At 63.1% G+C, this 112,231-nt stretch carries 111 protein-coding genes and 1 tRNA gene (2 of these 112 cut by a window edge); 39 read left to right on the forward strand and 73 right to left on the reverse strand.

Translation table 11 applies throughout. The features are described 5' to 3' along the window. Together PY254_RS17345 and PY254_RS17350 are read left to right on the forward strand one after the other, a co-directional pair. Positions 1 to 692, forward strand: partial view of a phosphoglycerate kinase gene (locus PY254_RS17345; protein WP_281013305.1) — the 3' portion only. The gene continues 493 nt to the left of window position 1, outside the view; 692 of the gene's 1,185 nt are visible here — the last part of the coding sequence; its start codon lies beyond the left edge, outside the window; the stop codon is at positions 690 to 692. Beyond that, entirely contained in the window at positions 692 to 1,333 is a 642-nt protein-coding gene (locus tag PY254_RS17350) for an HAD hydrolase-like protein (protein ID WP_281013306.1), read from the forward strand. The genes PY254_RS17345 and PY254_RS17350 overlap by 1 nt, the downstream gene beginning before the upstream one ends. Before the next feature lie 177 nt (positions 1,334 to 1,510). On the opposite strand, the gene tkt is transcribed toward PY254_RS17350, so the two are convergent. Then, positions 1,511 to 3,520, reverse strand: coding sequence for a transketolase (gene tkt / locus PY254_RS17355; protein WP_281013307.1), 2,010 nt, complete (start codon positions 3,518 to 3,520; stop codon positions 1,511 to 1,513). A gap of 222 nt (positions 3,521 to 3,742) precedes the next feature. Here tkt and PY254_RS17360 point away from each other — a divergent pair, with 222 nt between their 5' ends. Continuing rightward, positions 3,743 to 4,375, forward strand: coding sequence for an outer membrane beta-barrel protein (locus PY254_RS17360; protein ID WP_281013308.1), 633 nt, complete (start codon positions 3,743 to 3,745; stop codon positions 4,373 to 4,375). Between the two features lie 188 nt (positions 4,376 to 4,563). After that, a complete protein-coding gene (locus tag PY254_RS17365; RefSeq protein WP_281013309.1) occupies positions 4,564 to 5,163 on the forward strand; it encodes a porin family protein in 600 nt (199 codons plus the stop codon). A gap of 82 nt (positions 5,164 to 5,245) precedes the next feature. Here PY254_RS17365 and PY254_RS17370 read toward each other — a convergent pair whose 3' ends face one another. From PY254_RS17370 to PY254_RS17390, 5 genes are all read right to left on the reverse strand, one after another. Further along, on the reverse strand, positions 5,246 to 6,250 hold the full coding sequence (locus PY254_RS17370; protein WP_281013310.1) for a class I fructose-bisphosphate aldolase: 1,005 nt from the start codon (positions 6,248 to 6,250) through the stop codon (positions 5,246 to 5,248). 143 nt (positions 6,251 to 6,393) lie between these two features. After that, the gene (locus PY254_RS17375; protein ID WP_281013311.1) at positions 6,394 to 6,840 is read right to left on the reverse strand and encodes an energy transducer TonB; all 447 of its coding nucleotides are present in this window, start codon (positions 6,838 to 6,840) and stop codon (positions 6,394 to 6,396) included. A gap of 42 nt (positions 6,841 to 6,882) precedes the next feature. Next, a complete protein-coding gene (locus PY254_RS17380) occupies positions 6,883 to 7,446 on the reverse strand; it encodes a hypothetical protein (protein WP_281013312.1) in 564 nt (187 codons plus the stop codon). A gap of 53 nt (positions 7,447 to 7,499) precedes the next feature. After that, a complete protein-coding gene (pyk, locus tag PY254_RS17385; RefSeq protein ID WP_281013313.1) occupies positions 7,500 to 8,969 on the reverse strand; it encodes a pyruvate kinase in 1,470 nt (489 codons plus the stop codon). Between the two features lie 81 nt (positions 8,970 to 9,050). Further along, positions 9,051 to 9,863 (reverse strand): S1/P1 nuclease, encoded by an 813-nt coding sequence (locus tag PY254_RS17390; protein WP_281013314.1) that lies wholly within the window; start codon positions 9,861 to 9,863, stop codon positions 9,051 to 9,053. Between the two features lie 212 nt (positions 9,864 to 10,075). Here PY254_RS17390 and gap point away from each other — a divergent pair, with 212 nt between their 5' ends. Next, entirely contained in the window at positions 10,076 to 11,077 is a 1,002-nt protein-coding gene (gene gap, locus PY254_RS17395) for a type I glyceraldehyde-3-phosphate dehydrogenase (protein ID WP_281013315.1), read from the forward strand. Between the two features lie 105 nt (positions 11,078 to 11,182). Here gap and PY254_RS17400 read toward each other — a convergent pair whose 3' ends face one another. Next, positions 11,183 to 13,486, reverse strand: coding sequence for a nitric-oxide reductase large subunit (locus PY254_RS17400; RefSeq protein ID WP_281013316.1), 2,304 nt, complete (start codon positions 13,484 to 13,486; stop codon positions 11,183 to 11,185). Between the two features lie 171 nt (positions 13,487 to 13,657). Next, positions 13,658 to 13,984, reverse strand: a complete 327-nt coding sequence (fdxA, locus tag PY254_RS17405) for a ferredoxin FdxA (RefSeq protein WP_281013317.1) — start codon at positions 13,982 to 13,984, stop codon at positions 13,658 to 13,660. Positions 13,985 to 14,128: 144 nt separating this feature from the next. Between fdxA and azu the strand changes: the two genes are divergently transcribed. Together azu and PY254_RS17415 are read left to right on the forward strand one after the other, a co-directional pair. Next, the gene (gene azu / locus PY254_RS17410; protein WP_281013318.1) at positions 14,129 to 14,575 is read left to right on the forward strand and encodes an azurin; all 447 of its coding nucleotides are present in this window, start codon (positions 14,129 to 14,131) and stop codon (positions 14,573 to 14,575) included. A gap of 101 nt (positions 14,576 to 14,676) precedes the next feature. Further along, positions 14,677 to 15,084 (forward strand): group III truncated hemoglobin, encoded by a 408-nt coding sequence (locus tag PY254_RS17415; protein WP_281015265.1) that lies wholly within the window; start codon positions 14,677 to 14,679, stop codon positions 15,082 to 15,084. A 140-nt stretch (positions 15,085 to 15,224) separates the two neighbouring features. On the opposite strand, the gene tpx is transcribed toward PY254_RS17415, so the two are convergent. From tpx to hppD, 11 genes are all read right to left on the reverse strand, one after another. Beyond that, complete coding sequence (tpx, locus tag PY254_RS17420; protein WP_281013319.1) at positions 15,225 to 15,725, reverse strand: thiol peroxidase; 501 nt, start codon at positions 15,723 to 15,725, stop codon at positions 15,225 to 15,227. A gap of 26 nt (positions 15,726 to 15,751) precedes the next feature. Continuing rightward, positions 15,752 to 16,189 (reverse strand): CopD family copper resistance protein, encoded by a 438-nt coding sequence (locus PY254_RS17425; RefSeq protein WP_281013320.1) that lies wholly within the window; start codon positions 16,187 to 16,189, stop codon positions 15,752 to 15,754. Positions 16,190 to 16,292: 103 nt separating this feature from the next. Beyond that, positions 16,293 to 16,868 (reverse strand): SCO family protein, encoded by a 576-nt coding sequence (locus PY254_RS17430; RefSeq protein WP_281013321.1) that lies wholly within the window; start codon positions 16,866 to 16,868, stop codon positions 16,293 to 16,295. A 10-nt stretch (positions 16,869 to 16,878) separates the two neighbouring features. Further along, positions 16,879 to 17,640: a formylglycine-generating enzyme family protein gene (locus tag PY254_RS17435; RefSeq protein ID WP_281013322.1), complete on the reverse strand. Its 762-nt coding sequence runs from the start codon at positions 17,638 to 17,640 to the stop codon at positions 16,879 to 16,881. Between the two features lies 1 nt (position 17,641). After that, entirely contained in the window at positions 17,642 to 19,159 is a 1,518-nt protein-coding gene (gene nirK / locus PY254_RS17440) for a copper-containing nitrite reductase (RefSeq protein ID WP_281013323.1), read from the reverse strand. A gap of 123 nt (positions 19,160 to 19,282) precedes the next feature. Beyond that, positions 19,283 to 20,533 carry an NnrS family protein gene (locus tag PY254_RS17445; RefSeq protein WP_345781841.1) on the reverse strand — a complete coding sequence of 417 codons (1,251 nt, stop codon included), beginning with the start codon at positions 20,531 to 20,533 and terminating at the stop codon, positions 19,283 to 19,285. A 181-nt stretch (positions 20,534 to 20,714) separates the two neighbouring features. Next, entirely contained in the window at positions 20,715 to 21,485 is a 771-nt protein-coding gene (locus tag PY254_RS17450) for a helix-turn-helix domain-containing protein (protein ID WP_281013325.1), read from the reverse strand. A gap of 200 nt (positions 21,486 to 21,685) precedes the next feature. Beyond that, complete coding sequence (gene hemN, locus PY254_RS17455) at positions 21,686 to 23,086, reverse strand: oxygen-independent coproporphyrinogen III oxidase (RefSeq protein ID WP_281013326.1); 1,401 nt, start codon at positions 23,084 to 23,086, stop codon at positions 21,686 to 21,688. A 98-nt stretch (positions 23,087 to 23,184) separates the two neighbouring features. Then, entirely contained in the window at positions 23,185 to 24,171 is a 987-nt protein-coding gene (locus tag PY254_RS17460; RefSeq protein WP_281013327.1) for a fumarylacetoacetate hydrolase family protein, read from the reverse strand. A gap of 37 nt (positions 24,172 to 24,208) precedes the next feature. After that, on the reverse strand, positions 24,209 to 25,549 hold the full coding sequence (gene hmgA, locus PY254_RS17465) for a homogentisate 1,2-dioxygenase (protein WP_281013328.1): 1,341 nt from the start codon (positions 25,547 to 25,549) through the stop codon (positions 24,209 to 24,211). An 11-nt stretch (positions 25,550 to 25,560) separates the two neighbouring features. Next, a complete protein-coding gene (hppD, locus tag PY254_RS17470) occupies positions 25,561 to 26,655 on the reverse strand; it encodes a 4-hydroxyphenylpyruvate dioxygenase (protein ID WP_281013329.1) in 1,095 nt (364 codons plus the stop codon). Positions 26,656 to 26,765: 110 nt separating this feature from the next. Here hppD and PY254_RS17475 point away from each other — a divergent pair, with 110 nt between their 5' ends. Continuing rightward, on the forward strand, positions 26,766 to 27,227 hold the full coding sequence (locus PY254_RS17475) for a MarR family winged helix-turn-helix transcriptional regulator (RefSeq protein ID WP_281013330.1): 462 nt from the start codon (positions 26,766 to 26,768) through the stop codon (positions 27,225 to 27,227). A 76-nt stretch (positions 27,228 to 27,303) separates the two neighbouring features. Here the strand turns inward: PY254_RS17475 and PY254_RS17480 are convergent, their stop codons facing one another. Together PY254_RS17480 and PY254_RS17485 are read right to left on the reverse strand one after the other, a co-directional pair. Then, positions 27,304 to 28,794, reverse strand: coding sequence for a peptide MFS transporter (locus tag PY254_RS17480; protein WP_281013331.1), 1,491 nt, complete (start codon positions 28,792 to 28,794; stop codon positions 27,304 to 27,306). A gap of 121 nt (positions 28,795 to 28,915) precedes the next feature. Beyond that, positions 28,916 to 29,764, reverse strand: a complete 849-nt coding sequence (locus PY254_RS17485; RefSeq protein ID WP_281013332.1) for a tryptophan 2,3-dioxygenase — start codon at positions 29,762 to 29,764, stop codon at positions 28,916 to 28,918. A 315-nt stretch (positions 29,765 to 30,079) separates the two neighbouring features. On the opposite strand from PY254_RS17485, the gene pdhA reads away from it, so the two are divergent. From pdhA to PY254_RS17500, 3 genes are all read left to right on the forward strand, one after another. Beyond that, positions 30,080 to 31,165 carry a pyruvate dehydrogenase (acetyl-transferring) E1 component subunit alpha gene (pdhA, locus tag PY254_RS17490; protein ID WP_281013333.1) on the forward strand — a complete coding sequence of 362 codons (1,086 nt, stop codon included), beginning with the start codon at positions 30,080 to 30,082 and terminating at the stop codon, positions 31,163 to 31,165. Positions 31,166 to 31,168: 3 nt separating this feature from the next. Then, positions 31,169 to 32,149 (forward strand): alpha-ketoacid dehydrogenase subunit beta, encoded by a 981-nt coding sequence (locus tag PY254_RS17495; RefSeq protein ID WP_281013334.1) that lies wholly within the window; start codon positions 31,169 to 31,171, stop codon positions 32,147 to 32,149. 98 nt (positions 32,150 to 32,247) lie between these two features. Continuing rightward, on the forward strand, positions 32,248 to 33,606 hold the full coding sequence (locus PY254_RS17500; RefSeq protein ID WP_281013335.1) for a dihydrolipoamide acetyltransferase family protein: 1,359 nt from the start codon (positions 32,248 to 32,250) through the stop codon (positions 33,604 to 33,606). Between the two features lie 163 nt (positions 33,607 to 33,769). On the opposite strand, the gene PY254_RS17505 is transcribed toward PY254_RS17500, so the two are convergent. From PY254_RS17505 to PY254_RS17560, 12 genes are all read right to left on the reverse strand, one after another. After that, entirely contained in the window at positions 33,770 to 34,414 is a 645-nt protein-coding gene (locus PY254_RS17505; protein WP_281013336.1) for a DUF6348 family protein, read from the reverse strand. Then, a complete protein-coding gene (locus PY254_RS17510; protein ID WP_281013337.1) occupies positions 34,414 to 34,935 on the reverse strand; it encodes a M48 metallopeptidase family protein in 522 nt (173 codons plus the stop codon). Before PY254_RS17510 ends, PY254_RS17505 begins: the two co-directional genes overlap by 1 nt. Before the next feature lie 55 nt (positions 34,936 to 34,990). Further along, positions 34,991 to 37,273 (reverse strand): DUF5916 domain-containing protein, encoded by a 2,283-nt coding sequence (locus PY254_RS17515; protein WP_281013338.1) that lies wholly within the window; start codon positions 37,271 to 37,273, stop codon positions 34,991 to 34,993. Positions 37,274 to 37,369: 96 nt separating this feature from the next. Continuing rightward, positions 37,370 to 37,693 carry a hypothetical protein gene (locus tag PY254_RS17520; RefSeq protein ID WP_281015266.1) on the reverse strand — a complete coding sequence of 108 codons (324 nt, stop codon included), beginning with the start codon at positions 37,691 to 37,693 and terminating at the stop codon, positions 37,370 to 37,372. Between the two features lie 35 nt (positions 37,694 to 37,728). After that, positions 37,729 to 39,093, reverse strand: a complete 1,365-nt coding sequence (locus PY254_RS17525; protein ID WP_281013339.1) for a tryptophan--tRNA ligase — start codon at positions 39,091 to 39,093, stop codon at positions 37,729 to 37,731. 92 nt (positions 39,094 to 39,185) lie between these two features. Beyond that, a complete protein-coding gene (gene rocF / locus PY254_RS17530; RefSeq protein WP_281013340.1) occupies positions 39,186 to 40,100 on the reverse strand; it encodes an arginase in 915 nt (304 codons plus the stop codon). A gap of 300 nt (positions 40,101 to 40,400) precedes the next feature. Then, on the reverse strand, positions 40,401 to 40,859 hold the full coding sequence (locus tag PY254_RS17535; RefSeq protein ID WP_281013341.1) for a DUF3617 domain-containing protein: 459 nt from the start codon (positions 40,857 to 40,859) through the stop codon (positions 40,401 to 40,403). Between the two features lie 580 nt (positions 40,860 to 41,439). After that, on the reverse strand, positions 41,440 to 41,679 hold the full coding sequence (locus tag PY254_RS17540) for a hypothetical protein (protein ID WP_281013342.1): 240 nt from the start codon (positions 41,677 to 41,679) through the stop codon (positions 41,440 to 41,442). Between the two features lie 266 nt (positions 41,680 to 41,945). Then, positions 41,946 to 42,021: transfer RNA gene (locus tag PY254_RS17545), tRNA-Thr, on the reverse strand. Between the two features lie 40 nt (positions 42,022 to 42,061). After that, complete coding sequence (locus PY254_RS17550; protein ID WP_281013343.1) at positions 42,062 to 42,718, reverse strand: SPOR domain-containing protein; 657 nt, start codon at positions 42,716 to 42,718, stop codon at positions 42,062 to 42,064. Between the two features lie 46 nt (positions 42,719 to 42,764). After that, a complete protein-coding gene (locus PY254_RS17555; protein ID WP_281013344.1) occupies positions 42,765 to 43,505 on the reverse strand; it encodes a type III pantothenate kinase in 741 nt (246 codons plus the stop codon). Continuing rightward, the gene (locus PY254_RS17560) at positions 43,502 to 44,491 is read right to left on the reverse strand and encodes a biotin--[acetyl-CoA-carboxylase] ligase (protein WP_281013345.1); all 990 of its coding nucleotides are present in this window, start codon (positions 44,489 to 44,491) and stop codon (positions 43,502 to 43,504) included. The genes PY254_RS17555 and PY254_RS17560 overlap by 4 nt, the downstream gene beginning before the upstream one ends. A gap of 216 nt (positions 44,492 to 44,707) precedes the next feature. On the opposite strand from PY254_RS17560, the gene PY254_RS17565 reads away from it, so the two are divergent. Together PY254_RS17565 and PY254_RS17570 are read left to right on the forward strand one after the other, a co-directional pair. Then, entirely contained in the window at positions 44,708 to 45,025 is a 318-nt protein-coding gene (locus tag PY254_RS17565; protein WP_281013346.1) for a hypothetical protein, read from the forward strand. Positions 45,026 to 45,036: 11 nt separating this feature from the next. Next, entirely contained in the window at positions 45,037 to 45,804 is a 768-nt protein-coding gene (locus PY254_RS17570) for a M90 family metallopeptidase (protein ID WP_281013347.1), read from the forward strand. Between the two features lie 31 nt (positions 45,805 to 45,835). Here the strand turns inward: PY254_RS17570 and PY254_RS17575 are convergent, their stop codons facing one another. The 4 genes from PY254_RS17575 to dusA form a co-directional block, all read right to left on the reverse strand. Beyond that, a complete protein-coding gene (locus tag PY254_RS17575) occupies positions 45,836 to 47,257 on the reverse strand; it encodes an ATP-binding protein (RefSeq protein WP_281015268.1) in 1,422 nt (473 codons plus the stop codon). Next, positions 47,223 to 47,915 (reverse strand): response regulator transcription factor, encoded by a 693-nt coding sequence (locus PY254_RS17580; RefSeq protein ID WP_099654730.1) that lies wholly within the window; start codon positions 47,913 to 47,915, stop codon positions 47,223 to 47,225. Before PY254_RS17580 ends, PY254_RS17575 begins: the two co-directional genes overlap by 35 nt. 1 nt (position 47,916) lies before the next feature. Further along, the gene (locus PY254_RS17585; protein ID WP_281013348.1) at positions 47,917 to 48,240 is read right to left on the reverse strand and encodes a PepSY domain-containing protein; all 324 of its coding nucleotides are present in this window, start codon (positions 48,238 to 48,240) and stop codon (positions 47,917 to 47,919) included. An 82-nt stretch (positions 48,241 to 48,322) separates the two neighbouring features. Next, positions 48,323 to 49,318 (reverse strand): tRNA dihydrouridine(20/20a) synthase DusA, encoded by a 996-nt coding sequence (dusA, locus tag PY254_RS17590; protein ID WP_281013349.1) that lies wholly within the window; start codon positions 49,316 to 49,318, stop codon positions 48,323 to 48,325. 204 nt (positions 49,319 to 49,522) lie between these two features. Between dusA and PY254_RS17595 the strand changes: the two genes are divergently transcribed. Together PY254_RS17595 and PY254_RS17600 are read left to right on the forward strand one after the other, a co-directional pair. Then, positions 49,523 to 50,299 carry a ferredoxin--NADP reductase gene (locus tag PY254_RS17595; RefSeq protein WP_281013350.1) on the forward strand — a complete coding sequence of 259 codons (777 nt, stop codon included), beginning with the start codon at positions 49,523 to 49,525 and terminating at the stop codon, positions 50,297 to 50,299. Positions 50,300 to 50,391: 92 nt separating this feature from the next. Beyond that, positions 50,392 to 50,874, forward strand: a complete 483-nt coding sequence (locus PY254_RS17600; protein WP_281013351.1) for a DUF456 domain-containing protein — start codon at positions 50,392 to 50,394, stop codon at positions 50,872 to 50,874. A gap of 21 nt (positions 50,875 to 50,895) precedes the next feature. Here PY254_RS17600 and PY254_RS17605 read toward each other — a convergent pair whose 3' ends face one another. Continuing rightward, positions 50,896 to 51,564 carry a PAQR family membrane homeostasis protein TrhA gene (locus tag PY254_RS17605; RefSeq protein WP_281013352.1) on the reverse strand — a complete coding sequence of 223 codons (669 nt, stop codon included), beginning with the start codon at positions 51,562 to 51,564 and terminating at the stop codon, positions 50,896 to 50,898. Positions 51,565 to 52,193: 629 nt separating this feature from the next. On the opposite strand from PY254_RS17605, the gene PY254_RS17610 reads away from it, so the two are divergent. The 4 genes from PY254_RS17610 (at position 52,194) to cls (ending at position 56,383) form a co-directional block, all read left to right on the forward strand. After that, complete coding sequence (locus PY254_RS17610) at positions 52,194 to 52,865, forward strand: energy transducer TonB (RefSeq protein ID WP_281013353.1); 672 nt, start codon at positions 52,194 to 52,196, stop codon at positions 52,863 to 52,865. A gap of 133 nt (positions 52,866 to 52,998) precedes the next feature. Continuing rightward, positions 52,999 to 53,577: a cupin domain-containing protein gene (locus tag PY254_RS17615; RefSeq protein ID WP_281013354.1), complete on the forward strand. Its 579-nt coding sequence runs from the start codon at positions 52,999 to 53,001 to the stop codon at positions 53,575 to 53,577. A gap of 24 nt (positions 53,578 to 53,601) precedes the next feature. Next, a complete protein-coding gene (locus tag PY254_RS17620) occupies positions 53,602 to 54,969 on the forward strand; it encodes an FAD/NAD(P)-binding protein (RefSeq protein ID WP_281013355.1) in 1,368 nt (455 codons plus the stop codon). A 19-nt stretch (positions 54,970 to 54,988) separates the two neighbouring features. Continuing rightward, positions 54,989 to 56,383, forward strand: coding sequence for a cardiolipin synthase (gene cls, locus PY254_RS17625; protein ID WP_281013356.1), 1,395 nt, complete (start codon positions 54,989 to 54,991; stop codon positions 56,381 to 56,383). 125 nt (positions 56,384 to 56,508) lie between these two features. Here cls and PY254_RS17630 read toward each other — a convergent pair whose 3' ends face one another. Together PY254_RS17630 and PY254_RS17635 are read right to left on the reverse strand one after the other, a co-directional pair. Further along, positions 56,509 to 59,565: a TonB-dependent receptor gene (locus tag PY254_RS17630; protein ID WP_281013357.1), complete on the reverse strand. Its 3,057-nt coding sequence runs from the start codon at positions 59,563 to 59,565 to the stop codon at positions 56,509 to 56,511. Positions 59,566 to 59,910: 345 nt separating this feature from the next. Then, on the reverse strand, positions 59,911 to 60,624 hold the full coding sequence (locus tag PY254_RS17635; RefSeq protein ID WP_281013358.1) for an AraC family transcriptional regulator: 714 nt from the start codon (positions 60,622 to 60,624) through the stop codon (positions 59,911 to 59,913). 151 nt (positions 60,625 to 60,775) lie between these two features. On the opposite strand from PY254_RS17635, the gene PY254_RS17640 reads away from it, so the two are divergent. The 8 genes from PY254_RS17640 to PY254_RS17675 are packed head-to-tail and all read left to right on the forward strand — an operon-like array spanning position 60,776 to position 69,867. Continuing rightward, positions 60,776 to 61,717 carry a proline racemase family protein gene (locus PY254_RS17640; RefSeq protein WP_281013359.1) on the forward strand — a complete coding sequence of 314 codons (942 nt, stop codon included), beginning with the start codon at positions 60,776 to 60,778 and terminating at the stop codon, positions 61,715 to 61,717. Continuing rightward, positions 61,714 to 62,814 carry an NAD(P)/FAD-dependent oxidoreductase gene (locus PY254_RS17645; protein WP_281013360.1) on the forward strand — a complete coding sequence of 367 codons (1,101 nt, stop codon included), beginning with the start codon at positions 61,714 to 61,716 and terminating at the stop codon, positions 62,812 to 62,814. Before PY254_RS17640 ends, PY254_RS17645 begins: the two co-directional genes overlap by 4 nt. After that, positions 62,811 to 63,056, forward strand: coding sequence for a 2Fe-2S iron-sulfur cluster-binding protein (locus PY254_RS17650; protein ID WP_281013361.1), 246 nt, complete (start codon positions 62,811 to 62,813; stop codon positions 63,054 to 63,056). The genes PY254_RS17645 and PY254_RS17650 overlap by 4 nt, the downstream gene beginning before the upstream one ends. Next, positions 63,049 to 64,356, forward strand: a complete 1,308-nt coding sequence (locus PY254_RS17655) for an NAD(P)/FAD-dependent oxidoreductase (protein WP_281013362.1) — start codon at positions 63,049 to 63,051, stop codon at positions 64,354 to 64,356. Before PY254_RS17650 ends, PY254_RS17655 begins: the two co-directional genes overlap by 8 nt. Next, the gene (locus PY254_RS17660) at positions 64,353 to 65,258 is read left to right on the forward strand and encodes a dihydrodipicolinate synthase family protein (protein ID WP_281013363.1); all 906 of its coding nucleotides are present in this window, start codon (positions 64,353 to 64,355) and stop codon (positions 65,256 to 65,258) included. The genes PY254_RS17655 and PY254_RS17660 overlap by 4 nt, the downstream gene beginning before the upstream one ends. A 1-nt stretch (position 65,259) precedes the next feature. Next, positions 65,260 to 66,861 carry an aldehyde dehydrogenase family protein gene (locus PY254_RS17665; RefSeq protein WP_281013364.1) on the forward strand — a complete coding sequence of 534 codons (1,602 nt, stop codon included), beginning with the start codon at positions 65,260 to 65,262 and terminating at the stop codon, positions 66,859 to 66,861. Further along, complete coding sequence (locus PY254_RS17670) at positions 66,858 to 68,075, forward strand: M24 family metallopeptidase (protein WP_281013365.1); 1,218 nt, start codon at positions 66,858 to 66,860, stop codon at positions 68,073 to 68,075. Before PY254_RS17665 ends, PY254_RS17670 begins: the two co-directional genes overlap by 4 nt. A gap of 46 nt (positions 68,076 to 68,121) precedes the next feature. Continuing rightward, positions 68,122 to 69,867, forward strand: coding sequence for a DUF885 domain-containing protein (locus PY254_RS17675; RefSeq protein ID WP_281013366.1), 1,746 nt, complete (start codon positions 68,122 to 68,124; stop codon positions 69,865 to 69,867). 149 nt (positions 69,868 to 70,016) lie between these two features. Here the strand turns inward: PY254_RS17675 and PY254_RS17680 are convergent, their stop codons facing one another. Both PY254_RS17680 and PY254_RS17685 read right to left on the reverse strand, forming a co-directional pair. Then, the gene (locus PY254_RS17680; RefSeq protein WP_281013367.1) at positions 70,017 to 72,740 is read right to left on the reverse strand and encodes a M9 family metallopeptidase; all 2,724 of its coding nucleotides are present in this window, start codon (positions 72,738 to 72,740) and stop codon (positions 70,017 to 70,019) included. A gap of 289 nt (positions 72,741 to 73,029) precedes the next feature. After that, on the reverse strand, positions 73,030 to 73,395 hold the full coding sequence (locus PY254_RS17685; RefSeq protein ID WP_281013368.1) for a hypothetical protein: 366 nt from the start codon (positions 73,393 to 73,395) through the stop codon (positions 73,030 to 73,032). 126 nt (positions 73,396 to 73,521) lie between these two features. Between PY254_RS17685 and pncA the strand changes: the two genes are divergently transcribed. Then, positions 73,522 to 74,175: a bifunctional nicotinamidase/pyrazinamidase gene (pncA, locus tag PY254_RS17690; RefSeq protein WP_281013369.1), complete on the forward strand. Its 654-nt coding sequence runs from the start codon at positions 73,522 to 73,524 to the stop codon at positions 74,173 to 74,175. 25 nt (positions 74,176 to 74,200) lie between these two features. On the opposite strand, the gene PY254_RS17695 is transcribed toward pncA, so the two are convergent. The 5 genes from PY254_RS17695 to PY254_RS17715 form a co-directional block, all read right to left on the reverse strand. Then, positions 74,201 to 74,389, reverse strand: a complete 189-nt coding sequence (locus PY254_RS17695) for a CPXCG motif-containing cysteine-rich protein (RefSeq protein ID WP_281013370.1) — start codon at positions 74,387 to 74,389, stop codon at positions 74,201 to 74,203. A 63-nt stretch (positions 74,390 to 74,452) separates the two neighbouring features. After that, a complete protein-coding gene (locus PY254_RS17700) occupies positions 74,453 to 74,911 on the reverse strand; it encodes a putative toxin-antitoxin system toxin component, PIN family (RefSeq protein ID WP_281013371.1) in 459 nt (152 codons plus the stop codon). 222 nt (positions 74,912 to 75,133) lie between these two features. Then, a complete protein-coding gene (locus tag PY254_RS17705; protein ID WP_281013372.1) occupies positions 75,134 to 76,138 on the reverse strand; it encodes a hypothetical protein in 1,005 nt (334 codons plus the stop codon). 213 nt (positions 76,139 to 76,351) lie between these two features. After that, on the reverse strand, positions 76,352 to 77,803 hold the full coding sequence (locus tag PY254_RS17710) for a hypothetical protein (protein ID WP_281013373.1): 1,452 nt from the start codon (positions 77,801 to 77,803) through the stop codon (positions 76,352 to 76,354). A gap of 48 nt (positions 77,804 to 77,851) precedes the next feature. Continuing rightward, the gene (locus PY254_RS17715; protein WP_281013374.1) at positions 77,852 to 78,178 is read right to left on the reverse strand and encodes a hypothetical protein; all 327 of its coding nucleotides are present in this window, start codon (positions 78,176 to 78,178) and stop codon (positions 77,852 to 77,854) included. On the opposite strand from PY254_RS17715, the gene PY254_RS17720 reads away from it, so the two are divergent. Together PY254_RS17720 and PY254_RS17725 are read left to right on the forward strand one after the other, a co-directional pair. Next, positions 78,136 to 80,316 (forward strand): winged helix-turn-helix domain-containing tetratricopeptide repeat protein, encoded by a 2,181-nt coding sequence (locus tag PY254_RS17720; RefSeq protein WP_281013376.1) that lies wholly within the window; start codon positions 78,136 to 78,138, stop codon positions 80,314 to 80,316. The genes PY254_RS17715 and PY254_RS17720 overlap by 43 nt on opposite strands. A gap of 276 nt (positions 80,317 to 80,592) precedes the next feature. Further along, positions 80,593 to 80,871, forward strand: coding sequence for a hypothetical protein (locus PY254_RS17725; RefSeq protein WP_281013377.1), 279 nt, complete (start codon positions 80,593 to 80,595; stop codon positions 80,869 to 80,871). A gap of 2 nt (positions 80,872 to 80,873) precedes the next feature. On the opposite strand, the gene PY254_RS17730 is transcribed toward PY254_RS17725, so the two are convergent. Next, a complete protein-coding gene (locus PY254_RS17730) occupies positions 80,874 to 81,587 on the reverse strand; it encodes an HAD family hydrolase (protein WP_281013378.1) in 714 nt (237 codons plus the stop codon). Positions 81,588 to 81,603: 16 nt separating this feature from the next. Beyond that, positions 81,604 to 82,122 carry a DUF6630 family protein gene (locus PY254_RS17735; RefSeq protein WP_281013379.1) on the reverse strand — a complete coding sequence of 173 codons (519 nt, stop codon included), beginning with the start codon at positions 82,120 to 82,122 and terminating at the stop codon, positions 81,604 to 81,606. 172 nt (positions 82,123 to 82,294) lie between these two features. On the opposite strand from PY254_RS17735, the gene tsaA reads away from it, so the two are divergent. Beyond that, a complete protein-coding gene (gene tsaA / locus PY254_RS17740) occupies positions 82,295 to 82,867 on the forward strand; it encodes a tRNA (N6-threonylcarbamoyladenosine(37)-N6)-methyltransferase TrmO (RefSeq protein ID WP_281013380.1) in 573 nt (190 codons plus the stop codon). Here tsaA and PY254_RS17745 read toward each other — a convergent pair. Beyond that, complete coding sequence (locus PY254_RS17745) at positions 82,862 to 83,137, reverse strand: hypothetical protein (protein ID WP_281013381.1); 276 nt, start codon at positions 83,135 to 83,137, stop codon at positions 82,862 to 82,864. The two genes, tsaA and PY254_RS17745, sit on opposite strands and share 6 nt — an antisense overlap. 327 nt (positions 83,138 to 83,464) lie before the next feature. Here PY254_RS17745 and PY254_RS17750 point away from each other — a divergent pair, with 327 nt between their 5' ends. Continuing rightward, a complete protein-coding gene (locus PY254_RS17750; RefSeq protein ID WP_281013382.1) occupies positions 83,465 to 84,301 on the forward strand; it encodes an META domain-containing protein in 837 nt (278 codons plus the stop codon). Between the two features lie 26 nt (positions 84,302 to 84,327). Here the strand turns inward: PY254_RS17750 and PY254_RS17755 are convergent, their stop codons facing one another. From PY254_RS17755 to PY254_RS17765, 3 genes are all read right to left on the reverse strand, one after another. Continuing rightward, a complete protein-coding gene (locus tag PY254_RS17755; protein ID WP_281013383.1) occupies positions 84,328 to 84,741 on the reverse strand; it encodes a YbaN family protein in 414 nt (137 codons plus the stop codon). 114 nt (positions 84,742 to 84,855) lie between these two features. Further along, entirely contained in the window at positions 84,856 to 87,048 is a 2,193-nt protein-coding gene (locus PY254_RS17760; RefSeq protein ID WP_281013384.1) for a M3 family metallopeptidase, read from the reverse strand. A 139-nt stretch (positions 87,049 to 87,187) separates the two neighbouring features. Continuing rightward, positions 87,188 to 87,382, reverse strand: a complete 195-nt coding sequence (locus tag PY254_RS17765) for a hypothetical protein (protein WP_281013385.1) — start codon at positions 87,380 to 87,382, stop codon at positions 87,188 to 87,190. A 356-nt stretch (positions 87,383 to 87,738) separates the two neighbouring features. Between PY254_RS17765 and PY254_RS17770 the strand changes: the two genes are divergently transcribed. Further along, a complete protein-coding gene (locus PY254_RS17770; RefSeq protein ID WP_281015269.1) occupies positions 87,739 to 88,050 on the forward strand; it encodes a DUF4087 domain-containing protein in 312 nt (103 codons plus the stop codon). Positions 88,051 to 88,099: 49 nt separating this feature from the next. Here the strand turns inward: PY254_RS17770 and PY254_RS17775 are convergent, their stop codons facing one another. The 4 genes from PY254_RS17775 to PY254_RS17790 all read right to left on the reverse strand — a co-directional run bounded on the left by PY254_RS17775 (position 88,100) and on the right by PY254_RS17790 (position 91,962). Then, positions 88,100 to 89,023, reverse strand: a complete 924-nt coding sequence (locus PY254_RS17775; RefSeq protein ID WP_281013386.1) for a M14 family metallopeptidase — start codon at positions 89,021 to 89,023, stop codon at positions 88,100 to 88,102. A gap of 68 nt (positions 89,024 to 89,091) precedes the next feature. Next, positions 89,092 to 89,475 carry an ASCH domain-containing protein gene (locus PY254_RS17780; RefSeq protein ID WP_281013388.1) on the reverse strand — a complete coding sequence of 128 codons (384 nt, stop codon included), beginning with the start codon at positions 89,473 to 89,475 and terminating at the stop codon, positions 89,092 to 89,094. Between the two features lie 11 nt (positions 89,476 to 89,486). Further along, the gene (locus tag PY254_RS17785; protein WP_281013389.1) at positions 89,487 to 90,002 is read right to left on the reverse strand and encodes a DUF3016 domain-containing protein; all 516 of its coding nucleotides are present in this window, start codon (positions 90,000 to 90,002) and stop codon (positions 89,487 to 89,489) included. A gap of 187 nt (positions 90,003 to 90,189) precedes the next feature. Further along, positions 90,190 to 91,962, reverse strand: a complete 1,773-nt coding sequence (locus tag PY254_RS17790; RefSeq protein WP_281013390.1) for a sensor domain-containing diguanylate cyclase — start codon at positions 91,960 to 91,962, stop codon at positions 90,190 to 90,192. A 402-nt stretch (positions 91,963 to 92,364) separates the two neighbouring features. Here PY254_RS17790 and PY254_RS17795 point away from each other — a divergent pair, with 402 nt between their 5' ends. Beyond that, positions 92,365 to 92,805: a CHRD domain-containing protein gene (locus tag PY254_RS17795; RefSeq protein ID WP_281013391.1), complete on the forward strand. Its 441-nt coding sequence runs from the start codon at positions 92,365 to 92,367 to the stop codon at positions 92,803 to 92,805. 66 nt (positions 92,806 to 92,871) lie between these two features. Here PY254_RS17795 and PY254_RS17800 read toward each other — a convergent pair whose 3' ends face one another. Both PY254_RS17800 and PY254_RS17805 read right to left on the reverse strand, forming a co-directional pair. Next, the gene (locus tag PY254_RS17800; RefSeq protein ID WP_281013392.1) at positions 92,872 to 93,891 is read right to left on the reverse strand and encodes a hypothetical protein; all 1,020 of its coding nucleotides are present in this window, start codon (positions 93,889 to 93,891) and stop codon (positions 92,872 to 92,874) included. 121 nt (positions 93,892 to 94,012) lie between these two features. After that, complete coding sequence (locus tag PY254_RS17805) at positions 94,013 to 94,681, reverse strand: thiopurine S-methyltransferase (protein WP_281013393.1); 669 nt, start codon at positions 94,679 to 94,681, stop codon at positions 94,013 to 94,015. Positions 94,682 to 94,813: 132 nt separating this feature from the next. Here PY254_RS17805 and PY254_RS17810 point away from each other — a divergent pair, with 132 nt between their 5' ends. After that, complete coding sequence (locus tag PY254_RS17810) at positions 94,814 to 96,208, forward strand: Hsp70 family protein (protein WP_281013394.1); 1,395 nt, start codon at positions 94,814 to 94,816, stop codon at positions 96,206 to 96,208. A 4-nt stretch (positions 96,209 to 96,212) separates the two neighbouring features. On the opposite strand, the gene PY254_RS17815 is transcribed toward PY254_RS17810, so the two are convergent. The 3 genes from PY254_RS17815 to PY254_RS17825 are packed head-to-tail and all read right to left on the reverse strand — an operon-like array spanning position 96,213 to position 98,137. Next, a complete protein-coding gene (locus PY254_RS17815; RefSeq protein WP_281013395.1) occupies positions 96,213 to 96,593 on the reverse strand; it encodes a J domain-containing protein in 381 nt (126 codons plus the stop codon). Then, positions 96,590 to 97,303, reverse strand: coding sequence for a hypothetical protein (locus tag PY254_RS17820; protein WP_281013396.1), 714 nt, complete (start codon positions 97,301 to 97,303; stop codon positions 96,590 to 96,592). The genes PY254_RS17815 and PY254_RS17820 overlap by 4 nt, the downstream gene beginning before the upstream one ends. Before the next feature lie 6 nt (positions 97,304 to 97,309). Beyond that, positions 97,310 to 98,137 carry a DUF2167 domain-containing protein gene (locus PY254_RS17825; RefSeq protein WP_281013397.1) on the reverse strand — a complete coding sequence of 276 codons (828 nt, stop codon included), beginning with the start codon at positions 98,135 to 98,137 and terminating at the stop codon, positions 97,310 to 97,312. A 192-nt stretch (positions 98,138 to 98,329) separates the two neighbouring features. On the opposite strand from PY254_RS17825, the gene PY254_RS17830 reads away from it, so the two are divergent. Next, positions 98,330 to 98,842, forward strand: a complete 513-nt coding sequence (locus tag PY254_RS17830; RefSeq protein WP_281013398.1) for a DUF1697 domain-containing protein — start codon at positions 98,330 to 98,332, stop codon at positions 98,840 to 98,842. Positions 98,843 to 98,896: 54 nt separating this feature from the next. On the opposite strand, the gene PY254_RS17835 is transcribed toward PY254_RS17830, so the two are convergent. Beyond that, a complete protein-coding gene (locus PY254_RS17835) occupies positions 98,897 to 99,118 on the reverse strand; it encodes a TonB-dependent receptor (RefSeq protein WP_281013399.1) in 222 nt (73 codons plus the stop codon). 110 nt (positions 99,119 to 99,228) lie between these two features. Next, entirely contained in the window at positions 99,229 to 99,543 is a 315-nt protein-coding gene (locus tag PY254_RS17840) for a hypothetical protein (protein WP_281013400.1), read from the reverse strand. A gap of 281 nt (positions 99,544 to 99,824) precedes the next feature. On the opposite strand from PY254_RS17840, the gene PY254_RS17845 reads away from it, so the two are divergent. Both PY254_RS17845 and PY254_RS17850 read left to right on the forward strand, forming a co-directional pair. After that, the gene (locus tag PY254_RS17845) at positions 99,825 to 101,126 is read left to right on the forward strand and encodes a GGDEF domain-containing protein (protein WP_281013401.1); all 1,302 of its coding nucleotides are present in this window, start codon (positions 99,825 to 99,827) and stop codon (positions 101,124 to 101,126) included. Between the two features lie 511 nt (positions 101,127 to 101,637). Beyond that, complete coding sequence (locus PY254_RS17850) at positions 101,638 to 102,843, forward strand: cyclic di-GMP phosphodiesterase (RefSeq protein ID WP_281013402.1); 1,206 nt, start codon at positions 101,638 to 101,640, stop codon at positions 102,841 to 102,843. Between the two features lie 42 nt (positions 102,844 to 102,885). Here PY254_RS17850 and PY254_RS17855 read toward each other — a convergent pair whose 3' ends face one another. Further along, positions 102,886 to 103,986, reverse strand: coding sequence for an alpha/beta hydrolase (locus tag PY254_RS17855; protein WP_281013403.1), 1,101 nt, complete (start codon positions 103,984 to 103,986; stop codon positions 102,886 to 102,888). Positions 103,987 to 104,199: 213 nt separating this feature from the next. On the opposite strand from PY254_RS17855, the gene PY254_RS17860 reads away from it, so the two are divergent. After that, entirely contained in the window at positions 104,200 to 104,574 is a 375-nt protein-coding gene (locus PY254_RS17860) for a hypothetical protein (protein WP_281013404.1), read from the forward strand. A 148-nt stretch (positions 104,575 to 104,722) separates the two neighbouring features. Here the strand turns inward: PY254_RS17860 and PY254_RS17865 are convergent, their stop codons facing one another. The 8 genes from PY254_RS17865 to PY254_RS17900 form a co-directional block, all read right to left on the reverse strand. Continuing rightward, positions 104,723 to 105,238, reverse strand: a complete 516-nt coding sequence (locus PY254_RS17865; protein ID WP_281013405.1) for a GNAT family N-acetyltransferase — start codon at positions 105,236 to 105,238, stop codon at positions 104,723 to 104,725. A gap of 167 nt (positions 105,239 to 105,405) precedes the next feature. Beyond that, complete coding sequence (locus PY254_RS17870) at positions 105,406 to 105,696, reverse strand: DUF1161 domain-containing protein (RefSeq protein WP_281013406.1); 291 nt, start codon at positions 105,694 to 105,696, stop codon at positions 105,406 to 105,408. 184 nt (positions 105,697 to 105,880) lie between these two features. Further along, entirely contained in the window at positions 105,881 to 106,498 is a 618-nt protein-coding gene (plsY, locus tag PY254_RS17875) for a glycerol-3-phosphate 1-O-acyltransferase PlsY (protein WP_281013407.1), read from the reverse strand. Between the two features lie 44 nt (positions 106,499 to 106,542). Next, positions 106,543 to 108,330 carry a DegV family protein gene (locus PY254_RS17880; protein ID WP_281013408.1) on the reverse strand — a complete coding sequence of 596 codons (1,788 nt, stop codon included), beginning with the start codon at positions 108,328 to 108,330 and terminating at the stop codon, positions 106,543 to 106,545. A 140-nt stretch (positions 108,331 to 108,470) separates the two neighbouring features. After that, positions 108,471 to 108,851: a hypothetical protein gene (locus PY254_RS17885; RefSeq protein WP_281013409.1), complete on the reverse strand. Its 381-nt coding sequence runs from the start codon at positions 108,849 to 108,851 to the stop codon at positions 108,471 to 108,473. Positions 108,852 to 109,016: 165 nt separating this feature from the next. Continuing rightward, positions 109,017 to 110,567 (reverse strand): M28 family peptidase, encoded by a 1,551-nt coding sequence (locus PY254_RS17890; RefSeq protein ID WP_281013410.1) that lies wholly within the window; start codon positions 110,565 to 110,567, stop codon positions 109,017 to 109,019. A 157-nt stretch (positions 110,568 to 110,724) separates the two neighbouring features. After that, a complete protein-coding gene (locus PY254_RS17895; RefSeq protein WP_281013411.1) occupies positions 110,725 to 111,243 on the reverse strand; it encodes a PH domain-containing protein in 519 nt (172 codons plus the stop codon). A gap of 54 nt (positions 111,244 to 111,297) precedes the next feature. After that, positions 111,298 to 112,231: the 3' portion of an MFS transporter gene (locus tag PY254_RS17900; RefSeq protein WP_281013412.1), read on the reverse strand. Its footprint extends 290 nt past the window's final position; 934 of the gene's 1,224 nt are visible here — the last part of the coding sequence; its start codon lies off the right edge, out of view — the gene reads right to left on this strand; the stop codon is at positions 111,298 to 111,300.

The following is a 112,231-nucleotide window of genomic DNA, read 5'->3' on the forward strand; positions in this document are numbered from 1 at the left end:
CCGGCCCGCTGCTGTGCGCCGAACTGGATGCGTTGGGCAAGGCGCTGGAACATCCGGCGCACCCGTTGCTGGCGATCGTGGCTGGCTCCAAGGTATCGACCAAGCTCACCTTGCTGGACAACCTGATCGGCAAGGTCGATCAGTTGATCGTCGGCGGTGGCATCGCCAATACCTTCATCGCGGCGATGGGTTATTCGGTCGGCAACTCGCTGGTCGAGATGGATCTGCTCGACGCGGCGAAGAAAGTGCTGGCCGATGCGAAACGACGCGGCGCCCAAGTGCCCATGCCGGTTGACGTCGTGGTGGCGCCGACCTTCTCCGCCCAGGCACCGGCCACGGTGAAACCGGTGGACCAGGTCGGGCCCGACGAGATGATTCTCGACATCGGTCCGCAGACCGCGGAAATGTACGCCGCGCTGATCGCCAAGGCTGGCACCGTGGTGTGGAACGGCCCGGTCGGCGTGTTCGAGTTCGACGCATTCGGCAAGGGCACCGAAACGCTGGCCCGCGCGATTGCCGCGTCGCCGGCGTTCTCGATTGCCGGCGGCGGCGACACGCTGGCGGCAGTCGACAAGTACGGCATCGCCGACCAGGTGTCCTACATCTCTACTGGCGGTGGTGCGTTCCTCGAATTTCTTGAAGGCAAGGAACTGCCGGCGGTCACCGCGCTGAAGGCCCGAGCCGCAAAGTAATGCTATGCCTGTTCGACCTCGACGGCACGCTGATTGATTCCGAGCTTGGCATCACGGCGTGCGTGAAGCATGCGCTGGCACGGCTTGACGTGCCCGAGCCGGCGCACGATGCACTGCGCCGCTGGATCGGGCCGCCGCTGCGACACAGTTTCGCGCCGCTGCTGGGGCACGACCCGGCAAGGATCGAGGACGCTGTCGCGTACTACCACGAGCGCTTCAACACGCTGGGCTGGCGCGAACACGAAATCTATCCGGGCATCGAACTGCTGATCGAGCGTCTGCTCGGTGCAGGTCACCGACTCGCCGTGGTAACCAGCAAGCCGCACCGTCATGCCGCTCCGATCATCGCCCACTTGCCATTCGGCAACGCGTTTGAGCGCCTGTACGGCCCGCATCCCGACAGCTCACACAGCGAGAAAGCCTCGATGATCGCCGAGGCGCTGGCGGACTTCGATTGCTCGCCCGCTGACGCCGTCATGATTGGCGATCGCCACTTCGACATCGACGGCGCCGTGGCCAACCGGGTGCGTGGCTTCGGCGTGTTGTGGGGCTTCGGTGGACGCGACGAACTGGAACAGGCCGGCGCCCATGCCATCGCAGCAACGCCGGACGAACTGACCACCTTGCTGCTCGGCGACTGAGCTGATCAGCCCCGTAGGGCGGGCACTGCCCGCCACTTTCCGTTTCACCAAGCAAGAGCCGGCGGGTAATGGCCGCCCTACCCCGCCGGGTAGAAACGCACCCTGTGCGCGAGAACGCTTCGTCACGTGAGCGAAGGGTATCGCGCGCAGGGTGCGCTTCTGCAGATGGCGTCCGCTTTACTTGATGACGCGCTTCACCGCATCGATGACATGTGCCACGGTGATCCCGAAGTGCTCGAACAACTGCGGCGCCGGTGCCGAGGCACCGAACGTGGTCATGCCGATCACTTCGCCATCCAGCCCGACGTATTTGCACCAGAAGTCGGCCGTGCCCGCTTCCACCGCCACCCGCGCACGGCACCAGCCGGGTAGTACGCCTTCGCGGTATTCCACGGGCTGCGCGTCAAACACTTCAGTGCTTGGCATCGACACCACGCGCACCGCCACGCCCTGCTGGGCCAGCGCACGCGAAGCTTCCATCGCCAATTCCACTTCCGAACCGGTGGCGATCAGGATCGCCTTGAACTTGGTGTCCAGCGGGTCAGACAGTACGTAACCGCCGCGCATGATGTCGGCGACCTGCTGCTCGGTGCGCTGCTGATGCTTGAGGTTCTGGCGCGAGAAAATCAGGCAGGACGGCGCGCCCTTGCGTTCGATCGCCGCCTTCCACGACGCGGCCGATTCCACCGCATCGCAGGGACGCCACAGCTGGTTGTTCGGGATATAACGCAAGCTGGCCATGTGCTCGACCGGCTGATGGGTCGGGCCATCCTCGCCCAGACCGATCGAGTCGTGCGTGTAGACGTGGATCGCGTGTGCCGGGATCAGCGCGCTCATGCGTACCGCGTTGCGCGCGTAGTCGGAGAACACCAGGAAGGTGGCGTCATACGGAATGAAACCGCCGTGCAGCGCCACGCCGTTGGCGATCGCGGTCATGCCGAATTCGCGCACACCGTAATAGACGTAGTTGCCGTTGCCGTCAGCGCTGTTGCCATTGGCGGCGTCGAGGCTGCCGCTCCACTTGGTAAGGTTGGAACCGGCCAGATCGGCCGAGCCGCCGAGCAGCTCCGGCAGCAATGGACCAAACGCATTCAGCGTCATCTGCGAGGCTTTGCGCGAAGCTACCTCGGGCCCTTCTGCCTGCAGCTTGGCGATATACGCCTGCGACTTCGCCGACCAATCTGCCGGCAGTTCGCCAGCGATGCGGCGCTTGAATTCGGCAGCCAGTTCCGGATGCGCCGCGGCGTACTTCGCGAACGCCTCGTTCCACGCCTGCTCGGCGGAGTTGCCGGTCTGCTTGTGGTCCCAGCCGGCGTAGATGTCGGCAGGGATTTCGAACGGGGCGTAGTTCCAGCCCAGCTGTTCGCGGGCCGCCGCGATCTCGTCCTTGCCCAGCGGGGCGCCGTGACTTTCTTCCTTGCCTTGCTTGTGTGGCGCGCCAAAACCGATGATCGTCTTGGCGCAGATCAGGGTCGGCTTGTCGCTCTGCGCGGTGGCACTGGCGATAGCTTTCTTGATCGCCTCGGCGTCATGGCCGTCCACGCCACGAACCACATTCCAGCCGTAGGCTTCGAAGCGCGCCGGCGTGTTGTCAGTGAACCAGCCGTGCACTTCGCCGTCGATCGAGATGCCGTTGTCGTCATAGATCGCCACCAGCTTGCCCAGCTGCCAGGTGCCGGCCAGCGAGGCCACTTCGTGCGAAATGCCTTCCATCAGGCAGCCGTCGCCCAGGAATACATAGGTGTGATGGTCGACCACGTCGTGGCCGGGACGATTGAAGTGCGCCGCGAGAATCTTTTCCGCCAACGCAAAACCGACCGCATTGGCCAGGCCCTGGCCGAGTGGACCGGTGGTGGTTTCCACTCCCGGCGTTTCGCTGGCTTCGGGGTGACCGGCCGTTTTCGAATGCAGCTGGCGGAAGCGCTTCAGCTGCTCCATCGGCAGATCGAAGCCGGTCAGGTGCAGCAGCGCGTACTGCAGCATCGAGCCGTGGCCGTTGGACAGCACGAAGCGGTCGCGATTGAACCACTTCGGGTTGCCCGGGTTGAACTGCAGGAAGTCATTCCACAGCACCTCGGCAAGATCGGCCATGCCCATCGGCATGCCCGGATGACCAGACTTGGCTGCCTCGACGGCGTCCATGGCAAGGGCTCGCACGGCATTGGCGAGTTCGCGGCGGGTGGTCATCGGGCAGTCTCCGGAGGGGGCAAAACGCCTATTGTCGCCGATCACCCGCGTGCTGTCGCCCGCAAAGCAGGGATTAATCAGCGCTTAATCGGCTGGGCGTCCGGTTCGGCGAGCTTCAGCCTCGCCCGGTTATCACTGTGCCCCGCAGAGCCATCCCCAGGCGCTGCCCGGTCGTGCCCATCCCCACGGTGCGACACGGCTCCACAAAACGAGGATTTCCCCATGAAACAGACGTTGCTTGCTCTCGCCATCGCATCCGCCGCCGTGGTCACCCTGCCTGCAGTTGCGCAGGAAACCCAGACTGCGCCAACAACGGTTGGCAACTTTCAACCAGGCCAAGCCATCGGTAGTGGCAACTGGTTCGTTGATGGCCGCGTGGGCCAGGCTCACGTGAGCCAGGGTCCGTACAACGATCACCCGACCACCTACGCGATCAACGGCGGCTACCGCTGGAAGGTCGGCCCGGATCTCGGGCTCGGTGTGGACATCGGCTACAACGATTTGGGCAACTTCAAAGCGAAGAATGCCTTCAACAGCGACCCGGTCAACCTGAAAGATCAGCGCAACGCATTACGCGGATGGACGGCCGGCGTGAACGGCAAAATCAATGTGTGGCAGGGTCTGTACGTCAGCGGACGCGCCGGTGTTTACGGCTGGAAGGGGCACGGTTATTCCAATCAGGACATCAACCGCCACGATCTGGACAAAGTCGATTACTACGCCGGCGCGGGCGTCGGCTACGACTTCAACAATCACTTCGGCCTGGGCTTGGCGTACGACTACTACCACGCCAAGAAGAACGGCATCGGGCTTTCCACCGATACCGCATCAGTGACGGCCGAATATCGCTTCTGAGCAGCGGGAAGGATGCTGCGACGTCCTTCCGATTAACGTCAGCTTAATACTGAACTGCTGAGTATTGAATCTTCAAGCTCCCGCACCATCTATGTGTTCGAGTGTTGCCACCCGGCTTGGGTGGCACACCTGCAGCAGCGACCGCTCCCCCATGGGTCGACTGCCATGACAACAACTGGAGAAGCTCCATGAAAATCAAGAAGACCGTGTTTGCCCTCGCCCTCGCCACCGCCGGTATGTTCGCGGTTCCCGCCGTGTTCGCGCAGAGCGCGCCCACGCACAACGACGGCTGGTTCATCAACGGCAATGTCGGCCGTACCTCGATCGACCACGGTGCGTACAACGACAGCGACACCGGTTACGGCATCAACGGTGGTTATCGCTGGGCGATCAATCCGTCCGTCGCGCTCGGTGTCGAGGCCGGTTATAACGACCTGGGCAACATCCACGCCAAGAATATTTTCAACAGCCAGCCAGTCGTCGAAGATGGCAAGTCACAGCTGCACGGCTGGACTACCGGCGTGAATGGCCACTTCAACGTCAGCCCGAACTGGTACGTCAGCGCACGCACTGGCATTTATGGCTGGCAGGGCCATGGCCTCAGCAACGACGCCAACCCGGTACGCAAGGGCCTGAATGACACCAGCTGGTACGCCGGTGCCGGCGTGGGCTACGACTTCAGCAACAATGCCAGTGTCGGCATCAACTACGACTACTACGATGCCAAGAAGAGCGGCGTCGACCTGAGCACCGACATGGTCTCGGTCAGCGCGGAATATCGCTTCTAAGAAGTCATCGCAACATGCATCAATGAAAAGGGCGCCGTGAGGCGCCCTTTTCATTTCGCGTGATCGCCGCGTTACCGGCCGATCAGCCCTTCCACTGCCCCAGTGCCGCGAGGCCGTTGTCGCGGGCACGCGCATGCACGGTCTTCTGGGCCTCGGCGTAGTTCGCCTTCATGTCCTTGGACCACAGCTTCAACGCAGCCTGCTGCATGGCGCGACCGTAGGAGAACGACAGCGGCCACGGGTGCGGGCCGATCTGGTTCATCGCGTTCAAGTGAGCGGTGGACTGCTCGTCGGTCTGACCGCCGGAAAGGAACACGATGCCCGGCAGCGACGCTGGTACGGTGGACTTCAGCACGCGCACCGTGGCCTCGGCCACTTCCTCGGCATCCACCTGCTCATCGGAATCCTTGCCCGGGATGACCATGCTGATCTTCAGGATGGTGCCTTCCAGCATCACGTTCTGCTCGTACAGCGCGTTGAACAAGCTGCGCAGCACGGCTTCGTGCACTTCGTAGCTGACTTCGATGCTGTGGTCGCCGTCCATGATCACTTCGGGCTCGACCATCGGCACCAGACCCGCTTCCTGGCACAGCGCCGCGTAACGCGCCAGCACGTGGCAATTCGCCTCGATCGCGCTGGAGCTGGGGTTCTCTTCGGTAATGTTGATCACCGCGCGCCACTTGGCAAACTGCGCGCCGAGTTTGGCGTATTCCTGCAGACGCTCACGCAAGCCGTCCAGGCCTTCGGTGACCACATCACCGGGGAAACCGGCCAGCGGCTGCGGGCCCTTGTCGACCTTGATGCCGGGAATGATGCCGAGCTTCTTCATCAACTGGGTGAACGGCACGCCTTCCTTGGTCGACTGGCGGATCGTCTCGTCGTACAGGATCGCGCCAGAGATATGCTCATTCAGGCCCGGCGTGGTCAGCAGCAACTCACGGTAGGCGCGACGGTTTTCCTCAGTGCTCTCGATACCGACCGCGGCAAAACGCTTGCCGATGGTGTTGGTCGACTCGTCGATGGCAATGATGCCCTTGCCCGGTGCGACCATCGCCAGGGCGATGCTTTCGAGATCTTCAATACTCATGACGACTCCGTGGTGCGGCCGAATTCACGCCCGCGCAAAGGTTGAAGCCGCCTCGAAACCGAAGCGGCATGGTTCAAAACGACGATTATAGGCCAGATTGACCGACCGGCGGGCCGGACCGCCGCGAGGCGGCCGGCGCTGGCTCAGGGCGCGTAGCCGGGGAGCTTGCAGGCATCGATCAGCTGCTGCCGCTGGGCCGGGTCCTTGGGCGCGTTGAACGGTACGATGTAATACGTGGCCATCGGCTCACCGATGCGATTGGTCAGCGACGGACCATAGCGAAAATTGGCGACGGCACTGCGCGCCGCCGGGCCCAGGTCACTCTTCGGCACCACCTTGGCCACCTGCACGTTCATCGGCACGCCATCAGAACCGACCGTATACGTCACCGCCGCACAGGTGGGCTTGTCGAGATTCAGGCCGGTATTGGGCAAATCCATCTGCACCTTGGTGCTGATCAGTATCCAGTAGCGATAAAGATCCTGCGGATCGATCTTGTGGACCTGCGCCTGCGCCAAAGCCGGGGCGACCAAACCCAAGATCATCGGCAGCAGCAGCGCACGACGAAGAAGACGAAGGGTAGTTTTCATGGCGAACTCCTGGGGAGGGGGTGAAGTCCTTGCACAGGTAGTTTAGCCATCCTGCGCGAAATCGTTGTTATTGGCGGCCACCGCCGTTTTGGCGTGCGGATAACCCCGCATGCTTTGCAGCAACCCCGCCAGTCCGCGCGCACCGAAAGCCAGCGCCGCACCAGCCAGCAGCATCGTTCCGTAGTACACCATCGCACGCCATTCAGCGGCAGGCACAAAAGCGGAGCTGTCGCCCACGCTTGCCTGATGTTTGATGAGCACAATCACCGCACCGTGCCCCACCACGCCGCTAAGGCCACCGATAAATGCCCATACCCCGGCAACCGATAGGGCTACGTACTGCAACTGAGCCGGACTGATAGCCAGCTCCAGTACTTCACCCTGACTGCGGCTGACTGCCCACCAAGCCAGCAGGTTTGGCCAGAACCACAGTGCGAATGCCAGCAGCAAGCCTGCGCCATGCAACGACAACGCGGCCCAAACCAGGTGGCCTTCTTCGCTGGAATAGAAAACGAGGCCTGGTATCTGCTCAAGATTACCCACGACCATAAGTACGGCGCCAAGCCGAATGGCCACGCAAAGCACGCTGTGCAACGTCGTTTTCATCACTCGATCCTTGGGGAAACCGGTTGCGGGAACGCGTTGCGCCATCCAGTCGGCTAGAGGTCGCGCAGCGACTCCACCATGCCGTCGACGCCGACCGCCAGCAGCTTCAAGGTGTTGGTGCCGCCTCCCTGGCCGACATGATCGCCCTGGGTCAGCACCACGCGATCACCGTCCTGCAGGAAGCCCTGGGCAAACAGTTGCTGTACGGCGGAACGCGCCGTGGCTACCGAGGTGAGGCCTTCGTGCGAGAACGCCACCGGCTGCACGTCGCGCAATAGCAGCATGCGCCGGCGCGCCGAGGCCATCGGCGACAAGGCGAAGATCGGCACCGCGCTGCCATAGCGCGATAGCCACTGTGCGGTGGCGCCGGATTCGGTCAAGGCCACGATGGCACGCACCTCGAGTCGACCCGCCAGCATCATGGCCGCCAGCGCAATCGCCTGGTCGGTACGGTCGAGCATGTGGCCACCGGCGGTCAGGTCTTCTTTCGGCTCGAACTGGCGCTCCGCACCCAGACAGATCCGGCACATCGCTGCCACGGCCTTGTCCGGATGCGCACCGGCGGCCGTTTCTTCCGACAGCATCACCGCATCGGTGCCATCGATCACCGCGTTGGCCACGTCGAGCACTTCGGCGCGGGTCGGGATCGGCGAGCGCACCATCGACTGCAGCATCTGCGTGGCGGTGATCACCGCGCGATTGCGCTGCACCGATTCGCGAATGATCTTCTTCTGCAAGCCCGGCAACTCGGCATCGCCGATCTCCACGCCGAGGTCACCGCGCGCCACCATCACCACGTCGGAGGCGTCGATGATTTCGCCCAGCACGGGAATCGCGTCAGCGCGCTCGATTTTTGCCACCAGCGCGGCATGACCACCGGCCTCCTGCAACAACCGTCGCGCCTGGTGCATGTCGTCGGCCGAGCGCACGAACGAGATCGCCAGAAAATCCGCACCAATCTCCGCGGCCAGCTTGATGTCCGCCTTGTCCTTGTCCGACAGTGCCGTCACTGACAGTCCGCCACCTTGACGATTGAGTCCCTTGCGGTTGGACAACTTGCCGCCGATCAACACCTGGCAGCGCACCTCGGCGCCCACGACTTCCTGCACCGTCAGCGCGACCAACCCGTCGTCCAGCAACAGCACGTCGCCGGCGTGCACATCGCCAGGCAGTCCGTAATAGCTCACTCCGACCCGAGTGACGTCGCCAGGCGGAACATCGGGTTGGCAATCCAGCACGAATGACGCACCGTCGACCAGTTCGACCGGTCCGTTGGCGAAGGTCTCGATGCGGATCTTCGGGCCTTGCAGATCAGCCAGAATGCCGACCTCGCAGCCAGCATCGATCGCCGCCGCGCGCACGGCATTGGCGCGTGCACGATGGTCGTCCGGCTCGCCGTGCGAAAGATTCAGACGAACCACGTTGACGCCTTCGGCGATGATCCGGGCCAGCATGCCCGGTGCATCGGTGGCGGGGCCCAGGGTGGCAACGATCTTGGTGCGACGCAGAGGAGTTTCGTTCATGGTTTGAGGCTAACAGATGAATGACGACGCGCCATCACCCTGCATTCGTATGCATAGGGGTGATGACACGAATGAGGGGAGTCACTGCCCGAGCGTGAGGTTCAGCACCGCCGCCAGTCGTCGACCTGCCTGACGCAGACGCAATTCGGCTTCGGGCAACTCCGCTTTGACGTAGGCCTTGTCGATCTGGTGCGTGGCCGGATAGAAACCCGACTCGGCGGTGATCCGGCAGGACTCTTCGGCCCATTGTGCGTAGGGGTTGTCCAGCGGTGCGATCGGCGCCGGCAACGCCACCGGCACGGCGGAGTCCAGCATCTGCGCATAGCTCTGCGCATCCATCCCGCGGCTGTAGAGCATGCCGGAGTCCCACACTTTGTGCAGATTGCTGCCCTTGCCGTCGAACTGCACCTGGAAGGTGTTGCCGCCCTTGTCGTCGCGATAGCCGGCGTGCAGCGGCTGATGGATGTCGCCGACAAAATGCACCACGAACTTCAGCGCATTGCGCCGAACCGCATCGCTCTGACTGCGATCGCCTAGCACGCCGACGTAGTACTGCAGTGCCGACACCACGCAGCGCCCGTCACGGCAGTCGCGCGGCGGCACGTAATCACAAGCACTGCCGCCAAGGAAATTGATGTAGTGCTGGCCGCGGGTCTGCTTCCACAGTGCGGTCATCGCCGGGTCGTCCTGCATCTGGTCCGCCCAGCTGGCGATATCGGCCAGCGAGGTGGTGTGCTCGGGCGCCAGCAGGCGTTCCACCTCGGCCTCGGCTGTCGGGCTCAGGTGGCGCTGTGCCAGTTCGGCCACCACGCTGTGACCGAGCGGCCCCCACGCCTGTGCGGGGACAATCACCAGGCAGGCAAGCAACACGACGGCGCGACGGGCAAAACGCATGGCAGGTGATTCCATTGAACGGCTGTCCGCAGTCTGCCACAGACCGCCGCGGCTTTTTGCCGCGGCGGCGGTCCCTCGCGGTCGTGCCGGGACGTGCCCCCCTTCCGTACAGCGGCAGCGGCCAGGCAACCCGAGCGGAATGGCTGTAAAATGGCCGCTTTCCGGTCGCCTCAGCGGCCTTGCCTGCCACCCCCTAAGGAGGACGTTCACTCATGACCATCAAGGTCGGCATCAACGGCTTCGGCCGCATCGGTCGCAACGTGCTGCGCTCTGCCGTGCAGAACTTCGGCAACGATATCGAGATCGTGGCGATCAACGACCTGCTGGAGCCGGACTACCTCGCGTACATGCTGAGCTATGACTCGGTGCATGGCCGCTTCGAGGGTGACGTGAAAGTGGTGGACGGCCATCTGGTGATCAACGGCAAGACCATCCGGCTGACCCAGGAACGCGACCCGGCGAACCTGAAGTGGAATGAAGTGAACGCCGACGTGGTGATCGAATCCACCGGCCTGTTCCTGACCAAGGAAACCGCGCAGAAGCACATCGATGCCGGCGCCAAGAAAGTGATCCTGTCGGCACCGTCGAAAGACGACACGCCGATGTTCGTCTACGGCGTCAACGAGAAGACCTACAAGGGCGAGGCGATCATCTCCAACGCCAGCTGCACCACCAACTGCCTGGCACCGATCGCCAAGGTGCTCAACGACAAGTGGGGCATCAAGCGCGGCCTGATGACCACTGTGCATGCCGCCACCGCCACGCAGAAGACCGTCGACGGCCCGAGCAACAAGGACTGGCGCGGCGGCCGCGCCATTCTGGAAAACATCATTCCGTCGTCCACTGGCGCGGCCAAAGCGGTTGGCGTGGTGATCCCCGAGCTCAACAAGAAGCTCACCGGCATGAGCTTCCGCGTGCCGACCTCGGACGTGTCCGTGGTCGACCTCACCGTCGAGCTCGAAAAGCCGGCTACCTACGCGGAAATTTGTGCCGAGATGAAGGCACAGAGCGAAGGCCCGCTGAAGGGCATTCTCGGCTACACCACCGACAAGGTCGTCGCCACCGACTTCCGCGGTGATGCGCGTACCTCGATCTTCGACGCCGACGCCGGCATTGCGCTGGACGACACCTTCGTCAAGTTGGTCAGCTGGTACGACAACGAGTGGGGCTACTCGAACAAGTGCCTGGAAATGGTGCGCGTCATCGCCAAATAGGCGCGTGGGAGCCCGCTGGAGGGCGATGCCCATGCTCTGGATGCACACAAAATGAAGCCCGCGTCGACCTCCGTCGACGCGGGCTTTTTCATGGGCAATCGCTACTCAGCGACGTTCGGCCGCCGCGTCCGCACGCACGCCAAGCCAGCTCTTGAAGGTAGCGATCACCAGCGGAGCGGCACCGAAGATGATGAACACCAGGTCGCCCGGCAGGCGCAGCCACTCGATGACATGCGAGCGCGGCAGGCCCATGTAGTCGATGCTGCGCGCGTGCCAGTAACCGTTCTGCAGCACGTCCCATAGTTGCAGCAGGCCACTCGGGAACAGGCTCATCACCAGCATCATCGCCAGGCCCGCATTGGTACCCCAGAACGCGACCTTGACGTATTTCTCGATGCCGGGCCAACGCTCCTCGCTGCTGGTCTGACGCAGCGTGAATACCATCAGCGCGAGCGCCAGCATGCCAAACACACCCATCAACGCAGCATGGCCGTGGGTCGGCGTGATCTGGGTACCTACCTCGTAATAGCTGACGATCGGCAGGTTGAGGAAGAAGCCCAGCATGCCGGCGCCGACGAAGTTCCAGAAGCCCACAGCCATCAGAAAATAGAACGTCCACTTGTGCGGCACGCGGATCGACTTGCCGTCGACGTCGACCTTGCCCTTGGTCGCCCTGACGAAGTCCCAGGCGTCGAGCGTCAGCAGCGTCAGCGGCACCACTTCGAGCACCGAGAAGATCGCCGACAACGCCATGTTCAAGTTGCTTTGACCGGAGAAGTACCAGTGATGGCCGGTACCGATCAGGCCGCCAAGGAAGTACAGGATCGCGTCCAGGTAGATCACCCGCAGCGCCACGTTGCGGTGCGCCAGGCCCAGTTGATAAAAGGTCAGCGCGACCACCGTGGTAGCGAAGAATTCAAAGAAGCCTTCGACCCACAGATGGATGATCCAGAAGCGCCAGGTGTCGACCACGGTGAAGTTGGTTTCGGCGCCAAAGAACAACGCGGGCACGTAGAACACCGGGATCGCCACCGCGGCGAACAGGAACATTTTCGCCAGCGGACGCGCCTTCTCGTTGGCTACGGCGCTCGGTCGCGCCAGCACCCACAGGATCGCAAACCAGACCAGCAGGCCGACCACCAGCAGGTACTGCCAGACCCGGCCCAGTTCCAGATACTCCCAACCCTGATCGCCAAACCAGAACCACCAGGTGCCAAGCTTCTGCGCAATGCCGGCCCACACGCCAAGCAGGCTGCCGCCGATCACCACCACGAAGGCGGCAAACAACAGATGAATCCAGCCAGCCAGCCAGCGCGGCTCTTCGGTGCGCAACGAACGACCAAGGAAAAGTGCGGCGGCGACGTAGGAGGTGGCGATCCAGAAAATCGCCGTCTGCAGATGCCAGGTACGCAGCAAGTTGCTGGGGAAAATGTTTTCCAGCTGGAAGCCATAAAAGCTGCCCGGATCGGCGCGGAAGTGGGCGACGCCACCACCGACCAGCGCCTGCATCAGAAACAGCAAGGCCACCACCACGAAGAACTTCACCAGCGCGCGCTGGCCCGGGCTTGATTTGCCGGGCACCAGTTGCGGCTGCACGTTGTGGCCGCGGCTGATCCAGCCCAGGTAGTCGAACTTGCCGAACGCCAGCAGCACGGTGGCGATGCCCGCCAGCAGCACCAGCAGACTCAGCGCACTCCACAGCAGCGCATCCGATGTGGCGAGGTTGCCCACCGTGGGGTCATACGGGAAGTTGTTGGTGTATGAGGCGTTGGTACCAGGCCGGTTGGCCACCGAGGCCCATGCGGCCCAGGTGACGAAGGCGGTGAACTGATGCAATTCGGTCGGGTCGGTGATCAGGTCGGGTTTGAGTCCGCCATTCCTGGTCGGATCCTGGAAGTACTTGGTCCAGTAACCCACCTGTTGTCGGTAGGCGCTCGCTTCGGGCGCAGTCAGCCGCAGCACGTCGGCCTGAGCGTCATAGCGATTGGTCTTCAGCGCCACCGCCGTTTCGGCGTGCACGGCCGCCTGTTTCGATGCGTCCAGTTCGGCCATCGGCTTGCCGAACTGCTCGCTGGCAATCGCCGCGGCGGTGTCCTGGCCGATGGAATGCAACGCCGCTGCCGCGTAGTCCGGCCCAAGGTAGGCGCCGTGACCCCAGATGCTCCCGTTGTCCATCAAACCGTAGCGGAGAAATATCGCCTGCCCCTTGCTGACGTCGTCGCCGCTGAATACGGTATTGCCCTGCGCATCCACCACCTGACCTGGAATCGGTGGAGCGTTGCGATAAGCCAGCATGGTGATGCCGAGCAATCCGACGAAGCCGACCACCAGAACGATCATCACGGTGCGCAACCACCATGGTGAAAGTTCGGTGTCGTCGTCGGACAAGGGTTGTGCGGCGTCGTTCATCAGTCGATCTCCCCAGGGTGACAAAAACATGTGGCCCAGCAACAGGTCTGGACACGAAATGGATCGGAGCTTGGTGCAGGTTACGCCGTTACCCCGGTGGCAGGGAACGCAGGAGTAGCGCCAGGCAGGAGTGCCCGGTGGGAAGAAAGAGCATCGCCCGCGAGCGACCTCCTACGAGCGTTTCAATAACGGCAGCTTGTCCGGCACCCCATCCCACTTGGCGGCGTCTTCCATCGCCGGGATTTTGCTCGTCATTACTGGCCATTGGCTGGCCAGCTCGGCATTGATCGCCATGAAAATCTCCTGCCCCGCCGGAACATCCAGCTCGGGGAAGATGGCACCGACCGGACATTCCTCCACGCACAGCGTGCAGTCGATGCACTCGTCCGGATCGATCACCAGAAAATTGGGGCCGGCATGAAAGCAATCCACCGGGCAGACCTCGACGCAATCGGTATGTTTGCAGTTGATGCAGTTTTCAGTGACGACGTGCGTCATCTTGCCTCCTTCCGACGCCTGCCGGTGTGTGGTTACAGTGTCGATGACGGATGGCGTGGACAGCCATGACCCAGATCAGTGCCAATCACGCACCGCCACCGCAGAATTCTTCCGTGCCCCACCTTCCCCAAGGAGCAACATCTGATGCGTAAACTTATTGCCATTGCCCTGCTTGGTCTGCTCTCCACACCGCTGATGGCGGCGGAATGCTCGACCACGGTCGAAGCGAGCGACGCCATGCAGTTCAACACCAAGACAATTACCGTACCGAAGACCTGCAAGGCGTTCAAGGTGGTCCTGAAGCACACCGGTAAACTGCCGGTCACTGCAATGGGCCACAACTGGGTGCTGTCGCACAGCAGCGACGAAGCCGGCGTGATTTCCGACGGCATGAAGGCCGGTGCAACCAACAGCTACGAGAAGCCGGGTGACACGCGCATCATTGCGCACACCAAGCTGATCGGTGGCGGCGAGACCGATACCGCCACCATCAACGTGACCAAGCTGAAAGCGGGCGAACAGTATGCGTTCTTCTGCACGTTCCCCGGACACGCGGCGCTGATGAAGGGCAGCTTGAGTCTGGGCCAGTAAACTTCACGAACCAGCGACGCATCCGGCTGTCATGGCCGGATGCGTTTTTTGTTGGCTCCCGCATCACACGTCGTTCCACGTACGGATCCACCATGTCCCGCATCAACACGCAGTCGCCGCTCGATGAATCCGACCTCGCCACACTGGTCGATCATTTCTACGAGAAAGTGCGGCGTGACGCGCAGATTGGTCCGATCTTCAACGACGCCGTACACGACTGGGATGAACACAAACGCCTGCTCACCTCGTTCTGGGCCTCAGTGGCCCTGGGCGCTGGCAGCTATCGGGGCAACCCGATGGGCGCGCATCGACCACACCCGATTCGCGCCGAACATTTCGACCACTGGCTGGAGTTGTGGGGCGAAACCTGTGTCGAGGAACTGGACGAAGCCAGCGCGGAAAGAATGCTGGAATATGCGCAACGCATCGGTCGCAGCTTGAAGTACGGACTTGGCCTGAATCCACAGGCGCAACCGTTTGGCGTACCCATCGTCGGCATTGAACGCTAGGTCGAATCGACCCTCGCTGTAGGGCGGGCACGCCCCACCCTACAGCTGCCATACCCGCAGGAGCGCACCCTGAGCGCGATGCTCTCCGTTGTGTGACGAAGAGCTATCGCGCACAGGGTGCGCTCCTACGATGATCGCCTTCAGGCCAGCACTTTCAACGCGGCATCGTAATTCGGCTCGTGCCCGATCTCGTTGATCAGCTCGGCGTGAATGACCTTGTCGCGCTCATCCAGCACCACCACCGCGCGTGCAGCGAGACCGGCCAACGGGCCGCTGGCGATCGCCACGCCGTAGTCGTTGAGGAACTGACGGCCACGCATCATCGACAGGTTGGTCACCTTGTCCAGCCCTTCGGCGCCGCAGAAGCGCGCCTGCGCGAACGGCAGGTCAGCCGAGATGCACAGCACCACGGTGTTGTCGAGTTTGCCAGCCAGTTCATTGAAGCGACGTACCGAGGCGGCGCAGACGCCGGTGTCGACACTGGGGAAAATATTCAGCACCTTGCGCTTGCCTGCATAGCTCGACAACGCAACGTCGGACAGATCACCGGCAACCAACGTGAAAGCCGGCGCGGTCGAACCTGCTGCGGGAAACTGGCCATTGACGCTGATCGGCTGGCCGTGGAACGTGACATCAGACATGGAACACCTCGTTGCGGAATGAATGACTACAAGTAGAACATGGTCTTGGCCAGGAAGACGATTCCGACCATCAGCGCCAGCACAATGCGATGAGTGTGCTTGAAACGACAGACGTCCATCTTGCCACTGCGCATGGCCCACATGGCGTTGACGAACACGCCAAGCACGCCAAAGGCCAGCAGCACCTTCAGCAGCAGCCAGTTGCCAAAACGACTGCCGACGCAGTCCAGTCCATCGCAGCGGATGTCGAACAACATACCGCCACTGACAAACAACAGCACCACCACGACCGGCATGAACTGACGCACGCGCGCCATCACGGCCTTCTCGATGCTCTGCATGGTGATGATATCGAAGCGCTTGTGAAGAGCTTCAAGCACGACAACCTCGAACGTCACCGCGCCAACGAAGATGATCGCGCAGGACAGGTGCAGCAGCACAATCCACGGATACCAGGCGCTCATGCAAATTCTCCGGAAGAACTCTTCCAAGTGTGCACGTGAGCGCCAGCTGTCGCGCTGACATGGATCAACCGCCGCCCGAGCCCGGCCGATGGCACGGGCCGCTTCAGTGGTTTGGCTGCTCTGCCACGAGCTTGCGAATCGCCTCGACAAACGCGGGGTCAAGCTTGCCGATTCGCGTGGTGCGCGCGGCGATGCGACCCTCGGCATCCAGCAGGATCAACTCGCTGCTGTGGTTGAACTCCTTGTCCGGCAGCTGCCGGTATTGCAGGCCCAGTACGCCGGACAGCTGGCGCACCTGCGCCGGCTCGGCCCGCGCCAGGGTCCAGAGGCTGGAACCCAGCTTGCGCTTCTCGGCATACGTGTGCAGCGTGGCCACATCGTCACGTGCCGGGTCGAAGCTCACCGCCAGCAGGTCAATCTGCGCGCGAGTGGCCGGGTCCAGCGCATTGCGGGTCAGCCGCATGCTGTCGATGATCATCGGGCAGACCATCTGACAAGAGGTATAGAACATGGTCATCAACTGCGGGCGGCCGCGTCGTTCTGCCAGCTTCTGCTGATGGCCATTCTGGTCGGTCAGCTGCACTGGCAGGTTGTAGACCGAATCACCGGGCAGCGGCGTGGCCGCCTTCGCGCTGCCGAACAACAGCAGGATCGCAAGCAGGGGCAATAGACGTTTCATGGCGCAAGCCTCATTCGGGCTTCGCACAGCGGAAGCCCATATTGTTGGTGGTGTTGGCGGCCTTCAGCGCGGACAGCATCGCAATGCGCATCAGCACCGCATAGTTTTCTTTTTCCTGCAGGCTGATGGCGCCGGCGCCGCAGAATTTCAGCAGATCCGGATCGCCCTGCTCGCGGCTGTCGCTGGCCACCATCAAGGCGTTGAAATCATCCACCCATTCCCACACCAGTCCATTGATGTCGCGCACGCCGTAGGCGTTGGCGATCCCGCCGACAAGGGGCAGGGCCGAACTGGAAGGGCGCGAATACCAGCCCAGGATGCTTTCGCGCCAGGCTGGATCAGAGCGCGCATCACGACGGGTGGCATCAGCCGCCGCCGCGTATTCCCACTCGTACCAGCTGGGTAGGCGCGCGTGTTCGCTTTCGCAAAACGCCTGTGCAGCAAACCAGCTGACCCGCGTTACCGGCTGGCGCGGCAAAGCCGTGTCACCCAGCGCATCCGGACTGCCCCACTGAGTGAGGTAGCGTGCATCAGCCAGAATGCTGGCCACCTTGTCGCGTTGCCATTCCGGATGCTTCTTCACGAAGGCCAGGAATTCACCGTTGGTGACCAGTTCGCTGCGCAGGCGAAACGGCGCGACTTGCGCCGGTGCCGTCTTGCCATCGGCCGGCAACACACTGGTGAAGGTACCGCCCGGCAGGGCGACGTAATCCGCCGCCACTGCCGGTAGTGCCAGCATCAGGCCAAGGGCCAGTGCTAGTAGTGCTCGCATATCAATGCTCCGCTGCGGCCGGCGCCGGCGCTTCGGCACGAGCCTTGGCCACTTCTTCCTTGGTGATCTGGCCACCCGGGTTGTCCCAGCTGTTCAGCACGTAGGTGAGAATGTTCGCTACTTCGTCATCGTTGAGCTGACTCATCGGCGGCATCACCGAATCGTACTCATTGCCATTGACCTTGATCTTGCCGGTCAGGCCATGCGTCACGATGGTCATGGCGCGCTTCGGGTCCGCCGCGAGGAAGTCCGACTTCGCCAGTGGCGGGAACACGTTGGCCAGACCTTCACCATTCGCCTGATGGCAGACCGAGCAGGTGCCGGTGAACAACTGCTTGCCAGCGGCGATCTGTTCGCCCTTGGTCAGCGTGCCAGCGGCATGTGCGTTCGCCGCCGTGGTTACCGCTTTCAGGTTCGGCTCTGAACGATCACCGAGGTAAACCGAGTCCACTTCCTTGCCGGAGTAAATTGCCTTGTCTTCCGGACCGTCCACCTTGAGGATACCCAGCGCACCCTTGTTGAACGCGCGGAAGATCGAGTGGTCAACCAGCACGTAGCTGCCCGGCACGTCGGTGTGGAACTCCACCGTGGCCGCGCCGCCGGACGGAATCAGCGTGGTCTGCACGTTGTGCTGCGCCACCGTGCCACCTTCCGGCTGTACCTTGTCGAAGATCTCGCCGATCACGTGAAAACTGGAGACCAGGTTCGGGCCACCGTTGCCGACGAACAGGCGCACCGTCTCGTTGGTCTTGGCGGTCAGCGCGTTGTCACCGGTCAGCGAGCCTTCTTTGCCGTTGAACAGCACATAGGTGGGGTTCTCGTCGATCGCCTTTTCCATGTCGAACGGCTGCAGGCCCTTCTGGCGATATTTTCCGGTGGTGTAGAAGTCGCCCTGCATCACGTAGTACTCGTGATCGACTGGGCTCAAACCCTCCGGTGGTTCGACCAGGATCAGGCCGTACATGCCATTGGCGATATGCATGCCCACCGGCGCGGTAGCGCAGTGGTAGACGAACACGCCCTGATTCAACGCCTTGAAGGTGAACTGCGATTCGTGTCCCGGCGCGGTGAAGCTGGACGCGGCACCGCCGCCCGGCCCGGTCACACCGTGCAGGTCAATGTTGTGCGGCATCTTGCTGTCCGGCGCGTTCTTCAGGTGGAACTCCACCGTGTCGCCCTGGCGCACGCGGATGAAACTGCCCGGTACCGTGCCGCCGAAGGTCCAGAACGTATAGCTGACGCCTTCGGAGATCGGCATTTCCTTCTCGATCACTTCCAGCTCGACGATCACCTTCGCCGGGTAGCTGCGATGGATCGGTGGCGGTACATGCGGCGGGCTGGTCAGCACCGCATGGATCGGCTCGCCGATCGGCGGACCGAAGTCACCGTGGGTAGCCGCGATGGCGGCGGGATTGGCATCAACCTGGCCCACCGGCGACACCGAGGACGACTTGCCCGAGCAGCCGGCGAGCGTAAGTAACGCGGCTGCGGCGACTACGAGTGACTTGGAACATGACATGGACGCTCTCCGTGAGTTCTTGCGATTGCAAGACTAGGCTATCTCACCAGTGCCCATATGACATGAATCAATTTGGGGGCTTTTGCAGCCCCGGTGCGTCACCCTGCCACGCCTGCCCGAGGTTCAGCCAGGTTTGCCATCTGCGCGTGGCGTGAGGTAAATCCAGGCCGATCGCAACACCCACGGCAGGAAAACCAGCAGCCAGCCATAGGCCGCAATCACCAGCCACAAATAGGTATCGCCGCCAAGTTCGGCGCGGATGCGCAGCAACGCAACAACTTGCAGCAGGCCAAAGCACAGCCACGCCACCTTGCCCATCTGCATCGGTCGACCGGAATGGCCTTGCGTCACCCGGGTGACCATCGCCACCAGCATCGAACCGAAGAAACCAATCCCCAGTGCATGCATCGGTGCGCGCCCCAGGATGAAATGCCCACTGGTGACGTAAACCACGTCCTGGATCGCAAACAACACGAAGGCCACGGGTAGCCAGGCAAACGCCAGGTGCAGCACGGCGAGAATGCCCGGATGCATGGCCTTCCACGGCCGCCAGGTCAGCGAATGCCACGCGAACACCAGCGCCAAGGGCACATCAACCAGCCATAGCCAGCCGAGCAGGCCACGCCAGTCCAGCAGCAAATGCGCCACCAGCAGAACCCACACCACCGGCATGCTCCAGTCCGGCCGAATCACCTCGTAACCTTTCACCAGATTGCCGGTGAAGAACGGCAGCATGCGGTGCATCACCGAGAAGTAGATCGGCAGCAGCAGACCGAACGTGCCCAGCTTGATCGCCAGCAAGGCGCACTCGGCCGGCGCACCGAACAGATAGGCAAGAAAGATGGCCAGCCCCAGCGCACCCACACTCAGCGCTGCCAGGCAGGACCGTGCATGTCCCTTGCGCTCGGCGACGGACGCGCGCAATACGCCGGCCAGCGTTGCAACGCCGATCACATAGCCGACCAGCATCACCGCGACACCCAGCTTGAGCAGCAACGGCAGGTTGAGCAGGCCGACGTTCGCCAGCACATAGCCGCCGAACACGCAGCCAGCTACCGGCAGAAACCGTGTGCGCGGAAGGTCGGGCCGCCCCAGCCACTTGGGAAACGTGGTCATCAGGAAGCCGAACATGAACAGCGGGAACAGACCGTACTGAATCAGCATGGCGTGCGCCCACCCCGGCGGAATCGTGGGCTGCGGCCAACCAGCCAGCCCGAAGCGCATCCAGGTCAGCTCAACAGCCCACCACGCCATGCTGAGCAGCACCGCAATCGTGCCCGCGAGGAACAACGGTCGATGCGGCGCGGACGCCAGCAAGCGAGTGACTTCGGCGAGGCCCGCAGGTGTACTCGTGGCAGATGACGATTCGGACATGGCGTAGGTGGATGAATGAGAATGATTTGCCATGCTGCCACAGCGCCACCGTGATCGCCCATGACCTGCATCAACGACGCCAAGAGAACAACATCAGCGCCGCAATGAAGCCAACGGCCGGCATCACAAAAAACGACCCGGAATGCGGGTCGCCGTTGTGCCGCTCAGGTCGGGTCACCGATCAATCGGGCAACAAGGCCTGACCGATTTGCCGAAGCGCGGCAGGGTTGAGCAATTCCAGCCCCCGCCCTTCAATCGCAATCAGCTTTTGCGCGCGAAAACGGCTGAGTACGCGGCTGACGGTCTCCGCGGCCAGGCGCAGATAGTTCGCGATATCGCCGCGCGACATGCTCAGATGGAACTGCGTACCGGAGAAGCCGCGCACCGCGTAGCGATGGCCCAGATCCAGCAGGAAAGCTGCCACACGTTCGTCGGCACTGTGGTCACCGGCCAGCAGGCTGGCGGTACCCAGTTCCTTGCTGAGCATGCGGAACAGGTGCTGCTGCACCGCCGGCACGCGCGAAGCCAGCGCGCTCATGGCCGGAAACGAGAAACGGCAGAAATAGGCGGTATCCAGCGCCACGGCATCGCAAGGGAAGTGCTCGGGGTAGATCGCATTCAGTCCGATCACCTCGCCCGGCAGGTAGAACCCCAGCACTTGCTCGCGGCCTTCCTTGTCGACCATGCGGGTTTTCACCGTGCCCGAGCGCACGGCAAAAATCGCGCGGAACGCGTCACCGGTGCGGAAGATATGTTCGCCGGCGCGGAACGGGCCAACGTGCTCGACCAGACACTGCAGTTCGGCCAGCTCCGGCTTGTCGTAGCCGGCGGCAATGCACGCGCTGGAAAACGCGCAGGTGCCGCAGAAGCGTGTTTCGTCACCGTCGTCGGCAATCGGACTATGCGGCTCGGGCAGGCGACCTGCGCGACCTGTCGTGGGCTTGAATTGCATGATGGTGAAGAGGCCGGTTTGGGGTCGGAGCGTGGGCGGTAGAAACCAAGCGAGCGAGGCAAAGTGGCTTTTGTGTCAGGTTTTTCGATCATTTGAGGCGAATAGCCGTAGCTATTCAACGAAAAGGAGCGGAAAAACTGGCCAAAACCACGCCGCCGCAGCCGCTTGTATTTCTACCGCCCACGCTCCCAAGTCGCTGATCAGATCACTCGCGAAAACCGCGGTGCCTGCGCCGCTTCGTCCAGATAGGCATCGAAGCACATGGCAATAATACGCAACAGCAACCTTCCCCGCGAGGTCACCCGGATTTCGCGGTCAGTTTCCTGCACCAGGCCATCGGCAATCAGCGGCTGCAGGCGCTCGCGCTCACGCGCAAAATATTCATCGAACAGCAACCGGTGACGCGTCCCGAAGGCCTTCTTTTCCAGTACACCGTGGCACATCAGTTCGTTGATCAGCTCCCGCCGGATCACATCATCCTCATCCAGTTGCATGCCACGCATCAGCGGCAGGCGCCCGGCATCCAGTGCGCCGTAATAGCCGATCAGGTCGCGCGAGTTCTGCGTGTAGCTGTCACCAATGCGGCCGATCGCACTAACACCGAGACCCACGATGTCGCAGTCGCCGTGGGTCGAATAGCCCTGAAAATTGCGCTGCAGTGTACCGGCGCGCTGCGCCAGCACCAGCTCATCGGTGGTCTTGGCGAAGTGATCCATGCCGATATAGACGTAACCTGCTGCCGACAGATGCTCCAGCGCGCGACCGAACAAGGCCAGTCGCGTGGCGGGATCGGGCATGTCCGCGGTATTGATCTGCCGCTGCGCCTTGAACATCTCGGGCAGGTGCGCGTAACCGTAGACCGCCACACGGTCCGGATTCAGCTCCACGATCTGGTCCAGTGTGCGACTGAATCCGTCCACACTCTGGAACGGCAGGCCATAGATCAGATCGACACTGGCCGAACTGAAAGATGACTCACGAGCGGCCTCGAGCACTTCGCGGGTCTGCTCGAAACTCTGGATGCGATTGACTGCTCGCTGCACCAGCGGATCGAAGTCCTGAATGCCGACGGAGATCCGGTTGAAGCCCAGCTTGCCCATGCTGCGGATATACGCAGCATCGGCAAAACGCGGGTCGATCTCGATGCCGTATTCGCGATCCGACTCCTGACTGAAGCTGAAGTGTCGCGCCAGCGACTCCAGCAGTTCGCTCATGTGCGCGACGTCGAGAAAGTTTGGCGTACCACCGCCAAAGTGCAACTGACGCACGGGGCGGTCGCGATCGAACAGCGGCGCGATCAGCTCGATTTCGCGATACAGCCGTTCCAGGTAGCGGTCGGCCTGGGTTACGTCGCGGGTGATGACCCGGTTGCAGCCGCAGTAGAAACACGGGCTCATGCAGAACGGCACGTGCACGTAAACCGATAACGGGCGTGGAATCGGCTCTTCGTTGGAGGCGCGAATCACCCCGCGCAAGACCGTTTCGTCGAAGTCCGCCTTGAACTGCGGCGCCGTCGGGTAACTGGTGTAGCGCGGACCGGCCACGTCGTAGCGGGCGATCAGTGCCGGGTCGAATTCGGGAGTGCTGATAGGGATGGCCATGAAGCGAGTCTGTCCTCGCCGTGTGCCCCGCGCCTTGATCCGGGTCAACTACCCGGTGGGCCGCGACGCGACGCCGCAGGCCCGCCACGCTGGCGCAATCAGGACTTGTATGGCTCGATTTGCTGTTCAATCGAGCCAAAGATCGACACACCTGTCTTGTCGGTGATGTCTATTTTCAAGCGGTCGCCAAACTTCAGGAACGGCGTGCTCGGCTTGCCGTCACGCAGGGTTTCCACCGTGCGCTGTTCGGCCAGGCAGGAAGCGCCCTTGCCGGTGTCCTCGTTGGCAATGGTGCCGGAGCCAACGATGGTGCCGGCGGTCAGCGGCCGCGTCTTCGCCACGTGGGCGACCAGTTCGGCAAAACTGAACTGCATGTCGACGCCGCACTCCGCTTCGCCGAACCACGCCTCGTTCAACCAGGTGCGCATCGGCAGATGCAGCTTGTCGCCCTGCCACGCATCACCCACTTCGTCCGGCGTCACCAGCACGGGCGACAGTGCCGAGCGCGGTTTGGATTGCAGGAAACCAAAACCCTTGGCCAGCTCACCCGGGATCAATCCGCGCAGGCTCACATCATTGATCAGGCCAATCAACTGGATGTGGTCCGACGCTTGCGCCGGCGTCACTGCCATCGGCACGTCGTCGGTGACCACCACCACTTCGGCTTCCAGATCGATGCCGAAGTCCTCGCTCGGCACCACCACCGGATCGCGCGGGCCGAGGAAGCCGGCACTGGTCGCCTGATACATCAGCGGATCGGTGTAGAACGACTGCGGCACCTCGGCGCCACGTGCACGGCGTACCCGTTCGACGTGTGGCAGGTAGGCGGAACCATCGACGAATTCATAGGCACGCGGCAGCGGAGAAGCCAGTGCCGTCACCTCCAGCGCAAACGCGCCCGGTGCGCTGCCGTCGTTGAGCTCCTCGGACAACGCATTCAGGCGCGGCGCGATGTTCGACCAGTCGTCCAGCGCCGCCTGTAGCGTGCCAGCGATGCCGGTGGCCTTCACCGCGCGGGTGAGGTCGCGACTGACCACGATCAGCGTGCCGTCGCGGCCACCTTCCTTGAGAGATCCGAGTTTCATTCTGCTGCCTTGTTTCGGGTGCGTGGAACGATCGCGCTTACGGCGCGAAGTGCTTGGCGATGCCCTGCCAGCAACGATAATAGTCGTGCTGCAATTGCGGTGCGTCCAGCGCTTGCCGGGTGGGGCGGATGACCTTGCGCGTCTCGAACATGAAGGCCATGGTGCCGTCGACCACATCCGGCCTGGACGGATCGGCGGCGGAGGCCTTGTCGAACGTCGCCGCATCCGGGCCATGCCCGGTCATGCAGTTGTGCAGCGAGGCGCCGCCGGGCAGGAAACCTTCGGCCTTGGCATCGTACACACCGGTGATCAGGCCCATGAACTCGCTGGCCACGTTGCGATGGAACCACGGTGGACGGAAGGTGTGCTGCGCGACCAGCCAGCGCGGCGGGAAGATCGCGAAATCCATGTTCGCCGTACCGGGCGTGTCACTGGCCGATGTCAGCACGGTGAAGATCGACGGATCAGGATGGTCATAACTGATCGAACCGATCGTGTTGAAGCGACGCAGATCGTATTTGTATGGCACGCAGGTGCCGTGCCAGCCGACAACGTCCAGCGGCGAATGACCGATCTTGGCGCTCCACAACGCACCCTGGAATTTCGATACCAGTTCGAAATCGCCCTCGACATCTTCGTATGCCGCCACCGGCGTGAGAAAGTCGCGCGCATTGGCCAGGCAGTTGGAACCGATCGGACCGAGTTCCGGCAGGCGCAGCAACGCGCCGAAGTTTTCGCAGACGTAACCGCGGGCCACTCCTGCGCTTCCTGCGCCCGTGGCATTCGCACCTCCATGTGCATCAGCCTCGCCATCAGGCAGGTCGACCCGGAAACGGATGCCGCGCGGAATCACCGCGATCTCCTGCGGCTCCAGTTCGATCACGCCCAGCTCGGTCGCCAGGCGCAGGCGACCTTGCTGCGGCACGATCAGCAACTCGGCATCGGCGTCGTTGAAGAAGCGCCCCTGCATCGAGCGGTTCGCCGTGTACAAATGGATGCCGATACCGCCCTGCTCAGCCGGACCGCCATTGCCGGCAATCGTCACCAGACCGTCGAGGAAGTCAGTCGGCTTCGTCGGCATCGGCAGCGGATCCCAACGCAGCGGATTCGGCGTCGCCACCGCCTCATCGAAACGGTTATGGAAGGTGGCATGCGCCAGCGGCTGGAACGGCTCATGCACCGCCGCCGGACGAATCCGGTACAGCCAACTACGCCGATTCAGATGACGCGGCGCGGTGAATGCGGTGCCGGACAACTGCTCCGCGTACAAGCCATGCGCCACCCGCTGCGGCGAGTTCTGCCCCACGGGCAGGGTGCCGGCAATGGCTTCACTGGCGAACTCGTTGCCGAAACCCGACTGATAACCCTTGCTGACCATGAACCCGCTCCTTAGAGGAAACCGCGCTTCATCTGGTCGCGCTCGATCGACTCGAACAGCGCCTGGAAATTGCCTTCACCGAAACCTTCGTTGCCCTTGCGCTGGATGATCTCGAAGAAGATCGGACCGATGGCGTTCTGGGTGAAGATCTGCAGCAGCAGCCGCTTCTTCGTTTCCAGGTCGGCGTCGATCAGGATCTTGTTTTTCGCCAGCCGCGCTACATCCTCGCCGTGGTTCGGAATGCGCAGATCGATCACGTCGAAGTAGGAGTCCGGCGTGTCGAGGAATTCCACGCCGGCTGCGCGCATCTTTTCCACCGTGGCGTAGATGTCGTCGGTGAAGCAGGCGATGTGCTGAATGCCCTCGCCCTGGTAGGCATCGAGGTATTCGTTGATCTGGCTCTTCGGGTCGTTCGACTCGTTCAGCGGAATGCGCACGACGCCATCCGGCGCGGTCATCGCCTTGGACACCAGACCGGTCTTGGCGCCCTTGATGTCGAAGTAACGGATTTCGCGGAAGTTGAACAGCTTCTCGTAGTAATCCGACCACTTCGCCATATTGCCGAAGTACAGGTTATGGGTCAGGTGATCGATGAAGGTGAGGCCGAAACCGGTCGGATTCTGCTCGGCGCCTTCGATCGGCGCGTAGTCGGCGTCATACACAGTGCCGGCACTACCGTAGCGGTCGACCAGATACAGCATGCAATCGCCGATGCCCTTGATCACCGGAATGGCAACCGCCTTGCTGGCTTCCTTGTGATCGATCGCCTCGCCACCGTTGCCAAGCACGGTAGCCAGCACATCGCTGGACGGCTTCCTGAAACGGATCGCGAAACCGCAGGCGCTGGGGCCGTGCTTGGCAGCGAAATCGGCAGCGAACGAATCGGGATCTTCGTTGACCAGCAAGTTCACGCCGTTCTGGCGATACACCGTGATCGCGCGCGTCTTGTGCTTCAGCACGGCGCTGAAACCCATCCGCTTGAACAGTTCATGCAGCTCGCTGGCGCGCCCTGCGGGAGCGGCGAATTCGACGAACTCGAAACCATCAATACCCATCGGGTTTTCGAAGGTGGTGACCTGCATGCCAAGATTGGGCTGGGCGTTCATGGCGCTCTCCTGTGTGTCGGTGCACGACGACGACACGCAAGCGTGCCACCATCACTGGTAACCCCACGTTATAGTTTCATATGTAACCTTTTGCAAGGACCACCGCTGGAATGTCCGCCAACCGCAAGTCTGCCCCCACCTCGGCCGAACACGCGCCGCTGCAACTGGAACACTTCCTGCCTTATCGGCTGTCGATCCTGTCCAACACGATCAGCCAGACGATTGCCGATGACTACCAGCGCCGCTACGACCTGTCCGTGACCGAGTGGCGAGTGATGGCCGTGCTGGCCCGCTTCGAAGGGCTCTCGGCACGCGAAGTGGCCGAACGCACCGCGATGGATAAAGTGGCGGTAAGCCGGGCGCTGGCCCGGCTGGTCGAGGCTGGTCGCGTTGATCGGGCTACCCACGACAACGACAAGCGCCGCTCGGTACTCAGCCTGAGCAATGCTGGCTGGGCGATCCACGATGAAGTTGCGCCGATGGCGCGTTCACGCGAGCGCGAGGTGTTGGCGAAGCTCGATGCCGATGAACAGGTCTGGCTTAACCGAATTCTGGACAAACTGCAGAAATGAGTGGTGAAGCGAGGAGTGAGAAACGAGAGGAGGCCGCTCTCACTCGTTTCTCACTCCTCCACACTCATTTGTCGCTTCACTTCACCCCGTGCATCAGCTTGGCAATCAACGGAGCGATCAGGAACAACAGCACGCCACCGCCGGCCAGAATCCAGAAGCCGATGGTGTAACCGTGCAGCGCCGAGCCGGTAGTCATGCCGCCGGTGCCGCTGATCAAGCCCGCGAAAATGCCCGAAATATTGTTGCCGATGCCGGTGGACAGGAACCAGCCACCCATGCCAAAGCCGACCAGTCGCGCCGGCGCCAGCTTGGTCACCATCGACAGGCCAATCGGCGACAGACACAACTCGCCCACCGACTGCAGCACATAGACCATCACCAGGGTCCAGAACGGAATCTTGCCCGCATCGCTGACCAACTGTGACAGCGCAAACCACAACAGCATGAAGGCCAGGCCGTTGAAGATCAGGCCCAGACCGAACTTGCGCGGGATCGACGGATTCGCCCGTCCCAGCCGCACCCAGACCCAGGCCAGGATCGGCGCGAACACGATGATCGCCACCGAGTTGACCGACTGGAACCACGCCGTGGGGAATTCCCAGCCACCCAGGTTGCGATCGACGATCTTGTCCGCGAGGAAGGTGAACGAGCTGCCGGCCTGTTCGAAGAAGCACCAGAACAGCACGTTGAACACGAAGATGATCAACATGGCGATCACCCGGTCACGCGCCACCGCGCCATCACGAATGCCCTCGACCAGCAGCAGCACCGAAAGCGCCACAAACAGCAACCCCAGTGGCCATGCCAATGCCTCGGCACCCAGCGACAGCAGGAAGTAAAAGCCGGGGATCGCCGCCAGGGCGCCGACCACCACCATCGCCATGCGCGCGTTGCTGGCACTGGCCGGCGGCAGGCCGATAGCGCCGAGCTGGCGACGACCAAACCAGAACCACACAAAACTCAGCAACATGCCGATGCCGGAGGCGATGAACACATATTTGTACGCCGGCATCGCAGTCGTGCCGAACACGCGATTGGCCAGTACGCCGGTAAGCAGCGGGGCCACCATCGCACCCAGGTTGATGCCCATGTAGAAAATGGTGAAGCCCGAATCGCGGCGCTCGTCCGCGGCAGCGTAAAGCTTTCCCACCATGGTCGAGATGATCGGTTTGAACAGTCCGTTACCGGCGATCACCGTGGCCAGACCCAGCATGAAGATCTGCTGATTCGGCCAGGCAATCATGAACAGGCCGGCAGACATGATTACCGCGCCAAGCAGGATCGATCGCTGGTAACCGATGATCTTGTCTGCAACGTAGCCGCCAAAAATCGCCGCCGCGTAGACCAGCGCCAGATAGGCCCCGTAAGTGAAGCCGGCCGACTGCTCACCGGTGGGGCTGCCACCGTAAAACTCGGACACGATGTACAACACCAGTGCCCAGCGGATGCCGTAGAACGCAAAGCGCTCCCAGAACTCCGTCATGAACAGCATCCACAGCGGGCGCGGATGCCCCATGGTCTGTGGAAAATCAGGCCCCGGCGTGGCCGCGGTCGTGCTGGTATTCATGCATTTCCCCTGGTGATGTCGATCGGTACGCCACGCACCGATCGAATTTCATGATCAACAAGCGAAAGATGTAACCGGCCTGCACTGACGCGTCAAATGCGCCGCAGCATCGGCAAGCCGATCAGCTGCCCAATACCGTGCGCACATCCAGCAACTCGGGGAAGAACTCCAGATCGAGTGCCTTTTTCAGGAAGCTCACCCCCGAAGATCCGCCAGTGCCACGCCGATGACCGATGATCCGCTCCACCGTCTTCATGTGGCGAAAGCGCCATAACTGGAAACTTTCCTCTACATCCACCAGCTGTTCGCACATGTGGTACTCGGGCCAGAACTCAGCGCGCTGCTCATAGATGCGCTTGAGTACCGGCAACAACGCCTCATTGCGGTGATACGCCTGGGTCCAGTCGCGCTCGATCAGTTCGGCCGGCACGGCATGACCACGGCGCACCAGATAACGCAGGAACTCGTCGTACAGGCTGGGCGCTTCCAGCACCGCGCGCAGCTCGGCCTGTGCCGAGGGATCGTGCGCGAACACCTTGAGCATGTCGGCATTCTTGTTGCCAAGCAGGAATTCGATCTGGCGATATTGCAACGACTGGAAGCCCGACGACGGCCCCAGCACGCCGCGAAATTCGAGGTATTCCGACGGCGTCAGTGTTTCCAGCACCGCCCACTGCTCGAACAACTGGCGCTGCACCTGCTTCACCCGCGCCAGAATCTTCAGACAGGAGTCGATGTCGTCGGCCTGCAAGTGCACCACCGCCGCCTTCAACTCGTGGATCAGCAACTTCATCCACAATTCGGAGACATGGTGCTGCACGATGAACAGCATCTCGTCGTGATGCGGTGGCTGGCTCAACGGCTGCTGCGCCGACAGCAGGGTATCCAGGTGCAGGTAGCCGCCGTAGGTGATCTGACCGTTGAGATCAGTCTGGATGCCGGCTTCAAGATCGCGCTGGTTATCGCTCATGCTGGTCCGTCAGGGGAGTTGAAGACCGTCATGGTAACGGCTGCGGCGTGGGCCGCCCCTGATCCGCGACAAGAGTCGCGTTCATGTTTGCCGCGCCGACCCGAAAAGCCAGTTGCTGCAAGGGTTCAAGGCGGCACAAAGCTGTGCAGACGCGCCTTTCCATACGCACCGGAATGCTGCGCCGTACCTTGCGACGCAACATGTCTGCCTGTTATCAAGAGCGGTCTTGTTCGGTCGTTTGTGTGTTGCCGAGTCCACTCAGTAGCACGCGATCGACCCGGTTTCCCCCTGTTTCCCTAAACCCCGGAGCGAGTCGTGACCATCGCCGCCAAGTTTGAAATCGAATACCTGCAATACCTCGATGCCGAGGGCAAGCAAGTCCGTGACGATCTGCCCGAGTTTGCCAACGACCTCGAGCATATGGTCAAGCTGTACAAGCTGATGATGTCCACACGCATCTTCGACGCCAAGTCGATCGCGTTGCAGCGCACCGGCAAGCTGGGCACCTACGCCAGCTGTCTGGGCCACGAGGCCGCTCACGTCGGCATTGGCAGCGCCATGCGACCGGAAGACGTCTACGCGCCGAGCTATCGCGAGTACGGCGCGCAGCTGTATCGCGGCGTGCAGCCACGCGAGGTCTACCTGTACTGGGGCGGCGACGAGCGCGGCAACGACTACCAGAACGAACCGGCGCGGCATGACTTCGCCTGGTCGGTGCCGATTGCCACGCAGTGCCTGCATGCCGCCGGTACCGCGCTGGCATTCAAGATCCGCGGCGAAAAGCGTGTGGCCGTGTGCACCATCGGTGACGGCGGCTCATCCAAGGGCGACTTCTACGGCGCCATCAACATCGCCGGCGCGCAGAACCTGCCGCTGGTGGCGGTGATCGTCAACAACCAGTGGGCGATTTCGGTGCCGCGCAAGATCCAGTCCGGTGCACCGACGCTGGCACAGAAGGGTATTGCTGCCGGGTTGTTCTCGATCCAGGTCGACGGCAACGACATCATCGCCGTGCGCAAGGCGATGGAAGACGCACTGGACCGCGCACGCAATGGCGACGGTGGCAGCGTGCTGGAACTGGTCACTTATCGTCTGGGCGACCACACCACCGCCGATGATGCGCGCCGCTACCGCGGCGAGCAGGAAGTGAAGGACGGTTGGGCCAAAGAGCCGATGGTGCGCTTGCGCAACTGGCTGGTGGCCAAGGGCGTGTGGGATGACGCGAAGGAAGAAGCCTGGAAGCTCGAGTGCGACGACTGGATGGACAACGAGGTGAACGCCTACCTCGAAACCAAGACGCAGCCGGTCACGGCGATGTTCGATTACATCTTCGCCGAAGTCCCCGCCGATCTCGCCAAGCAGCGTGATTACGTCCTCTCGCTTGAACAGAAGGGTCATTGAGTCATGGCACAAATCACTCTCATCGAAGCCGTCACCCAGGCACTCGCCTATGAAATGGCCCACGACGACAGCGTCGTCGTGCTGGGCGAAGACGTTGGCGTCAACGGCGGCGTGTTCCGCGCCACCCAGGGCCTGCAGGAAAAGTTCGGCGAACTGCGCGTGCTCGACACGCCGCTGGACGAAACCACGATTGCCGGCGTCACCGTCGGTCTGGCCGTGGCCGGCATGAAGCCGGTCGCCGAGGCACAGTTCGAAGGGTTCATCTACCCGATGATGGAACAGATCGCCTGCCACGCCGCCCGCATGCGCAACCGCACCCGCGGCCGGTTGACCGTGCCGGCGGTATGGCGCGCGCCATGGGGCGGTGGTATCCGCGCACCGGAGCATCATTCCGAAGCGAATGAACACCTGTTCACCAACATCCCCGGCTTGCGCGTGGTGATGCCGTCGTCGCCGGCACGCGCCTACGGCCTGCTGCTGGCCGCCATCCGCGATCCCGATCCGGTGATGTTCTTCGAACCCAAGCGCATCTATCGCCAGTACAAGGAAGAGGTGCCGGATGACGGCGAAGCCTTGCCGCTGGACGTCTGCTTCGTGCTGCGCGACGGCACCGATGTGACCCTGGTCAGCTGGGGCGCGCAGGTCAAGGAAGCCCTGGAAGCCGCCGATGAACTGGCCGAACAGGGCATCAGCGCCGAGGTGATCGACGTGGCCACGCTGACCCCGCTGGACTTCGACACCATCGCCGAATCGGTGCAGAAAACCGGCCGCTGCGTGATCGTGCACGAAGCGCCGAAGACCGCCGGTTTCGGTGCGGAAATCGCTGCGCGGCTGGCCGAGGAATGCATGTACGACCTGCTCGCCCCGGTCGAGCGAGTCACCGGTTTCGACACGCACATCCCGCTGTTCCGCCTGGAAATGAAATACCTGCCAAGCGTGGAGCGCGTCGTCGACGCCGCCAAGCGCACCTTGGCGGTCAGCTGATCTGGCTTGGGAACGGGGCACAGGGAACGGGGAACATGAAGTCCTCGCGAACCCAACCCGTTCCCTGTTCCCTGTTCCCCATTCCCGGATAAAAACCCATGGCTGATATCAAGACGTTCTACCTGCCCGACCTCGGCGAAGGCCTGCCCGACGCCACCGTCGTCGAATGGCACGTGAAGGTGGGCGACAGCATCAAGCTCGACGCACCGCTGTGCTCGATGGAGACCGCCAAGGCCGTCGTCGACGTGCCCTCGCCGTACACCGGCAAGGTCACCAAGCTGCATGGCGCACCCGGTGACATCATCGAGACCGGCGCTGCACTGGCCGAGTTCGAACCGGATCCGAACGCCAAGCAGCGCGCCGAGTCACAAGACACCGGTCACCAGCATGGCTCGAAGAAGACCGAAGCCGCGCCAGCACCCGCTCCCGCCGCTGCAGCGGCCGATCGTGCCGACGAGGGCACCGTGGTGGGTGCGATGGTCAGTGGCAACACCGTGCATGTCGAGCAGGCGGCCAGCATCGGCGGCGTGAAAGCCGTGCCCGCAGTGCGTGCACTGGCCAAAAAGCTGAAGATCGACCTGACCCGCGTGCGCCCCAGCGGCGCCGACGGCGTGGTCACCATGAAGGACGTCAAGGACGCCGCCGCGAATGGTTCGGCCGCACTGGGCGCCGCCCCGGCGCGTGAGGTACCTGCTTCCGCCGGCCGTCATCTCGCCCCGGAATTGCCGCAGCCCGGACAGGCCCCACAAGGTCAGCAGCGTTCACCGACCTCGCTAGCCGGCAAGCCGGTGCGCACCGCGTCGCCGTCGCAGACCGCGAGCGGCCAGCCGGAGCAGCTCAAGGGCGTGCGTCGCAACATGGCCCGGGTGATGGCCGACGCCCACGCGCAAATCGTGCCGACCACCCTGGTCGACGACGCCGACCTGCACGCCTGGATCGGCAAGCAGGACATCACCGCCCGCCTAATTCGCGCCATCGTCGCCGCCTGCAAGGCCGTGCCGGCGTTGAACGCCTGGTTCGACGGCAAGAACCTGACCCGCACCATGCATCCGCAAGTGGACATCGGCATCGCTGTGGACACCGACGACGGCCTGTTCGTGCCGGCGCTGCGCAATGCCGACATGCTCGACGCCGCCGGCATCCGCACCGCGATCAAGCGCCTGCGTACGCAGGTGGAAGACCGCACGATTCCCGCCTCCGAACTGTCAGGCCACACCATCAGCCTGAGCAACTTCGGCATGTTCGCCGGTCGTTACGCCACACCGGTGGTGGTACCGCCGACCGTCGCCATCGTCGGCGCCGGCAAGCTCGGTCACGACGTGGTCGCCGTGATGGGCGGCATCGAAGTGCATCGCCGCATGCCGATCAGCCTGACCTTCGATCACCGCGCCGCCACCGGCGGTGAAGCGGCGCGCTTCCTCAAGGCGCTGCTGGACGATCTGGGTCTGCCTAACTAAGCAAGCAAGCAGCAGAAAACAAACAGGGCGCCTCCGGGCGCCCTGTTTGCTTTTGCACTCTTAGGACGCGGCTCGCCATGGGTCTTGATGCCTCGCCAAAGAGCGGGCGGACAGTGCGCGCCCTACAAAGCCGCACCACCGCACGACGTTGCGTAGATACCGCTCAGTAATCGCGCACGTCCAGCAGCATGAAACAGCGGGCACTGTAGTCGCCACCACGCGGCCAGGCCACTTCATTCAACGCCAGCGTCCCCGCGGTCCACAGTTCATTGTCGAGCAGCGCCTCGCAAAGCGAATCGCCATGCTCGGCATGGCTATGCACCAGCCGTAGCCAGTGCAACTCGGGCGTGAGCGCCTCGCGTTTCAGCGCCGCTTCGATCGCCGCCAGCGCATCGGCCGGCATATCGGAAATATCCGCACCACGCACGCTGAACGGACCGATGAACACGTCCCAGGTGCGCACGCCAATCTCCCACGCGGTGATCTGCATGCGGCGATCGTCGGTGACATACCAGCACGCAGCCAGCACCAGGTGAAACACGTTCTGCTCGAAGGTCTGCAATGCATCGCGACAACCGGCCTCACCACCACCGAAGCCGGCGAAGCTTTCCTCGATGCGACGCTCCTCGCCCAGCACCACGTCGACATCCAGCCGACCGGGCTCGCCTGCAACACCTTCATGCCACTCGGCACGGATCGCGGGAAAGTCGCCGTCGGTGACCAGCCAGCCGTCTTCATCGGCTTCCAGTTCCACGTCATGCCGCTCGAACAACCGCAGCAAGTATTTCTGTAGCGCCGCACTATCCATCATGATTCCTGCGAAGTGGTGTTGTCGGTCGACGGCAATTCGCGCCAGGTCAGGTACACGCGCAAGTCGAATTCCAGCTGGTGGTAGTCCGGCAGCATGTACGTGCACAACTGGTAGAACGCCTTGTTGTGGTCCATCTCTTTCAGGTGCGCCAGTTCGTGCACCACGATCATCTGCAGGAATTCGGGCGCGGCGGCCTTGAATAGACTGGCCACACGAATTTCCTTTTTCGCCTTCAGCTTGCCGCCCTGCACGCGCGAAATGGCGGTATGCAGACCGAGCGCATTGCGCAACACATCGAGCTTGCTGTCGTACAACACCTTGTCGATGCCGGGTGCATTCTTCAGGTGCTCCTGCTTGAGCGAAGCCACGTATGCGTAAAGCGCCTTGTCACTTTGCACGTCGTGACGATCGGGGTAGCGCTTGGCCAAATGCTCGCCCAGACGTTGCTGCGCGATCAAATCGCGCACCTTGTCCTGCAGCATGGCGGGGTAAGCCTGGAGGTATTTGAGCGGAAGCATGCCGGCTATTCTCGCATTGCCTCGCCGCGCCTGCGTGATCGCACGCTGGCAACTGCTACATATCGAAGCGGTAACTCAACTTGACCAGCAATTGTTCGTCATCGCGCAGCGCGAAACTGTTGCCGAATGCATCGGCCGTGTTGCGCGCATAGCCGTCCAGCGCATAACCACCGCGGCCATAAACCACATACAGGTACGACAGCGGCGCCAGTTCGTAGCGGTAACGGATCTGCAGACCCAGGTTGCGTACGCTGAAGTCCTCAACCGGATCATTGCTAGCCATCGCGCGCCCGTTGGTATCGACGCGATAGCCGCCGCGAACGCGCGCGTCCAGCCCGATCGCCTGCAACTTCACACGCAATTCCTGGCGGTTGTCGATGGCCCAGTCGAAACCCGCGTCCAGCTGCAAGGTGTGTTCGTCGAAGCGACCGATCAGGTTGTCGTGCTGCCACACCAGCCAGTCCGGCAGGTGCTCGTAGTAAGGGCCGGCATAGACGCTGAACGCATCGCTGATGAAGTAGGTGGGAATGAACTTGATGTCGTAGCCGGGCTGGCGGTTGCCACCAAGCCCACCGCTGACGAGTTCCGCCTCAAGCTTGAACGCCCAGTCGCCATGGCGCGGACTGACCCGTTCATAGCCCAGTTGGAAGCTGGGTGGCAGAAACAGTGCACCGTTGCCACGGGTAAGCAGATCATCCCAGCCCGCGCTGTTGACGTTGAGCTGCAGTTTTTCGTTAGCTCCGTTGCGCAAGCCACTGTTGCGACTGATGCGCAACTGGCGACGCAGTGGCAGGCCGTGGTCATTGTCCAAGGCGTCAATGCTGAAGCGCCATTCCTTGGAGCTGTAAGCAGAGTCAGCCGGCAACGCGGTGTATTGCTTGCGCACTTCCCAATGCGCGCAATTGAGACTGTTGCGATCGAGATAGCCGAAATCATTGATCTGCAACTGGTCACCGAAATGCATGCCCAGCCATTGCTGGCGCCAGCCGCCACCCATCACGTAATCGGCGATGATGGTGCCGCCGCTACCGCGCGTGTGCGTGCCCGACTGCACGATATCGCTGCCCACCACGTTGGTGGCTATGGTCAGTCGGGAAGTGGGTTGCCAGTGATCATCGACGCCGAAGACCGTAGCCTCGCGGTCCAGCCATGGCCGGTCGACTCGGGTGAGCAACAGGCCAAGGCTTTGATCACCAAAATCGTGCGTCACGCGCGCGGCGCCAAAGAAACGTCCCGCCTCGCCATCTTCGTCGGCGGCCAGCAAACCATAGCTGGTCGTGCCGAAACTGCCATTGAGCTTGAGCGCGGCGTTGATGCTGGCCGCACCGTAACCGTCGTCCGAGGGACCGCCGACGCGCCGGGTGTAGATCAGTTGACTGTTGTCGTTGAGCAGGCTGAAATCGAAAATTCCCTGGTTCTCGGTGAAGAACGGTCGCTTGTCACTGACATAGGTTTCGGTAGCACCGAAGTTGACCACCAGGTCGTCGCTTTCCACCTGGCCAAAATCCGGATTCAGCGCGGCAGTGAGCTGGAATTGTCCGTTCGGTTTCCACAGCAGGTCGGCACCAGCCTGACCGTGGCTGCGACCGCGCACGTTGTCGTAAAGGCCGGACGCGTAAGGTGTGATGGCAAGCAACGACTGGCTGTATGACGGCACCTCGACCTTGCTGAACGCCGAGACGAAGCGTGGCAGGGTGAAACTGGCTACCGGCCAGGCCACGCGTTCGCCGGTTGAACCGGTAACCCGGTCGAGGTAGATACCCAGCGTACGTTTGCCCTCCCGGGCCACGTGCATCGGCGCGATATACCAGGGAATCAGAATCTCCACGTTCCAGCCGGTCGCATCCTCGCTGACCGCGTGTTTCCAGTTGCCGTCCCAATCCTTGTTGAACTGGACCTCGTTGGTGATCACCGCGTCGTTGATGCCATCGGTGGAGCTGACCACAAAGTCGTAACCGGTACGGCCGTCGCCGTTGAAGTCGACCATCACATTGACGCGATCAACCTGGTCGTCGAAGTCACGCTGCACACGCTGATGCGTGCGTGGCACGTCGGCCGGTTGGTCACAGTGAAACGCCACGGCCAAGCCTTCCGGCGTGGCAAGTATCCACGCTTCGGTGTGCAGCGAACCCGGCTTGCCGCTGAGCGGCTGCACCTGGCGAAAATCCGTGATGTGCCGGGCACCTTTCCATTCGTCCGGGTGGATATGACCGTCGATATCGACGGCCAGCGCGGGCATCGATAGCGCAGACAAGGTGAACAACAGCAGGCATGCCATGCGCATGTCGGGAACTTCCAAGGCATACGGCGCAGGATTGCGCCAGGGCAGACGACGCACGCGTCACCCGGGATAGATGCACAGCATGCCGTGAACGTTTAAATCACTCGACCGCCATTGGTCACACCGTGACTTGTGGCAGGTGGCCACCATCCATCAGCGACGACGGCCCCACAGCACATGCCGCAGCCAGATCGCCGGAATCAACACGGCGGTAAAGGCGGCGTAGCCGTACAACGCCGGCAGCACCTGCTGCCAGATCGCGCCGCTGGCACGACCGAAGCCATCGACACTGGGCAGGTCAACCCGGTCAAAACCGATCACGGCACACTGCGCCGCGGCCAGCATGGCCAGCAACACCACCAGCACATCGAAGACCCGTCGCGCAGTCACTCGAGGCAGGCTTTTCGGGTACGCCCAATAGCCCCAGCACAAAATCAGCAACCACGGGCTCAACAACAGGATGGCCAGATATCGCATCACGCATGCATTCCGTCAGACAGGCTGGTCACAGGTCAATCCTGTGCAGCCAATTGATCCAGCGCATCGCGCAATGTCTGCAAAGCCTCATTGCGTGCCTGCTCGTCGCGGTAGTCCGGAGTAGTGGCCACCGCCTCACCCTCCAATTCCAGCGTCATGCCTTGGGACTGAACCTGCAGCACGGCCGCGGTGGCACCGAGTGTCTTGATCTGCTTTTGCAACGCACCGGCGGCCTTCGGGTCGGCAAAGGATTTTGACAGCAGCAGCTCCTCGCCCTCAGCGGAAAACAGGCGGAAGCGGAAACTGCCATCGGCGTCGCGGAAGCTGGCAAAGCGAGCGCCCTTGCCTTGCTTCGCCGGCGCCTTCGATGAAGCTGTCGACATCGCTGCGGTATGCATCGTGCGCAAGCCCAACACTTCCCGCAATGAGGCAAGCTTCGGCGTGGCAACCGCACGCGCCTTTTGCGCCCCCTGCTGCAGAATTTTCTCGATTGCGGCCGGGTCTGCCATCAGCGCCTCGTAACGCTCACGCATCGGTGCCACATCGGTTTCAACACGCTCGTACAACACCTGCTTCGCCTCACCCCAGCCAAGACCCTCAAGCAGAGCCTGACGAAACGCTGCGGTCTCGATGTCCGTGGCGAACGCGCGGAAGATGGTGAACAGCGCGCAGTCGTCCGGGTTCTTCGGCTCGCCCGGCAAACGCGAGTCGGTAACAATGCGCATGATGGTTTCGCGCAACTGCTTCTTGCCGCCGGCGAACAGCGGAATGGTGTTGTCGTAACTCTTCGACATCTTGCGTCCATCAAGACCGGGCAGCGTGGCCACCTGCTCCTCGATCAACGCTTCGGGCAGCACGAAGAACTCGTGCCCGTGCAGATGATTGAAACGCTGACCCAGATCCCGCGCCATCTCGATGTGCTGGATCTGGTCACGCCCCACCGGCACCTGATGCGCGTCGAATGCGAGGATGTCGGCGGCCATCAACACCGGATACATGTACAGCCCGGCAGTAACTCCGGCATCGACGTCTTCGCCGGCGGCCGTATTTTTGTCCACCGCCGCCTTGTACGCATGCGCGCGATTCAACATGCCTTTCGACGCAATGCACGTAAGAAACCAGGTCAGCTCGGGAATTTCCGGAACATCGGACTGGCGATAGAAGGTCACCCTGGCCGGATCGAGTCCCGCCGCCAGCCACGTGGCGGCGATTTCCAGCCGCGAGCGCTCGATGCGCGCCGCATCGTCGCTCTTGATCAGCGCGTGGTAGTCGGCCATGAAGTAGAACGCATCCACATCGTCGCGCTGGCTGGCCGCCACCGCGGGGCGGATGGCGCCGACGTAATTGCCAAGATGCGGGGTGCCGGTGGTGGTGATGCCAGTAAGAACTCGGGTATTCATGCTGCGTCGCGCAAGTAAAAAGCCAGTCTACGACATCCGGCAAATCGGCTCGACCACTCAACGCGGCAAGCGGGCGGCGCGCGTGAACTTGCTCAGCGAATCAGCGTGGACTTTCCGAACAGTGACTCGACCAGATCAACGGCCAGCTTGGCGGTCGAATTGCGCTTGTCGAACGCCGGATTCAGCTCGACGATGTCCAGAGACGCCATCCGACCGCTGTCGGCGATCATTTCCATACACAACTGCGCCTCGCGGTAATCCGGGCCACCGCGCACGGTGGTTCCTACGCCAGGGGCAATACTCGGGTCGAGGAAGTCGACGTCAAAGCTCACGTGCAGATGGGTGTTTTCGTCCATGTCAGCCAGAGCTTTTTCCATCACGCCCTTCATGCCGATCTCGTCGATGTGGCGCATGTCGTGCACCTGCATGTTGGCGCCGCGAACCAGTCGTTTCTCACCCTCGTCGACCGAGCGAATACCGATGTAGCGAAAAACGTCCGGCGTGGTTGCCGGTGTGCTTCCGCCGATGCTGGTGAGTTCCGCGGGGCCCGTGCCGCACAGGCAGGCCACCGGCATGCCGTGGATGTTGCCGGTAGGCGTGGCCTCAGCCGTGTTGAAGTCGGTGTGTGCATCGAGCCACAGCACGCGTAGTTTTTTGCCCTGTTCGCGGCAATAACGCGCTACTGCCGAGACAGAACCGATCGCCAGGCAATGATCTCCACCCAGCATGATCGGCAAGTAACCTTCCTGAAGCTCCTGATGGAAAGCGGTATGCACCGCCTCATTCCAGGCCGCCACTTCGCCAAGATGGCGATAACCCTGCACGGGCGGCAGCCAGGGATTGAGCGGTCCTTGCAGATTGCCGCGATCAATCACGGTCAAGCCGCGACGCTCCAGTCGACTGGCCAGATTGGCCACACGCAGCGCCTCCGGACCCATCGCGGCACCGCGATGACCGGCACCGATATCGGTCGGCACACCCAACAGGGAAATGGTTTTTTTGCTCATGGATTGTTTGTTCCTGCGTGCTTTCTGGCAACTGCACCGCTACTTCGGCGCACGCCGTTGATGTCGGCAAGGCGGGCAATGAACAGGCAGGTAGGCGCTGTTCTGCAGAGCTGCCGCGGGAGAGATCTTCGCGACAAAAGCGATCCGCCATGTCCTTTCAGTCTACCGGAATGACCAACCTGCCGCTGCCGCCTGACTCGAAAGCCCGCCCCACACGCAGCGTTGCAGGCGGGGCGCGTGCAATAGGCAGCGATTGCTGGAGGCAGCAGACGCGGCTCAAGTGCGGCAGCGTCGCCCAGTTCAGTGCGCCGGTCGGCTCGCGGTGTAATCGCAGCTGCCGGTGCGCTGACCTGCATAGGTCATGTCCATCACCATGCTATGGCCATTGCGGTTGCTGTTGGCGTGGAAATGGCCGTGGATATCGCCACTGGGCAGCAATTCAAACTGAGCGTCCCCGCTCATGCTTGGCGGGTTGCCGCCGCAAACCACGTGATAGCTGACCGTGTTACCGGTCTGCGTATAGTTGCTCACCACGCAGGCTTTTTGCTGTTGCAGCATGGCCCGCATGTCGTGATCCTTGGAGGTGCAAACGTCCTTGGTCACCGTGCGCGCCGGCATGTCACCCATACCCGGCATCTGCATTTTCATGGTGATCGCCATTTTCATCATGTTGCCGGAGCCCGACTGCGCCGCAGCCGACGTCGCCAGCAAGCCCATCACGCAAAGACCGCAAAACCGCACCATCGAAAAGGTGACCATTGGCACTCTCCGGCTTGCTGCTGAAAGAATCACACCACGACGGATGCGGAAAACCCGAAAGCCTGCAGCCTTCCTTGCCAGCCACTCAATGCACATTCGCAACGCAACCAGGGCCGGAAGGCCCTGATTGCGTGACTGTATCGATGGCGAGCGCTCATTCCCGACTTCCCAGCCCCCGCCTGAGGAAATCTCAATGCCCGGCAGATCACCCCGGGATCAATGTTCCACCTGACGACCTCGCTCCAGTTCATCCTCGCGACGTGATCGCGCGGGTGAACACCAGCTCACCAAGTCATTGCCTTCGCGCGCCACCAGCAACCGATGACGAACGCCCTGCGTACCCGATTCTGTAAGCATCCCTGCAAACTGCAACACCCCGCGCCAAAAGGCGGAGTATGCGATTAGCGTTTGCATGCATTTTCCCCGAACTGCCCCCGTGCAGTGTCGGCTTAAATCCTAGCAAGGTTTCGCCTCGCGCGCATTTTGCGACTGCAGCATTCACGCCTGCGGGCGGGAAGGCTCCCTGCGCTGCACCAACAGCAACGGCGCAGCCAGCACGCAGGTTTTCGCGACAGGCATTTCAGGCGGCAGCACGACGCACCGCCGATGAGCAGGCGTGCTGAAGTAGCGAAATGGTGAAGCCGGCGCAGGCCATTTCGACACTCACGGCATTTCCGGAATTGGCATATTCCTCACGGGCCAAGCCGCGAGCCAATCGCACTGCGTGTGCAAAGCGTAGCTTGTCGTATAACACCGCCTCACCCGTGCAGATGCACCACAGGCCGTGACGGGCTTCCTTGATGGTCAACACAATTCGCATCGCCCCACCCTCGTTCGGGGAACCGGACCCAAGCAGTCATTTCCCACTGAGGGAAAATGGCGGTGCACTTCCGGCAAGGCAGCAGTTTGCGCAACGTCGCAACCAACGTATGTCGGCCCGCGCCTACGAAGGCTGTGCGTAGCGACCGCCGCCGAGCAGCCCGATACGCCTCGGAGTGCCTAACCGCTGCCCCGCCCATTGTTCTCGCCTGGCGCGCATCAACGACAAAGGCCGCCCCGAAGGGCAGCCTAAGTGATTGTTTTTCTTGGTGCCGGCACCAGGAGTCGAACCCGGGACCTACTGATTACAAATCAGTTGCTCTACCAACTGAGCTATGCCGGCGAAGGTTGGGGATTCTAGCAGGCTGTGCTGCCCAGTGCGCTCAAAAGCAGCCGGTGCTGTGTGCACCAATACCGCTGGCTGTGACCCGGCTGCGCCAGTCGAACTTTCCGACATCGGCAACCACCAGGTCGAGCCAGTATTCCGGCACCGTCTCGCTACGCTCGGTCAGCCGCGGATCGAAACCTGCTGCAGCCACCTCATCGCGACGCTTGCGCGCATTGGCCGGGTCCTTGAACAGGCCCAGCGAGATGGTATTGGATTGGTCGCCGGAATTGACCACGAAGTAGTCGTTGATATTCCGCGCAGACAGCCGCCTAGCCACTTCCAGCGCCTTGGCGCGATTGGCAGCCGCCGGCAGATAGACCCACCAGCCACTGGCCTGACTAGTCTGCTCCTGGCGCGCACGCATCCGGGTGGCCTGGCCAGCCAGTGCCTGACGCGCGTTGCGCAGGTCCTGCGGGGTGGCAAACGGGCCCAGCGCAACGCAGCTGGAGTTGAGGTTCGCCGGCTGCGTGAGCGCAGCGCCCGCATTCGCCAGCGCGCGCGTGGCAGTCGGCATCTCCGACAACAGACGCAACTCGGTCACCCCCGGATCGGTGGGCAAACCGCCATGCGCATAAGGTTGCCCCAGCAGCAACCACGCGCCCACGGCAATATTGAGTGCAGTCAACAATACGAACAGCAGACGCAGGAACATCCAGCCTCCATCAACAACCTCGTTTCCGACCAGACACGTGGGCGGATCATTGCGTATCGGCCCAGATCGCCAGCCCGCGCAGGACGGCATCGTGGCTGAGCCGGCCCGGCTGCGACAGCAGTGGCAGCAAGCTCGCCGCATCGCCACCGCCAAGCACTACCTCGGGTACGGTACCAAGTCGCACGGTCATGCGTGAAGCAAAACGATCCACCAGCGCGGCGGCGGCCTGCCAGCAGCCCGATGCCACCGCGTCTGCGGTGTTGTCGGCCAGCTCCACCACCTGACCGGAATCCAGCGGACTTATTCGCGCAGTGGCATCGAACAGCGACTGCTGCATCAGTTGCGGACCTGGCGCGATCAGACCGCCGAGGTGCTGGCCGTCAGCGGCGAGCGCGTCCAGCGTCAACGCCGTACCGACACCGACCAGCACGCAAGGCAGATGACTCGCTGCGCGTGCCGCCACCATCACCAGAAAGCGATCCACACCAAGCCGCTGCGGTTCGGCATACGCATTGCGTACGCCACAGGCCTGCGCGGGCGTGCGCATCCAGATCACCGGCAGACCGAAAAGCCGCAAGGCCAGCGCAGTCACCTGCCCCTCGCGCGTAGCGTCGACGACCGACGCGGCGATCACCTGCAGCGGCCGGGGCAGCTCGGCCCATCCCGCTTCCAGTGCCGGCTCCAGATTCTCGCGCCAATCCAGCGCGCCCTGCTTCAACCAACCATCAGACGCCGTTTGCCATGCCCACTTCAGGCGCGTATTGCCGAGATCGAGCAAGAGTCTCACGCGCGGCGCACCGTAACATCGGCACTGTCGACCTGGCGCAGGCTGCCGTCAGCAAGGCGCACCCGCAATGCGCCGCGGGCATCAACACCGGCGCCAACGGCGTGAAACGTCTCCAGCGCACCACTCAGATGCAGCGGCTGGTCGCGCAACAAGTCGTGTCGGGCGTAGTCCGCACTGAACGCAGCAAAACCTGCCCGTTCGAATTCGCCCAGCCCCTCGATCAGGGCGACAATCACTGCTGCCGCCACCTGATTGCGATTTGGCGGCGTGCCGCCGGCAAGTCCGGCCAGATCGGCCACCGATTGGCCAGCCTGCTCACATAACGCCGGGGTCAGGCGCAAGTTGAGACCGATCCCGATGATGGCCGCGCAAGGTCCCTGATATTCACCGCTCAGCTCAATCAGAATGCCACCCAGCTTGCCGGCAGGCTGGCCATGACCGACGACCAGCACATCGTTCGGCCATTTCAGCCCGGCGCCGTCGATGCCCAGGCTTTCCAGCGCGCGCAGCACGATCACCCCGACAGCCAGCGACAACCCGGTCAGCGCGGCAAAACCCGCCTCGAAACGCTTCAGGCAGGACAGATAGATATTCAGACCCGGCGGCGACAACCATTGCCGGCCACGACGACCACGTCCGGCATGCTGCGTCTCGGCGAGCACCATGCTGAAGTCCGCCGCCGCCGCCCCACGACGCTGCAATTCGGTGGAGGTGGAGTCGAGTTCCCAGTGCACCTCCAGCGCGCCCACGGAAGGCAGCAGGGCTTCCGGCATGTGTGCCCGGATGTGCGCCGCGTCCAGCATTTGCAGGGGCCACGGCAGGCAATAGCCGGCCGCGCCACGTGCCTCGATCGGCACACCGCGAGCGCGCAGGAGCTCGATCTGTTTCCAGATCGCCGCGCGAGTCACTCCGGACTGAGCCGCCAGAGTTGCGCCAGACAACGGCTCACCGGCGGCCAGCAGCGCAAGCAATCGTGCCGGCTGCATCAGCACATTCCTGCAAGGGCTGACGCCTGCTGCCAGGGAAATGGATCAAAGCGGTGATGAGACAGGTTGAGCATCCCGGGATTCTATCCCGGTCGACCAAGCCGACGCGGATCGCATGCCGATTTTGTGCCCTCGACCACAACCCAAGCACTGGCATGACCAGGGTATTTCTGAGACGATCCGGGTCTTCGCTGCGGGTCAGGGAGTTTGATCGCCATGCGTGCCGCTAATTGGTTGATGGGTTGCGCCTTGTGCATTGCCGGGATCGGCGGTGTCAGTGCGGCAAGCGTGGACTCTCAGGATCTCGACCATTCGTCGCGGACCCTGGTGGACAGCGCCTCTACTCACGACAGCAACACCAGCAGTGGCGGCGACGCCGCCGGCCTGGGTCGCGATTGCCCAAGCTCGGGCAGCGACAACGCAGGGACGACGTCGAACAGCAGCAGTCACTCTGGTGGTTCTTCGTCCGCGCCGACGCCGTCCCGCCGGCCCCATCTGGGCTGGCAATCCCTGCTGCCTGGATCAATCCAGTAAGCCCCGGCGTCATGCCGGGACGTTGGTTGCAGTCGCTACGGGCGCGTTTCGAACCCGCGCCGATTGCCGATCCGCTCTGGCGTCGCGCCTTGCTAGCCTGTGCCTTGGCACGCCGGCTTGACTCCGAACGACAGCAACAGTTACGTCGCTTGTCTGCGCTGTTCCTCGCACGCAAACGCTTCCATGCGCTGGCTGGCGCCGTTCTGGATGATTACTGGCGTCTGCTGATCGCGATGCAGGCCTGTCTGCCAGCCTTGCAGCAGGGCGCCAGCAGCTTGCGTGGCTGGCACGAGGTGTTGATTTATCCGGGCGAATTCAAGGTGCGCCGCAGCCATCACGACGACCGCCTCGGGGTCACCACGGACGGCGAAGACACTCACGTCAGTGACGCCTGGGAACGCGGTCCGCTGGTGCTGTCACTGGCCGACGTACAACTGGACCTGGAACAACCCTGGGATGGCTACAACGTTGTCCTGCATGAGATGGCACACAAGCTCGACATGCTCGACGGACCACCCGACGGTGTACCGCCGCTGGTGGAAATTCCGCGGCGGCGCTGGATCGAGCAATTCCAGCTCGCCTACGCACGGCTGGTGGCGATGCCGGCGGACTGTTGTGACAGCCCGATCGACCATTACGCCACCGAGAGTATCGCCGAGTATTTCGCCGTAGTCAGCGAGATGCACTACTCGCGACCGTCACTGCTGCGCGAAGCCGAACCCGCCATCGCGGATCTGCTGCAGGCCTACTACGGCCCTTCGCCAGCCCAGGACAACTAGCCGGCGCGGCCTCGTGACGCCGCCAATCGGCTCAGGTTGCCGCCAGGTTCACGCTGAAACGCGCGCCACCGAATTCCGGTGAGCGATCCACCACCAGCTCACCCTGATAGGCGTGCACGATGTCCTGCACGATGGACAAGCCGATGCCGTGGCCCTGCACGCGCTCGTCGCCACGCACACCACGCTGCAGCACTTTCTCGATCTTGTCCTCGGCAATGCCGGGGCCATCGTCTTCCACGCTGAGCAACATGCCTGCGCGCTGCCGGCCGGTTTCATGGTGCATCCGTACCACCAGCAATACGCGGTGACCGGCCCACTTGAACGCGTTCTCCAGCAGGTTGCCCATCAGCTCCAGCAGGTCACCCTGCTCACCGTAGAACACCGCGCCGTCTTCGATATCGAATTCGCACAATACGTTCTTGGCCGCGTAGACCTTTTCCAGGCCCTGCACCAGATCCTCGGCGTGGCCGGCGATCGGCACCGCGCTGGCAAACGTCTGCCGGCCCGAGGTGGCCGCACGCGACAACTGATAGGCGACCAGTTCATTCATGCGCCGCACCTGGTCGAGCACAGTGCTGCGTCGGGCCGCGTCATCGTCACCCGTCGCCGCCTCCAGTTGCGAACGGATCACCGCCAGTGGCGTCTTCAGGCTGTGCGCCAGATCAGCCAGCGTGTGGCGATAACGTGTGCGCTGTTCGCGCTCGTTGGTGATGAAGGCGTTGATGCGCTCGGTCAGGCCGGTCAGCTCCAGCGGATACTGGCTATCCAGTTGCTCGCTGTCGCCGCGCTCGACGCGACTCATGTCGCTGGCCACCTTGCGCAGCGGCGTCAGGCTCCAGCGCAGCAGCAACAGCTGCAGCACGATCAGCATCACGCCGAGAATCGACAGCCAGATCACCAGCGTGTGCCGGAACACCGCGCTCTCGCCCTCAAGCTGATCCTCGGTCTGCGCCACCATCACGGTGAGCCGCACGGATTTCTTGTCCAGCGTGTCGAAGGCCACGCCGTAGCTGTAGTAATACAGCCGCCCCATGCGTGTCTCGATCGGGCCGACAAACTGGCTCTGTCCCGGCTCCAGCGGTTTCAGGAAAGTGAAATCCCGACCAATCGCCGAGGAAGATTCCCAGTGGTAACCGTTGTCACCCAGTGCCACCGCGTACAGGCCCGATCCGGGACGGGAAAAATTCGGGTTGGGTGCGGTTTCCGGTGGCAGCAACTTGCCATACCGGTTGACGTCGGTATTGGTGATATAGGCAATCGCAAAATTTTCCAGCCGGTCCTGCAGGCTGCGCAGCGCGCGCGCCTGATTGGTCTGGGTGAGGGTCAGCCCGACCAGGCCGAGAAAGCCCGCGAGCACGAAACTGGTGGCGATCGCCGCACGCGCTGCCAGAGACAGCGGACCGTGCGACGACCCACGCTCATTCGTCGTCGCCGTCGGTGCGCGGGATGGCAAAGCGGTATCCGCGTCCACGTACCGTCTCGATGGGTTTGAGGGTGCCTTCCGGATCAAGCTTGCGCCGCAACCGGCCAATGAACACTTCGAGCACGTTGGAATCGCGGTCGAAATCCTGCTGATAAATGTGTTCGGTGAGGTCGGCCTTGGAGACCAGTTCGCCCGCATGCAGCATCAGGTATTCCAGCACCTTGTACTCGTAGCTGGTGAGGTCAACCAGCTTGCCTTCCACCGTCACCGTCTGCGCGGTGGTGTCGAGCTTGATCATGCCGCAGGCCAGGATCGGCTTGGACCAGCCACTGGCTCGACGCACCAGCGCGTTGATTCGCGCCAACAGCTCCTCGACGTGGAACGGCTTGACCAGATAATCGTCGGCACCGTGCTTCAGGCCTTCGACCTTGTCCTGCCAGCTGCCACGCGCGGTCAGAATCAGGATCGGATAACGCTGCCCAGCCTCGCGCAGCGCCTTGACCAGATCCATGCCGGACATCTTGGGCAGGCCCAGGTCAATGATCGCCAGATCGAACGGCACTTCACGACCGAGGTAGATGCCTTCCTCACCATCCTGCGCTGCATCGACGGCAAAACCGTCCCGCTTCAGGCGTGCCGCCAGCGTCTCGCGCAACGGGGCCTCGTCCTCTACCAACAGGATGCGCATATCAGCGTTTCTCCTTGCGACCCGCGCTTTTCGCGGGCGGATTCTTGTTTGACTGAGTCGAAGGCGAATTCTTGCCCGATTCGGACGAGACCACCACTACTTTGACGTGTCCTTGTGGCGTGAGCACCTTGATCCGGTACTCCTGCCGGCGGCCGACAGCACGCTGTTCGGCAGACAACACTTTGCCACCGGTATCCTGCTGCACCTTTTGCACCGCCTGATCCAGCGTCGTGCCGCTGCTGGCGGATTGCGCCACCGCAGCGCCGGCAACAGCCATGCCCACGAATATCAGCAGAGTATTGATGAAGTTTTTGTGCGTTGTCATGCGTGACGTTCCCGCTTGGCAGCTGCCTGTACACCAAGACTAGGCAATCCGGCCTGAATACTGACCGGACGGACGGCGCGTGTCACGCCGCAGCGGCGCACGGCTGCGCCGCACGTTCCAGCAGATCCCAACCGGCGCCGGGCAGGTGTGCGCCTTCACTGATCGTGCGCCGGAACGCTCGCGCGCCGGGTTCTCCCTGATAAAGACCCAGCAGATGGCGGCTGATGTGCTTCAACGCCGTGCCGCGCGCCAGCTCGGCCTCGACATAGGGTCGCAGATGCAACAGCACGCTTTCGCGCGTGGGCAATGGCTCGCCATGCAAAGCATGCTCGATCTGTGCCAGCAGATACGGATCGTGGTACGCCGCCCGCCCCAGCATCACGCCATCCAGTTGTGCCAGGTGCGCCTGCACCTGCGCCACCGTGGTGATGCCGCCGTTGATCGCCACCACCAATTGCGGAAACTCACGCTTGAGACGATACACGCGCTGGTAATCCAGCGGCGGAATCTCGCGGTTCTCCTTCGGTGACAGACCCTTCAACCAGGCCTTGCGCGCATGCACCACCAGCACGCCGACACCGGCTTCCAGCATGGTTTCGGTGAAGTGCTGCAGGCCGGCATAATCGTCTTGGTCGTCGACGCCAATGCGGCACTTCACCGTCACCGGCACGCTTACCGCATCGCGCATCGCCTTCACGCAATCAGCCACCAGCGCCGGCTCGTACATCAGGCAGGCGCCGAAACGACCGGACTGCACCCGGTCGGAAGGGCAGCCCACGTTGAGATTGATCTCGTCGTAACCAGCCTCGGCGCCGAACTTCGCCGCCTGCGCCAACTCGTGCGGATCGCTGCCACCCAGCTGCAGCGCCACCGGATGCTCCTGCTGGCTATGTTCCAGCAGACGCAACTGACCACCGCGTACCAGCGCCGCACTGGTCACCATTTCGGTATACAGCCGCGCACGCGGCGACAGCAGCCGGTGGAAATAGCGGCAGTGCCGATCGGTCCAGTCCATCATCGGTGCAACGGACAAACGCCATGGCTCGGCAGCTTGAGTGGCGGTGGTTTGAATGCTCATTGCCGTCATTGTCCCGGATTGCCGCCCTTGGGCGCCACTTCGGAGGCTCGGCAAGGCCAGCGCGAATCACGTAAAATAGCGCTGTCGCCGCGATTCCGCGCGCGGCACTCGCCAGGTTCACCGGCCCACGCCCTCCCACGCGAGTCTCGCTGCCGCTGCAGAAGCGGCGCGTTTCCCCAGCCCGCATTCGAGATTGACGACATCATGGTAGCCATGGCGACCGAGCACGTGATTGACGTGCAGCACTGGAACGACAGCCTGTTTTCCTTCCGCACCACGCGCGATCCCGGCTTCCGCTTCGACAGCGGCCAGTTCGTGATGATCGGACTGGAAACGGAGGGGCGTCCGCTGATGCGGGCGTATTCGATCGCCAGCGCCAGTTGGGAAGAGCATCTGGAGTTCTTCTCGATCAAGGTGCAAGACGGCCCACTGACCTCACGCTTGCAGCATCTGCAGCCGGGCGACCCGCTGATCGTCACGCGCAAACCCACCGGCACGCTGGTGCTCACCGACCTGAAACCCGGCAAGCATCTTTATCTGCTGGGCACCGGCACCGGGTTGGCGCCGTTCATGAGCATCATCCGCGACCCGGAAACCTACCAGCGTTTCGACAAGATCGTGTTGGCGCACGGCGTACGCCGGGTCGAAGACCTGGCTTACGCCGATTATCTGGAAAACGCGTTGCCGCAGCACGAATACCTGGGCGAAATGGTGCGTGAAAAGCTGATCTATTACCCCACCGTTACGCGCGAGGCCTTCCGCAATCGTGGGCGCATTACCGACACCATCGCCGACGGCGTGATGAGCGCCACCACCGGCCTGCCGCCGCTCAATCCGGCCACCGACCGCGTGATGCTGTGTGGCAGTCCGGCGATGCTGGACGATTTGGCCGCCTTGCTCGACGGCCGCGGTTTTCAGGCGTCGCCGCGCACGCGCGCACCCGGCGATTACGTGATCGAGCGGGCTTTTGTCGAGAAGTAGTTGACGCTTGGCAGGTAACGCTGCGCGACTGACGCGCCATCGGCACGTTTCTGCTCCAATGCCGATACGACCATGAGGAAACCTGCCCGCTGATGGATATTGTGCTGTACGTGCTCGCCGCCCTGCTGATCATCGGTGGTCTCGCCGGTTCGGTGCTGCCGGCGTTGCCGGGCATTCCGATGGTTTTCGGCGGCATCTGGCTGGTGGCCGCGCTGGATGATTACCAGCACCTGGGGCTTTGGTGGCTGTTGATCATCGGCGCGCTGGGCACGCTTGGCATCATCGTTGACTTCGTCGCCGGTACGCTCGGCGCCAAACGGGTGGGCGCCAGCCATCGTGCACTGTGGGGCGCCACCATCGGCACCTTCGTCGGCATGTTCTTCGGCATTCCGGGGCTGTTGCTGGGGCCGTTCGTGGGCGCACTGCTCGGCGAACTTGCTTCCGGCACCAGTGTGCTGCGGTCGGCGCATGTGGGCGCGGCGACCTGGGTCGGCTTGTTGCTCGGCACCCTGTTCAAACTGGTGCTGTCGTTGATGATGGTCGGCCTGTTCGGCCTGAGAATGCTGTTCGGTTGAAATCGGGCGAGAGCCCCGCGTCTACGCCGGGCCGTTCGGGATCACGTAGAGCAGCACCGCCAGAAAATGCAGCACGCTGCCGGCCAGCACGAAAACGTGCCACAAGGCGTGGTGATACGGCAACCGCCGCCACAGGTAAAACGGCACGCCCAGCGTATAAGCCAGCCCACCCGCCAACAGCAGTGCGGTGCCGCCGGATTGCAGATGCTTGCTGAGCGGTTCGAACGCAATCATGCCAATCCAGCCCATGCCGACGTAAAGCAGCACCGCCAGCTTGTGGTAACGCTTGAGCAAACCCAGTTCCAGTGCGCTGCCGATCAAGGCCAGCGTCCACACTGCCGCAAACAGGCTCCAGCCCCAGACGCCCGGCAGCGCGATCAGCGTGAACGGGGTGTAGGTACCGGCGATCAGTACGTAGATCGCGATGTGATCGAGCGCGCGCAAGGTCGGCTTCGCGGCAACCAACGGAATCGAGTGATACAGCGTCGAGGCGGTATACAGCAGCACCAACGAAGTGCCGAACACCGCGCAAGCCACCACCGTCAACGCATTGCCATGCAGCGCAGCGAATGCCACCAACATTGCCAACCCGGCAATGCTGAGCACGATGCCCAGACCATGGATGATGCTGCTGGCAAGCTCGTCGCCGAAGCTGTAACTAGGCAGCGCGCTGCCGGATGAAGCGGACATTCAGGGATTCTCCGTGGAAGCGATGCGTGCAGTCCCAACCTTAACCGCCCTCCCGCCTTTGTGCATACCTTGACGTATTGTCGCGCCGATAAGGCCTCACACTATTCGATGATGAAGGCACCAAAAACCACGCACGGATTCCAGCCTTCGCCCTTGCCAATCAGTGCCAGCACCACCTTGCCCATGGTCAGCGCCTGCGCCCCAGGCCGTTTCGCAGGAAATATCGGCAGCGCATGCCGGCGCGCCCTTCATCAAACCGCTATATGCCAGCGTCACCACGGCGGTCCATTTGGATGAACGCCTCGTCGTTGCCTCGGGTTGGCCGATTGGCGTGCCGAGTCGTTGCAACAACGGCGCCACCATGGCGAGTGCCGACGTGAACGTGGATGCACGGAACCGGTTGTCCGGACAGCCCGTGAGGAAGCCGCAACACGGACACGGCCCATAGCGCGACCGCATCGAAAATTTTCCGCGTGGACCGCAACACCCCTCAATCCCGCATTTAGCCACCTGGCCGTCCAGTTGTGCAAGCCCACTTTTCGGGCATAGGCTGCAAGCGCGACAGCACGATCCCCCTGCCAACGCAGCGTGACTGCCGCAACATCCCCACAGTTGTCAGGAGGTCGCCCATGTCGTCCGCAAGCCTGGCTGTATTTCACCGCATCCACCCCGACCCCGCGCGCATCGCGGCCATCAGTGCTGCCATCGTGCTCAACGTGGCGGTGATCATGGTCGCCTCGCGACCCTCCGCCCCGGCGTTTTTCCACGCGCTGGAAAAACTCAACCCGATCCCCACGATCACCTTCATCACGCCGCCACCGCCGGTCAAGCCGCCGCCGCCGGTTGACCTCGTACCCCTGCCGCACCCACCAGTGGCGCCACCGGTGGTTCACCACCTGACGGCACCGGTGCATCCGCCGGTGGTGGTGCCCAGCACCGACGGCAACCTTGCCATGCCACCGATCAGCACGCCCACCTTGCTGCCGGCAGGCACGGCAGCGGGCCCGGCGCTTGACGCCACACCGATCGAGGCCAGCCTGGCTTATCGCTCGGCGCCGCTGCGTTTCCCGACCCGGGCTCTGCAGCAGCGCATGCAAGGCACCGTCTTGCTGCGTGTGCTGGTGGATGCGACCGGCAAGCCGGTCAAGGTGACGGTGGAACACGGCAGCGGTTATGCGCTGCTTGACCGCAGCGCGGTCGAGCAGGTGCTGGCCGGCTGGCGCTTCCAGCCAGCGACCGTGAACGGACAGTCGGTGAGCGCCTGGGCGAGGGTGCCGGTGTCGTTCAATCTGAACGAATAATCCGTTCCCGTGACATGCAGTCCGGTCGGCCCGCAGGCCGACCGGACTGTCCATCCAGCCACTGCGCAATTCAACAACCTGTTAACCAGATGCGTGATCCACTGGCGCCCATCCACCCTGCCAGGTTGCTTGCATGGGCACCCATCGACACATTCTGAAGACACTGCGCAGCATCGCGCTCGACCATGCCAACGCCGGCCATCCCGACCTTGCCTCGATGGCCCGCGAACTGGGCAGTGAGGTCCATCGCGATGCCGCCGCACTGGCCAGTCGGCTTGCCTCGCTGCGCAAGCGCCAGCAAGGCTTCGAGCGTTTCGTGCTGACCCGGCGCAATACGCCGCCATTGAGCATCGTGGTGATGGCGTGGCCAGCCAATCACGCCTCGCCGTTGAGCGATCACTCTGACTCATGGGGTCTGGAAATGGCCCTGGTCGGCGCGCTGGAAGTGCAATCGTTCCAGGCCGAGGCCAGCTCCGGCGAGCTGATTTTGCAGGGTCGCGAATGGCTGGGTCCGGGCGATGGCCTGTGGTTCGAGCGCGACACTCGCCAACTGCGGCGCTGCCGCAACCTGTCCCGGCACGAAACCGCGCTGTCGTTGCACGTTTACGGTGCGGATCTGACAGAACACCCCGCGTCCGGCCAAGCCAGACCGGCGGGGGCTCTGATCGCCGCGCCGTCACATCGTCTCGCCGCCAGCCGGCTGCACGGCTGATCCCCCAAGCCGACGAGGAGCCCCATGTTTCGACGCCTCGCCATCATCGGCGGCGGTGCGGCGGCAGCCACCCTGCTTGGCGAACTGCTGGACCGCGAAACGCCGCAGCCCCTGCAAGTGGACTGGTTCACCGGCGGCGGGCGGCGGGCGCGCGGTATTGCTTACGGTACCGATTCAAAGCATCACCTGCTCAACGTGCGGGCCGCCTCGATGAGCATGTTTGCCGGCAAGCCTCGCGGGTTCCTGGATTTCGTCCAGCGCGACGATCCGACCATCGCCGGTACCGACTTTCTGCCCCGCCACCGCTACGGTGACTATCTGGAAACCGAAGTGGCGCGTGCCTTGCAGCAAGGCCATGCACGAGGTCACCACGTCAACATCATTCCGTTCGCGGCCGATGCGCTGGTTCCCGAGGCCGACGCTGTCACCGTCGTGCACGGCGACAGCAGTCATCGCGTCGACGCCGCCGTGCTGGCGATCGGCGCACTGCCCGCGCCACCGCTGGCCGCCGTCAGTGCCGCCGCGCTGGCCAGTGGCCGCTACATCGTCGACCCGTGGCAATTGCTGGCGAACGCGGACGAACAACGACCTGCGCCACGCAAGGTCGTGCTGATCGGTATGGGTTTGACCGCTGTCGACGTCATCCTGGAATTGTCCGCACGCTGGCCCCACGCCGAGTACATCGCGGTCTCCCGTCATGGTCGCTTCCCCGAAGCACACTTGCCGACCGTCGCCATGCCCGCCGACGACGGTGCGGAACTGGTCGATGCCATGCGCGATGCACCGGAGATTGCACGCTGGATGCGCCTGCTGCGCGAAACGATCAGCCAACCCGACAACGAATGGCGCGCTGTGGTTGACAGCCTGCGCCCGCATATTCCGGGCTTGTGGTCCGAACTCTCGCTGGTACAGCGCACACGCTTCATGCGCCACGCGCGCTGGGCATGGGAACGGGTGCGACACCGCATGTCACCGATGGCCAGCGACGCCATCGACGGGCTGCTACGCAGTGGAAAACTTCATCGACACCGTGGGCGGCTGCACGCCGTAGACGTGGTCGACGCTGGTTTGCATTTGACCGTAGCCCATGCCGGCACCACCGAGCTACTGGATGCGGACTTGGTCATTCAGACCGTCGGCCTGGACACCGATGTGCGTCACAGCGAGCACCGACTGATCCGCCAGTTGTTGACCAACGCACACATCGAGCCCGATCCACTCGGACTCGGCGTGCTGGCCAGTCGCGATGGCCGCCTGCAGCACGGCGAGAAGCACTGGCCCAACCTGTTTGCCATCGGCAGTCTGTTGCGCGGCACGCTGTGGGAGTCCACGGCAATGCCTGAAATTCGCCAACAGGCACGTCATCTGGCTAGCCAGTTGCTCGGCGACTGAGCGGCAAGCGACGATCCCGATGACTGCCGGCGCATTCACCTTCTGCCTCATCGCGCTGCACCTGCTTGGCATGCTCACTGCAATGCACGCGGTGATGCACGCACGCACCCCGCAGGGTGCAATCGGCTGGGCGCTTGGTCTGATCCTGCTGCCTTACCTGACCTTGCTGCCGTACGTGTACCTCGGCTCCAGTCATTTCTTCGGCTATCGCATCGGGCACCTTGTGCCACCCACGCGAACCGGGCCTGCACAGCCGACGGGCACGGCCAGCCTGGACACGGCCTGCAGCCGCTATGCGGCCATCAGCAGACTAGCTGGCCGTCCGTTCCGCGGTGGCAATCGCCTGCGACTATTGATTGACGGCGATGCCAGCTTCAACGCCATGCTGGCGGCCATGGCCGCGGCAGAACACTGCCTGCTGGTGCAGTTCTTCATCATCCACGACGACACGCTGGGACGGCGCCTGCAGCAAGTGTTGCTGCAGCAGGCCGCCGCCGGCGTGCAGGTCTGCGTACTGTTCGACGGTATCGGCAGCTACGCGCTGCCGCAAAGGTATGTGGAGACTTTGAGCGCAGGCGGTGTACAAATCCATCGCTTTGCAACCCACCGCTGGCGCAACCGGTTTCAGCTCAACTTTCGCAATCACCGCAAGATCGTGGTGGTCGACGGTGCCTGCGGCTTTGTCGGAGGCCTCAACGTAGGTGACGAATATCTGGGCCTGAAGCCACCACTGGCACCCTGGCGCGACACCATGCTGGAATTGCGCGGGCCGGCGGTTGCCGACCTGCAGCAACTGTTTGCCGACGACTGGCAATGGATTACCGGCAGCATGCCACCAATGTGTCAGGCAGCAATCGCTGACGGTGATAGCAGCGCCCTGATCATCGCCAGCGGCCCGGCCGATCCACAGGAAACCGGCTCGCTGTTCTTCGCCGCCGCCATCAACGCCGCACGCCAGCGCGTGTGGCTGAGCACGCCGTACTTCATCCCCGACCACGCGGTACGCGCGGCCCTGCAACTTGCCGTGCTGCGGGGTGTGGATGTGCGCATCCTGATTCCCTCGCGCGCCGACCACCATACGGTGTTCCTCGCTTCCACCCTGCACGCGTACCAGGCAGTGCGCGCGGGCATCAAGGTATTCCGCTATCAACCCGGTTTCCTGCACCAGAAGGCCTTGCTGATCGACCGCGAAGCGGCGGCCATTGGCAGCATCAACCTGGACAGCCGCTCGTTCCGCTTGAACTTCGAGGTCGCCGCGCTGGCGGTGGACCACGGCTTCGCCGCCGACGTCACCGCCATGCTGATCGACGACTTCGGCCGCGCCCGCGAGATCAATGAACGGGAATATCTCGACGCACCTTACTTACGCAAGGTCGCCATGCATGTGGCGGGATTGTTCGACCCTCTGCTGTGATTCATCCGTACATCGCAGAAGAAACCACCGGACAAGCTGGTGGCCGAATCGGGACCTTTGTCGGACAGTTGACTGACTTTGTGGAACCGGCAACCCGTCCGTGGGCTGCCGGTGCCCTGCATACCTCAGAAGTCGTAAGTGATGCCGAAGCGCACGTAACGCGGTTGCGACTGCGAAACCGCCATGCCATAGGTATCGTCGAGCGCACCGGTTTCACCGTAGAACGGCGAGGTCTGCGTGACGACGCGATTGTTCAACACGTTGTAGACCATCACGTTGAAGGCCAGCTTCTGGTCGGCCCACAGCGGACGGTACTCCGTGCTCAGACTGAGCGTGACCTGCCACGGATTATGTCCTGCATCACCCGGTCGTGACGCCACGCCGCCGCACCAATGGTAGTAGTCACCGTAGCCGGTCGGGTTGGATTCGGCCGGGCCAAACTTACCCAGACAGCTGCGCGGTGCGCCCGAGATGATCGCCAGATTTCCGGACACCATCCACTCCGGCGCCAGTTGGTAAGAGCCATAGGCCTTGATCTGGTGACGACGACTGTTCGACAACTCGCCGTTCGAATACTGCATCAGCGAACCAAAGTCCCAATCCACCGTCGCCGAGACGTCGGTCTGGCCGATGTCGGTACGCACCTGGCCCTCGCTGTTGCCGTAGCTGCGCGAAAGCAGATAGTCGACCTTGCCGAACCACTTGCCGTCGAACGGATGTTCCAGATATACGTCCAGACCGTAGTAGTGCCGCTTGATTCCCGTGGCGAAACCAAAATCGGCGGTCGTCATCGGCACAGCGTAGTAGCCACTGCCATCGAGCTTGGCCACCTTCAGAATATTGGTGCGCCCCGGGTTGAACAGATACGCACCGGAAATCAGGCTGGCGTCGTAGGTAGTCGGGTCGATGCCCATGCGATCCATCTTCGCCGCGACCGAGGCCGAGTCACTGTAGTCATCGATCGCCGTGAGCAGGTTGCGGTACGTCGCCTTGGCGCCATAGACCCACGCTTCACCGAGCTTCTTGTCGAAGCCAGCGATGAACTCGTCCTGGTATTCCGACTTCAGGTTGGTGGCCGCCACCATGTTTGGATCTTTTGACTGGCCGTACTCGCGATTGGCCGAAATCGGCGCACCCAGTCCGCGACTGGTGTCGATGGGCGTCAAGCCGGTTGGCTGACCTTGCGCATCGATGCCGGTATAGGTGAAGTATTCACGCGTATACAGTGGCGCGCCGGCCTGGCGCATCGCCACTGTCGCCGGCATCGCCAGGAAGTAGCGACCCGCGTTGCCGTAGACCTTGAAGCTGGAATCGCCATTGACGTCCCAACTGAAGCCGACGCGCGGTGCCCACTGCGGTTTGGTCAGGCGAAGATACGCCACGCCGTTGGGGTTGTAGTTGGTGAACTGGTCATTGCGAATACCCAACATCAGCAACCAGCGATCGTTGATCTTCCACGCGTCTTCGAGGTACTGCGCCCGCTGTTCCACCCGCACCGAGCCGCCGCCGTAACGCTTGTACTTGGCCACGTAATAGCCGGTGGAACCGCCGGGATAGCCATTCGGCGCAGCCACATACGGATCGTCACCGGGTGCACCGATGATCGGGTTGCCAGGCGCGCCCTTGTTGTATTCCCAGGCGAAGCCCTGCCCCGCCATCTTGTTGCCGTCATGCAGGTCCTTGACCGATTGATTGTCGATACCGCCGGTCAGCGTGTGATCGCCAAGGCGGTAGCTCAAGTCGATCCGCAGATTCGCATTCTGGGTGACATGCGCCGGGTCGTTGACTGCGCCGATGGTGCCCGGGCTGGTGATCACGGTGCCGCCATTGAGTGCCGGATTCTGGTTGTACGACGAATACAGGCGCGGATACGTCGGGTCGTAACCAATGATCTGGTTGTAGTAGGTACCATCCATGCGGCCATATAACGCGGACAAGGTCAGGTCGTCGTTGATGTAGCTGGTGAACTTCGCCGTGTACAGATCCGCACCGACCTTGCTGGACACCGCGTGACTGTTGAAGCTGCCGGTTTTGCCGGTGGCATAGTCGTAGTTGTAGACATCGGCGGAATACGCACGCTTGGTGGACGCGCCGGTCACTTCGAGGATGTTGCTGTCGTTGATGTTCCAGTCCAGCTTGGCGTACCACTTCGGGTAGTCGTTGCGATAACGCGTGCTGAGATTGGAGTCGGTCGAGCTGGTGCTGTTGCCCTGGCGACGCTCGGCCTCGATCGAGGCGAACACGAACAACTTGTCCTTGATCAGCGGTCCGCCGGCGTACAGGCTGCCCACCGTGGTCCACGAGTTCTCGTCTGCATTGCGGTTGTAAAGCTTGCCCTTGTTCGCCCCGGTGACGTAGTCGATATCACGCTGTTCGGCGCGTGCAGCGGCCGGCGTCCACGACAACTGCGCACCGAAATGCCACGCATCCGTGCCGCGTTTACCCACCTGATTGATCACACCGCCATCGGAGCGACCGTAGGCAGCGCTGTAACCACCGTTGAGAATTTCCTGCTGGTCAATCGAGCCATACGGCAAGGCAAACCCGCCAAAGCCACTGAGCGGATCGGTCGTGTTGAATCCGTTGATGTAGTACGCGCTCTCGGTCACCGACGAGCCGCCGAACGAAACCAGTGCATTGCCGGTCGGACCACCGAAGTAGTCGCTGCCTGCCACCACGCCCGGCGCCAGCAGCGCGATCGCTTCGGCGCTTCGTGCCAGCGGCAATCGCGCCAATTGTTCAGAGGTAATCACCGTGCGCGAGTCGACCGAGGTGACGTCGATGGACGGCAACGCGCTGGCGGTGACCGAGATCGACGACAGCTCCTTCGCATCACCCGTCACTGCACCAAACGACACGTCGGTACCCGAGCCGATGCGCAGGCTGACATGGGAACGCGAATCCACCACCTTGCCATCACGCAACAGGTTGACCGTGTACGTACCCAGCGGCAAGGCGCCCAGGCTGTAGCGGCCTTGCGCATCCACCGTGGTCTGACGGGTCACACCCGACGCACTGCTGATCACCACGGTGGCACCACTGGCATGGGGCACCTGCCCAAAAATGCTGCCGGTGGTGGCCTGGCCGTAGGCCGCGCCGACCATGCACATCCCTGATGAGAGTGCCAACGCCAACACGTTGCGGCGAAGCGAAGCACCCCTCAAGGGGGAATGATTATTCATGGATAGTTCTCTCCAGAAACGTTTCGGATTGGGTCGAACCGCGCCCTTGATGTATCGACGGCCGCGGCGTTGCCGGGGGAGATAGTCGGTCGTTCCGCTGTTGCGCTCGCCGGGTCACCCCCATCGACCCGTTGCGCAACGCTGTATCCGTGGAAGCCTGCTGACGCCGCGCATCCCCTTGCGTCGCGACTTCCCTGGCGGAACGGAACAAAGCGTGGATGACGCGATAGCCACGCGTCTTGTCGAATCGGCGCGACACCGGTGCGGAAGTGCGCACAGCAACCGTTGGTGCCGTGGTGACGAAAGCAGTAGGGGTCGCGTGGCGGCGATGGTCGCCAACAACGCTCAGGATTTCGCTGTGACCTGCAAGCTGCGGAAGTCTCGCGGCGTCATGCCCACCGTTGCCTTGAACTGGCGCGCGAACGCACTCTGGTCGGTGAAGCCGCAAGCCAGACCAATATCCGCCACGCTGCCTGCGCTCTGCAGCAGACGCATCGCCGACTCGATCCGCAGCTTCGTCAAGGTCTGCTGTGGCGTCAGCTGGAACACGCGGCGGAAGTGGCGTTCCAGCTGCGCCACGGAAACTTCGGCCAGTTCGGCCAGCGTGCTCACCCGCACGGTCTCGGCAAAATGCTCCTGCATGTATTCGATCACGCGAATCAGCCGCGGATAGGTCGGATGGCGGCCGTCCGGCTTGCGCAGATCACGCGATATGCCGATCACGCCATAGACCTCACCGCGTTGTCGCAGCGGATATTTGCAGGTGAGACACCAGCCAGGCACGCGATTGGGAAGAATATGGACTTCCAACTGATTTTCGATCGCTTCACCGGTCAGCGCGCGACGGTCCTGCGACGCATAGGAGATGCCCAACACACGCGGAAACACGTCGGTGACATGCCGGCCCACCACCTGCTCACGACGCTTCAAGCCCAGTCGTCTGACCAGGGTGAGATTGGCGTGGGTATAGCGCCCCGAACCGTCCTTGACGAAGAACACGACGTCCGGCAAGGCATCGAACAAGCCCTGCAACTCGCATGCTGAAATCTTCATATCCATCAGACTTCTCCCGGGGTTCCCGATCCAGCAGAACTGCTGGGCTGGACAGTAGCAAGGCGCACAACGCGCGGGATGCATTGTGCGCATTTCCGCATCGAATTATCGCAGGCTCGCCTAGACGCTTCCGGCCACCGGCCACCAACATGAATGGATGCACACAGTCCACGTCATTGACTCCCATACCGGCGGCGAGCCGACCCGCGTCGTCATCGGCGGCATGCCCGATCTCGGCGAGGGTTCGCTGGCCGCGCAACGTCAGCGCTTCCAGCAGCAGCACGACCACTGGCGCAGCGCGATTGCCTGCGAACCACGTGGTTCGAACACCATGGTCGGCGCATTGCTGCGCCCGCCAGTGCAGGCCGGTTCCTGCACTGGCGTGATCTTCTTCAACAACGTCGGCTACCTGGGCATGTGCGGCCACGGCAGCATCGGCGTGGTGCGCACCCTGATGCACATGGGCCGGATCGGACCGGGTCGGCATTTTCTGGACACGCCGGTAGGCACGGTCGGTGTCGAACTGCAGGCGGACGGACGCGTAGCAATCGACAACGTCGAAAGCTATCGCCACGCCGCCAATGTATCCGTCAGCGTGCGCGGTCACGGCACCGTCCGCGGTGACATCGCCTGGGGCGGCAACTGGTTTTTCATCACCGGCGATACGCCACTGCCGCTGGAAATTCACCATCAGCGTGAGCTCACCACCTACACCGAAGCGATCCGGCTGGCGCTGGAAGCCACAGGCATCACCGGTGCAAACGGCGAAGCAATCGACCACATCGAGATCAATGCCGGCACGGCGGCGGCCGACACCGACGCGCGCAACTTCGTGCTGTGTCCCGGACTCGCCTACGACCGCTCACCCTGCGGCACCGGCACCAGCGCCAAACTGGCCTGTCTGGCGGCCGACGGCAAGCTGGCGCCCGGCGCGGCATGGCATCAGGAAAGCATTCTCGGCAGCGTCTTCGAGGGCAGTTACGCCGTGAGCGAACGCGGCATACTGCCACGCATCAGCGGTACTGCCTACGTCACCGGCCAGGGCGTGTTGCTGATCGACGACGAGGACGCGTTTGCCTGGGGCAGCGGTGCGCTGTGAGCAGCTACGACCTCATCGTGGTCGGTGCCGGCATCATCGGCGCCAGCTGCGCGAATGAGGCCAGCGTGGCCGGCTTGCGCGTGGCCATCGTGGAGCCTGGCCCGATCGGCGGTGCTGCCACCGCCTGCTCGATGGGGCATCTGGTGGCGATGGATGATGACCCCGCCGAGCTGGCGCTGGCGCGCTATTCGTTGCGGCGCTGGGAGAGCTTCGTCGATCTGGCCGAGGCTGAGTTCAGCCGCTGTGGCACCTTGTGGGTAGCCCGCAACGACCAGGAATTCGCCAGCGTTGCCGCGCGCGCAGCGCGACTGAATGCCTCTGGCGGCGCGGCACAAAGCGTCGACGCCACCACGCTGTATGAACTCGAACCCGCGCTCGCGCCGGGGTTGGCCGGCGGCATGCTGGTGGCCGACGAGGCCGTGGTCTATCCGCCACGGGTCGCCCAATATCTCGTGCACTGCGCGCAGCAACGCGGTGCGTTTTTGCATGCGGGGCGCTCGGTGCGGCGACTGGGCCGCGCCTCGGTCACACTGGATGACGGCAGCCTGCTGTCCGGCCCGGTGCTGCTGGCCACGGGCTGCGCGCTGCCACGTCTGTTGCCGCAATTGCCGCTGCGTCCGCGCAAGGGGCATCTGTTGATCACCGAACGCTACCCCGGCTTGCTGCACCATCAGGTGCTAGAGCTGGGCTACGCCGACAGTGCCCACGGCGACGCCGACAGCAGTGTCGCCTTCAATGTGCAACCGCGACCGACCGGCCAGATCCTGATCGGTTCGTCGCGCGAATTCGATGTGGATGATCCTGCCGTATCGCCAGCCATGTTGCAGCGGATATTGCGACGCGCATTCCAGTTCATGCCCGCGCTGCAACCGTTGCAAGGTCTGCGCGCATGGACCGGCCTGCGGCCGGCAACGCCGGATGGACGTCCCTACCTCGGTGCCGTACCGGGGCATGCGGATCTGTGGGTGGCCGCCGGTCACGAAGGCCTGGGCGTTACCACGGCGCTGGGTAGCGCGCGATTGTTGATTGATCTGCTGCTCGGCCATGCGCCTGCGATCGACCCCACGCCTTACGCGCCAGCGCGGGCGATGGCATGAAGACCGTGAACGTGTTGATCAATGGCCAGGCGGTTGCGATACACGCCGAGGCGAGCGTTGCAGCGGCGATTGCCATGGCCGGGCCAGCCGGCTTCCGGCGTTCGCTGAGCGGACAGCCGCGCGCGCCGTTGTGCGGCATGGGTGTGTGCTTCGAGTGTCGGGTTCGGATCAACGACACCGAGCATGTGCGCGCCTGCATGACGCCCGTGGCCGAAGGCATGCAGGTGCACACTCATGACTGAGCACTTCGATGTGCTGGTGGTGGGCGCCGGTCCAGCCGGATTGGCCGCCGCCCATGCTGCAGCCGGTCACGGCGTACGCGTGGGCCTGCTCGATGCGCAACCACGACAGGGCGGACAGATCTGGCGCCACGATGCCCGACATGGCGCGCCACAAGCTGCGACAAACGCCATCACGGCGTTGGCCAATACACCGATGCCGATAACCTGGCTGGCCCAGCATCAGGTGATCGGAGCCGACGAGGAACGCCTGCTGATCGAAACGCCGCAGGCCGCCGTCGAGCTTTCATTTGGCAGTCTGGTAGTGGCCACTGGCGCACGCGAATTGCTGCTGCCGTTTCCGGGATGGACCCTGCCCGGCGTGACCGGTGCCGGCGGGCTGCAGGCGTTGGCCAAGCAAGGCTGGCCGGTGCAAGGCAAGCGCGTGGTGGTAGCGGGCAGCGGACCGTTGCTCTGGGCAACCGCCGCGACCTTGCGTCGTCACGGCGCACACGTACTAGGCATCCACGAACAAGCCTCGGCGGCGGCGGTTCGCGCCTTCGCCATGCAACTGTGGCGCTGGCCGGCGCGCGCCGTGCAAGCGGTGCAATTGCGTGCGCTGCTGCACGACGTAAGTTATCACTGCGGCTCATTCGTACGCCGTGCACACGGCGACACGGCGGTCACCGCGGTCGAAGTCGTCAATGCTCGCGGAGTCTCCCGCATCGACTGCGATCTGCTCGCCGTGGGCTACGGACTGGTACCGAACGTGGAGCTGCCCGGCATGCTCGGCTGCACGCTGGACCGACACGGCACGCACCCAGCGGTGCAAGTGGACGGACAGCTGCGCACCAGCGTGGCGAATATCTATGCAGCTGGCGAAAGTTGCGGCATCGCCGGGCTGCCGGCCGCACGCATCGAAGGCCGCCTTGCTGGCCATATGGCTGCCGGCGCCACGGCAGCGGCAACCCCGCTGCTCGGCCAGCGCCGACGCGCGCGCCGCTTTGCCGAACTACTCGACCGGCATTTCGCGCTCAACCCTCAACTGCAGCAATTGGCCGAACTCGACACCATCGTCTGCCGTTGCGAGGACGTCACCCTGGGTGCCCTCGCTGGCTACACCGATGCACGCGCCGCCCGCCTCGCCACCCGCTGCGGCATGGGCGCCTGCCAGGGCCGCATCTGCGGCACGGCGCTGGCCGAACTCGGTCGCTTCCCGTGCAGCGGCAACCGCCCGCCAATCTTTCCCGCGCGACTGGCCACGCTGGCCGGTAGCGCCATTCCCAGCTTTCTTTCCCATGACTCCGGAGACAACCACGCATGAGCAAATACACACTCTGGCAGGGCGTGATTCCTGCCATCACCACACCATTCAACGCCGACGGCGAGGTCGACCACGACTTCCTCGCCAGCCATGCACGCACGCTGCTCGATGCAGGCTGTACCGGTATCGTGCCGCTGGGTTCACTGGGCGAAGCGGCGACGCTGGGCTTCGATGAAAAAGTGGCGATCATGCGTACGCTGGTTGCCGCCGTGGATGAGCGCGCGCCGATCATTCCCGGCATCGCCGCACTATCCACTGACGAAGGCGTGCGCCTGGCGCGCGAAGCCAAGGCGGCCGGCTGTGCGGCACTGATGGTGCTGCCGCCATACGTGTATTCGTCAGACTGGCGCGAGATGAGCGCGCATGTGACGGCGATCATCGAAGCCACCGATTTGCCGTGCATGCTTTACAACAACCCGGTGGCGTACAAGACCGACTTCTCGCCGGAGCAGATCGCCGCCATCGCCGCCGAGCACCCCAACGTGCAGGCAGTGAAGGAATCGTCCGGCGAGATCCGTCGCTTCGCCGCGCTGAAATCCTTGCTGGGCGATCGACTGCATTTGCTGGTCGGCATGGACGACGCGCTGGTCGAAGGTGTCTGCATGGGCGCCACTGGCTGGATCGCCGGACTGGTCAACGCCTACCCGAAGGAATCGGTACAACTGTTCGAATTGGCCCGCTCCGGCGGCTCCGCTGCAGCCGCCGATCTGTACGCCTGGTTCCTGCCTTTGTTGCGGCTGGATACGGTGCCCAAGTTCGTGCAGTTGATCAAACTGGTGCAGCAGATGGTTGGCCTCGGCAACGAACGCGTCCGTGCGCCACGTTTACTGATCGAGGGCGCCGAGCGCGAGCATGCAATACGCGTAATCAAGCACGCGATCGCCAGCCATCCGGGGCGCTGAGATGGACGTCCAGCCGTCGCTGATCGGGGGCGAATGGCGCGCCCCCGAATCCGCATGCAAATCGTTTCGCGCGGTCGATCCCAGCACCGGTGAAGCGATTGGCCCGGCGTTTCCAGTCAACAGCGCCCTCGAGCTGGAGGCGGCGCTGGCCAGTGCCAGTGCGGTGGCTGACGAGCTCGCCGCTGCACCGGTCGCACGCATTGCCGCTTTTCTCGATGCCTACGCCCACGCGATCGAGAACGACGCCGCCACCCTGGTGGCCTTGGCGCATGCGGAAACGGCACTGCCGGGCGAAACCCGTCTGGCGGGCGTGGAGCTGCCGCGTACCTGCCGGCAGTTGCGCCTGGCCGCGCAAGCAGCGCGTGACTACAGCTGGACCCACCCGGTGATCGACACCGGCGGCGGGCTGCGCTCGCACTACGCACCGTTGCACAAGCCGGTGTTGATCTTCGGACCGAACAACTTTCCGTTCGCGTTCAATGCCGTCGCCGGCAGTGATTTCGCCTCGGCGATTGCCGCGCGCAATCCAGTGATTGCCAAGGCGCATCCATCGCATCCGGCGACCAGTCAACGACTGGCGCAACTGGCCCATCGCGCCTTGCAGCACGCGCAGCTACCCAGTGCTGCGGTGCAACTGTTGTATCAGTTTGATTCGGCGCTTGGCCTGCAACTGGCCGGCGATGCACGGCTGGGCGCGATCGGCTTTACCGGCAGCCGGCACGGTGGACTGGCGCTGAAGGCGGCGGCGGATCGCGCCGGCATTCCGGCGTACATGGAGATGTCCAGCGTCAACCCGGTATTCATGCTGCCCGGTGCGCTGGCCGAACGTGGCGAGCAGCTGGCGCAGGAGTTTTTCGCTTCGTGCACGATGGGCAGCGGGCAATTCTGCACCAACCCCGGTTTGCTGGTAGTGCCGGATGGTGCCGCCGGCGACGCCTTTGTCGGCAACGCGCTGACGCTGTTCGCAGGCGCCGCACCCGGCGTACTGTTCAGCCGCGGCGTACTCGAGCAGCTGGATGCGTCGGTTACCGCCTTGCGTGACTGGGGTGCGGTCTGTCTCACCGGTGCTAGCTCCGCCGGGCTGGGCTATCGCTATCGCCCGACCTTGCTGCAGGTCAGTGCCCGCGCGTTTCTCAAAAACCCACGCGAACTGCAGCGCGAGGCGTTCGGACCCACCAGCCTGCTGGTGCGTGCCCGCGACACCGAAGAAATGCTGGCTGTTGCGGCTAGCTTCGAGGGCAACCTCACCGGCACGCTCTACAGCGCCAATGATGGAACCGATGACGCTGCCCTGGCGCCGCTGGCACGCGCACTGCGCCCTAAGGTCGGCCGACTGATCATGAATCGCATGCCCACCGGTGTCGCGGTGAGCCCGGCGATGAATCATGGCGGGCCGTATCCCAGCACCAGCCAAGCCGGTTTCACCGCCGTCGGCATGCCGGCAGCCGTCCGCCGCTTCGCTGCACTGCATTGCTACGATCACGTCACCGACACGCTATTGCCCGCTGAACTGCGCGACCGCAATCCCGCCAACATCGCCCGCCTGGTGGACGGCCACTGGCGTGACGACGACCTTGCCACTGCGGGGAGTGCCACAGCATGAGTCCACTCAACAGCCAGCGGCAGATCGGCGGACTCGACATGGCCACGGTGCGCGCCGAACTGCAGCGCTGGCCGGCGACCAGCGCACCGATCAGCCGCTATGAATACGGCCAGCGCCTGCACCGCGCTCGCCTGCTGATGCGCGAACTCGGAATCGATGCCGTGTTGATCACCGCCGGCGCATCGCTGCGCTATTTCACCGGCATCGCGTGGGGCGCCAGCGAGCGTCTGGTGGGCTTGCTGATCACCGCCCGCGGCAACCCGATCGTGATCTGCCCGACCTTTGAAGTCGGCTCGCTGCAGTGCGTGCTGCGCATCGAAGCGGATCTGCGCCTGTGGGAAGAACACGAAAGCCCGCATGCGTTGGTGGTGCAAGCCCTGCAGGAACGCTTCGCCGGCAATCTGGCGCTGGACCCGACGGCGGCCTATACCGTGGCCACCCGGTTGGTCGATGCGCTGGGCGAACGCCGCCTGACCGATGCCAGCGCGATCATCGACGGCTGCCGCATGCGCAAATCCGTCGCCGAACTGGCCTTGATGCAGCAAGCCACCGCGATGACCTTGTACGTGCAGCGACTCGCGGCCGCCGTGCTGCACGAAGGCATCAGCAATCACGAGCTGGTGCGTTTCATTGACGACGGCCACCGCACACTCGGCGCGGACAACGGCTCCACCTTCTGCATCGTGCAGTTCGGCCAGGCTACCGCCTATCCGCACGGCATTCCCGGTGAACAGCGACTGCAGCGCGATGACCTGGTGCTGATCGATACCGGCTGCGCGGTGCAAGGCTACAACTCCGACATTACCCGCTGCTACGCGTTTGGCCTTCCGGATGCGCAGCAGGCAAAGATATGGTCGCTGGAACAAGCCGCACAACGCGCCGCGTTTGAAGCGGTTCGCCCGGGCGTCACCTGCGAAGCGGTGGATGCGGCCGCACGTGCGGTGATCGAGCGGGTCGGGCTGGGCCCGGACTACCGATTGCCCGGCATCCCCCATCGCACTGGCCATGGCTGCGGCCTGAGCATCCACGAAACGCCCTATCTGGTCCGCGGCAACCGCACCGTCCTGCAATCGGGCATGTGCTGCAGCAACGAGCCCATGATTGTGGTGCCGGATCATTTCGGCATTCGACTGGAGGATCATTTCCACGTCACCGAAGACGGCGCTGCCTGGTTCACCGAGCCGTCGCCGGCGTTCGATCAACCGTTTGCGTGACACCATGGAGCGGTCGGCACGCACGCACCTGAGGGGAACCGCAACCATGCCTCGCAACGTCACCCTGTCCACCCTGATCGGTTGCCTCGGCATTCCCTGCATCACGACCACGATGGCGGATGCAAACGCGGGTTTTCGCGAGCTCAGCGCACACGAGTGGGCGTGGCGGCAGGCCCAGTTTGCCGGCGCCGATGACGAGGATACCCGCGCACTGCCAGCGGACCATCTGCCGCGGGTTGATCCGGCCACTCAAGCCATGCGTGAGCGCGTCTGGGCTGCCTTACTGGAACAACTGAACGAGATCCCACTCGACGCCCTGAGTGACGAAGAGATCGTCAACTATCAGGTCTATCGCCAGCAGATCGAAACGCTGCTGGCCGAGCAGCGCCTGTGCAGCTGGCAGATGCCGCTGACCGGCGATACCTCGTTCTGGGGCAACCTGCTTTTCAGTGCGCGACAGCCACTGCGTGATGTCGCCGACGGCCAGCGTTACCTTGCCTGGCTGGGTGACATTGCGCGCTATTTCGACGAACAGATGGCGAACATGCGCGAAGGCCTGGCGCGTGGCTTCAGCGTGCCACGCATCAGCCTGACCGGGCGTGATCATTCGCTTGCCGAAGTTGCTGCGGCAAGCGCCGAAGAGAGTGTCTTTTACACCCCGTTCCGCCAGCTCCCCGCCAGCGTGTCGGTGCACCAGCACGCAGCGCTGTGCGACGCGGCGCTGGCAGCCATCCGCACCGTCGTGATACCGGCGCATGCGAAGTTGCTCGGCTTCATGCGCGAGGTCTACATGGTGCAGGCGCGCGACAGCATCGCCGCGTCCGCCTTGCCCGACGGAGCCGCGTACTACCGCACGCAGATACGCAAATACACCACGCTGGAGATCGGCCCGGACGAAATTCACGCACTGGGTTTGCGCGAAGTCGCCCAACTGCGCACGCAGATGCTTGAGTGCGTCAGCGACGCCGGTTTCATTGGCGATCTGGCGGCCTTCATCGATTGCCTGCGCAACGATCCCTCGTTCTATGCAAGCCGTGCCGATGAACTGCTGAAGCAGGCCGCATGGATCGCCAATCGGGTCAACGGCAAACTCGGACACTTCTTCGGCCGGCTGCCGCGCCAGCGCTTCGTGATCGAAGCGGTGCCGGACGATCTCGCACCGTTCTATACCAGCGGGCGCGGCGGGCCTGGCTACTATCTGGTCAACACCTGGGATCTGCCTTCGCGGCCGCTCTACTCACTCACCGCGCTGACCCTGCATGAGGCTGCGCCGGGCCATGCCATGCAGATGCCGCTGGCTGCTGAACAGGAAGGTCTGCCGGCCTTTCGCCGCGAGTGCCATCTCAGTGCGTATGACGAGGGTTGGGCGCTGTATTCGGAGCGGCTGGGCGTGGAGATGGGCCTGTACGACACACCCTACGATCGCTTCGGTTACCTCAGTTACCAGATGTGGCGCGCCTGCCGACTGGTGGTGGACACCGGCCTGCACCATCTCGGCTGGAGCCGCGAGCAGGCACGCGCCTGCCTGCGCGAGAACACCGCACTCAGCGAGCACGAGGTGTGTACCGAAGTGGACCGCTACATCGCCTGGCCGGCGCAAGCACTGTCCTACTATCTCGGCCAGATGGCCTTCGTCGACGCACGTGCGCGAGCCGAGTTGGCGCTCGGCGAACGCTTTGACTTGCGCGCCTTCCACGATGTCGTGCTGGCGCTGGGCTCGGTACCGCTTCCGGTATTGCAGCAACAGGTGGATCGATTCATCGATCATCAGCGCAACCACTGTCCGAGATGACCGACTGACGCCGCCGAGTTCCCTGGCTGTACTTGCCACAAGCAAAGAGCCCGCGATCGACGATCACGGGCTCTTTGCTTTCACGGTATTGCAAGGTGGGCCCGGACAGCGACCCGGGAGGTCTGCCACTGTCCGAACCCGGTACTGCCTCAGGGCGTGATGCGCGCCCTTACTGCCACGCCGGAATACGGCGTTTTTGCGGTCACTGCCACGTAGTAGTACGTGTTGGCGGCAGGCTGGGCGATGTCCACCGACTCGCTGTTGCCCGCATGCACCGACGACTTGTCAAAGTCCGTCGTCGATGGCCAGCCACGACTGCTGACATAGAGGTCGGCATCACCCGTGCCACCGGCCGTTTCTACGTGCAGACCGGTCGAGCCGCTCGGCACCAGCATGTAGAAGTACTCGGTGTCGCCAGCTCGAGTGGCCTGCACATTGCTGTGCTGGCAACCACTGGCAAGTACGGATGCGTCACCGGTGCACTCAGTCCATGCCGGCGGCGGTGTCGGCGTGGAACCGCCACCCAGCGACGCACTGACTGCCACACCGGAATACGGTGCCTTGGCGACCACGGCCACGTAGTAATAGCCCGCCGCCGACGACGGCGTGACGCTGACACTCTCGGTATTGCTGCTGCCGATCGAGCGCTGGTCGTAGTCGGTGGTGCTGGGCCAGCCACGTGCGCTGACATACAAATCGGCGTTGCCGCTGCCCCCGGTGGTGTTGATCTGCAACGACGAGGTGCCAGCCGGCAGGTAGATGTAGAAGTACTGGCTGTCACCGGCACGACTGGCCTGTACGTTGCTGATCTGGCAACCATCGGCCAACAGACCGGATGATCCCGGGCATTCCGGCAGGTTCGATGGCGGAATCGGGGTGGGCGTGGGTGTCGGTGTTGGCGTCGGAGGAGGCGGCGTGGTGGTACCACCGCAGGTCGAGGTATCGCCCTGGTGGGTATTCAGGCAGGTCAGCCAGGTAGCCCAGTCGCTGTCGTGGGTATTGTGGATCGACTGCAGATAGCTGGCGTATCCGGTGTAGTTGCCCGGGCGGAAATAGCCAAGGATCTGGCTGACCTGTTGCGGCTGCTTCTCGAACATGTAGCGCACGCCGAGATAGCCCCAGCGATACACACGCTCCTGACCGCTGTTGTAATCGTTGTCGTAAACGGTGCTCAGCGGGAATTGCTGGGTGCCCGCATCAGCAATCGCTTCCGGATACGGAATGCCGCGGTAGCTGTACGAAACGTACTCGGCCAGACCTTCCACCCACCACACGGTAGGCACCGCCATGGCGGTGTTGAAATCGCCGTACATGTCGAAGCGACCATCAAGGTAGTGCACGTATTCGTGGGTGAGATTCCACACCTCGAACGTCGGCCGCATCCATTCGGCCTCATACGCCACGAAGCGCGGCTGGTTGGCCGGATCAGACGGATTGCCTTCCAGGTACATGCCACCGTTGTTGGTGTCATTGCCGAAGATCACCCCGGAATACGTCTGGTAGTCGGTACTCGAATGGAAGATCACCAGTTCAAGCATGGTGTTGTGATCGTCGGCCACCGGCGTGTTGCCGTCATTCACCCGATCATGGAAGTACTGCTCTTCGTTGATGACCTTGTTGCAGGTGTCGGTCACCTGGGACGGGGTGAGCGCCTGGGCGCGTAGACGCAGGTCCGGGCTGCACTGCTTGGTGATCGGCAGCACCACCTGGGCCAGCTGGGTCTGGAAGTTGCAGATACCGAAGTAGCTGCAGTCCGCATGGTCGTAAAAATCCGTCACATCGGCCGTACCAACCCAGATCGACGCACCCGCGCCGGTCATGCTGTAGGACGACAGAATGCTCTTGACCTGCGGCTTCACCGTCGGCTGCAACGGCACGTATTGAAGGAAACGAGCCAGTTCGCGACTCGCGTTGGAGAGCAGGTATTCGTTGTCGGTACCGACCTCGGCCGCATTGCGCGACACGAAACCGGAAAGCGTGGTGGTGATGCTGGAATCACTCTGCACCAATGTCTGGAAGTCGGTGTTGTAGTGACCACGGAACAACACGGTGAACACGTTGTTTACTGCCGTCATCATGTAGAAGTACGGGTGATAGCTGGCGTTGTAGCGATCCAGCAAGCCCTTCACCGTACTCATCTGGTGAGCGTTTTCGCCGGAACTGTCGATCAAGGTGACGAACTCGGCCAGCACCGCGCCATGGTCGTCATTGACGTCGCGGAAATGCGAGTTCGCCACAAACGCGTCCAGCGCCGGCCGGATCGCAGCCTTCAACGACGCGCCATACGTACCCACGTCGGTAGGGTCGCTGTATTGCACGTAGTAGCCCGCGCGCAGGAACAGGATCAGCTGCAAGGTGCCGGCACTATTGTTGCCCGCGTAGCTGCCTGCGCTGGATTGCAGGGCGTTGGCGATGGTCACCATCTTCGCCTCGTTGAACACCTGGCCGGCATTGGCGCCGGTGACGTTGAACAAGGTGTTGATGCAGCCGTCTACCGACGAGTTGCGTACCAGCGTCACCAGGCTGCTGCCACTGGCAGCGGCGAATGCATTGACGTCACAAGTGGCTGCCGCAGCCGCCAGGTTCATGCGCAGCGTCGGTGACAGATTGCGCTCCGGCCGGTCGTAGTCGGTGTAGAAATGCTCGCGCGAAGATGACACCGGCGGACGTTCGTTCGGCTTGAGTGGCCGGGCTTGATGATGCGGCACCACCGGCTGCAGCGCATTGCTGCGGATGGCAGCGGCTACTGGCGAAGGCGCCGGTGCCTTCTTGTGCGTCTTGGTCGACGCCGCGTACAGCGGCAAGGTGCATCCGAGCGACAGCAACACCACACTGACGCATCGCGAAAGCGTTTTTCGCGTGTAATTGTTCATGTTCCCCTCCTTTGAAAGACCCCCCGTGGCCTGGTTCGCGACGACGTTGAAAGGCTTGCTTTGAAGCGCAGTCAACGAGGCGACGAACCGGGGGCCATGCTAGGCGTGCTCAGGGAACGGCTCTAGATGATCTTGACCGCGTGCCCGACTGAAGTCGGCACAAACGAGCACGGGCCTGCGTTTGCCCAGCCACGGTGTGGCACAAACGTGACGTGCATCACGCAAGTCTGTCGGCAAGTCGGAGAAGTCATTCGATGGTTGCAGCAGCTGCCGTATCGACCGCAGGCGATCACCCGTTCCCGCGCAGCCGATTGCGCCAATCCCCACTGCATAGCGCCCAGCCCACGTAGATCCCGATGACCACGCCAAGCACTTCGCACAGCACGCGCAAGCCGATGCTGTCTGGATCATGCACTTCTGCCAGCTTCACTTTCAGCAACTGCAACGACTGCCCGCCGCTGTAATTGAAATAGAACAGATTCCACAGGTCACCACTGACGGTCAGCACCGCCGCCAGCAGGAACGACCAGCCGATCTGCGGGCCATAACTCCAGCCGTTGCGCCGGCCCAACCCGTGGAACAGCAGGAACAACAGCAGTCCCGCCACGGCGGAAATCAGCCCGGCCTGCACGCCGCCGACAATTCCGTAACCCATCCACGACTGGTCGTATTGCACTGCGCGCCCCCGATTCGTGCCTGTGCGTTGCCGAAAATATCAGCCATCGGCGCGATCTATCTGGCACACGGTAAACTTCATCGGATGATCCACACAAGCCCACCGATGAAAACGACCCTCTCTGAGCATGCCGCATTGATCGTGGTCGACGTGCAGGCGGACTTCATGCCCGGTGGCACCCTGGCCTGCCATGAAGGTGACACGATCGTGCCCGGTATCGATGCCCTGCTGCGCGCACGCCGCTTCGGCCACGTGGTCGCCACGCAGGACTGGCATCCAGCCGGACACATCTCGTTCGTCGACAGCCACCCCGGCCACGCCGTGTTCGAGCAGATCGACTTGTATGGCCAGCCGCAGACGTTGTGGCCAGCGCATTGCGTGCAAGGCACAGCTGGCGCCGAGCTGCATCCGGCGGTTGACTGGTCGGCGCTGGACGCGGTGATCCGCAAAGGCAACGATGCGGCCGTCGATTCGTATAGCGGCTTTCGCGAAAACCACGGTCCCGGTGGCAGCCGCCCGAGCACCGGGTTGGCCGGCTGGCTGCGCGAGCGTGGCGTGGATGAAGTATTCGTCTGCGGGCTGGCGCGCGACGTTTGCGTGTTGTGGACGGCGCAGGATGCGCGCGAACTGGGCTTTCGCGCCAACCTGTTGTGGGACCTCACCCGCCCGGTCACACCGGCCAGCGACGAGGCCACGCGGGCGGCCTTGCAGGCTGCCGGGATTGCCGTGGCTTACTCAGCGGAACGGCTGATCAGCTGATTCGACTTCCGCACGCGCCGCGGACTCAGGCGTCGTTCTCGCCACTCGCACGCACCTGCGATTCGCCGTCCTCGTCCACTTCCACGCTGAGCGTGATCGGCCGGCAACAGACCTGGCAGTCCTCGATGTATTGCTGACTGGGAATTGATGCGTCGACGAGAATCTCGATCGACTCGCCGCAATACGGGCAGTCGATGGTGCATGGACTGAGCATGCTGTTACCTCAAGCAGGGGAAATTCACCCTCAGCATATCGCTGCTGCAGGTGAAGTCGGCGTTCAAGGCTTGTACGGTGACCACGCCTGCGGCAAACCGATCCAGAACAGCCCGTCGCGCGCGCAGCGTGGCGCCAGCTTCAACACTTCGTTGTCCTTGCTGACCAGCCAGCGCGCACCACTGGCTTGGGCCAGTTCCAGAAACATCTGGTCGTCCGGGTCGCCGCAGCGCGGCAGCGGCACATCGGGGTTCGCCGTGGCCAGGTCATCGGGCAGGCAACAGACCAATGCGTCGAACGCCGCCGCGACTTCCGGCCGCAGCGCATCGGTGATCGGCACCTGCGGGTAGTGCAACACGCGCAGCCACTCGGCGCGGCAATCAGCTCGCGTTACTGCCTGAATCCGGCCCTCGCGCATCGCCACATGCAGCGCGGCGGATTGCGCATCGTGGAACAGGAAGATGTCCAGGCACACGTTGGTATCCAGCACCACACGCGGCACGGTCGGGCATTTGGCAGTCATCCGCACATGATGAAGCAAACACTGCAGGCTTTCCGAATCGGCTGACGATCAGGGTGGTGGGCAAGTCCGGCGAAAAGCTTGCCTGCGTGAACGAGTCCAGCGCCGGCGCGACGAACTGCATCGGGCACCCTGCGGCATGAAACCTGCGTGCGAACAGACCGCGGACGTGACAGCTACCGATGCCGCCACGACCGCGTTCTCACGACCTCCCGTATGCGCGGTTCAGCGCCCGCCACCCCAGTGCAACCTGACGCGCCTGCTGACGTAGACGTCACCCGGGTCGGCCGGCGCCTGCGCAAAGTGCTTGCGCCCGAAATAAAGACGCGTACCGTCGGCAGACAGCGAGGCGCGAGTTTCCGACCCATCCATGGTGTTGACGGCGGGATTGTCGATCGGACCACGCACCGTCCACGGCGAGGCGGTATCCGGGCGCGTGGCATACCAGATGTCCTGGTTGCGCGGATCGGCGCTACCACGGTTGCTGCTGAATACGATTTCCAGCCCGTCACGGCGCACGTTGGGCATCTGGTCGGCTGCGTCGGTACTCAGCTCGGCCACCCGCACGCCGGGCCCGAAGCTGCCGTCGGCGCGCAGACGACTGACGTAGATGTCCTGACCCTTGCTGTCCGGATAGCCGTCGCTGGAGAAGTAGAGAAAAGTACCCTCGCGGGTTTCCACGACCGAGGGACTGTATTCCGAACCTTTGGTGTTCGGGCCGCCGTCCGCATAGGCGCCCAGATTGACCGGCGTCGCCCAACCAGACTGCTGGCGCCACCACGGCCAGCCGTGTCGGGTGTGTTCCCGCGTCAGGAACAGGTCGCCGGCCGGTGGGCTGCCAGCGGGCGGTGGTGGCATCGCCTTGCATCCGACGCAATCCTCGGAGTTCTCCCGCGAGCTGACGAACAGCAGCCAGTTGCCGGGCAACGGTGTGGGGCAATAGTCGGCGGCGGTGGGGGAGTTCACCGGCGCACCGAGGTTGCTGACGTTGTCCCAGCTGTGCATCAAGCCATTCCAGGTTCCCCGCCAGATGTCCAGACCGCCGTTGCGGCTGGACATGAAGTACAGGTTGCGCCCGTCTGGCGATTCAATCGGACAGCCTTCGGCAGCGGCGGTGTTGATGCCGCTGGCGGGCACCGCGTTGTCCCAGGGGCCGTAGTTGGTGGCGCAAACATTGGCGGACAGCATGACGGCGACGGCCAGTGCGCATTGTTGATACTTGCGGTTCATGTGGATCTCCTTGTGTTTGCCATGGATGACAGCGGTGAAGAACCCTTCTCGGCGAACGTGTTGCAGCATGGCGACGATGGTTGGCTCGCCTTGCGCAAGCGAACGCGTCACGACCTGCACGCGAGCGCCGCTGGCAGCTTCCGTCCCCGCGTGGGTCGGACGGAGACAATGATTTCGAACCGATTACGTCCGGCGCTTTGACCGCGCTACTCGTCAAAGCGCGCCTAGAAACGCCACCAGATCGCCCTTCTGTTCGTCGGTCAGATGCATCGCGAACCGGCCGTTGTAGAAATTGACCACGTCCATCAGGGTGGTTGCCGAGCCATCGTGGAAATACGGCGGCCTCGCCGCGAGCCCGCGCAGGGTCGGTCCCTTGAACTTGCCGATGTCCGCCCATTTGCCGGTGATGAGGGCCACGCCGGGATCGGTGGTTTGCACCACTTCGCCGGTGCTGAAACGGGTCAATGTGTACAGCGGCACGCTCAGGCTGCGGCGACGGCTACCTGCCGTGCCGATGTTCATCGGCTGCGCCACGGACTGATTACCGATGTTGGGCGAGTTGTGGCAACTGCTGCAGGTGCCCTGGAACACCGCCTGCCCGGTGACGTCATTGAGCCCGGCCACACCGGTGATGGCCATGGGCAGGTTGTTGAACAACTGTTCGCCGCGCGCGATCGACGCGCGCGCTACGTGACTCGCGGTCGCGCCCGGCTGCACGTACTCATCCTGCCAGTCGTCAAACAGGCGCATGGCCTTGGCATCGAACGGCTCCTGGGTGGGGTCTTTGCCGAGCACATCATTGATGCCGACCCAGAAACGTTGTTGCGCAAGAATGCTGGCGCCACCCATGCCACCGCCGTTGTTGAGCCGCCCGGCGACGTTGTCTTCGTACTGCGCGGTGAACAGATGTGATTCGAAATCCACGATCCTGGCGATCGTGGCCGGGTCCGGCATCGAGGTTGCCTGCTCATGGCCGACGATCGCATGGATGGCCTGCGAGGTCAGGCTGGCTTGCACATTGGCGAAATCCAGGCCGGCATCCATCGGCGGCTCGAACGGTGAATAGGTTTCGCGCCCATCCCACATGACGCTGGTCACCCAGATGAGGTTGGTTGCCGGCAGCGGACGCCGGAACAACGAAAGCTCGCGTGCGCTGGCGTAGCCGTAGGGGTCGTCGACGGCAGTCAACTGGAACTCCGCCTTCGCCGGCATGGGAATGCCGACGCGCAAAACGCCGCGACTGAGCAACATGGCATAGGCCGCGCGGCGCGCTTCGAGCGTGGAGGTGTCCGCCAAGGGCGTGACCGCGGCGTCAATCAGCGCGAACAGCGGATCCCGGCCTTTGCTGGCCTCGAAGCGCTCACGTACTTCGTCGGCGGAAAGCGCCCAACCCTGCTTCTGCCGGTGACAGGAACTGCACGAGCGGCCATTGCTGCCGAGGCTGGCGAAGAAGGGATTGTCTGGGTCGATCAAGCCGGCAGCGTTGCTTGTCTGCAGCCGGCCAGAAGGGTTTGCGGTAATCAAGTGCGCGGCCGGCTTTTCCTGACGATCGACGTTTTGCGCGTCGACGGTGGTTGAAAGTACGAGGAGTGCAGCGGCGGCCATCACATGGGCGGACAGCATGACGGCGACGGCCAGTGCGCATTGTTGGTACTTGCGGTTCATGTGGATTTCCTTGTGTTTGCCATGGATGTCAGCGGTGAAGAGCGCTTCTCAGCGAACGTGTTGCAGCATGGCGACGATTCGTGGCTGGCCTTGCGCAGGCGAACGCGTCACCAACTGCACGCGAGCGACGCCGCGTTGCCGGCAGGCGCTGCCGATCGCCCCCATCAGCCGCTCGCGCGCGGCGTAGACTTGGCCGAGGTTGTGCAGTCCGGTCCATGCCGCGACCTGGCCTTGGGTCGGCAAGCGGGGGGAGGCGCAATCGGCGACGAACGAGGTGAGCGTTATGGGCGACAGCGTCGTAGCGCCCTGCTGGGCGAAGGCCGGTGCGCTGCATGCCGCGAACACGGCAGCGGCGAAACGGATGCGACAGTTCATGGCGATCTCCTGGAGGCTATGCCGGCGAATGCCGGTGCACTCAGGTTCGTCAAAGCGGCGTCGAGAGTCTTGAGGTCGCCCTTGGGAAAGCACTGGACTTTGCTTGGGTTCCTTGGGAAAACATTGGGGGATCGCCGCAGCGCAGGTTTTCGTTCACGCAAGATCGCCACCCGCCACAGGACGCCATGGACCCGTCAACGCTCGCTCCGCTCACCTTTGATGACTCCGCGATCGACTTCGCGGGTCGACGATTGCTGCGCGACGGCATTGAACAGCCGCTGGAGCCCAAAGCCTTCGCCGTGCTGGCTCTACTGGTCGGCACACCCGGCCGGGTCTACACCCGCGACGAGATCCTCGACGCCGTCTGGGGCCATCGCAACATCACCCCGGGGGTGCTGAACCGGGTGATGACCCTGCTGCGGCACGCGCTTGGCGAGGACGCGCAAGCCGCTCGCTACCTGCACACGGTGCATGGCGTGGGCTACCGCTTCGACCTTCCCGAATCTGCGCGCAGTGCATCCACCCAAGCCATGCCGGCAGCCGACGCGGCGACTGCGGCGCCGGTTTCCGTGCCATCCGCGGCCATGCGGCGGCGCGCCCGCGACCAGCGTGTCCTTCCGCGCGGCGTGCTGTGGTGGCTGCCGCTGCTGGCGTTGCTCGCCTTCGCGGGATGGGCATGGTGGCCGCGTACGCTGCCCGTAACGAAGCCGACGATGGAACGAAGCATTGCCGTGCTGCCTCTGGTCAATGCCAGCAACGACCCGCAGCAGCTGTACTTCTCCGATGGTCTGTCGGAGAACCTGATCGATGCTTTGTCGCACTTCAAAGGACTGAAGGTGATCGGTCGCACCTCGGCCTTCCAGTTCCGCGACAGCAAGGACGACAGCGCGACCATCGGCCGCAAGCTTGGCGTGTCCCACTTGCTCACCGGCAGCGTGCAGCACGCCGGCGACGTCGTGCGCATCAACGCCTCGCTGACCCGCGCCGCCGATGGCAGCACGCTGTGGGCCGAGCACTACGATCGTCCGTACAGGAACCTGTTCGCCCTGCAGGACGAGATCGCCCGCGCCGTGGCCGATGCCTTGCAGGTGAAACTGCTGTCGCCCGAGCGGACAGCGCCGCCGAATGACCGGCCGCCCGGCGGCAGCATCGATGCCTACAGCGCCTATCTGCAGGGCCTGAGGTTTTGGCACGACCAGCAGTTCTCCCAGGCGGCGGAGCACATGACCCGGGCTGTGCAACTCGACCCGAACTACGCCGTGGCATGGGCCCACTTGTCGGGAGCGTGGAGTACCGTCGCGGCGTTCAAGAACGAAGACCCCGCGGTGGCCCGCGAACACATGCGGGAGTCGCGCACCGCCGTGGACAAGGCGTTGCAACTGGCTCCCGGGCTGGGCCCGGCGCACGCTGCCCATGCCTATCTGCAGTTCTACAATTTCGATCACCGCGGGGCTCTGGCCGAGTGCCGCCGTGCCGTGCAGCTGGCCCCGGCCGATGGCACGGTCCTGAATGGCTGTGGATTTGTGCTGGGCGGCATCGGAAAGCTGGGTGAGGCGATCCAGCTGCGCGAGCAACTGATCTCGATCGAGCCGCTGTACACGGTGAACTATTACCAATACGCGAGTTTGCTGACGGCAACTGGTCAGCTGGACAAGGCGACGAAGTATCTGCGCACCGCCGAAGGCCTGCCGCAGCCGGAATCGCTCCCATTTGACCTGCACTTGGAAATCGCCATCGCGCACGGCGACGCGAAGGGCGCGCAGGAGATCGCCCGCCATCAGTCTTCGCCGTGGCGGGAGATGAATCTGGCGATCGCGATGCAGATTTCCCCGGATCGAGCGGCAGCAGACGCTGCGCTGGCCGAGGTGCTCGCCGACAAGATCTGGGCGAAAACCAGCCCCTACGCCGTCGCGCAGGCCTATGCACTGCGCGGCGACGCGGACAACACCATGCAATGGCTGGAGCGCGCTCCGGCCGCCGACCTGCTTTTCATGCTGAGCGACCCGCTGATCCTGCGCTTCCGCGATGACCCACGCCTGATTGCGTTCTGCCAAAAGACCGGTCTACCCCCGCCGGGCGAGAGTGAAGCCCTGAGCATTGACCAGATCCGCGGCACGGACGACGCACGGAAGCGCTGACAAGCGTCTTTTCCGTTCTGGCGTTCCAACTTTTGTCGCCGCATGACGCGCTGGCTTGAACCGCTCGCCGGATTCAGCGGCGAAGCCGAACCACGCAAGCCGATATGCGTGAGCGTATTGGCCGTCCGTTCTGCCGATCCGCGCCCGACTCCCCTCCACGCGCTCCGACCATGGCCACTCCGGCGGCGTCCAGCGCTGGTCGGCCCGCTCGGTCAGATACGCGAGGCAGGCGGATCACCCTATACACTGCACGCTTTCCGACCGAAGGCAACAACCATGGCCGAGCGTGAGTTCGACAATTACCTTGCCCGCTCCGGCGCCACCCTGGAAGGCTCGCGTTATTCCGCATGGCTGGCGATCACTCCGCGCGGACACGGTTTTCCCGCGTATTACGCGATCTGCGAGAACCGCAGCTTCCGCGACAAGACCGTGGCCGAAGCGGCCGCCGCCAAGGCGCTGGGCGAGATGAGTGGGCTGGAAGACGACGGCACGCCGATCTTCCCCGAAGGCTATACCGGCTTCGACGACGACAAACCCGCCGATACCGACGACTGAATCTACGCCGCGCGCAAGGCCAGTTGCGCGATCGCTGCGGCAATGGCGCCCGGCGCATCGACCGCCAGCACGTGCGGATCGTGGTCGCTCAGGCCATTCTCCAGCTCATGCGCCCAGGTCACGTGATACGGCATGTGCACGCCCCAGCCACCCAGCCGTACCACCGGCTCGATGTCGGAGCGCAACGAGTTGCCGACCATCGCAAATTGCGCGGGCTGCAGGTCGAACTCACCCAGTACACGCTGGTAGGTGGCAGCATTTTTCTCGGAGACGATTTCAATGCGGCCGAACAGATCAGCCAGCCCGGACTGCGCCACCTTCTTTTCCTGATGAAACAGGTCGCCCTTGGTGATCAGCACAACCGGATAGTTTTTTGCCACCGCCTCGACTGCCTGACGAATACCCGGCAGCAGTTCCACCGGATGCTGTAACACGTGCTTGCCCAATTCGATCAGCTGATGGATGTCGACCGCGCTGATGCGGTGGTCGGTCAGCGTAATCGCGGTTTCCACCATCGACAGGGCCATGCCTTTCGCGCCGTAACCGAATAGCGCGAGGTTGCGCTGTTCGGTGGCCAGCATGCGCTCATGCACGCGCCCGTCACCGAGGTCGACATAGCGACCAACGATTCGGGCGAACTCCTCGTTGGCTGCGCGGTAATAGCCTTCGCTATGCCACAGCGTGTCGTCACCGTCGAAGCCGATCAGTTGCAGCATGGGCGTTCCAGAGCGCTCAGCCGACGTCGCGCGCCAGTCGCAGGTTGATATGCAGCGTGGTGGCCAGTTCGCGCATCGGTTCGTTGTCGCGACTCAGGGTGATCCAGCCAGCGTACGAATCGTCGGCCGTTTCCCAGCTCCACAAGGTGTAGCCAGCTTCGGCCAGGCGGTCGCTGGCAATGCCCAGCACGCTGCCGGCATCGCGATCTTCAAAGTAGTCGTCATCGCCAGGATCGCCGTTCCAGTCGATCCACAGGTTCCAGCGCGCACTGAGTTCGTCCAGCGCCTGCACCAGCGAGCGCAGGTCATCTTCAGCGGTCATGAAGCCCGAACGCCAGTCGATCACCCGCGCAATCAATTCCACCGGCTCACTTTCGTCACCGTCGGCCACCGCCTCGCGGTACGCGGCAAACTGCTGCAACGCAGTTTCTTCGTCGCCGGGATTGATCAGCAGCAGCAACTGCCACACTTTCGCTTCGAGCGAGTCGTCCTCCTCGAGATCGGGGTCGTCTTCGTAATCATCCTGGTCACGCATGCGCTAGCTCCGCCATGATGGAGGTGGCATGGCTCACCGACGCGAAAACGGCGGTAGCCGACACGCCAGGCGCGCGCTGGTTCGCGGGGTTTGATTCGGGAAACGCCATGACATCCTCGATGGAAAATGCCCGCGCCGTGAGCGGCGGCGGGCGAGCATGGATAATGCCGCAATGCCTACCCCGCCCGATACCTCCAGCATGCTGTCCTGCCAGCCAATCGCGTTCGTGCGTTCACCTTACGCGCGGCGGATCGACGCGCCGCATCAATCCACCGTGGTGGCAGGCACGGAAACGGCGGCAGCGGCCGAGGCAACGATCGAGTTCGTGGCCGACTTTCCGGTGGCGGCTTATCGTGACCTGGCCGGCTTCGAGCGGATCTGGCTGGTGTTCGCCTTCCATCGCAGCGAAGGCTGGAAGGCCGAGGTGCGCCCGCCGCGCGGTGGCGGCAAGCGCAGCGTGCTGGCCACGCGTTCGCCACACCGACCGAATGCGATCGGGCTATCCGCCGTCGAATTGGTGGCGGTGGCTGACGACCAACTGCAAGTGCGCGGCATTGACCTGCTCGACGGCACGCCGATTCTCGATATCAAGCCGTATGTGCCCTACGCCGACGCCTTTCCCGGCGCACGCGCCGGCTGGATCGACACCATCGACGCCAGCCAGGGCCGCCATTCCGCGCCCGGGCCGCGCAAACCACGCCAACCGCGGGCGCGCGACCCCAAGGATGACCTCAGCGAATCATGAACAACTGCCGCAGCAGGTGCTGCCGCCGCTGACGTGGATCTGCCGCGGTTCGGAGAGGCGGCTGGCCTGATAGCCCGCTTCCTGCAACGCGCTGATGACCTGGCCGGAAGTCAGCTGTGCCGACACGTCGATTTGCCCCGCGGCGAGATCGCCGGTAACCGTCGCGTTGGCGTCATGGGCCCGCAGAATCGCGGCAATGGCGCCGGTGTCACCGGCAAGATCCTTCACTTCAAACAACATCGCGATAGTCTCCAGGAGAGCGCGGAACATCCGCACAAGCCCGCGATGATGCCGGCTTGGCCCGTCACGCGCCCTGATCCGGATCAGGGTGCTGCGGCGCCGGTTGCGTCAGCCAAGGCCACGCAGTCGCGACTTCTGAGACCGCCCGCTGGCAACCTGCCCGGGTCGTAGCGAAAGCCTTCGCACACGGCGCCCGATGCACTTGGCAGTGGTCGGTTCAAACTTTGCCGCGCCAGACTCCCGTCCGGCGCTGCTTTTTTGCGTGTCGCACCGACCAAGCTGAACGACAACAATGTCGTGAGCGTCCGTCGACATGGGGCGAGTTACCCTCGTCACGTATCCAGACGGAGACTTTCCATGAAAACCTTCCTGTGGCTGTTGCCGCTGGCATTCGCCGCCTGCACCTCTTCCCGCCCGTCCGCCGTGCCGACAGCCGAGGCGTCTGCCGCGCGTACGTCCTCGTCGGCGACAACGCCAGTACCGGTCGCGACGAGCACATCGGAACTGGGCAGCTACCACTGGCAATTGCACGATGCCGTCGATGGCAACAACCGGCGCCTCGCCAGCCTGTTCGACGACTCCGGCAAGCCATTGCAACTCGACTTCAGTGGCGACCACCTCAGCGTCAGCCATGCCTGCAACGGCATCGGCGGCAACTACAAGATCGTCGATGGCCACCTGGTCACCGGCGCGCTGCTGCAAACCATGATGGCCTGCCCCGACCCCACCTTGATGCAGCGCGAAAGCACGATCAAGCGCGTACTGCGGGCCAGCCCGGCACTGACCCATTCGAACACCGGCGGCAAGCCTGTGCTGGTGCTGTCCGCTGCCGACGGCACCACCCTCACCTTTGCCGGCCAGCCCACCGCCGAGACACGCTACGGCGGCCCCGGCAGCATCGAATTCCTGGAGGTCGCGGCCGCAGACGCGGATTGCCCGCAGCCACTGCCGGCCCAGAAGAACTGCCTCAAGGTGCGCCAGCTCCACTACGACGCCCAAGGCCTGCGCACCGGCGAGCCCGGAACATGGCGGACGCTGACGCAACCGATCGAAGGCTATGAACACCAGCCCGGCATGCGCAACGTGCTGCGGGTGAAGCGCTACACGCTGACACATTCACCGGCTGACACATCGTCGACGGCCTATGTACTGGACCTGGTGGTGGAAAGCGAAGCGGTCACTCCAGCGGCGTAGAGCCCTTGTCACCGCAGCCAACGCACTCAGCGCGATTCGTCGCGCGAAGTTGGCAGCCGGGCGATGACCAACAGCAACACCACCATCAGGCCCGCCAGCATCCATGGCAGCCATGGATGCGCGTGAAACCATGCAATCGTCGCAAGCATCGACACGGTGACCATCAGCAGCGCCGTACGGCGCGTTCGACGCGACACGCTACGCTCCTGCTCCCAACGTTTTATCACCGGCCCCAACCGCGGTCGCGACAACAGCCAGCGATGCCAGCGCGGCGAAGCACGCGACCAGCACGCCGCCGTCAGCAGCAGAAACGGAACCGTCGGCAACAACGGCAGAAAGATGCCAAGCAGACCCAGCAGCAGCGACAAAGCTCCCACACCGAACAGCACGCCGCGCACAAACCGGCTGCGACTTGTTGGCGGCACAGGCGAGTTGGGCATCGAGATAAGCAACCGTGGAAAGGTCAGCAGGGAGACTCTAGCGCACGAGCCGACCAGCCACGAAAAAGCCGCCCGGTGTCATCCGGACGGCCGTTCGGTTTGACGCTTTGCGGATCAGTCGACCGAGGCGTCCAGACCGCGACGCTTCAACAGCGGCTCGATCTGCGGCGCGTGACCGGCGAAGTCCTGGAACAATTGCAGCGCATCCTTGCTGCCGCCCCGCGACAGCAGCGTCGCGCGGAAGCGGTCGCCATTGGCGCGGGTCAGCCCACCGTTGGCCTTGATCCAGTCCACCGTGTTCGCATCCAGCACTTCGGACCAGATATAGGCGCAATAACCGGCCGCATAACCGCCCATGATGTGGCTGAAATACGGCGTGCGATAGCGCGGCGGTACCGGCGCGTAATCGGTACCGTTGGCTTTCAATGCAGCAGCTTCGAACGCCATCACACCGCCGGCCTCGGGGATCTTGTCCGCACCGACCTGATGCCAGCTCTGGTCGAGCATGGCCGAGCCCAGATACTCGGTCGTGGCAAAGCCCTGGTTGAATTTCGATGCGGCCAGCACCTTGTCCAGCAGTTCCTTCGGCATCGGCGCACCGGTCTGGTAGTGCTTGGCGTAGTTGGCCAGCACGCTCGGCCAGTCGGCCCACATCTCGTTCACCTGCGAGGGGAATTCAACGAAGTCGCGCGGCACGCTGGTGCCGCTGAAGTACGGGTATTGCACGTTCGAAAACATGCCGTGCAGCGCATGGCCGAACTCATGGAACATCGTGTTCACTTCATCCCAGGTCAACAAGGTCGGACCGCTGGCCGGCTTGGTGATGTTGAGGTGATTCGCCACGATCGGCAGGTTGCCGGTGAGCCCGGACTGCTGCACGTAGGAGTTCATCCACGCGCCGCCACGCTTGGACGGACGGGCGTACATGTCAGCCAGGAAAATCGCCAGCTGCTTGCCGTCGGCGTCGTAGACGTCGTACACCAGCACGTCCGGCTCATACACCGGCAGATCGGTGCGCTGCTTGAAGCTGAGTCCGTAAAGCTGGCCGGCGGCATAGAACACGCCGTGCTCCAGCACGTTCTTCATTTCCAGATACGGCTTGAGCTGGCCTTCGTCGAAGTTGTACTTCTCGGCGCGCACCTTCTCGGTGTAATACGCCCAGTCCCACGCCGCCAGCTGGAACGTCGGCTCGCCCTTGGCCGCCTGCTCCTTGTCGATCATCGCCTGCAAAGCTGCACCCTCGCGCTTTGCATTGGCCACCGCAGGCGGTGCCAGCCGCGTGAGCATCGCGTTGACCGCTTCCGGCGTTTTCGCCGTCTCGTCGGCCAGCACATAGGCGGCATACGTGGGATAGCCAAGCATCTGCGCTTTTTCCGCACGCAACTTCAGCACCTGCGAGACGATCGCGGTGTTGTCATACGCATTGCCGCGACTGCCGCGTGCAGCCGAAGCCTCGTAGATTCGCTGGCGCAACTGGCGATTCTGCAATTCGGCAAGCGGCGGCTGGCCGGTGGTGTTGAGCAGCGCGATCACGTACTTGCCGTCCAGTCCTTTCGTCTTCGCAGCAGCGGCAGCGGCACCGATCTGCTCGTCGGTAAGCCCGGCCAACTCTTGCTTCGTATCGACCACCACGGCTGAGTCGTTCACCTCGGCCAGCACGTTCTGGCTGAACTTCGTACCCAGCTTGGCCAGCTCGCCGTTGATCTGCTTCAGATGCGCTTGCTGATCCGCAGACAGCTTGGCGCCGGCACGCACGAAATCGGTGTGATAACGCTCGACCAGTCGCTCGCTTTCGGCGTCCAGACCCAACTGGTTGCGAGTGTCGTACAGTGTCTGGATGCGCGCGAACAGTTGCGGATTCAGTGCCACCGCATCGCGATGTGCGGCCAGCTTGGGCGCGTAATCAGCCTGGATCGCCTTGCGTGCATCATTGGTGTCGGCACCGACCAGGCTGAAGAACACCGTCGAAGTACGACTCAGGATCTGCCCGGATTTCTCCAGTGCCCGAATGGTGTTGTCGAACGTCGGCGCTTCGCTGTTGCCGGCGATCACGTCGATTTCCTGCAGATGCTCGGCCATGCCACGGTCGAAGGCCGGACCGAAATCGCTATCCTTGATCTTGTCGAACTGCGGGTAGTGCAGCGGCAACGGGCTTTCGCTGAAAAACGGATTGCCGGTGGCGGCCGCTACCGTATCGGCATGCGTCTGATTGCTGGCCGATGCGTTCTTGTCGCTGCCGGTGTCGCTGCAGCCGGCCACGGAGCCTGACAGGGCAATGGCCAGGGCCAGCGCGATGGGATGCTTCATGGTGGTGTCTCGTCGAGGATGGACCCTCGATCCTAGTCGAACGACACCACCATCACCCATGACTAAAGTTACAAGCCGCCGCTATCAGGCCCACGGCCTACGCCTGACGGACGTGCCCATGCGCGCCGTGCCTGTCGTATCAGGCACGCGGACAAGTTGTCGCACCTGGCGCCGCCGTGCAAGTAGCCCGCGCGGTGGCAGGCGTGGTGGACGCTTGCGCGGCAACCAGTCGCACGCTGTCCGGCGTTGTCGTCAACATCGCACCCATCACCAGGGTGCACAGCGCAAAGCAGGTGGCAAACAATCCGGCAATCATCATCGATTCGTATTTCATGGCGGTGGCTCCGTTCATCAGGCGAAAGTGCCTTGTGAGATACCGATAGCAACCGCCGTGCCAACTCGGAAAATGCGCCAAAAACGTTGGTTTGGCGGCGATCAACAAGCCCTGCCACCCGAGCGCGGACTGTCCGCGGACGGCTGCTGCCGCTGTTCCGGACAGTCAAACCGTACACAGCCGACACACACCGCCGAGCAGGCGCGTACGCCCGCGCTATGCTGGCCGGCGAGTACTGCCTCGGAGTCCCTATGCGCCAGTCATGACCCTTCCGGTTCCGCCGGCCATTCACCACCGCGTGTCTGGCACTGACCTTCTTCGCGCTGACGCCCGCGCTGGCGACCGAAGCGCCACCGCTGCAACAACGCTGTGGCTGGTTCGAGAATCCAACGCCGGGCAACGCCACGCTGACAGACCGCGACGGTGAATGGGAAATTGCCAGCCAGGGCGGACATCAGGCCGACGGCGACTGGCCCGAATTCACCGATGCGCAATGGGTTGAGACCAACGGTCACTACGGTTACGGTTGCGCCTGCCTGTCCGTTCGCAGCGATCCGCAGACGCATGCCATATTGTCAATCGCCAAGGCCACGGCCAGGCCATTGGCCATTTGCCGCCGCGACCAATCACTGCATGAGCCGGCGCACGACAGCGACACCGACAACTGACGGCACCAGCAAACGCAGCCTCCGTCGTCGGCGATTCGGCAGGCGTCGCTCAGTCGACGTGCGCCAGCGCGAAATCGATGGCCGCACACACTGCTGCCGCCTGCGCGGCATTGCACTGTTCCGGCGTGGCGCGCGGACTGTCCGGATAAACCTCGGTGGTGGATTTGTAACGCGCCTCAGTAATGCCGGCGCACAAGCCAAGCTCGCGCAGCGCGTACTCGATGACGCCTTCGGCCACCACCGGCGAACCGATGATTTCACCGTGTTCATCGGCCGGCGCGATATGCGTGACCTTCGCCACTGCCGCGATGATCGCCCGCTGAAAGTCCGGCTGCGGATGCGCCGCGTCATCAACCAGATAAAAGCCATCCGGAATCTCACCCGGCGCAATGATCAGGCCGTCACGCGCGGCCAGCGCGGGGCGGAATTCAGTTTCATCGCTGTCGGTGGTTTCATGCAGATCGATGTGCATCAACACGCGGTCATGCAGCGGCGCCACGAGTTGCAGCAAGGCTGCCGATTCCTGCGCCGGACTGTTCGCCCGAAACGAGCGATTCGGGTCCAGCGCATGCGCATTCCAACGCTGGATGCGCTCATAGCCCCACGGGCTCACGCAGGGCGCGATCAGCAGATTGGCGCGACCAGCGTAGCTCGCCGCATACCGCTCGACGAACAGCAGCGCGCCATGCACGCCACTGGTTTCGTACCCGTGCACGCCACCGGTCACCAGCATCGTCGGCAACGCGTCATTCCAGTCGTGACTGCGCAGCGCAAACAGCGGATAGGTGCCGGACGGATAGTCGAGCTGCCCATACTGCGTCACCTCGAAGCGCGAGCGCAGTTGGTCGATCACACTGACGACCTCGGCCGCATAGCTGCGCTTTACCGCCAGACTTGCGCGCCACTGCGCGACTTCTGCATCGCCCCAGCGAACGCCAGGCGTACCGATTACGCAGGAAGTGGGATGGGTCATCGCTTGCGCGCTCCGTTGATTGTCCAGATGTCCACCCACTTTACCACCGGGTGCCACACGGCCAATGCTCAGCGCGGTAGCGACTCCACGCAATCACGCAAGGCGTCACTGACCTGCGCCTCATAGATCTTGCGCCGCGCTGCAACCACGAGCGTGCCGTAAAGCGGCCGCACACGGGTAATTTCCCAGGCCCACAGGTCCGGCTGCCAATGATCCCAACAGGCGGCGTCCAGTTCGTCCGGCTGCCACGCATGCACGTCCTCCACATCCACCAGCGCAACCGCGATGCCGTCGCGGTCGACCTGATCGTCACCCGTCAGCAGAATGCGGTTCTCGACGATCAGCAGATCGCGCAAGGGCCATCGTGGTGGTTGCCAACTGCGAATTTCCAGTGTCTTGTTGCCAGCGGCGATGCGGCTGCCGTTCGGCGCAACGATGGATAATGCCAACATAAGTTGTGATCTCAGAGCTGGTCGGGGCCATTGCGCAGCCAGCGATCGATCAGCGACTTTTCATAGCGCAACGGGTCCTGCGCACTGGCACCCATCCGGTCCAGGAACGACAAGTCACGCAAACTGCGACTGCCCTGACGCAGCACCTTGCCGTCGGCGCCATACAAGGTGAAGTTCAGGTCAATGCGTGGCGGATAGACATCCTTGATGATGCGCACACGGTTGAAGTCAGGGCCGCGCCATGGCTCGTACTCACCGGCGCGATCGACGTCGGTCACTTCAATATCCAGCCGCTCGCCCGGCGTAAGAATGCGCGCCGCGCGCTGTTCGATATGTCTCTTGAGCGGCACCAGATAGGCATTGGTGTCCACCCGATTCATGCCGAAGCTGCGCTTCATTTCGGTGAAGTTGTCGGGGTTGCGGTAATGCACGTTGACGCTGTCCACAACCTGCGCCGCCGATGCCACCGCACAAACCAGCAGCAAGCTGATCAACCAACCCAAGCGACGCAACGACAAAAATTTCATGGCACTTCTCCGGATCGAACGGGGCGATGCTCGGCATCTTCTTGCCGCCTCACAGCTATCAAGTTGAGCAGACAAGAACGGCTGCGGCACAAGCTGACACGAGACGAGCGTACCCGCCAGCCCTGCCCGACTACAACGGCCATAGCTCGTGCCAGGTTGACCCCGGTTCAGTGGCGGTCAGGCCCGATCAATGGCGTCCGCTCTTTCCACGCAGCGCGCGCTGGCGATACAGCCGACGATCAGCTTCCGCCAGTCCGTTTTCCAGCGGGGTATCCTGATCGAAGGTTGACCAGCCGAGGGTGAAGCTGATCGGCGCATCCGCTCGCTGACGTTCGATCCGCTCAACCACGCGTTCGGCCACCCCGTCGCTGGCATCGCGGAACAACACCAGGAATTCGTCGCCACCCAACCGGATGACTGCATCCTCGGGACGCACGTGACGGGAGAGGAAGTGCGCCATCGCCACCAGCACCTCATCGCCGCGCTGGTGGCCGTAGGTATCGTTGACGGCCTTGAAGTGATCGAGGTCGATCGCCACGCAACCCCACTGCCCGCGCATGCCGCGCGCGGCGGTTTCACTGAGGAAGCGCCGGTTGTAGCAGCCGGTGAGCGGATCGCGCAGCGACACCTCCTGCAGTAGCTGCGCCTGATGGTGCTGGTCGGTAACATCTTGCGCATGGGCAAGCACATAGGGCTCGTCAGCTTCGTCGTCCAGCACGTTCTGGTAGTGCCAGACGTGCAGCGTACCGTCCTTGGCCACCAGTTCCAGCAGACCCTCGTCGCTGTTGGTCCGGAACATGCGCAACAGATAGGCCTGAAAGGCAGCATGGTGCTCGACGCGCATGAAGTCGGTCAGCGGGCGCCGCAGCAGCTCATCCACGCGGTAGCCCAGTGAATCCGCGGTGGCCTGGTTGACCGACAACAGAATGCCTTCATGGTTATGCGTGCAGATCGGCCCAAGACTGTATTCGAACAGTTTGCGGAAGCGGCGCTCACTGGCTTCCAGCGCGTGCGTAACGCGTTTCCGCGCGGTGATGTCCTGGATGGCGCCCACTAGCCGTAACGGCTGACCCTGCTCGTCACACTCGACGCCACCCTTCGTATGCACCCAGATTTTTCGGCCGGCAGCAGTCACCAGTGGCAACTCGAGATTCCAGCCGACACCATCCTGCAGGCATTTGTCGATCGCTGCGTTGACCACTTCGCGCACTTCGGGCGTGCAGAAACTTTGCGCTTCCTGCAACGTGGGCCGATGGCCGGCCGGCAGGTCATGGATACGGCAAATTTCGTCGGACCAGTAGATCTCCTTCGATGCCAGATCCATCTGCCAGCCACCCACGCCAGCCAGTTGCCCGATACGCGTGAGAAAGTCTTCGCTGGCGCGCAGCTTGCGCTGCAATTGACTGGCCTCGTTTTCGCGCTGCCGGGCCAACTCTGCTTCGCGTTGCAGCATCTCTTCGCGCTCGATCGCCAGCATGCGCAGTTCCAGCCCACTGACCACGGCCTGCGCCAGTGACTTCAACACGCTGCGCTGGGTGTCATCGAGTGAACGCGGCTGGCGATCGATCACGCATAGCGAACCCACGCGCTGCCCACTGACCAACTGCAAGGGCTCACCCGCGTAGAAACGGATATACGGCGCGCCGGTAACCAGCGGGTTGTTGACGAAGCGCGGGTCACTCTGCGCATCGGACACTTCCAGCAAGTTGGCGTCGAGGATGGTGTGTGCACAGAACGCACTGGTACGCGGCGTCTCGCTGACGCCAGCAAGGCCGACATTGGCCTTGAACCACTGTCGATCGGCATCGACCAGGGTAAGCAGCGCAATCGGCGAGTGGGTGAGCTGGGCGGCCGCTGCGGTCAACGCATCGAACAATGGCTCGGCATCGGTATCCAGCACGGCCAACGCGCGCAGTCGAACCAGGCGTTGTTCTTCATCGGCGGGAATCGGAGCTGACATGCATTCCCCGTACGTTGGCGTGAGCCGCACTATCCGGCACATCGCTGCAATATGGCGTGAATCAATTACTGCGCGTGTTGTGCCAATGTACACCCGGAGGGCCACCCGGCAGCCTGTCGCGACCGCCAACGGAGCGCACGGGTGCCGCAATATGCTCAAGCGCGGGCATGCTTGGCAGATGCGCCTGACCGGTCTGTTGGGGCAGACGGCCTTGGTTCATGCCGGCATGGTCGCGGGCCTGCCGCTGTCACGCGCCAGCGGGCAAACCGAGCGATCGGGCGTGTTGGCATGGCGTATACATGGCCAGGAGCAAACTGGCCCATCGCTTTTTACCCACCGCGTCGTCATCAAACCGCCCGCGGTCATCTCGGGCACCCTCCACGCCACCACGAGGATTCGACCATGCATCACACACTACGCAAGATTCTGCCCTTGGGCGCCGCGGTATTGCTGGCCTTTTCCAGCGCCGCGTTCGCCAAGAACGTCGCACTCAGCGGCGACTTTGCCGGCGAGAACGGCGCCACCAACAACCCTTCCGGTCATGTGGAGGCCACCCTCGACACGGTGACCCACAAGCTCAGCTACACCATCAAGTACGACGGCCTCACCGGGCCGGTGGTCATCGCGCATTTGCACGGTCCGGCACAGCCGGGTGTGAGCGCCGGCGCGATGAAGCTGGTTCCCGGCCCTTACGTGAGCGGGATGACCAACACCGTGACCATCGATGCGGCCACCCAATCGGCGATGCTCAGCGGCATGACCTATGTGAACCTGCACACCCATGCCTACCCGAAGGGCGAAGCGCGTGCGCAGATGGTGGTCAGCTCGTCACCAGGGATGTAAGTACCGCAGGCGTGCACCGAGTGCCACGGCGCTCGGTGCACGTATCGCGGAACGTCGATGCCCGCATCAGGCACGCAACAGGCGCGCCAGCCATGGCCATGCGACCACCAGCAGCACCGACAACAACAGCAGCGCCAGCATCCAGCGCTGCTTCTTCAGCTGGTTTTTGCGCGTCGCCGTGATCATCGCCATATCGCGGTCCATCTGGGCCATCGCCCGCTCCATCTGCTCCGGATCAGCCAACGCGGCCTCCATCGCACCGGGCTCTTGCAGGTGTGACGTAAACGTCTGGGCTCGCTTGATTGCATCGTTGTATGAGTTCGACCGACCGGGGCTCCAGTCGAAATCGTTGCCGGTCGCGTCGGTCCACAGCTTTCGGGCCAGCGCGTAGATTGCCGCCGGCGGTTCCCCCGACGAAGGCAGGCTCACACTCACCACGCCCTTGGCGAGCGCGCCCAGATGGAACACCGCCAGCAGACGATCGGTCCAATGCACCCGCGGTACGACCCGCGCGAAGTCCTGCACGCGGAACAGCAAAGCGTGAATTTCCTGGTCATTGCGCGAAACGACGCGTTGCAGGTAGATGCCCGAAACGTCACGCCAGGCGATGCGCCCGGTGAAAGGCGTCACGAATCCAGCGGCACCCAATTCCAGCGTGGGCTGGCCGAGGCCAGCCGCGGCCCGTACCAACGTGAACAGCCCCAACGCCAGCAGAAACGCACCGCCCAGCAAGGGCAGCATCTCGCGCGAGCGGGCGTGCAAACCAACGTACAGCAGGATGCCGCCCAGCAAAGCCATCAACAACGCAGCAAGCAAGGTGCGCAGATTTCCACCAACCTTCAACGTCTGCGACGAGTTGATCGGTCGTTTGGTGAGCGCATCGATACGCTGCCGGATTGCGGCCTGCTTGCGCTGCTCGACGCCACGTGCACGCCGACGATCACTGAAATAAGCCAACCCGATCAACAGCAGTCCAGACACCAGCAAACAGCCAGCCATGAGCGGATAGCTACGCCAGCTGAAGAGACCTGCACCGCCGGCAATCACGCCGAAGATCACCAGGAATAGATTGAGCAATTGCAACATCGTGACCTGCACCTTCCGTGGCAAAGCCGCCATTTTGGCAAGTCGAACCACACCCGAGCAAGCAACTGAAGGTGGGCTGTGTCCAGCATCCGTCGCACGCCTCGCGAAGCTTCTGCACAGGTCAGTGATCTCGCGGCTTTCGCGTCAATCGATACACCACCGATACCAGCGAAGTCACGCCGTCGGCGATGAAACCGGGTTGTTCAGCGAGAACGTCGCGACGTTCCAGCGCCAGCACCTCCCATGCGCGGCCATGTTGTTCACGCACTTCCGCCTCAGGCATCGTGAACGGCGGGCCGGATTTTTCCTGGGCGGGATATTCCAGCGTGATCAGCAAGCCACGACAGTCCGCCGGAAGCCGTCCATACACTTCGTCCACATAACGCCGCCGCAGCTGCGGCGGCAAGGCAATCAGCGCGGCGCGGTCATAGACTGCCGCGCAACCGGCCAGCAGCTCGGCGTCGACACCGAACACATCGCCGCAGATCAGCTCGATATTGCCGGCACGATGATGACGACCGTAACGCGACTCCGATATCTGCGGGGTCAACGCGTGCTCGGAAAAAAACTGCTCCACCGCCAACGGCGACAACTCCACCCCCAGCACGCGATGCCCCTGCGCTGCCAGCCAGATCAGGTCGAGTGACTTGCCCGCCAGCGGCACCAGTACCTGGCTGCCGGGCGCCAGCGACAAGGTCGGCCAATACTCGACCAGCCAGGGCGTCGGTTGCTGCTGATGGAAGCCAGTGTGACCCTCGCGCCAGCGCTGCAGCCAGAAATCGGGTTCCATGCGTTGCCTCCCATCGGCGCGATATTTGATGCGTGGCACGGTAGCAGCTGAACAGTGCAATCAGACAGCACTGGGGCAGAGCTGACCGAGCCGTCATACTGTGCGGTCGAGATCACGCAAGCCACCCTCTTCATGCATATTGGTATCGACTTCGGCACCAGCTATTCGGCAGCCGGCGCCATCATCAACGGTGAACTGCAACTGGTGCGCTTCGGCGCCAGCGAGCAGTTCCGCACCGCCGTGTATTTTCCCGAACTGGTGCCCGATCCCGCAGACTTCCAGTTGACGCCCGAGCTTTCGGCCCAGTTGGAAATCGAACTGCGTTTGGCCCGCACCCGTCAGCGCGAAATGGCCACCGCTGCTGCCGCCCGCGGGCAGACGGCCGTCGCACGCAGCGAAGGCGACATGCAACGTGATGCCTTGCGCGTGGTGCGTCGACAGTGGATGGAACAGCAGACCCGCGAAGCCACCGCCTCAGTCGCCAGTTTCCAGCACGCGCTGTTCGGCGAAGAGGCGGTGGAAGGCTATCTGGACAGCGGCGGCGGCAACCTGATCGAGTCACCGAAGTCGATGTTCGGCTATCGGCTGGACCCGCAGGTGCGCAAGGTAATCGTGCATATCGCCACGCACATCCTCGAACACATCCGGCTTTGCGCCAGCCGTCAATTTGGCGTGGCCGTGCGCGGCGCGGTGATCGGTCGGCCGGTGGAATTCCGCAGTTCGATGGGCGCACAAGGGTCGGAGCAGGCGATTGAGATTCTGCGCGAAGCCGCCGGTGTGGCCGGTTTCGACGAAGTGCGCTTTCTCGAAGAACCTGCGGCTGCCGCCATGCATTACCACAAGAGCCTCGACGCACGACAGCACGCACTGATCGTCGATATCGGCGGCGGCACCACCGATGTCGCGCATGCGGAACTCGGCGGCGGCATCACGCCGAATATCGTGCGCAGTTGGGGATTGCCCAAGGGCGGTACCGACCTTGATGTAAGCATCAGTCTGCACAGCTTCATGCCGCTGCTGGGCAAGGACAGCATCCGCGTACCGCAACACCAGTTCGTCGAAGCCGCCAGCGTGCACAACCTGCCGAAGCAGCGCGAGTTCCGCAAGCAGAACTATCGCCTGATCGATGAACCTTACGGCAAGCGTCTGCGCGCGCTGCAGGGACTCGGCGCCACCACCCGCCTCAATCAGTTGGCGGAACGCACCAAGATCATCCTCAGCAGCGCGCCACACTACCGCGCCGAACTGGACTTCATCGAGCCAGGTCTGGCTGTCGATGCGGGCAGCGAGGATCTTGATGCCGGCATCGAAGCCTTCCTGCGCCAACTCGAGCGCACACTGGACAGCGTGCGTGGCGAACTGAGTGAAGTGCCTGTCAGCGTGTTTCTCACCGGCGGTACGTCACGCTCACCGCAGATCCGGGCACGCGTGCAAGCCTGCTTCCCGGAACTGCCACTGGTGTTGGGCGATCCGTCGCTCGGCGTGGTATCGGGACTGGCGGTAGCGGCGAGCGAAGTCCGCGGGTAGTGCGCTAACGCCGAATTCCCACGGCAACGTCATAGGCCGCGTTGATCGCTTTCGTGCGCGCCTCGGCCACCCGACGAATCTCTTCGCCCATGGTGGCTACCTTGTCCGGGTGGTACTGGCTGATCTGCTGGCGGTACGCACTGTCGATCTGTTCCCGACTCGCCGTCTCCGATACACCCAGCGTCTCGTACCACGGCGGCGCAGCCGTGTCGTGCCAGCCCCATGGCCGCGGACGCTCCCGACCCTCATCCGCGGCATGGCGAGGATCAGGTGGCGGTCGCGAACGTGGGTCGTCATCACCCGTGCCGGGCGACAGCATGTAGCTGACCAGGCGGTAGCCGATGAACAGACCCGCCACGATGATGATGATCTGCAACAACGTCACGGGATGTCGTCCTGGTACTGATCGAGATAAGCCAGCAGCGTAGCGCTTGACTCGCTGGCCGGCTCAAGATGATCGAGGCTGATGTGGATTCTTTCGCGCAACAAGCCGGCCAGCGCGACACGCTCGGCGCTGGACAGCATCGACGCGGCAAACGCATGCAGCGGCGCGGCGGCGGCCTGACGCAAGCTGATTTTCCTGACGATGTTCAGCGCAAAGGGAGCGCACAGCAACGCATCCGCAGCCAACGCCCCTACCGCTCGCGGAGTGAGCCCCAGCGCCTGCCGATAACGCCATACCTGCGCCAGCATCGCGATGATGCTCAGATAAGTCAGCAGCAACCAGCCGAGCAAGACGATGTCGGCAGCGAAGCACAGCGCCAGCGGCAAGGCCACGAAGAACAGACCCAGCAGCCACCAGGTCCATGGCGCGATGACCGACACCGCCAGCCGTGCGCGCCGCCAGCGCTCCGGGCGCCACTCCGCCGAGCCGCCATGCGGCCAGCTCAGCCGCGCCAGCGCACGATGCGGGCAACACGGGTTCGGCAGGAATACATGCCGGCCACCCAGCTCGATCGCCGAGCCGCCCGATACGACGTAGCCGCTAGCGCGTGCCTCCAGCACCAGCTCGTTGTGAAACAGCAACAAGGCCGAGTCATAGAGATACAGACAGGCGATCGCGACCATCAAAAGCCACTGCTCGTGCAGCCACATCGGCAGCTACTTCCGCTTGAACAGCGACTTGAACCACGCGCTGGCCGCGACCAGACCGGCCAGCACGAACTTCCAGGCCGCCACCAGGAAGCCGCCGATCACACTGAACAAGCCCTTCTTCGCCGCCACCGCTGCTGCACCGCCGGTGATCAGCGCCGCCAGACCATAGGCGGCCACGTGATCACCGGGTTGATACTCCGCATACGACTCGCCGGAGACGTATTCGAAACCTTTCACCCGCCGCTTGAAGTCCATGATGGACGTGGCCAGCGTTGCCGGGTCAGTGACCATCACCACGCTCATCACGCCGTGACGTCCCAGCAGGCGGGCGTTGTAGTTCACCACTTTCTCGTGGGTGCTCTGGTCTTCGCCAAGTATCGACCAGGTCAGCGACTTCAACTGGGTGTCGTATTCGGGCCGTGCGCTCCAGCCAAGAATGCTCATTTCGCCCCAGCCACGCGCGCGCCGTTCTTTATTGGCTGCTGCGGTGCCTTCGCGGATATTGGCGAGGATGGCATCGGCATCGATCGTTTCATCGTCCTTGATGTAGCCCACGTCGCCATAGGAAAAGAATGCCACCCAGCCCTTGCCTGCCATGGTGTATTCATCACCATCGCCAGGCGGGTTGTGGGCGACCTCGTTGAACTTCACCGTACCTGCGGCATCCAGAAACGCATACCCCTCCGGCACGTTCAAGGTGGCCTGGTCGCCAAGCTGCACGGTCACCGGCCCCTTCTGCCACGGCAGGCCATCCGCATCGTCATCCTGCGCCAGCGCAGTCACGCTGACACACGCCAACGCCAGCGCAACCAGCACTGAAAAAAGTCGCTTCATCCCCTGTCCCCTTCCTTGTGTGAACTCCGGCGTCCGCAACGGCGCCGTGAGTGTCTCGACAAACTACCAAATGCAGGCATGCAAGAGCCAGCCATGACTGTCGCGCTCCGCCCGGCAACGTGCCGGCATGGCTTGCCACCATCCGCCGTCCCGCTGAAACTCAGGCAGCCTGGATACCGGAATGACCCCACCATGACCCACTACATCGCCCTTCTTCGTGCCGTGAATGTGGGCGGCACCGGCAAGCTGCCGATGAGTGACCTCAAGGCGATCGGTGAGGCCGCCGGCTTCGGCGACGTGCGCACATGGATCGCCAGTGGCAACCTGCTATTCACCAGCAAGCTGGGCGAATCCGCAGTGCAGGCAAAGCTGGAGAAGTCGCTGCACGCGTATGCCGGCAAGCCGGTCGGCGTGCTGGTGCGCACGGCGGCCGACATGGCGCAGGTGCTGGCTGACAATCCGTTTGCCGAAGCACCCGGCAATCGCGTGGTGGCGATCTTTCTGGACGCGCCACCAGCGGCTGAAGCGCTGGACGATATTCGTCACCAAAAGCGGGAACGACTGGCACTGGGCAAGCGCGAAATCTACGTGCACTACGGTGACGGCATGGCTGACTCGCGGCTGGCGATTCCATCCGCGAAGGCCGGCACCGCACGCAACCTCCATACCGTGGCCAAACTGGCCGCGCTTTCCGCTGGACCGTGAGCCGCGTCGGGCTCACGCAACACGCCATCTTGCGCGCGCGTTGGCAGCCATCCCTCAGGTCGCGTTGGTCCAGGTGGATTCGATACTCGCCTGCACCCGCTCGTCCAGCGTGGCTGTTGCTACATCCTGCATGTCATGCAGTCGCCCATGCCGCACACCGGCATAGGCGCCGTCACGGCGGAACGTGGCGCTCCACAGGATGCGTCCGCCACTGGCGGCCTCGTACTCGCCTTCATACGTGAAACCGTTGCCGGTCTTGCCGGAAAGCGTAGTCATGCCGAACTCTCCTGCCACGTCAAAGCCACAGACTAGCCCTTTTGTGTGGCGTTGCGTGGCGGGACGCCGAGGAATGCACACACCAGTAGCCCGCGACGCCAAAGAGCACGTCAGCGGCGGTTGCGTATCTGCCTGGTCAGCATGCTCAGATAGCTGAAATACGGTACCGCTGCCGCCAGCGGCAGGGCGTACCACCCATAGCAGCGGGCACTGCCACCTGCCCAGTGCAGACCCGACACGATTGCCGCGCTCAGCGCACAGCTGCCAGGTAGCGCGAACAGCGACCAATCAAGGAGCTGCATTTGCGCCGGGCTGACCCGACTGTTGCTGGCAAGGCCTCCCCCGGAGAAGGCCACCAGCATGAAAAGCAGGTAAGCCAGCACCAGCTGACCGAAGGTGCCCAGCAAAGTCCATCCAATCGACATGTCGTTCTCCCTGATTTTGGCATCCACCTCTGGCCGTCGGCTGCGTTGACCGAAGCTCGCGCACGGACCAAAGCATCAAGCCGGAGCGGAGCCGGCCCGCCCCGCCGACAACGGCTGGCCTGCCTGGCGCAACAACAATCCGCCGCATGCCTGTTGTTGCAGCAAAAAGGCGGATTGGCAAGAATGGACAGCGGGGAACCCGGCCGGCCATCTGAAGGTGTAACGTCAGCGCGTCAGCCCTGCTGTGGTCAGTCACCACTTCAAAGGAGCGCCTGCGCGCCATGCCCTATCGGACCAACACCACCGTTCCAGTCAGAGGCGAAGTTGCCGGCTCCTTTTTGCTCGGCCTGGTTGAGTCGTTCTACCACCTGCGTATTCTCCCGCAGGGTGGCGTGCACCTGGCTGAAAGCAAGATTGATCCGGAACAGTGGTATCCGTATTCGATGCTGATCGATTGTCTTCGGCAGATCGATCACGCCGTTCCATCGTCGCGCAGCATTTTCTTCCGCGCTGGTATCAATTTTCTGCGCATCTGGTACCAGCAAGGCCCCGGGAAGGAGATGATCCATTCCGGCATGGACTGGCTCTACGCCAATCAGGAAGGTGGCGGATACAACTCGGTAGTCCGTGGCGGAAGCCCTGAGGAAATTGGCTGGTGCCGCCTTCTGTCCATGGACGAAGAGGCCGGCATGACCGTCTACGAGAATGTCACGCCACTTTCCCCAGAGTATGTCAGAGGCGTGTTCTACGGTGGCTGCATGCTGTTCGATGACATGGAGTACGTCCATGTCGAGATCGACACCGAACCCTATGAGCCGCATCCGCAGTTCAGCAGAATCCTGATCACGATTCGCTTTCGCCTGAAATCGAAGGCGTTTGGCCGGGCGCTGGAAGAGCGCATCGAGAACCTTCAATGGGGGAATGCACTCGCCCTGACTTCTGCAGAAACGCAAAGCCTGATCTGGTGCTACAAAGGCCTGCAAAATCAGGTCGCGCTCGATGCGGCGTATTACAAGGACATCAACAAGGTGCTGGCTGATGCCGTCGCAACTACCGAAGTGCAGCGCGATGAAATTGCCAACCTGTCCAATCACGATGCGCTGACGACACTGCCGAACCTGCGACTGGCACGCGATCGATTGAACATGGCTTGCGACCGCGCAACCCGCAACAAACGACGCACGGCGTTGCTGTTCATCGACCTGGACAACTTCAAGGACATCAATGACGCCTGCGGTCATGACGCAGGCGACTACGTGTTGAAGCGCGTGGCTGAAAGGCTGTGCAACTGCATTCGTTTGGTGGATACCGTCGCCCGGCTTGGCGGTGACGAGTTTCTGGTGATCCTGGATGATGTTGAGGATATGGATGCCGTCACACCGGTGGCCGAGAAGATCATTGCCGCGCTCGCGGACCCGATTCCCTACGACGACAATCTGCTGCAGGCCCGTTGCAGCATCGGCATCGCCCTGTTTCCTGATCACGCGACAAACCCGGAAGAGCTGCTCAGGAACGCGGACCAGGCCATGTACACGGTCAAGAACTCGGCCAAAGGCCATTTCGCGACCTACGTCGCAACTTAGCCGTAGCGCACCACGGTTCCGTACTGCAGTGCGCTCTCATCGCGTACCATCCGCACGGATTCTGTCCCGTTGACGCGCGCACCTCCCGCCAGGCCAACGATCGGTCAAAGGCGGCGTCACGTTCCAGTGAACAGGGCTCAGCGGCGTATTCGAGCGCGGAGCTGCAGGCCTGCTGCATCCGTCGGATGCACACGCTGCGCCGCCAGGCAAATGGATCCAGTTCATGCGCCACACGGGCATTGACGCGTCTGGACAGGCGGCCGGCGACCCACGCCAGCACCGGTGAAGCTCACGTCTGCCCGCGCAGCGCCGCAGCGTAAAGCGGACCCCGCGAATGGTCCTCAAGCTTCGGCCCAGGCGGCCGACACCCTCTGGCATTGCCGGACTGGCAGATGGCTTGCTCCGGCATGCATGGAGAGCGCCTCGGCGACCGGCCTGCTGTCCTGATCATTTGCGGCGAAAGCGTCAGAAAAAATTGGCAAAGCTTGAAGAAATCCGGATTGCTCAGAAAATGATGTCGCCCCTGAAGAAAGTCTCCAGCGCCCAGATCACCGAGGGCATGTACATCTACAAGATAGGTGGCAAATGGGTTGACCATCCGTTCTGGAAACTGTCGTTCCTGGTCACCGATAGCAAGACACTGCGCACCATGCGGGCGTTGGGCGATCGGGAGATCTGGATCGACACCAGCAAGGGACTGGATGTCGAATCGACACCACACGAGCCGTCAGCGACCAGCGAAAATGCCGAAGTCAGCGCGGTGGTGCGTGAGCCGGCCTTGCCACACACAACCTTCGGCCTGGAAGTGCTGCAGGCCGAGGCCGTGCGTGAACGGGCCAAGGGCGTGGTGAAGACGCTGTTCCGTGATGCGCGGATGGGCAAGGCGCTGAATGTGGCTGCCGCCAGCAATATTGTCGAGGAACTAAGCGACGCCATCATGCGCAATTCGGCCGCGATGCTCAGCGTCGTCAGGCTGAAGAAGAAGGGCGACTACACCTATCTGCATTCGGTGGCGGTAGCGGCACTGATGATGGCGCTGGGGCGCTGCCTCGGTTTTGACGGCGGCGCGTTGACCGACCTGGGCATAGCCGGGCTGCTGCACGATATCGGCAAAGTCGGCATATCCGACACGATTTTGAACAAGCCCGGACGACTGAGTCCGCTGGAAATGACCTCGGTGCGCCTGCACCCGCAAACCGGCTGGGACATCCTGCGTGGGATCTCGAATTCCTATCCGGTCGCATTGGATGTCTGCCTGCACCATCATGAGAAAGTCGACGGCAGTGGCTATCCGGACAAGCTGGCCGGCGACGCCATCAGCCGTGCGGCGCGCATGGGCGCGATCTGCGATGTGTATGACGCCATCACGTCCGATCGTCCGTACAAAAAAGGCTGGCAGCCGGTCGAGGCCATTCGCCGGATGGCGGAATGGCAGGACGGCCATTTCGATCGCGAAATATTCCACACCTTCGTCAAAATGATCGGCATCTATCCGACCGGCACCCTGGTGCGGCTGCAATCGGATCGGCTTGCCGTGGTTTTGACGCAAGGGCAAAGCAGCACCTTGATGCCCACCGTCCGAGCGTTCCGTTCGCTGCCTTCCAACCAGGATATCGAGCCGGTCGTACTCGACCTTGAGGATCAGTCCGACAGCATCGTCGGGATTGAAGATCCAGCCGGCATGGATCTTGACATGCCCACCTTGCTGCGGGCCTGAGCCGCGCCCGCGACCGCCAGACCATGCCGCGAGTGGCTGCCCTCAATGGCCCAACGAGCCAGCCTTGTGCACCAGGGTCTGGAATGCCGCACCCAGTTGCTGGTCGGTGAACTCGCAATGCCCGTCACCCACCGGCGGAAGAATGGTCAACCACTTGCCGTTGCCTGCGGCACGCACCTGCTCCGGGTAGACCGGATGGAAACGCGCGGGAATGGTCGGGTCGAAGGCATTCCACTGCATCACCAGTGGCGTGGCGATGTTGCCGGTCACGGTCACGTCCGTCTTGGCGTACGCCATCGCGGAAGGTGAGCCGGCGTAGCGATGCACGCGTTGATTGAACGAAGCATCGTCGCCAAAGCCGTGGTAGACCGTATGCCGATTGTCCACCGGCATGCCGCCCGCACGCTGGTCAAATTCTCGCAGCACCATGTAGTAGAGCATCAACGCACCGGGCAGTCGCTCAGGCGTTTCCTGCAGGCGCCCGTTCAACACGGCGGCCTGTTGCGGATGCGCCTGCAGTGCCTTGGCGAAGACATTCGGGGGAACGAAGGACGGCGAGCCAGCCGCGGCAAGGTCCGGCAGCACACCGGGAATCAATGCATCGAACGCCACCAACGGGGTCAGTACGGCGCGTGACATGAGTTCCGGTGTCGACACCGTGGTACCACACATGGCCAGCGCCCCCGCATACGTGTGGCGATAGCGTTCGATACTTGCCACCGTTTCCAGACCACCCAGCGAAAAGCCGTAGATATAGGTATGTGCCGGGCGCTTGAATGCGTAGACGAAGTAGCGGCGAAGACGCTCGTTGTCGGCAACGGCATCGCGAACCGCCCAGCCCCTGGACGCATACTCGCTCTGCGCCACGGCATAGCCTCGCTGCACAAAAACATGCGTGGCGTCGGCCGCATGCATCGGCAGCTTGCGCTGCGAAAAGGCGGGCTCGTAGCCGTGCATCAACATCACCAGATCGCCATTCCAGCCGGCTGGAATATCGATGCGGTAGGGCGCACCTTCGAGCACGCCGGCATGCACGGTCGTGGCCGGCTCGGTGGCGAACACCGGCGAGACGCCGAGTGCGATGCCTGCCGCAAGAACCATCCACCACACGATCGCTCGCGCCTTGCTCGGTCGCTGATGCATGAGGTCGCCTGTTCGTCGAAGACCGTCCAATGCTAACAGCCTGCGAATCCTGCGCGAGGACGGGTCACGACAAGCAAACCGGCCGGTACCTGTGATGAAACCACGCTCATCGACGCACGCACCATCGGGCAAGCAAACGGATCATGACTTCACTGTTCAGCAGTCGCAGTATGATCGTCGCAAGTACCACGGCCGCATCAAACGGGGACCGCCATGAACATGCTGCTGGTGATTGCGTTGACGGTCATCGTACTGCTGCTAGCACAGGCCTTTCGCAGCAAGCCACCGGCACCAAGCAGTACGGATCCGGCGGTGACGCAAGCATTTCGCCGACTATTTTTCAGGCAATGGCTGATGGCCGTGCCGACGGCGATATTCCTGGTCTGGGCGCTCAAGTCTCCGTCCAGTGGTGGGGCGCTGCACGGGCTCATGCTGCCACTGGCCTTCGTGGTCCTGATCTTTGTTGGCGTGTTCACCTACCGCAACTGGCGTTGCCCGAAATGCGGGGCGTATCTGGGCAGAAACCCCTTGTATACCGGCCAGTGCCCAAGTTGCGGAACGGCGTTGCGCGAGCCGCGTGGGTCGTAACACACACCGACAAATCGTCCGAACTGACTGGCGCTGCCTGGACTGATGAAGCTCACGCCGTCCGAGCGCACGCCACCTCTTGGTGCCAGCTCAAGCAGATCAGGACCCGCCTGGCGAGCTTGCTGCAACCGGCCCCGGCGTCGCCGACTCAGCTTTCCCGCTCCAGGTTCTGGCTTGCTGCGCGGGAGACATCGAGTACCTGCATGGAAACCCTCTTGCCACCACCGAGCTGTCGCTGGCCGACTTCGCGGAAACCATGCTTCGCATGAAAACGTGCAGAAGCCGGGTTCGGCGGCTCCATGTCGAACTCGCAGGTAATCAACGGCACCGCGGCGGCTGAAGCCCGTGCCATCGCATCGCGATAAAGCGCACTGCCAGCGCCCTGCGCCTGCCCGCCACCGGCAACCACGATGCGATCCACGTAAAGGAAACGCGCGTAGCGTTCGGCGAACCAGCGATAGTTGCTGCCGTCGTAATCCGCGCCCTCGCGGAAGGCGAGCAGAAAGGCGATCACCTGCGTTTCGTCTTCGATCACGCGATGGTACGCCGCCTGCGCATGCAGCTGCGCCAGGTGCGCGTCATCCAGTGGACTGAGCACGGCCACAAAGACCTCGTTGAGCGCAAGGATCGTGGGGAAGTCGGCAGGTTTGGCGTCTCGGAGCATCAATCGATCTTCATGAACTCATGCGAAAAGCAGCCCGCAACTTGTCCCGGCCACCCGGCTTGCCGCCTCTGTTCAACACAAGGCCGGCCCACGGAGTCGGGCTCATTCGCCACATGGGCTGGATGAACCCGATCCGTTTGCCGGCTGTGTTATCCGGCAAGGTCCACTCAACCAGCACTGGAACTCGCAGGCGCCGGCTCGGCCGGGCTGGCCGCCTTCTCTGCGGGAGCGGCGGCAGTTCCCCTCTGGTAGACAATTTCCTTGCTGCCTTCGCACTGGCCGACCACCTTGCCGTCTGCTGCACCCTTGCCGGCATCAACCACGCTGAGGGTGAACGATGAAACGCCGTTGGCCTTGATCTTGGCATCGATGCTGGCCTTCGCACTGTCACACGACGCATGCGCCAACACCGGCAACGCAAGCAGCAGCAACGCCGTCATTCCGAAACGTGTGTTCATGGGCAAATTCCTCGAGGTTTTCAGGTTGGGCTCCCGAACCGCCGTGGTCATGGTCACCACCACGACTCGTAGCCCGGCTGCAGCCATCGGCCGCGTTCCCATGCTGTCACTGACGCGTCAGCCGGGATAGTGCCAGGCAGCACGGCGATTCCGGCCTGAATCGACTCACCTCTCGACGTCAGCTTCAACGTACGAACAAACGACCCAGCACCCGCACGCGTTCGAAACGCGGCTCGGTTCCCGCACGCAACCGCGCCATATTCGCGCGATGAGTGAACAGCAAGAGCAAGGCCACGCTCGCGGCAAACACCAGCCGCCATGGCTGCTCGGGCGCAAACAGCGCCAGCACCAGCAAGCTGAAACCGGCCAGCACGGTGGAAAGGCCGACGTAGCCGCTCAGCATGAGACTGAGCAACCAGACCCCCAGTACCACCGACAACGCCATCGGCCACACTACGCACAGCGCGCCGATCAGGGTGCCGGCACCCTTGCCACCGCGAAAGCCGTGAAACGCCGGCCACACATGACCGACCACCGCCGCCAGCGCACACGCGTAACCGCTCCACGGCCACATCGACGCCGGCAACCAGTGCGCCGCCAGCCAGGTCGCCAGCACCCCCTTGCCGACATCAATCAACACTGTGCCAAGCGCAAACCACACACCTTGCGTGCGCAGCGCATTGGTACCACCGGCATTGCCGCTGCCGAGTGTGCGGATGTCCACGCCGCGCCATTTGCCCAACAGCAGGCTGCCGGAAAGCGAGCCCAGCAAATAGGCAACCACCAGCAGAACCACAATCATGCAGCGACCTCGTCATCGAATGAACCAGCACACCTGCCCATGGCTTACGCCTCCACCGGCTGCAGACTCACCACCAGGGTGCCGGGACCAGCGTGGGCACCAATCGCCGGACCGGTTTCCACCAGCCACGCGTCCTGGCAATCCAGCATTCTGCGCAACTGCTCGAGCAGTTGCGCGCCACCACTCGGCGCGTCGCAGTGGCCGACGATCAGGCGCCAGCGCACGCTTCGATCCACTCGCTTGGCCACGTATCTTGCAAAGCGCTCGGGCAAATGTCGTCGACCCAGCAAGCCCGTCACCACGCCGAGTTTGCCGCTGGGCTTGATCCGCGCAATCGGCGTCAGACCAAGCGTCTCAACCACCCGCTTGCTCCACGCCGGCAGACGTCCACCGCGCACCGCCATGCTCAGATCCGTCGTCATCGCCCAGGTCAGCGTGAGGGGACGCAGCGCTTCCAGTCGCGCCACGATCGCCGCCGCGTCATCGCCTCGTCGCGCGGCCTCAGCCGCCGCTATCGCCAACAAGGCCTGACCACCGGCAACGTTGGCACTGTCGATGATGAAGCTGCGACCGTCGGCGCTGCGTTGCGCTGCCGATTCGGCTGACTGGATGGTGCCGGAAACCGCGCGTGCCACGCCGACATATACCAGCGCCGGGTGATGCGACAGCAGGAATTCGAACTGCCGCCGGAAGTCACCCGGCGGTGGCTGACTGGTGCGCGGCAAGACATCCTGCTCGCGCAACTTGCGATAGAACTGCGCCGGACTCATGCCAACCTTGTCCAGATAGTCCTGCTCGCCGAAATTGAGTCGCAGCGGCACCACGTGAATGTTCAAGGCTTCAGCCACACCGTCGGGAAGATCGGCGGAACTGTCGGTGATCACTGCCACCGCAGTGGCATCAGCCGCCGTGCGCGCCTGCGCCTGCATGTCATCGGCTTTGGTCGATTCGACCCGACCAAAGCGACCAGCCAACTCGAACAGCATCTGCGGTGCATCGAGGTGCGCATGCAAACGCACACGCGTCGGCGAGCCGGCTACCACCACACTGGATGCGCCGAGGCGCGCGACTTCGGCACGCAGCTTGCCCACATCCAGCGCGTCGCCAAGCAGCAGACATTCAGTGCACCAGCGATGCGTGAGGTCGGCATTCGCGGCGTCCCCATGATCACTCACCAAGACCGGATCGGTGGACTCGAACCGCGGCACGCCGTGCGATGGCGAGGCGCCACCGAGGAACGCTGCAATGCCTTCGAGCAAATCAAGAAAACCTTGCGCACCTGCATCCACCACCCCGGCTTTCAGCAACACCGGCAATTGCTGCGGGGTATGTGCCAGCGCCTTGCGCGCCACCTCCAGCGCATGCGCAAACCATGCCCTGATGTCGTGCACTTCGTCGCGATGTTCCAGCGCCTCGGCAAACGCCGTAATCACACTGAGCATGGTGCCTTCGCGCGGATCAGCCACCGCCTCGCGGGCGGCCTTCGCGCCAGCGCGCACGGCCAGCCCAAGCTGCGCCGGCGCTACCGCCACACGGTCACCAAGGCTGCTGGCCACACTGGCCAGAAACTGCGCCAGGATCGCACCGGAGTTGCCACGGCCGCCATCGATGGCGTCCTCGCTCACTCGCCGCATCAACTCGCCCACACTGGCGACGCGACGACTCAGCGCACCACTGAGCACGCTGCTCATGGTGAAGGCCAGATTGCTGCCGGTGTCACCATCAGCCACCGGAAAGACATTGATCCGGTTCAAGGTATCGCGGTCGGCAATCACCTGCCGCGCGCCGTCAATCAAGGCAAGCCGCAGGCCGTGGCCACGTATGGATCTCAAGGCGCTCCCCCAGCAAAGTCTTCGGCAAGGCTCAGTCTGCCGGATATTCGATGGCTGTAGAAGCAGGCAACCATCACAACGGCATGCCGGATTCGCCATGGAAACGCGCCAAGGCTCTCGAACAATGACGCACTTCGCCTTCAGGCAGACCGTGACTGCCCGCTTCCGAACTCACGCACCATTTCGCTCATGGTGCGGGCGACACAAGCTGCGTCGCAGCGGTTGGCGAGGTACCCCGAACCGCACGCCATCAGTTCCGTCAACGCACCCTGCAACGCCTCTGCCTCTGCATCATGCGGAGCCCCGTCACTGCCGGTCGCTTGCTCTTGTTCGACGTAACTGCGCGCTGCGTGCACCATCGTGTTCGCCATCTGGTCGGCGTCGATATCACCGCGCAGGAAGCCTGGCGCCATCGCAACCACCTGCCTGATCACGGCATGCACGCGGCCAACCTGGGTCGCGGGAACAGAGGAAATTCCCTCGGCATCGTGCCGCTGTTCTGCACCGTCGTCTGCTTTCATCGCGAGCTCCTCCCAAGGGCCTTTGCCAGAAGAACTATACGCTCGCCTTGGAGGGCCTCTGTCACACCACTTGAACCCGGAGCGCGGCGGTAGTGCACGCTGACGGGGTCTTGTCAGCGCACCGATGGACGAACCAAGCCGCTGGTTTCAACGAGGCAGGCGCCATCAATGCTTCGCGGCCGGGGGCTTCAGCGGACTGCCGGCCTTCCATCCGGGGGCGGCATCGCCATCGGCAACTGACTCCACCAAAGCGTAGAAGAAGCGGTTGAACTTGCCCGCGGCGGCCCAGTCCATCGGCTGACCCAGATCGTCCTGGGGCCGGTGGTATTGAACCTGGTACCAGTGGCGGTATTTGCGCTCGGCATCACTGCCCGGTCGATAGCCGAACACGAAACCCGTCGAAGGAACGCCGGCCTGCAGGAAGGGCCAGTGGTCCGAACGACGCAGCAATTGGCGCTCGGGCTCGGGGTCGAGCTGCACCGCAATCCCCATAGCCGTCGCCACGGTACGAACGGTATCGCCCAGGGTGCTGTCGTCAAGCGCATGCACGGTCAACAGGTCGAGCGGAAAAATCGGGCGGACCTGATCGAGATTGATGTCGGCAGCAATCGACTGCATTGGCACCGTGGGGTGTGCCACGAACCAGCGGCTGCCGAGCAAGCCCTTTTCTTCGCCGGTAAACGCCGCAAACAACACCGGGCGCCGGAAGCCCTGGCCGTGACGCCGTGCGGCCAGTTGTTCGAGCAGCGCCACGTAGGCGGCATCGTCAAGCGTACCGTTGTAGATGTCATCACCTTGCACCGATTCGCCGCGACCATAGCCGTCCAGATGCGCCGACACCACAATCGTCTGCTTGGCCACGGCGGCGTCGGTACCGGGCAGCAGGCCCAGCACGTTGGCGGAAGTGATGACGCGGTGCTGCAGCTGGAAGTGCGCTCGAAAGTGCGTCGGTACATCGAAGCAGGGCAGCGGTTTGCCGGCAACGGCCGCGGCCAGCAGTTGCGCGGCGTCATGGCCGGAGCCTGCGATGACCGCTGCCAGCGCATCGGCGTTGAGCTGGGCCAGCAACAGGTGATCCGCCACCGGGGCTGCTGCGCCGACCGGCGCGACATCCCGTGCGTAGGCCACCGGCCAGCGCATCGGTTCTGCCGTGAAGCCCGCATCGGCCAATGAAAGCATGCCCAGCGCACCCGCCTGCTGCACTGCCTTGAGGCGCTCGCCACCGGTGGTGTGACCGGCGCGCCGCCAGCCATAGCAAATCACCAGCTTGCCGTGCGCGTCACCCAAGGTGCCCGGTGAGCAGTAACCACCAAACATCATCGGCGCATCGAGCGTCGTCGGCATGCCGGGTGATGGCCGCACCGAAAGGTCGTGCAGCAAACGCAGGGCTTGCTGGCCGACCGCGATATGCGTGCCTTCGGTGCTGACCAACCAATCATCAAACCGGATCGGCTGGAACCACGTGCCGTTCTCACCGGCGGGCTTCAGCCCGGCGGCCGCGAATCGTTTGGCCACCAGAGCCGCCGCATGATCGTAACCAGCCGATCCGATGTCGCGCCCCGTCATCGCATCACTCGACAACGCCTCCGTCGCCTGCCACCACGCGCGGGTGTCCGGGTCGGAAATCTGCGACAAGCGCGAGGCCGCCACATCGGCGCGGGTGGCTGTGGACGCCATCAACAGCAGGCCTGCAAATACGACGAATAGTGACTTCACGAGCTTCTCCGAAGGGATGGCGTGGCGCCGTTCAGAGCGCTGATTTTACGAATGGGAGGGGAGAACCCGGAAGCCGAATGGAGCCATTTGCAGCAAGGCAGCGACAAGCGTCTGGTGCGCAGAGGAGCCACAAGCATCCTGGCAGCGGTTCGGTACGCTACATCTGCTCCACCGGCAGCACACGACGGCGTGCGCGTTCGCGCAGGGAACAGTCGCGCAACGTATCGGCCACGGCCTCGAGGCCGTCGATGCCGTAAAGATAGACCGACGACATACCCTGATCGGACGAGTGCAAATGCACCTGGCACTGGCCCAGCAAACGCATCCCGAAGGGCTTGACCACGTCGAAGTGATCAACCCGGAACAACTCGAGGTTGTCCTTCACCTTGGAGAAGATCCCCCGCTCGATCTGCACACGCTGGGTGGTGATGGTGAAGGTGGTGCCGAGGCTGCGCAACCAATAGACCAGCAACGCGATGCCGAGCGTGCAAACCGCCAGAACGTATTGACCCAAGCTGTAGATGACCTTCGGGTGGCCTGAAAAAAGCGTCTTCTCGACGGTCGCTTCATGCGCGGCAACGTAGCTGTCGATGTCCGTCCCGCAATACCGGCACTTGTGTGCTTCGGCCTGGATCAGTTCCGCGCACGCCGGACACCGCTTCATCGCTTGTTCCATGGCAATTCCCTCGACGATTGACCTGCACAGCCTAGCGCGTCTGGAGTGCCGCAGTTATGGGACATCCTGGGTCGGGTGGATATCCAGCGAACCCGGCGTGGTGTTGACCATCGGCATGAAACTGTCATCCGGCGTTACTTCGCGCTTGCGGTGAACGAAGCGGTAGAACGCGTAGCTGGCAATCATGGCGTCGAGCAGCGCAAACCAGACAAACAGCCATTGCGGTTGCAACAGGCTCATCAGCGCGCCGGCCACCAATGGCCCCACGGCCGAACCCACGCCGTTCAACAGCAGGACCGTGCTGGATGCGGTCAACAATTCGTCACGGTCCACGTAGTCGACCAGATGCGCCACCGCGATCGGATACAAGGTGAAACTCATGCCGCCAAACACGAAGATCACCAGCATCGCCGCTGCGCCACCGACGCTGGGCAGGAACAGATTGACCAGCGCCGCCAACGCCGCCGTGGCACTGATCACCGACAGCGCAAGGCGGCGATCGATGCGGTCGGAAAAGCGTCCCAGCGGCCACTGCAACACCACGCCACCGGCAATCGCCACGCTCAGGTAGGTACCGATTTCGCCGACACCCAGGCCACGCGCTGCGGCATACACGGGCAACAGTCCCCAGAACGCACCGAGTGCGAGTCCCGACAGCAGCGCGGTCACCAGTGCGGTGGGCGCCAACCGGAACAGGCGCCGGACCTGCACCCTGGGCACCGCGCGCAGGTGGGGTTGCGGCTGACGGCTGGCGACGACCGGCAGGCTGGCGGCGCAAAACAGAATTGCCACCACGCAGAACAACACGAAGCCCTCGCCACGAATGCGCAGGAACTGTTGCGCGGCGGCGCTGGCGCCGAGGTTCACCATCATGTACACCGCAAACACTGAACTGCGATGCGCCGTATCGGAAGCGGCGTTCAACCAGCTTTCGATAATGGCGTACAAGCCGACCAGCATCAGTCCCTGCAGCACGCGCAGCACCAGC

This window comes from Rhodanobacter sp. AS-Z3 (assembly GCF_029224025.1).
GTDB lineage: Bacteria > Pseudomonadota > Gammaproteobacteria > Xanthomonadales > Rhodanobacteraceae > Rhodanobacter.

What these genes read in the sequence shown, in the direction of transcription:
- PY254_RS17700 (WP_281013371.1), bottom strand. Translation starts at nt 74,911, where the DNA reads ATGACTGCCAAATGCCCGACCGTGCCGCGTGTGGTGCTGGATACCAAC.
- PY254_RS17800 (WP_281013392.1), bottom strand. Translation starts at nt 93,891, where the DNA reads ATGTTGCAATTGCTCAATCTATTCCTGGTGATCTTCGGCGTGATTGCC.
- PY254_RS17505 (WP_281013336.1), bottom strand. Translation starts at nt 34,414, where the DNA reads ATGGATAGTGCGGCGCTACAGAAATACTTGCTGCGGTTGTTCGAGCGG.
- PY254_RS17810 (WP_281013394.1), top strand. Translation starts at nt 94,814, where the DNA reads ATGCATATTGGTATCGACTTCGGCACCAGCTATTCGGCAGCCGGCGCC.
- PY254_RS17375 (WP_281013311.1), bottom strand. Translation starts at nt 6,840, where the DNA reads ATGAAAACTACCCTTCGTCTTCTTCGTCGTGCGCTGCTGCTGCCGATG.
- fdxA (WP_281013317.1), bottom strand. Translation starts at nt 13,984, where the DNA reads ATGACGCACGTCGTCACTGAAAACTGCATCAACTGCAAACATACCGAT.
- gap (WP_281013315.1), top strand. Translation starts at nt 10,076, where the DNA reads ATGACCATCAAGGTCGGCATCAACGGCTTCGGCCGCATCGGTCGCAAC.
- PY254_RS17525 (WP_281013339.1), bottom strand. Translation starts at nt 39,093, where the DNA reads ATGAATACCCGAGTTCTTACTGGCATCACCACCACCGGCACCCCGCAT.
- PY254_RS17560 (WP_281013345.1), bottom strand. Translation starts at nt 44,491, where the DNA reads ATGCAGCCGGCACGATTGCTTGCGCTGCTGGCCGCCGGTGAGCCGTTG.
- PY254_RS17765 (WP_281013385.1), bottom strand. Translation starts at nt 87,382, where the DNA reads ATGAAATACGAATCGATGATGATTGCCGGATTGTTTGCCACCTGCTTT.
- PY254_RS17365 (WP_281013309.1), top strand. Translation starts at nt 4,564, where the DNA reads ATGAAAATCAAGAAGACCGTGTTTGCCCTCGCCCTCGCCACCGCCGGT.
- PY254_RS17675 (WP_281013366.1), top strand. Translation starts at nt 68,122, where the DNA reads ATGCCTCGCAACGTCACCCTGTCCACCCTGATCGGTTGCCTCGGCATT.
- nirK (WP_281013323.1), bottom strand. Translation starts at nt 19,159, where the DNA reads ATGTCATGTTCCAAGTCACTCGTAGTCGCCGCAGCCGCGTTACTTACG.
- PY254_RS17550 (WP_281013343.1), bottom strand. Translation starts at nt 42,718, where the DNA reads ATGTTCCTGCGTCTGCTGTTCGTATTGTTGACTGCACTCAATATTGCC.
- PY254_RS17400 (WP_281013316.1), bottom strand. Translation starts at nt 13,486, where the DNA reads ATGAACGACGCCGCACAACCCTTGTCCGACGACGACACCGAACTTTCA.
- PY254_RS17435 (WP_281013322.1), bottom strand. Translation starts at nt 17,640, where the DNA reads ATGCGAGCACTACTAGCACTGGCCCTTGGCCTGATGCTGGCACTACCG.
- PY254_RS17520 (WP_281015266.1), bottom strand. Translation starts at nt 37,693, where the DNA reads ATGCGATATCTGGCCATCCTGTTGTTGAGCCCGTGGTTGCTGATTTTG.
- PY254_RS17620 (WP_281013355.1), top strand. Translation starts at nt 53,602, where the DNA reads ATGTTTCGACGCCTCGCCATCATCGGCGGCGGTGCGGCGGCAGCCACC.
- PY254_RS17485 (WP_281013332.1), bottom strand. Translation starts at nt 29,764, where the DNA reads ATGAGCGATAACCAGCGCGATCTTGAAGCCGGCATCCAGACTGATCTC.
- PY254_RS17870 (WP_281013406.1), bottom strand. Translation starts at nt 105,696, where the DNA reads ATGAACACACGTTTCGGAATGACGGCGTTGCTGCTGCTTGCGTTGCCG.
- PY254_RS17855 (WP_281013403.1), bottom strand. Translation starts at nt 103,986, where the DNA reads ATGCATCAGCGACCGAGCAAGGCGCGAGCGATCGTGTGGTGGATGGTT.
- PY254_RS17430 (WP_281013321.1), bottom strand. Translation starts at nt 16,868, where the DNA reads ATGAAACGTCTATTGCCCCTGCTTGCGATCCTGCTGTTGTTCGGCAGC.
- PY254_RS17605 (WP_281013352.1), bottom strand. Translation starts at nt 51,564, where the DNA reads ATGTCCGCTTCATCCGGCAGCGCGCTGCCTAGTTACAGCTTCGGCGAC.
- PY254_RS17785 (WP_281013389.1), bottom strand. Translation starts at nt 90,002, where the DNA reads ATGAAATTTTTGTCGTTGCGTCGCTTGGGTTGGTTGATCAGCTTGCTG.
- PY254_RS17565 (WP_281013346.1), top strand. Translation starts at nt 44,708, where the DNA reads ATGCGTGCCGCTAATTGGTTGATGGGTTGCGCCTTGTGCATTGCCGGG.
- PY254_RS17680 (WP_281013367.1), bottom strand. Translation starts at nt 72,740, where the DNA reads ATGAACAATTACACGCGAAAAACGCTTTCGCGATGCGTCAGTGTGGTG.
- PY254_RS17610 (WP_281013353.1), top strand. Translation starts at nt 52,194, where the DNA reads ATGTCGTCCGCAAGCCTGGCTGTATTTCACCGCATCCACCCCGACCCC.
- PY254_RS17475 (WP_281013330.1), top strand. Translation starts at nt 26,766, where the DNA reads ATGTCCGCCAACCGCAAGTCTGCCCCCACCTCGGCCGAACACGCGCCG.
- PY254_RS17615 (WP_281013354.1), top strand. Translation starts at nt 52,999, where the DNA reads ATGGGCACCCATCGACACATTCTGAAGACACTGCGCAGCATCGCGCTC.
- PY254_RS17835 (WP_281013399.1), bottom strand. Translation starts at nt 99,118, where the DNA reads ATGACTACGCTTTCCGGCAAGACCGGCAACGGTTTCACGTATGAAGGC.
- pyk (WP_281013313.1), bottom strand. Translation starts at nt 8,969, where the DNA reads ATGAACGAAACTCCTCTGCGTCGCACCAAGATCGTTGCCACCCTGGGC.
- PY254_RS17480 (WP_281013331.1), bottom strand. Translation starts at nt 28,794, where the DNA reads ATGAATACCAGCACGACCGCGGCCACGCCGGGGCCTGATTTTCCACAG.
- PY254_RS17710 (WP_281013373.1), bottom strand. Translation starts at nt 77,803, where the DNA reads ATGAACCGCAAGTACCAACAATGCGCACTGGCCGTCGCCGTCATGCTG.
- PY254_RS17500 (WP_281013335.1), top strand. Translation starts at nt 32,248, where the DNA reads ATGGCTGATATCAAGACGTTCTACCTGCCCGACCTCGGCGAAGGCCTG.
- PY254_RS17895 (WP_281013411.1), bottom strand. Translation starts at nt 111,243, where the DNA reads ATGGAACAAGCGATGAAGCGGTGTCCGGCGTGCGCGGAACTGATCCAG.
- PY254_RS17540 (WP_281013342.1), bottom strand. Translation starts at nt 41,679, where the DNA reads ATGCGAATTGTGTTGACCATCAAGGAAGCCCGTCACGGCCTGTGGTGC.
- PY254_RS17635 (WP_281013358.1), bottom strand. Translation starts at nt 60,624, where the DNA reads ATGGATATGAAGATTTCAGCATGCGAGTTGCAGGGCTTGTTCGATGCC.
- PY254_RS17865 (WP_281013405.1), bottom strand. Translation starts at nt 105,238, where the DNA reads ATGCTCCGAGACGCCAAACCTGCCGACTTCCCCACGATCCTTGCGCTC.
- PY254_RS17790 (WP_281013390.1), bottom strand. Translation starts at nt 91,962, where the DNA reads ATGTCAGCTCCGATTCCCGCCGATGAAGAACAACGCCTGGTTCGACTG.
- PY254_RS17885 (WP_281013409.1), bottom strand. Translation starts at nt 108,851, where the DNA reads ATGAAAGCAGACGACGGTGCAGAACAGCGGCACGATGCCGAGGGAATT.
- PY254_RS17390 (WP_281013314.1), bottom strand. Translation starts at nt 9,863, where the DNA reads ATGCGTTTTGCCCGTCGCGCCGTCGTGTTGCTTGCCTGCCTGGTGATT.
- azu (WP_281013318.1), top strand. Translation starts at nt 14,129, where the DNA reads ATGCGTAAACTTATTGCCATTGCCCTGCTTGGTCTGCTCTCCACACCG.
- PY254_RS17750 (WP_281013382.1), top strand. Translation starts at nt 83,465, where the DNA reads ATGAAAACCTTCCTGTGGCTGTTGCCGCTGGCATTCGCCGCCTGCACC.
- cls (WP_281013356.1), top strand. Translation starts at nt 54,989, where the DNA reads ATGACTGCCGGCGCATTCACCTTCTGCCTCATCGCGCTGCACCTGCTT.
- PY254_RS17705 (WP_281013372.1), bottom strand. Translation starts at nt 76,138, where the DNA reads ATGAACCGCAAGTATCAACAATGCGCACTGGCCGTCGCCGTCATGCTG.
- PY254_RS17665 (WP_281013364.1), top strand. Translation starts at nt 65,260, where the DNA reads ATGGACGTCCAGCCGTCGCTGATCGGGGGCGAATGGCGCGCCCCCGAA.
- PY254_RS17825 (WP_281013397.1), bottom strand. Translation starts at nt 98,137, where the DNA reads ATGAAGCGACTTTTTTCAGTGCTGGTTGCGCTGGCGTTGGCGTGTGTC.
- PY254_RS17845 (WP_281013401.1), top strand. Translation starts at nt 99,825, where the DNA reads ATGCCCTATCGGACCAACACCACCGTTCCAGTCAGAGGCGAAGTTGCC.
- PY254_RS17640 (WP_281013359.1), top strand. Translation starts at nt 60,776, where the DNA reads ATGCACACAGTCCACGTCATTGACTCCCATACCGGCGGCGAGCCGACC.
- PY254_RS17840 (WP_281013400.1), bottom strand. Translation starts at nt 99,543, where the DNA reads ATGTCGATTGGATGGACTTTGCTGGGCACCTTCGGTCAGCTGGTGCTG.
- PY254_RS17655 (WP_281013362.1), top strand. Translation starts at nt 63,049, where the DNA reads ATGACTGAGCACTTCGATGTGCTGGTGGTGGGCGCCGGTCCAGCCGGA.
- PY254_RS17600 (WP_281013351.1), top strand. Translation starts at nt 50,392, where the DNA reads ATGGATATTGTGCTGTACGTGCTCGCCGCCCTGCTGATCATCGGTGGT.
- PY254_RS17830 (WP_281013398.1), top strand. Translation starts at nt 98,330, where the DNA reads ATGACCCACTACATCGCCCTTCTTCGTGCCGTGAATGTGGGCGGCACC.
- hppD (WP_281013329.1), bottom strand. Translation starts at nt 26,655, where the DNA reads ATGAACGCCCAGCCCAATCTTGGCATGCAGGTCACCACCTTCGAAAAC.
- PY254_RS17660 (WP_281013363.1), top strand. Translation starts at nt 64,353, where the DNA reads ATGAGCAAATACACACTCTGGCAGGGCGTGATTCCTGCCATCACCACA.
- PY254_RS17695 (WP_281013370.1), bottom strand. Translation starts at nt 74,389, where the DNA reads ATGCTCAGTCCATGCACCATCGACTGCCCGTATTGCGGCGAGTCGATC.
- PY254_RS17760 (WP_281013384.1), bottom strand. Translation starts at nt 87,048, where the DNA reads ATGAAGCATCCCATCGCGCTGGCCCTGGCCATTGCCCTGTCAGGCTCC.
- pncA (WP_281013369.1), top strand. Translation starts at nt 73,522, where the DNA reads ATGAAAACGACCCTCTCTGAGCATGCCGCATTGATCGTGGTCGACGTG.
- hemN (WP_281013326.1), bottom strand. Translation starts at nt 23,086, where the DNA reads ATGGCCATCCCTATCAGCACTCCCGAATTCGACCCGGCACTGATCGCC.
- PY254_RS17450 (WP_281013325.1), bottom strand. Translation starts at nt 21,485, where the DNA reads ATGCAATTCAAGCCCACGACAGGTCGCGCAGGTCGCCTGCCCGAGCCG.
- PY254_RS17735 (WP_281013379.1), bottom strand. Translation starts at nt 82,122, where the DNA reads ATGCGTGACCAGGATGATTACGAAGACGACCCCGATCTCGAGGAGGAC.
- PY254_RS17460 (WP_281013327.1), bottom strand. Translation starts at nt 24,171, where the DNA reads ATGAAACTCGGATCTCTCAAGGAAGGTGGCCGCGACGGCACGCTGATC.
- PY254_RS17805 (WP_281013393.1), bottom strand. Translation starts at nt 94,681, where the DNA reads ATGGAACCCGATTTCTGGCTGCAGCGCTGGCGCGAGGGTCACACTGGC.
- PY254_RS17860 (WP_281013404.1), top strand. Translation starts at nt 104,200, where the DNA reads ATGAACATGCTGCTGGTGATTGCGTTGACGGTCATCGTACTGCTGCTA.
- PY254_RS17715 (WP_281013374.1), bottom strand. Translation starts at nt 78,178, where the DNA reads ATGAACTGTCGCATCCGTTTCGCCGCTGCCGTGTTCGCGGCATGCAGC.
- PY254_RS17820 (WP_281013396.1), bottom strand. Translation starts at nt 97,303, where the DNA reads ATGTGGCTGCACGAGCAGTGGCTTTTGATGGTCGCGATCGCCTGTCTG.
- PY254_RS17595 (WP_281013350.1), top strand. Translation starts at nt 49,523, where the DNA reads ATGGTAGCCATGGCGACCGAGCACGTGATTGACGTGCAGCACTGGAAC.
- tkt (WP_281013307.1), bottom strand. Translation starts at nt 3,520, where the DNA reads ATGACCACCCGCCGCGAACTCGCCAATGCCGTGCGAGCCCTTGCCATG.
- PY254_RS17725 (WP_281013377.1), top strand. Translation starts at nt 80,593, where the DNA reads ATGGCCGAGCGTGAGTTCGACAATTACCTTGCCCGCTCCGGCGCCACC.
- PY254_RS17580 (WP_099654730.1), bottom strand. Translation starts at nt 47,915, where the DNA reads ATGCGCATCCTGTTGGTAGAGGACGAGGCCCCGTTGCGCGAGACGCTG.
- PY254_RS17630 (WP_281013357.1), bottom strand. Translation starts at nt 59,565, where the DNA reads ATGAATAATCATTCCCCCTTGAGGGGTGCTTCGCTTCGCCGCAACGTG.
- PY254_RS17425 (WP_281013320.1), bottom strand. Translation starts at nt 16,189, where the DNA reads ATGAGCGCCTGGTATCCGTGGATTGTGCTGCTGCACCTGTCCTGCGCG.
- PY254_RS17720 (WP_281013376.1), top strand. Translation starts at nt 78,136, where the DNA reads ATGCCGCGAACACGGCAGCGGCGAAACGGATGCGACAGTTCATGGCGA.
- PY254_RS17685 (WP_281013368.1), bottom strand. Translation starts at nt 73,395, where the DNA reads ATGGGTTACGGAATTGTCGGCGGCGTGCAGGCCGGGCTGATTTCCGCC.
- PY254_RS17585 (WP_281013348.1), bottom strand. Translation starts at nt 48,240, where the DNA reads ATGACAACGCACAAAAACTTCATCAATACTCTGCTGATATTCGTGGGC.
- PY254_RS17445 (WP_345781841.1), bottom strand. Translation starts at nt 20,533, where the DNA reads ATGTCCGAATCGTCATCTGCCACGAGTACACCTGCGGGCCTCGCCGAA.
- rocF (WP_281013340.1), bottom strand. Translation starts at nt 40,100, where the DNA reads ATGAGCAAAAAAACCATTTCCCTGTTGGGTGTGCCGACCGATATCGGT.
- PY254_RS17670 (WP_281013365.1), top strand. Translation starts at nt 66,858, where the DNA reads ATGAGTCCACTCAACAGCCAGCGGCAGATCGGCGGACTCGACATGGCC.
- PY254_RS17510 (WP_281013337.1), bottom strand. Translation starts at nt 34,935, where the DNA reads ATGCTTCCGCTCAAATACCTCCAGGCTTACCCCGCCATGCTGCAGGAC.
- PY254_RS17350 (WP_281013306.1), top strand. Translation starts at nt 692, where the DNA reads ATGCTATGCCTGTTCGACCTCGACGGCACGCTGATTGATTCCGAGCTT.
- PY254_RS17535 (WP_281013341.1), bottom strand. Translation starts at nt 40,859, where the DNA reads ATGGTCACCTTTTCGATGGTGCGGTTTTGCGGTCTTTGCGTGATGGGC.
- PY254_RS17775 (WP_281013386.1), bottom strand. Translation starts at nt 89,023, where the DNA reads ATGACCCATCCCACTTCCTGCGTAATCGGTACGCCTGGCGTTCGCTGG.
- PY254_RS17360 (WP_281013308.1), top strand. Translation starts at nt 3,743, where the DNA reads ATGAAACAGACGTTGCTTGCTCTCGCCATCGCATCCGCCGCCGTGGTC.
- PY254_RS17755 (WP_281013383.1), bottom strand. Translation starts at nt 84,741, where the DNA reads ATGCCCAACTCGCCTGTGCCGCCAACAAGTCGCAGCCGGTTTGTGCGC.
- PY254_RS17730 (WP_281013378.1), bottom strand. Translation starts at nt 81,587, where the DNA reads ATGCTGCAACTGATCGGCTTCGACGGTGACGACACGCTGTGGCATAGC.
- PY254_RS17795 (WP_281013391.1), top strand. Translation starts at nt 92,365, where the DNA reads ATGCATCACACACTACGCAAGATTCTGCCCTTGGGCGCCGCGGTATTG.
- PY254_RS17650 (WP_281013361.1), top strand. Translation starts at nt 62,811, where the DNA reads ATGAAGACCGTGAACGTGTTGATCAATGGCCAGGCGGTTGCGATACAC.
- hmgA (WP_281013328.1), bottom strand. Translation starts at nt 25,549, where the DNA reads ATGGTCAGCAAGGGTTATCAGTCGGGTTTCGGCAACGAGTTCGCCAGT.
- PY254_RS17495 (WP_281013334.1), top strand. Translation starts at nt 31,169, where the DNA reads ATGGCACAAATCACTCTCATCGAAGCCGTCACCCAGGCACTCGCCTAT.
- dusA (WP_281013349.1), bottom strand. Translation starts at nt 49,318, where the DNA reads ATGAGCATTCAAACCACCGCCACTCAAGCTGCCGAGCCATGGCGTTTG.
- tpx (WP_281013319.1), bottom strand. Translation starts at nt 15,725, where the DNA reads ATGTCTGATGTCACGTTCCACGGCCAGCCGATCAGCGTCAATGGCCAG.
- PY254_RS17850 (WP_281013402.1), top strand. Translation starts at nt 101,638, where the DNA reads ATGATGTCGCCCCTGAAGAAAGTCTCCAGCGCCCAGATCACCGAGGGC.
- PY254_RS17745 (WP_281013381.1), bottom strand. Translation starts at nt 83,137, where the DNA reads ATGTTCCGCGCTCTCCTGGAGACTATCGCGATGTTGTTTGAAGTGAAG.
- tsaA (WP_281013380.1), top strand. Translation starts at nt 82,295, where the DNA reads ATGCCTACCCCGCCCGATACCTCCAGCATGCTGTCCTGCCAGCCAATC.
- PY254_RS17370 (WP_281013310.1), bottom strand. Translation starts at nt 6,250, where the DNA reads ATGAGTATTGAAGATCTCGAAAGCATCGCCCTGGCGATGGTCGCACCG.
- PY254_RS17380 (WP_281013312.1), bottom strand. Translation starts at nt 7,446, where the DNA reads ATGAAAACGACGTTGCACAGCGTGCTTTGCGTGGCCATTCGGCTTGGC.
- PY254_RS17570 (WP_281013347.1), top strand. Translation starts at nt 45,037, where the DNA reads ATGCCGGGACGTTGGTTGCAGTCGCTACGGGCGCGTTTCGAACCCGCG.
- PY254_RS17780 (WP_281013388.1), bottom strand. Translation starts at nt 89,475, where the DNA reads ATGTTGGCATTATCCATCGTTGCGCCGAACGGCAGCCGCATCGCCGCT.
- plsY (WP_281013407.1), bottom strand. Translation starts at nt 106,498, where the DNA reads ATGATTGTGGTTCTGCTGGTGGTTGCCTATTTGCTGGGCTCGCTTTCC.